This window comes from Hylemonella sp. GW821-FHT12C09, assembly GCF_058807395.1.
Window position 1 is genome coordinate 227126 of the sequence record NZ_JBXAQQ010000002.1, and the last position, 113372, is coordinate 340497.

Annotated in this window: 100 protein-coding genes, 1 other RNA gene, 1 CRISPR repeat array and 1 riboswitch (2 of these 103 running past the window's edge); of the genes, 50 read left to right on the top strand and 51 right to left on the bottom strand. The window is 66.0% G+C overall.

Features of this window, described 5'->3' with window-relative positions; translation table 11 throughout:
- The 3 genes from AC1RRP_RS04925 to AC1RRP_RS04935 form a co-directional block, all read right to left on the bottom strand.
- Positions 1 to 2848: the 5' portion of a tetratricopeptide repeat protein gene (locus AC1RRP_RS04925; RefSeq protein WP_493033826.1), read on the bottom strand. It extends 950 nt beyond the left edge of the window; only the first 2848 of its 3798 coding nucleotides appear in the window; the start codon lies at positions 2846 to 2848; its stop codon lies beyond the left edge, outside the window.
- Between the two features lie 65 nt (positions 2849 to 2913).
- Complete coding sequence (locus AC1RRP_RS04930; protein WP_493033828.1) at positions 2914 to 4944, bottom strand: CHASE2 domain-containing protein; 2031 nt, start codon at positions 4942 to 4944, stop codon at positions 2914 to 2916.
- Between the two features lie 67 nt (positions 4945 to 5011).
- On the bottom strand, positions 5012 to 5671 hold the full coding sequence (locus tag AC1RRP_RS04935; RefSeq protein ID WP_493033830.1) for a metal-dependent hydrolase: 660 nt from the start codon (positions 5669 to 5671) through the stop codon (positions 5012 to 5014).
- A 188-nt stretch (positions 5672 to 5859) separates the two neighbouring features.
- Here AC1RRP_RS04935 and AC1RRP_RS04940 point away from each other — a divergent pair, with 188 nt between their 5' ends.
- The gene (locus AC1RRP_RS04940) at positions 5860 to 6153 is read left to right on the top strand and encodes an Mpo1-like protein (RefSeq protein ID WP_493033832.1); all 294 of its coding nucleotides are present in this window, start codon (positions 5860 to 5862) and stop codon (positions 6151 to 6153) included.
- A 197-nt stretch (positions 6154 to 6350) separates the two neighbouring features.
- Positions 6351 to 6452, top strand: a complete 102-nt coding sequence (locus AC1RRP_RS04945; protein ID WP_493033834.1) for an Mpo1-like protein — start codon at positions 6351 to 6353, stop codon at positions 6450 to 6452.
- Between the two features lie 15 nt (positions 6453 to 6467).
- Here AC1RRP_RS04945 and AC1RRP_RS04950 read toward each other — a convergent pair whose 3' ends face one another.
- Positions 6468 to 7676: a YihY family inner membrane protein gene (locus AC1RRP_RS04950; protein ID WP_493033836.1), complete on the bottom strand. Its 1209-nt coding sequence runs from the start codon at positions 7674 to 7676 to the stop codon at positions 6468 to 6470.
- A gap of 20 nt (positions 7677 to 7696) precedes the next feature.
- Between AC1RRP_RS04950 and AC1RRP_RS04955 the strand changes: the two genes are divergently transcribed.
- From AC1RRP_RS04955 to AC1RRP_RS04965, 3 genes are all read left to right on the top strand, one after another.
- A complete protein-coding gene (locus AC1RRP_RS04955; protein ID WP_493033838.1) occupies positions 7697 to 8104 on the top strand; it encodes a DUF2069 domain-containing protein in 408 nt (135 codons plus the stop codon).
- Positions 8101 to 9522 (top strand): FAD-binding oxidoreductase, encoded by a 1422-nt coding sequence (locus tag AC1RRP_RS04960; RefSeq protein WP_493033840.1) that lies wholly within the window; start codon positions 8101 to 8103, stop codon positions 9520 to 9522. The genes AC1RRP_RS04955 and AC1RRP_RS04960 overlap by 4 nt, the downstream gene beginning before the upstream one ends.
- A 468-nt stretch (positions 9523 to 9990) precedes the next feature.
- Positions 9991 to 10413 carry a bZIP transcription factor gene (locus tag AC1RRP_RS04965; protein ID WP_493033842.1) on the top strand — a complete coding sequence of 141 codons (423 nt, stop codon included), beginning with the start codon at positions 9991 to 9993 and terminating at the stop codon, positions 10411 to 10413.
- 435 nt (positions 10414 to 10848) lie between these two features.
- On the opposite strand, the gene AC1RRP_RS04970 is transcribed toward AC1RRP_RS04965, so the two are convergent.
- The 5 genes from AC1RRP_RS04970 to AC1RRP_RS04990 all read right to left on the bottom strand — a co-directional run bounded on the left by AC1RRP_RS04970 (position 10849) and on the right by AC1RRP_RS04990 (position 16056).
- Complete coding sequence (locus AC1RRP_RS04970; protein WP_493033844.1) at positions 10849 to 11817, bottom strand: Bug family tripartite tricarboxylate transporter substrate binding protein; 969 nt, start codon at positions 11815 to 11817, stop codon at positions 10849 to 10851.
- A gap of 49 nt (positions 11818 to 11866) precedes the next feature.
- A complete protein-coding gene (locus tag AC1RRP_RS04975; RefSeq protein ID WP_493033846.1) occupies positions 11867 to 12841 on the bottom strand; it encodes a Bug family tripartite tricarboxylate transporter substrate binding protein in 975 nt (324 codons plus the stop codon).
- 53 nt (positions 12842 to 12894) lie between these two features.
- Entirely contained in the window at positions 12895 to 13872 is a 978-nt protein-coding gene (locus AC1RRP_RS04980; protein ID WP_493033848.1) for a quinone oxidoreductase family protein, read from the bottom strand.
- A 19-nt stretch (positions 13873 to 13891) separates the two neighbouring features.
- Positions 13892 to 14707 (bottom strand): enoyl-CoA hydratase, encoded by an 816-nt coding sequence (locus AC1RRP_RS04985; RefSeq protein WP_493033850.1) that lies wholly within the window; start codon positions 14705 to 14707, stop codon positions 13892 to 13894.
- Positions 14708 to 14865: 158 nt separating this feature from the next.
- Positions 14866 to 16056, bottom strand: coding sequence for a CaiB/BaiF CoA transferase family protein (locus tag AC1RRP_RS04990; RefSeq protein WP_493033852.1), 1191 nt, complete (start codon positions 16054 to 16056; stop codon positions 14866 to 14868).
- A 168-nt stretch (positions 16057 to 16224) separates the two neighbouring features.
- Here AC1RRP_RS04990 and AC1RRP_RS04995 point away from each other — a divergent pair, with 168 nt between their 5' ends.
- The 7 genes from AC1RRP_RS04995 to AC1RRP_RS05025 all read left to right on the top strand — a co-directional run bounded on the left by AC1RRP_RS04995 (position 16225) and on the right by AC1RRP_RS05025 (position 21431).
- The gene (locus AC1RRP_RS04995; RefSeq protein WP_493033853.1) at positions 16225 to 16890 is read left to right on the top strand and encodes a GntR family transcriptional regulator; all 666 of its coding nucleotides are present in this window, start codon (positions 16225 to 16227) and stop codon (positions 16888 to 16890) included.
- A 141-nt stretch (positions 16891 to 17031) separates the two neighbouring features.
- Positions 17032 to 17844, top strand: coding sequence for a thymidylate synthase (locus AC1RRP_RS05000; RefSeq protein WP_493033855.1), 813 nt, complete (start codon positions 17032 to 17034; stop codon positions 17842 to 17844).
- Positions 17845 to 18099: 255 nt separating this feature from the next.
- On the top strand, positions 18100 to 18996 hold the full coding sequence (locus AC1RRP_RS05005) for a DMT family transporter (RefSeq protein WP_493033857.1): 897 nt from the start codon (positions 18100 to 18102) through the stop codon (positions 18994 to 18996).
- Positions 18993 to 19487, top strand: coding sequence for a dihydrofolate reductase (locus tag AC1RRP_RS05010; RefSeq protein WP_493033859.1), 495 nt, complete (start codon positions 18993 to 18995; stop codon positions 19485 to 19487). The genes AC1RRP_RS05005 and AC1RRP_RS05010 overlap by 4 nt, the downstream gene beginning before the upstream one ends.
- 1 nt (position 19488) lies before the next feature.
- Positions 19489 to 20082, top strand: a complete 594-nt coding sequence (locus tag AC1RRP_RS05015; protein WP_493033861.1) for a DUF4337 domain-containing protein — start codon at positions 19489 to 19491, stop codon at positions 20080 to 20082.
- 10 nt (positions 20083 to 20092) lie between these two features.
- Positions 20093 to 20863: an exodeoxyribonuclease III gene (locus AC1RRP_RS05020; RefSeq protein WP_493033863.1), complete on the top strand. Its 771-nt coding sequence runs from the start codon at positions 20093 to 20095 to the stop codon at positions 20861 to 20863.
- A 19-nt stretch (positions 20864 to 20882) separates the two neighbouring features.
- Positions 20883 to 21431: a methylated-DNA--[protein]-cysteine S-methyltransferase gene (locus AC1RRP_RS05025; protein ID WP_493033865.1), complete on the top strand. Its 549-nt coding sequence runs from the start codon at positions 20883 to 20885 to the stop codon at positions 21429 to 21431.
- Between the two features lie 195 nt (positions 21432 to 21626).
- Here the strand turns inward: AC1RRP_RS05025 and ntrC are convergent, their stop codons facing one another.
- The 10 genes from ntrC to AC1RRP_RS05075 form a co-directional block, all read right to left on the bottom strand.
- On the bottom strand, positions 21627 to 23102 hold the full coding sequence (gene ntrC / locus AC1RRP_RS05030; protein ID WP_493033867.1) for a nitrogen regulation protein NR(I): 1476 nt from the start codon (positions 23100 to 23102) through the stop codon (positions 21627 to 21629).
- A 33-nt stretch (positions 23103 to 23135) separates the two neighbouring features.
- Positions 23136 to 24206 carry a nitrogen regulation protein NR(II) gene (glnL, locus tag AC1RRP_RS05035; protein ID WP_493033869.1) on the bottom strand — a complete coding sequence of 357 codons (1071 nt, stop codon included), beginning with the start codon at positions 24204 to 24206 and terminating at the stop codon, positions 23136 to 23138.
- Positions 24207 to 24211: 5 nt separating this feature from the next.
- The gene (locus AC1RRP_RS05040) at positions 24212 to 24688 is read right to left on the bottom strand and encodes a hypothetical protein (RefSeq protein ID WP_493034177.1); all 477 of its coding nucleotides are present in this window, start codon (positions 24686 to 24688) and stop codon (positions 24212 to 24214) included.
- A 176-nt stretch (positions 24689 to 24864) separates the two neighbouring features.
- On the bottom strand, positions 24865 to 26280 hold the full coding sequence (glnA, locus tag AC1RRP_RS05045; RefSeq protein WP_493033871.1) for a type I glutamate--ammonia ligase: 1416 nt from the start codon (positions 26278 to 26280) through the stop codon (positions 24865 to 24867).
- Between the two features lie 207 nt (positions 26281 to 26487).
- Positions 26488 to 27321 carry a competence/damage-inducible protein A gene (locus AC1RRP_RS05050; protein ID WP_493033873.1) on the bottom strand — a complete coding sequence of 278 codons (834 nt, stop codon included), beginning with the start codon at positions 27319 to 27321 and terminating at the stop codon, positions 26488 to 26490.
- On the bottom strand, positions 27314 to 28147 hold the full coding sequence (locus tag AC1RRP_RS05055) for an EI24 domain-containing protein (RefSeq protein ID WP_493033877.1): 834 nt from the start codon (positions 28145 to 28147) through the stop codon (positions 27314 to 27316). Before AC1RRP_RS05055 ends, AC1RRP_RS05050 begins: the two co-directional genes overlap by 8 nt.
- Before the next feature lie 37 nt (positions 28148 to 28184).
- Positions 28185 to 29138, bottom strand: a complete 954-nt coding sequence (locus AC1RRP_RS05060) for a sterol desaturase family protein (RefSeq protein WP_493033879.1) — start codon at positions 29136 to 29138, stop codon at positions 28185 to 28187.
- 7 nt (positions 29139 to 29145) lie between these two features.
- Entirely contained in the window at positions 29146 to 29967 is an 822-nt protein-coding gene (locus AC1RRP_RS05065; RefSeq protein ID WP_493033881.1) for a polysaccharide deacetylase family protein, read from the bottom strand.
- The gene (locus AC1RRP_RS05070; protein ID WP_493033883.1) at positions 29951 to 30934 is read right to left on the bottom strand and encodes a YncE family protein; all 984 of its coding nucleotides are present in this window, start codon (positions 30932 to 30934) and stop codon (positions 29951 to 29953) included. Before AC1RRP_RS05070 ends, AC1RRP_RS05065 begins: the two co-directional genes overlap by 17 nt.
- Positions 30935 to 31032: 98 nt before the next feature.
- The gene (locus AC1RRP_RS05075; RefSeq protein WP_493033885.1) at positions 31033 to 31755 is read right to left on the bottom strand and encodes a pseudouridine synthase; all 723 of its coding nucleotides are present in this window, start codon (positions 31753 to 31755) and stop codon (positions 31033 to 31035) included.
- A gap of 221 nt (positions 31756 to 31976) precedes the next feature.
- Between AC1RRP_RS05075 and AC1RRP_RS05080 the strand changes: the two genes are divergently transcribed.
- Positions 31977 to 32708 carry a hypothetical protein gene (locus tag AC1RRP_RS05080; protein ID WP_493033887.1) on the top strand — a complete coding sequence of 244 codons (732 nt, stop codon included), beginning with the start codon at positions 31977 to 31979 and terminating at the stop codon, positions 32706 to 32708.
- Between the two features lie 63 nt (positions 32709 to 32771).
- Here AC1RRP_RS05080 and ssrA read toward each other — a convergent pair.
- The 4 genes from ssrA to ompA all read right to left on the bottom strand — a co-directional run bounded on the left by ssrA (position 32772) and on the right by ompA (position 35239).
- Positions 32772 to 33146, bottom strand: a transfer-messenger RNA (tmRNA) gene (gene ssrA / locus AC1RRP_RS05085).
- 12 nt (positions 33147 to 33158) lie between these two features.
- Positions 33159 to 33830 (bottom strand): HAD-IA family hydrolase, encoded by a 672-nt coding sequence (locus AC1RRP_RS05090; RefSeq protein WP_493033889.1) that lies wholly within the window; start codon positions 33828 to 33830, stop codon positions 33159 to 33161.
- Positions 33830 to 34543 (bottom strand): bifunctional 2-polyprenyl-6-hydroxyphenol methylase/3-demethylubiquinol 3-O-methyltransferase UbiG, encoded by a 714-nt coding sequence (ubiG, locus tag AC1RRP_RS05095; RefSeq protein ID WP_493033891.1) that lies wholly within the window; start codon positions 34541 to 34543, stop codon positions 33830 to 33832. The genes AC1RRP_RS05090 and ubiG overlap by 1 nt, the downstream gene beginning before the upstream one ends.
- A 147-nt stretch (positions 34544 to 34690) precedes the next feature.
- Entirely contained in the window at positions 34691 to 35239 is a 549-nt protein-coding gene (ompA, locus tag AC1RRP_RS05100; protein WP_493033893.1) for an outer membrane protein OmpA, read from the bottom strand.
- A 235-nt stretch (positions 35240 to 35474) separates the two neighbouring features.
- On the opposite strand from ompA, the gene gyrA reads away from it, so the two are divergent.
- The 11 genes from gyrA (at position 35475) to rfaD (ending at position 49408) form a co-directional block, all read left to right on the top strand.
- On the top strand, positions 35475 to 38111 hold the full coding sequence (gene gyrA / locus AC1RRP_RS05105) for a DNA gyrase subunit A (RefSeq protein ID WP_493033895.1): 2637 nt from the start codon (positions 35475 to 35477) through the stop codon (positions 38109 to 38111).
- Positions 38111 to 39199, top strand: a complete 1089-nt coding sequence (gene serC, locus AC1RRP_RS05110) for a 3-phosphoserine/phosphohydroxythreonine transaminase (RefSeq protein ID WP_493033897.1) — start codon at positions 38111 to 38113, stop codon at positions 39197 to 39199. Before gyrA ends, serC begins: the two co-directional genes overlap by 1 nt.
- Before the next feature lie 135 nt (positions 39200 to 39334).
- Entirely contained in the window at positions 39335 to 40417 is a 1083-nt protein-coding gene (pheA, locus tag AC1RRP_RS05115; protein ID WP_493034179.1) for a prephenate dehydratase, read from the top strand.
- Between the two features lie 165 nt (positions 40418 to 40582).
- A complete protein-coding gene (locus tag AC1RRP_RS05120) occupies positions 40583 to 41455 on the top strand; it encodes a prephenate dehydrogenase (protein WP_493033899.1) in 873 nt (290 codons plus the stop codon).
- A gap of 19 nt (positions 41456 to 41474) precedes the next feature.
- Positions 41475 to 43556, top strand: coding sequence for a bifunctional 3-phosphoshikimate 1-carboxyvinyltransferase/cytidylate kinase (locus AC1RRP_RS05125; protein ID WP_493033901.1), 2082 nt, complete (start codon positions 41475 to 41477; stop codon positions 43554 to 43556).
- Between the two features lie 181 nt (positions 43557 to 43737).
- The gene (rpsA, locus tag AC1RRP_RS05130) at positions 43738 to 45423 is read left to right on the top strand and encodes a 30S ribosomal protein S1 (protein ID WP_493033903.1); all 1686 of its coding nucleotides are present in this window, start codon (positions 43738 to 43740) and stop codon (positions 45421 to 45423) included.
- 67 nt (positions 45424 to 45490) lie between these two features.
- Positions 45491 to 45805 carry an integration host factor subunit beta gene (locus AC1RRP_RS05135; protein WP_493033905.1) on the top strand — a complete coding sequence of 105 codons (315 nt, stop codon included), beginning with the start codon at positions 45491 to 45493 and terminating at the stop codon, positions 45803 to 45805.
- Between the two features lie 40 nt (positions 45806 to 45845).
- Positions 45846 to 46145, top strand: a complete 300-nt coding sequence (locus tag AC1RRP_RS05140; protein ID WP_493033907.1) for a lipopolysaccharide assembly protein LapA domain-containing protein — start codon at positions 45846 to 45848, stop codon at positions 46143 to 46145.
- The gene (gene lapB, locus AC1RRP_RS05145) at positions 46135 to 47292 is read left to right on the top strand and encodes a lipopolysaccharide assembly protein LapB (protein WP_493033909.1); all 1158 of its coding nucleotides are present in this window, start codon (positions 46135 to 46137) and stop codon (positions 47290 to 47292) included. The genes AC1RRP_RS05140 and lapB overlap by 11 nt, the downstream gene beginning before the upstream one ends.
- Positions 47293 to 47446: 154 nt before the next feature.
- Positions 47447 to 48382 (top strand): D-glycero-beta-D-manno-heptose-7-phosphate kinase, encoded by a 936-nt coding sequence (gene rfaE1, locus AC1RRP_RS05150; protein ID WP_493033911.1) that lies wholly within the window; start codon positions 47447 to 47449, stop codon positions 48380 to 48382.
- Between the two features lie 18 nt (positions 48383 to 48400).
- Positions 48401 to 49408, top strand: a complete 1008-nt coding sequence (rfaD, locus tag AC1RRP_RS05155; RefSeq protein ID WP_493033913.1) for an ADP-glyceromanno-heptose 6-epimerase — start codon at positions 48401 to 48403, stop codon at positions 49406 to 49408.
- A 63-nt stretch (positions 49409 to 49471) separates the two neighbouring features.
- On the opposite strand, the gene AC1RRP_RS05160 is transcribed toward rfaD, so the two are convergent.
- The 5 genes from AC1RRP_RS05160 to AC1RRP_RS05180 all read right to left on the bottom strand — a co-directional run bounded on the left by AC1RRP_RS05160 (position 49472) and on the right by AC1RRP_RS05180 (position 56427).
- Complete coding sequence (locus AC1RRP_RS05160; RefSeq protein ID WP_493033915.1) at positions 49472 to 49807, bottom strand: DUF4156 domain-containing protein; 336 nt, start codon at positions 49805 to 49807, stop codon at positions 49472 to 49474.
- A gap of 76 nt (positions 49808 to 49883) precedes the next feature.
- Entirely contained in the window at positions 49884 to 50489 is a 606-nt protein-coding gene (locus AC1RRP_RS05165; RefSeq protein WP_493033917.1) for a hypothetical protein, read from the bottom strand.
- Positions 50490 to 50531: 42 nt separating this feature from the next.
- The gene (locus AC1RRP_RS05170) at positions 50532 to 52229 is read right to left on the bottom strand and encodes a DUF2339 domain-containing protein (protein WP_493033919.1); all 1698 of its coding nucleotides are present in this window, start codon (positions 52227 to 52229) and stop codon (positions 50532 to 50534) included.
- Positions 52230 to 52282: 53 nt separating this feature from the next.
- Positions 52283 to 55876: a hydantoinase B/oxoprolinase family protein gene (locus AC1RRP_RS05175; protein ID WP_493033921.1), complete on the bottom strand. Its 3594-nt coding sequence runs from the start codon at positions 55874 to 55876 to the stop codon at positions 52283 to 52285.
- An 11-nt stretch (positions 55877 to 55887) separates the two neighbouring features.
- Entirely contained in the window at positions 55888 to 56427 is a 540-nt protein-coding gene (locus AC1RRP_RS05180) for a winged helix DNA-binding protein (RefSeq protein ID WP_493033923.1), read from the bottom strand.
- A 171-nt stretch (positions 56428 to 56598) separates the two neighbouring features.
- Here AC1RRP_RS05180 and AC1RRP_RS05185 point away from each other — a divergent pair, with 171 nt between their 5' ends.
- From AC1RRP_RS05185 to AC1RRP_RS05195, 3 genes are read left to right on the top strand one after another with little or no spacing between them, the layout of a single operon-like run.
- Entirely contained in the window at positions 56599 to 57576 is a 978-nt protein-coding gene (locus AC1RRP_RS05185) for a TRAP transporter substrate-binding protein (RefSeq protein ID WP_493033925.1), read from the top strand.
- A gap of 9 nt (positions 57577 to 57585) precedes the next feature.
- The gene (locus tag AC1RRP_RS05190; protein ID WP_493033927.1) at positions 57586 to 58143 is read left to right on the top strand and encodes a TRAP transporter small permease; all 558 of its coding nucleotides are present in this window, start codon (positions 57586 to 57588) and stop codon (positions 58141 to 58143) included.
- A 9-nt stretch (positions 58144 to 58152) separates the two neighbouring features.
- The gene (locus tag AC1RRP_RS05195) at positions 58153 to 59463 is read left to right on the top strand and encodes a TRAP transporter large permease (RefSeq protein WP_493033929.1); all 1311 of its coding nucleotides are present in this window, start codon (positions 58153 to 58155) and stop codon (positions 59461 to 59463) included.
- A gap of 30 nt (positions 59464 to 59493) precedes the next feature.
- Here AC1RRP_RS05195 and AC1RRP_RS05200 read toward each other — a convergent pair whose 3' ends face one another.
- The 3 genes from AC1RRP_RS05200 to AC1RRP_RS05210 form a co-directional block, all read right to left on the bottom strand.
- A complete protein-coding gene (locus tag AC1RRP_RS05200) occupies positions 59494 to 61926 on the bottom strand; it encodes a two-component system response regulator (RefSeq protein WP_493033931.1) in 2433 nt (810 codons plus the stop codon).
- A 9-nt stretch (positions 61927 to 61935) separates the two neighbouring features.
- Complete coding sequence (locus tag AC1RRP_RS05205) at positions 61936 to 63714, bottom strand: PAS domain S-box protein (RefSeq protein ID WP_493033933.1); 1779 nt, start codon at positions 63712 to 63714, stop codon at positions 61936 to 61938.
- 141 nt (positions 63715 to 63855) lie between these two features.
- Positions 63856 to 64209, bottom strand: a complete 354-nt coding sequence (locus tag AC1RRP_RS05210; RefSeq protein WP_493033934.1) for a cupin domain-containing protein — start codon at positions 64207 to 64209, stop codon at positions 63856 to 63858.
- 67 nt (positions 64210 to 64276) lie between these two features.
- On the opposite strand from AC1RRP_RS05210, the gene crcB reads away from it, so the two are divergent.
- The 3 genes from crcB to AC1RRP_RS05225 are packed head-to-tail and all read left to right on the top strand — an operon-like array spanning position 64277 to position 66148.
- Positions 64277 to 64657, top strand: a complete 381-nt coding sequence (crcB, locus tag AC1RRP_RS05215; RefSeq protein ID WP_493033936.1) for a fluoride efflux transporter CrcB — start codon at positions 64277 to 64279, stop codon at positions 64655 to 64657.
- Between the two features lie 19 nt (positions 64658 to 64676).
- Positions 64677 to 65522 (top strand): uroporphyrinogen-III C-methyltransferase, encoded by an 846-nt coding sequence (gene cobA / locus AC1RRP_RS05220; protein ID WP_493033938.1) that lies wholly within the window; start codon positions 64677 to 64679, stop codon positions 65520 to 65522.
- Complete coding sequence (locus AC1RRP_RS05225) at positions 65519 to 66148, top strand: Rieske 2Fe-2S domain-containing protein (RefSeq protein WP_493033940.1); 630 nt, start codon at positions 65519 to 65521, stop codon at positions 66146 to 66148. Before cobA ends, AC1RRP_RS05225 begins: the two co-directional genes overlap by 4 nt.
- Positions 66149 to 66158: 10 nt before the next feature.
- On the opposite strand, the gene AC1RRP_RS05230 is transcribed toward AC1RRP_RS05225, so the two are convergent.
- Together AC1RRP_RS05230 and AC1RRP_RS05235 are read right to left on the bottom strand one after the other, a co-directional pair.
- Entirely contained in the window at positions 66159 to 66878 is a 720-nt protein-coding gene (locus AC1RRP_RS05230; protein ID WP_493033942.1) for a DUF4395 domain-containing protein, read from the bottom strand.
- A 156-nt stretch (positions 66879 to 67034) separates the two neighbouring features.
- Positions 67035 to 67205, bottom strand: a complete 171-nt coding sequence (locus tag AC1RRP_RS05235) for a hypothetical protein (RefSeq protein WP_493033943.1) — start codon at positions 67203 to 67205, stop codon at positions 67035 to 67037.
- Between the two features lie 212 nt (positions 67206 to 67417).
- Between AC1RRP_RS05235 and cas9 the strand changes: the two genes are divergently transcribed.
- From cas9 to cas2, 3 genes are read left to right on the top strand one after another with little or no spacing between them, the layout of a single operon-like run.
- Entirely contained in the window at positions 67418 to 70483 is a 3066-nt protein-coding gene (gene cas9, locus AC1RRP_RS05240) for a type II CRISPR RNA-guided endonuclease Cas9 (protein ID WP_493033944.1), read from the top strand.
- Positions 70484 to 70489: 6 nt separating this feature from the next.
- On the top strand, positions 70490 to 71419 hold the full coding sequence (gene cas1 / locus AC1RRP_RS05245; protein WP_493033945.1) for a type II CRISPR-associated endonuclease Cas1: 930 nt from the start codon (positions 70490 to 70492) through the stop codon (positions 71417 to 71419).
- A gap of 23 nt (positions 71420 to 71442) precedes the next feature.
- The gene (gene cas2, locus AC1RRP_RS05250) at positions 71443 to 71748 is read left to right on the top strand and encodes a CRISPR-associated endonuclease Cas2 (protein WP_493033946.1); all 306 of its coding nucleotides are present in this window, start codon (positions 71443 to 71445) and stop codon (positions 71746 to 71748) included.
- Positions 71749 to 71818: 70 nt separating this feature from the next.
- A CRISPR array of direct repeats spans positions 71819 to 72712; the repeat unit is 36 nt; unit sequence AGTCTAGTCGATTGGGATATGAACTCTGACCGGAAC.
- 70 nt (positions 72713 to 72782) lie between these two features.
- On the opposite strand, the gene AC1RRP_RS05255 is transcribed toward cas2, so the two are convergent.
- The 5 genes from AC1RRP_RS05255 to AC1RRP_RS05275 all read right to left on the bottom strand — a co-directional run bounded on the left by AC1RRP_RS05255 (position 72783) and on the right by AC1RRP_RS05275 (position 77074).
- Entirely contained in the window at positions 72783 to 73082 is a 300-nt protein-coding gene (locus AC1RRP_RS05255) for a hypothetical protein (protein ID WP_493033947.1), read from the bottom strand.
- An 18-nt stretch (positions 73083 to 73100) separates the two neighbouring features.
- Positions 73101 to 73355 carry a sulfur carrier protein ThiS gene (thiS, locus tag AC1RRP_RS05260; protein ID WP_493033948.1) on the bottom strand — a complete coding sequence of 85 codons (255 nt, stop codon included), beginning with the start codon at positions 73353 to 73355 and terminating at the stop codon, positions 73101 to 73103.
- Between the two features lie 19 nt (positions 73356 to 73374).
- Entirely contained in the window at positions 73375 to 74673 is a 1299-nt protein-coding gene (locus tag AC1RRP_RS05265) for an NAD(P)/FAD-dependent oxidoreductase (protein WP_493033950.1), read from the bottom strand.
- A gap of 65 nt (positions 74674 to 74738) precedes the next feature.
- A complete protein-coding gene (locus AC1RRP_RS05270) occupies positions 74739 to 76586 on the bottom strand; it encodes an aldehyde ferredoxin oxidoreductase family protein (RefSeq protein ID WP_493033951.1) in 1848 nt (615 codons plus the stop codon).
- Between the two features lie 11 nt (positions 76587 to 76597).
- Positions 76598 to 77074, bottom strand: coding sequence for a 4Fe-4S dicluster domain-containing protein (locus AC1RRP_RS05275; protein WP_493033952.1), 477 nt, complete (start codon positions 77072 to 77074; stop codon positions 76598 to 76600).
- Positions 77075 to 77281: 207 nt separating this feature from the next.
- Between AC1RRP_RS05275 and AC1RRP_RS05280 the strand changes: the two genes are divergently transcribed.
- Both AC1RRP_RS05280 and AC1RRP_RS05285 read left to right on the top strand, forming a co-directional pair.
- On the top strand, positions 77282 to 78409 hold the full coding sequence (locus tag AC1RRP_RS05280) for a helix-turn-helix domain-containing protein (protein WP_493033953.1): 1128 nt from the start codon (positions 77282 to 77284) through the stop codon (positions 78407 to 78409).
- A gap of 26 nt (positions 78410 to 78435) precedes the next feature.
- Positions 78436 to 79035 carry a DUF2306 domain-containing protein gene (locus AC1RRP_RS05285; RefSeq protein ID WP_493033954.1) on the top strand — a complete coding sequence of 200 codons (600 nt, stop codon included), beginning with the start codon at positions 78436 to 78438 and terminating at the stop codon, positions 79033 to 79035.
- 13 nt (positions 79036 to 79048) lie between these two features.
- Here the strand turns inward: AC1RRP_RS05285 and AC1RRP_RS05290 are convergent, their stop codons facing one another.
- Positions 79049 to 80281, bottom strand: coding sequence for a Bcr/CflA family efflux MFS transporter (locus tag AC1RRP_RS05290; RefSeq protein ID WP_493033955.1), 1233 nt, complete (start codon positions 80279 to 80281; stop codon positions 79049 to 79051).
- Positions 80282 to 80503: 222 nt separating this feature from the next.
- On the opposite strand from AC1RRP_RS05290, the gene AC1RRP_RS05295 reads away from it, so the two are divergent.
- Entirely contained in the window at positions 80504 to 81073 is a 570-nt protein-coding gene (locus tag AC1RRP_RS05295) for a cytochrome b/b6 domain-containing protein (RefSeq protein ID WP_493033956.1), read from the top strand.
- A 75-nt stretch (positions 81074 to 81148) separates the two neighbouring features.
- Here AC1RRP_RS05295 and gstA read toward each other — a convergent pair whose 3' ends face one another.
- From gstA to AC1RRP_RS05330, 7 genes are all read right to left on the bottom strand, one after another.
- Positions 81149 to 81754, bottom strand: coding sequence for a glutathione transferase GstA (gene gstA / locus AC1RRP_RS05300; protein ID WP_493033957.1), 606 nt, complete (start codon positions 81752 to 81754; stop codon positions 81149 to 81151).
- 91 nt (positions 81755 to 81845) lie between these two features.
- Positions 81846 to 84437, bottom strand: coding sequence for a magnesium-translocating P-type ATPase (mgtA, locus tag AC1RRP_RS05305; protein WP_493033958.1), 2592 nt, complete (start codon positions 84435 to 84437; stop codon positions 81846 to 81848).
- A 47-nt stretch (positions 84438 to 84484) separates the two neighbouring features.
- Complete coding sequence (locus tag AC1RRP_RS05310) at positions 84485 to 84628, bottom strand: hypothetical protein (protein ID WP_493033959.1); 144 nt, start codon at positions 84626 to 84628, stop codon at positions 84485 to 84487.
- Positions 84629 to 85007: 379 nt separating this feature from the next.
- On the bottom strand, positions 85008 to 86432 hold the full coding sequence (locus AC1RRP_RS05315; RefSeq protein ID WP_493033960.1) for a hypothetical protein: 1425 nt from the start codon (positions 86430 to 86432) through the stop codon (positions 85008 to 85010).
- 53 nt (positions 86433 to 86485) lie between these two features.
- On the bottom strand, positions 86486 to 90802 hold the full coding sequence (locus AC1RRP_RS05320; RefSeq protein WP_493033961.1) for an NACHT domain-containing protein: 4317 nt from the start codon (positions 90800 to 90802) through the stop codon (positions 86486 to 86488).
- A gap of 319 nt (positions 90803 to 91121) precedes the next feature.
- The gene (rsgA, locus tag AC1RRP_RS05325; RefSeq protein WP_493033962.1) at positions 91122 to 92177 is read right to left on the bottom strand and encodes a ribosome small subunit-dependent GTPase A; all 1056 of its coding nucleotides are present in this window, start codon (positions 92175 to 92177) and stop codon (positions 91122 to 91124) included.
- Positions 92178 to 92234: 57 nt separating this feature from the next.
- The gene (locus AC1RRP_RS05330; protein ID WP_493033963.1) at positions 92235 to 93236 is read right to left on the bottom strand and encodes a hypothetical protein; all 1002 of its coding nucleotides are present in this window, start codon (positions 93234 to 93236) and stop codon (positions 92235 to 92237) included.
- A gap of 113 nt (positions 93237 to 93349) precedes the next feature.
- Positions 93350 to 93444, bottom strand: a riboswitch (cyclic di-GMP riboswitch).
- Positions 93445 to 93695: 251 nt separating this feature from the next.
- On the opposite strand from AC1RRP_RS05330, the gene AC1RRP_RS05335 reads away from it, so the two are divergent.
- From AC1RRP_RS05335 to AC1RRP_RS05350, 4 genes are read left to right on the top strand one after another with little or no spacing between them, the layout of a single operon-like run.
- Positions 93696 to 94769, top strand: a complete 1074-nt coding sequence (locus AC1RRP_RS05335; RefSeq protein WP_493033964.1) for an amidohydrolase family protein — start codon at positions 93696 to 93698, stop codon at positions 94767 to 94769.
- A gap of 25 nt (positions 94770 to 94794) precedes the next feature.
- A complete protein-coding gene (locus AC1RRP_RS05340; RefSeq protein WP_493033965.1) occupies positions 94795 to 96252 on the top strand; it encodes an LVIVD repeat-containing protein in 1458 nt (485 codons plus the stop codon).
- A 15-nt stretch (positions 96253 to 96267) separates the two neighbouring features.
- Entirely contained in the window at positions 96268 to 96654 is a 387-nt protein-coding gene (locus AC1RRP_RS05345) for a hypothetical protein (protein WP_493033966.1), read from the top strand.
- Entirely contained in the window at positions 96651 to 98096 is a 1446-nt protein-coding gene (locus AC1RRP_RS05350; RefSeq protein ID WP_493033967.1) for a hypothetical protein, read from the top strand. Before AC1RRP_RS05345 ends, AC1RRP_RS05350 begins: the two co-directional genes overlap by 4 nt.
- Here AC1RRP_RS05350 and AC1RRP_RS05355 read toward each other — a convergent pair.
- Positions 98093 to 99388, bottom strand: coding sequence for a flavin-dependent oxidoreductase (locus AC1RRP_RS05355; protein ID WP_493033968.1), 1296 nt, complete (start codon positions 99386 to 99388; stop codon positions 98093 to 98095). The two genes, AC1RRP_RS05350 and AC1RRP_RS05355, sit on opposite strands and share 4 nt — an antisense overlap.
- Before the next feature lie 169 nt (positions 99389 to 99557).
- Between AC1RRP_RS05355 and AC1RRP_RS05360 the strand changes: the two genes are divergently transcribed.
- Positions 99558 to 101096, top strand: coding sequence for a redoxin domain-containing protein (locus AC1RRP_RS05360; protein ID WP_493033969.1), 1539 nt, complete (start codon positions 99558 to 99560; stop codon positions 101094 to 101096).
- Between the two features lie 1137 nt (positions 101097 to 102233).
- On the opposite strand, the gene AC1RRP_RS05365 is transcribed toward AC1RRP_RS05360, so the two are convergent.
- Positions 102234 to 102446, bottom strand: a complete 213-nt coding sequence (locus AC1RRP_RS05365) for a hypothetical protein (RefSeq protein WP_493033970.1) — start codon at positions 102444 to 102446, stop codon at positions 102234 to 102236.
- Positions 102447 to 102605: 159 nt separating this feature from the next.
- Here AC1RRP_RS05365 and AC1RRP_RS05370 point away from each other — a divergent pair, with 159 nt between their 5' ends.
- Positions 102606 to 102827 (top strand): DUF5670 family protein, encoded by a 222-nt coding sequence (locus tag AC1RRP_RS05370; RefSeq protein WP_493033971.1) that lies wholly within the window; start codon positions 102606 to 102608, stop codon positions 102825 to 102827.
- An 11-nt stretch (positions 102828 to 102838) separates the two neighbouring features.
- Here the strand turns inward: AC1RRP_RS05370 and AC1RRP_RS05375 are convergent, their stop codons facing one another.
- Positions 102839 to 103228: a GreA/GreB family elongation factor gene (locus AC1RRP_RS05375; protein WP_493033972.1), complete on the bottom strand. Its 390-nt coding sequence runs from the start codon at positions 103226 to 103228 to the stop codon at positions 102839 to 102841.
- A 360-nt stretch (positions 103229 to 103588) separates the two neighbouring features.
- Here AC1RRP_RS05375 and AC1RRP_RS05380 point away from each other — a divergent pair, with 360 nt between their 5' ends.
- Positions 103589 to 104308, top strand: a complete 720-nt coding sequence (locus AC1RRP_RS05380; protein ID WP_493033973.1) for an alpha/beta hydrolase — start codon at positions 103589 to 103591, stop codon at positions 104306 to 104308.
- 3 nt (positions 104309 to 104311) lie between these two features.
- On the opposite strand, the gene modA is transcribed toward AC1RRP_RS05380, so the two are convergent.
- On the bottom strand, positions 104312 to 105055 hold the full coding sequence (modA, locus tag AC1RRP_RS05385; RefSeq protein ID WP_493033975.1) for a molybdate ABC transporter substrate-binding protein: 744 nt from the start codon (positions 105053 to 105055) through the stop codon (positions 104312 to 104314).
- 106 nt (positions 105056 to 105161) lie between these two features.
- Here modA and AC1RRP_RS05390 point away from each other — a divergent pair, with 106 nt between their 5' ends.
- From AC1RRP_RS05390 to AC1RRP_RS05400, 3 genes are all read left to right on the top strand, one after another.
- On the top strand, positions 105162 to 105923 hold the full coding sequence (locus AC1RRP_RS05390) for a TOBE domain-containing protein (protein ID WP_493033989.1): 762 nt from the start codon (positions 105162 to 105164) through the stop codon (positions 105921 to 105923).
- 73 nt (positions 105924 to 105996) lie between these two features.
- Entirely contained in the window at positions 105997 to 107253 is a 1257-nt protein-coding gene (locus AC1RRP_RS05395; RefSeq protein WP_493033997.1) for an Hsp70 family protein, read from the top strand.
- A gap of 45 nt (positions 107254 to 107298) precedes the next feature.
- Positions 107299 to 108045 (top strand): DUF4395 domain-containing protein, encoded by a 747-nt coding sequence (locus AC1RRP_RS05400; protein WP_493033999.1) that lies wholly within the window; start codon positions 107299 to 107301, stop codon positions 108043 to 108045.
- A 114-nt stretch (positions 108046 to 108159) separates the two neighbouring features.
- On the opposite strand, the gene AC1RRP_RS05405 is transcribed toward AC1RRP_RS05400, so the two are convergent.
- On the bottom strand, positions 108160 to 108993 hold the full coding sequence (locus AC1RRP_RS05405) for a helix-turn-helix transcriptional regulator (RefSeq protein WP_493034000.1): 834 nt from the start codon (positions 108991 to 108993) through the stop codon (positions 108160 to 108162).
- Between the two features lie 113 nt (positions 108994 to 109106).
- Here AC1RRP_RS05405 and AC1RRP_RS05410 point away from each other — a divergent pair, with 113 nt between their 5' ends.
- The 4 genes from AC1RRP_RS05410 to AC1RRP_RS05425 all read left to right on the top strand — a co-directional run.
- On the top strand, positions 109107 to 109643 hold the full coding sequence (locus AC1RRP_RS05410) for a peroxiredoxin-like family protein (protein WP_493034002.1): 537 nt from the start codon (positions 109107 to 109109) through the stop codon (positions 109641 to 109643).
- A 20-nt stretch (positions 109644 to 109663) separates the two neighbouring features.
- Positions 109664 to 110584 carry a 2-dehydropantoate 2-reductase gene (locus AC1RRP_RS05415; protein ID WP_493034004.1) on the top strand — a complete coding sequence of 307 codons (921 nt, stop codon included), beginning with the start codon at positions 109664 to 109666 and terminating at the stop codon, positions 110582 to 110584.
- 8 nt (positions 110585 to 110592) lie between these two features.
- Positions 110593 to 111705 (top strand): DNA alkylation repair protein, encoded by a 1113-nt coding sequence (locus tag AC1RRP_RS05420; protein WP_493034006.1) that lies wholly within the window; start codon positions 110593 to 110595, stop codon positions 111703 to 111705.
- Between the two features lie 187 nt (positions 111706 to 111892).
- Positions 111893 to 113372, top strand: partial view of a methyl-accepting chemotaxis protein gene (locus AC1RRP_RS05425; protein WP_493034008.1) — the 5' portion only. 116 nt of this gene lie beyond the right edge of the window; only the first 1480 of its 1596 coding nucleotides appear in the window; it begins with the start codon at positions 111893 to 111895; the stop codon falls past the right edge of the window.

The following is a 113372-nucleotide window of genomic DNA, read 5'->3' on the forward strand; positions in this document are numbered from 1 at the left end:
TGATCGGGTCCTGCACATAGGTCACGCCCAGGGCGCCCAGGGTGTTGAAAAGCGCCGCGGCCAATTGGGTCGGCTCCTTGTTGGCGCCGAACTCCGAGGCCACCGAGCGCGAGAAGTTGATCAGCAGCGGGTCCTTGGGTGTGACGAAGGCGGCGTAGCGGCCGCGCTCGTCCCAGCCCATGCGGTGTTTGTCGTAGATGTTGATGGTCTTGATCTGGCTGTAGACCCGGGGCTGGCCGTTCTCGAAGTAGCTGGCCTCCAGCTTGGCCTGCACGGGGGTGTCTTCGGTCAGCGTGAGGATGTTGTTGTTGAACACGGCCTTGAGCACGACTTCGCGGCTGGCGCCGGGCTCCAGCGAGGGGATGCGCTGCTCGGTCGGGAAGTCCATGAAGTTGTTGAGCACGAAACTGACCTTGATGTCGTTCATGGTCGAGCGCGTGTTGTTGCTCAGCTTGATGGCGCCCACGCCGTCCTTCTCGTAGAGCTTGTAGCTGTTGGAGAAGACGTTGTGCAGCTGGCCGGCATCGATCTCCAGCGGGGCGCGGTTGTCGGCCAGGGTGCTGGCCGACACGGCCTGCTTCTCGGATTCCACGCCGTCCACGCTACGCGCCGCCAGCCAGAAGGTGTAGGCCGTGCCGGGGTTGAGGTTGTCGCGCTGGAACTCGGGCGTGGCGGTCTCGCCCAGCCTGGTGAACTTCTCGCCCTCCTTCTGGTAGACCACATAGCCGGTGACCAGCTTGGCGTCCAGCGCCTTCCAGCTGATGCGCACGCGCGCCGTGGTGGCCTCGGCCTTGACCTCCTGCAGCGGCGGCGGGGTGTACTTCAGTGCCACGCCGGCCACGACCGGGCCCGGCAGGCCTTCCTCGCCACTGGCCGTGGCGGCCGCCACGCGGTAGTGGAAGGTCTCGTCGGGCTTGAGCTGGGCGTCGATGTACTGCGCGTTCGGGCTGCTGCCGATGCGCACAAAGGGCCCGGCTTCGCTGCTGGCCCGGTAGACCTGGTACAGCTTCACATAGGCCAGGGGCGACGCGGCCCAGCGCAGTTCCACGGCATGCACCGACGGCTGTGCGACCAGCTGCTGCGGCGCGCGCGGCTTGTACTGTGTGCTGAACAGCTGCACCCGCGGGCTGCCGCGCTCGGCGATGTAGAAGCTGCTGGCATCGCGCAGGGCCAACGCGTCGGCCTCGGAGAGTTCGCCGTTCTCCTTGCCGGGGGCCGCAAAGCTGCGCAGTTGCCGTCCTTCGAAGCTGTAGACGCGTACACGGTCGCTGTCCAGCACGAACAGCTCTTCCTGCGTGGCCAGCAGGGCCACGGGGCGGCTGAGCTTCTCGGTCTCGCGCGCCGGGTCGTTGCCGAACTCGCGCAGCGGCTCGCCCGCGGCGGAAAAGACCGTGATGGCGTTGCGGCTGGTGTCGAGCACGTAGAGCTGGTCCTGGGCATCGATGGCCAGTGCCGCCGGGCGACCCAGCTTCTCGCGCACACCCTTGTCGATCAGCTTGAAGAACACGCCGTCGGCGCTGAAACCCTGGATGCGGCCATTGCCGCTGTCGGCGACATAAAGGCTGCCATCGCTGGCGATGACGAAGTCGTTCGGGCCGTCGAGCTGGCCGTTGCGGCTGCCGCTGCTGCCGACGGTCAACACCGAGTTGCCGGCCGCATCGAGCTTGTGCAGGCGCGCGCGGTTGCGCTCCAGCACCCACAGGGCGCCGCTCTTGTCGAAAGCCAGGGCCGTGGGGTTCAGGTCCTTGAGCGGCATCTCCTGCGCGGCGCCATCCTTGATGCGCAGCAGGGCCGACTTGTCACGCGCCACCGCAAGCAGCGTGTCCTTGCCGTCCCAGGCCATGCGGCCGGCGGCGACGTTGAGACTTTGCTGCCAACGCACATAGGGCACGGCCGTCTGCCGCGGCGTGAGCACGCTGGCGGGTGCCGCGCCGGTGCGGAAGTGATGCACCAGGCCGCGCTCACGGTCACCCACGTAGACGTCGGTGCCGGCCAGCGCCAGGCCGGACAGGCTCAGGAACTGGGCGCGCCCGTCACCGCGGGAGCCGAAGTAGCTGACCATGCGTCCGCTGGCATCGTATTTCTGCACGGCATACCCTTCGGCATCGACCACATAGACGCCATCGTGCGCCATCTGCAGGGCCACCGGCTTGCCGTTCTTGGGCAGCAGGCGCAGGTGGCTGCCATCCTGGGCATACACCTTGACCTGCGACTTGTCGCTGAACAGCCCGCCGCTGGCATCGAGCACGTAGATCTGGCCCTGGGCATCGACCGCGACCGCCGCCGGCTTGTCCAGCTTGTAGGCCACCTTCTGCTCGTCGATGCCCTTGTTGGCCGGTGCACTGTCGATAGGCAGGGTGGCCAGGAACACACCGTTGTCGCCATACATCTGGATGCGACGGTTGCCCGTGTCGGCCACGTAGACGATGCCGCCGGCCACGAAGATGCCCTGCGGCGAGGACAGGCCGCCCTCGCCGCTGCGGCCACCGAAGCGGCCCTTGTATTTGCCGTCCAGCGCGTACATCACGACGCGGTTCTCGTCGCTGTCGACCACGTAGACGGTGTCGTCGGACACCGCCACCGCCTCGGCCTGGCCCAGCAGGGACCGGCCTTCGGCGTCCTTGGCCTGCAGGCTCAACAGGACCTGGCCGTTCTGGCCGGCGTCCAGCACATCGACCTGCCCGCTCTTGCGCGCCACGTAGAGGCGGTTGCCGCCCATGCCCAGCAGCTTGCGGGTCTCCGTGGCCTGCAGGAAACGCACGTATTCGACCCGGCTGGGCGCAGCGTTCTGCGCCAGCACGGTGCCCTGCAGCAGCAGGGCCATGGCGGCGATGGTGAAAAGACGCATGGTGTCTGTCCTCTGATGGTTCTCGCCTGGCCATCGCGGGCCAGGTCTGCTATTTCGCTAAGGTGCTACTTGTCCTGCCGGTTGAACACGCCATCCCAGTCGGTGGAGACGGGCACCGCCTTGAACTGCAGGCAGCGCTCCAAATATAGCCGGCTCGGGATGTCGTTGGGGTACTCGCCCAGGATGGCCAGGAAGGCCTGCTCCGCCGCCTCCCAATGCTGCTGGCGGAACTGCGCCAGGGCGGCGGCAAAGAGGTTTTCCAGCCGGTCCTCTTGCGGCTGCACGGCGCCACGCAATTCGTGGATGGCCACCGGGATGTCCTTGCCCGCCACACGCACGCGGTCCAGGCGGCGGAAGCGGAAGCTGTCGCAGGTCTTGAGGTAGGTGGCGTCACCCACCACGAAGTCCACGCCGAAGTACTTGGCCATACCCTCCAGGCGTGAGGCCTGGTTGACGGTGTCGCCGATCACGGTGTACTCCATCTTCTGGCCGCGCGAGCCGATGTTGCCCGCCACCACGTCGCCGGTCTGGATGCCGCCGCGGATCACGAAAGGCTCCACGCCCTGCCGCTGCCAGCGTGCGCCCAGTTCGGCCATGAGCTGCTTCATGGCCAGGGCGCAGGCCACGGCGCGTTTGGCGTGGTCGGGCTGGGCCAGCGGAGCGCCCCAGTAGGCCAGGATGCCGTCGCCCATGAACTTGTCGACCGTACCGTCGTGCGCATAGATCAGCTGCACCATGGCGCCCAGGTATTCGTTGAGGCGCGCCACCACCACCTGCGGCTTGTGCCGTTCACTGAAGGCGGTGAAGCCCTTGATGTCGGTGAACATCACGGTCACCTCGCGGTTGTCGCCGCCGATGCGTGCCGCACCCGGGTTCTGCTCGAGCTGGCTGACCAGCTTGCTGGACAGGTAGCTGGAGAACATGGCCCGCATCTCGCGCGCGCTGCGCTCCAGCACCATGTAACGGAAGCCACCGCCCACCAGCAGGGCCACCGTGGCCGCCAGCGGCGGGTAGACCATGCTGACCCACTGGCCCTGCAGGAACAGCCAGTAGCTCAGGCCCACATAGGCCGCGGCCAGCAGCACCACAGCGGGGATGGCGCGCTGCAACCGCACCTGGGCCGTCAGCCAGAAGCTGGCCCCACCGATCAGCACGATCATCACCAGGTCGAACAGCGACTGCAGGCCGGTGCGTTGGATGTAGCGCTGGCTCAGGATGTCATCAGCCACGGCGGCGTGCACCTCAACCCCGGGCGAGTTGGGATGGAAGGGCGTGACGCGCATGTCGTAGATGCCCAGCGCCGTGGCCCCGAGGAACACCGTCTTGCCGCGCAGCGGCGCCAGGTCGACCCGGCCATGGACCACGTCGGCAAAGGCATAACGCGGGTAGTTGCCGGGCGCACCGGTGTAGTTGATCCACAGGGCACCGTCGCGCCCCACGGGGATGCTGCGCTCACCCAGCTGCACCCGGAAGGGTTCGACGCTGAACTGCTGCTCGCCCAGGCTCAGCAGGGCCGCCATCAGGCCCAGCGAGGGCACGGGCTTGCCATTGCGCTCGATCTGCAGCAGGTTGCGGCGGTTCACGCCGTCTTCCTCGGGAATCAGGTTGATGTGGCCGATACCGGCCGCCGCCCGCTCCAGCTGCGGCAGGCTGCCGGTGCTGCCGCTGACGCGGAACTGGCGGTCGAACTCGAAGGTGGTGGCCAGCACCACGTTGCCGGCGCGCCGGATCGCCTCGGCCAGGGCCTGGTCGGTCTCGGCGCTCTCGACCTCGGGAAAAAAGACGTCGAACAGGATGGCCTTGGGCTTGGCCGTCTCCAGGCGCTCCAGCAGGCGCACGTACTGCTGGCGGCTCCAGGGGAAACGCCCGAGTTCGGCGATGCTGCGGTCGTCGATGGTGATGATGGCGATGTCGGGGTGCGGCGTGATCGGGCCGCGCAGGCTCTTGAACCGCAGGTCGTAGGTACGCGCCTCGAAACCCTCGAGGAAAGTGTTCTGCTTGTAGTACAGCAGCGTGACCAGCAGCACCGACACGATGGCCAGCAGGATGGATGCCGCGCGAGAACTGCGCCCTTGCAGCGCCTGACCCAGATCCATGCTGTCTCCTCAGTGGTGTGTGCCGTGGTGTGCGTTCTAGGTTACCAGCTTGCCCGTCGCCTGTGTGTCAGGTCGGCACCACGGCGCGCCGGTGCCAGTCCACCCAGTAGGCCCAGAGCACCAGCAGCCATTGCAGCTGGCCGATCCAGGCGATGGCCTCGACGCTGGGCGGCGGGCTGCCGAGCACATTGCCGGCGTAGACCACGAAGAGGAAGAGCACCAGTCCCACCAGGCCCCAGCGGCCGGCGCCGTCCAGTGTGCGCGTGCTTCGGCTGTAAAGCCACACGCCCAGCATGAACAGCGGCACCTCCAGCGCCAGCGTGAGAACGAGAGAGGACCACAGGCGCAAGCCGAACACCGAGCCGCCCCAGGGCCACAGGGGCAGGTCCGGCCGGTGCACCAGCAGGTCCAGCAGCCAATGGCTCAGGACCAGGCCGGCCAGGATCAGGGCACTGCGGCGGTCGCGCCGCAGCAGGAAATGCAGGCCGGCCAGCAAGGCCGCCCAGCCCAGCACGGCCAACAGGCTGTGCGACCAGGGATAGTGCTCGAACACGAGGGGCGTGACCGTCGTGGCGCCAGGCTCGATGCGCACCCGCTCCAGCCCCATGAGCAGGAAGGTGGGCCACAGCAGGTCGATGAACTGGGCCGCCAGGAACAACGTGCCCAGCGACACCCGGGGTGCGGCGGTCTTGGCGGCAAAGCCGATGGCGAAATGGCCGATGAACATGGCATCACTCCTTGATCTGGGGCACGTCGCGCAGGAACACCGGCAGATCAAGTGCCCGGCGGGCGTCGCTGGACATAGGGGCCTGGGCTGCAGCATTGCGTGATCGCGGCACTATAACCGCCGGTGCTTGCCCCGCGCGGTCTGGCCGCCCTACACTGTGCATCGCATACCCCAAGAGGAGACCTGACATGAGCAGCCCCGCCGCCACCGATCCGCGCAGCTTCACGCGCTTTGCCGACTTCTACCCCTTCTACCTGGGCGAGCACAGCAACCGCACCTGCCGCCGCCTGCATTTCATCGGCAGCACGCTGAGCCTGGCCTGCCTGGCCATGCTGGTGGTCACGGCCCAGCCGCAGTACGTCCTCTACGCCCTGCTCTGCGGTTACGGCTTCGCCTGGCTGGGCCACTTCGGCTTCGAGAAAACAGGGCCTGTTCACCCCAATTTCTCAAGTGCGAACGGGGTGCAAACGGCGCCGATCTAGGCGCGCGACGAAGCCCAGGCCGACCGCCTGGGCGAGGAGTGCAACAACGAGTGGCGCCGTTTGCACCCCGTTCCCCTCGGGTTGCGGCCAAAATAGCCATGCGGGGTGTTGCGCGAACTTGCCGGGGATCACCCCGGCGGCGTCCACGCGCCTACCGCATGACTTTTTTGATCCGCAACGCACCTTGAGAAATTGGGGTGGACAGGCCCCAGCCCGCCAGCTTCAAGCGCCCGCTCTACCGCTTCATGGGCGACTGGGTCATGTACAAGGACATCTGGACCGGCAAGATTCCGTTCTGAGAATGCGGAAAGCTATCATTTCGATAGCACGTCGCAGAGCATGAGTTCTTCCAGGCGGCCGCTGCGCCACAGGGCGGCGGTGCTGGATTCGCGCGGCACCAGCAGGGTCTGCAGCATGGGCGCCAGCGGCGTGCGGGCCGGATCGGCCAGCAGCACCAGGCGCGGCAGCCCACCCTCGCCTTCGTCGATCAGGCGCCCCACCCAGTCCAGCCCCGTCAGCGTCTCCACCAGCTGCTCCAGCTGCAGCGGGTCGACACGCAGACGCTCGGCCAGCTGCATCAGCGTGAGGCCCCGGCGCGAGCGTTCCAGCTCCTGCAGCATTTCCACCGCCAGCTGGAAACGCCAGCCCGGCACCAGGGCACGCCGCGAGACCCCGGCCAGCAGGCTGGGCAGGTAGGCCGCGGTCACCGCACCCAGCAGCACGATGGCCCAGGCCACGTAGATCCAGACCAGCAGGATGGGCACGGTGGCAAAAGCGCCATAGACCGCGGAATAGGTGGGCACCAGCTTCAGGTAGACCGTCAGCAGCTTCTTGGCCAGCTCGATACCGGCCGCGGCGAACAGGCCGCCCGTCCAGGCATGGCTCCATTTCACCTGGGTGTGGGGAACGTAGTGGTAGGTCGCCGCCAGGCCACCGGCCACCAGGATGAACTCCAGGGTATCGAGCAGCAGGCGCAGGCCACCGTGCATGCCACCCACCACGTCGCGCGAAGCCGAGACGATGTAGGAGGTGATGGTCAGGCTGACCGCCAGCAGCAGCGGCCCCAGGGTGATGGCGGCCCAGTAGACCAGCACGCGCTGGCCCAGCGGGCGTGGCCGGCGCACGCGCCAGATAGCGTTGAGCGTGCGGTCGATGGTGAAGACCAGGCTCAGCGCCGTGAAGAACAGCGCGGTCAGGCCGGCCCAGCCCAGGCGGCTGGCCTTGCCGGCGAATTGCGTGAGGTAACCCAGCACCTGGCGCGCGATGTTGTCGGGGATCAGGCTTTCCACCAGCCACTTCTGCAGCACCTCCTGGAACTGGGCGAACATGGGGAAGGCCGTGAAGAGGGCCAGGGCCACCGTGATCAGCGGCACCAGGGCGATGGTGGTGGTGAAGGTCAGGCTGCTGGCGGACAGGCCCAGCCGGTCCTCGCGGAAACGCTCGCGCAGGGTCAAGGCCGTGGTTTTCCAGGGAAAGCGCGAGAGGTCGGTCAGCAACTCTTGCAGGCGGAGGGACAAGCTCATCCCGCTATGATGCCACCTCCATGCAAGCCACCGACACCACCATCCCCTCCCACGTCCGGCTCAGCCGTCAACTGGCCGTGGCCAGCCTGCTGGGCCTGATCGTGCTGGGCCTGGCCTGGGAACTCTGGCTGGCGCCGCTGCGCCCGGGCGGCTCCTGGCTGGCCCTGAAGGTGCTGCCGCTGTGCCTGCCACTGGCCGGTCTGCTGAAGAACCGCATGTACACCTACCGCTGGCTCAGCCTGCTGCTCTGGCTCTACTTCACCGAAGGGGTGGTGCGCGCCACCAGCGAGCCCGCCCCCGGCGCCTGGCTGGCCGGGCTGGAAGTGCTGCTGAGCCTGGCCCTGTTTGCCGCCTGCGTGCTGCACATCCGCCTGCGCCAGAAGGCTGCCCAGGCCACCCCCTCGAACCTCGACACCACCACACCATGACGACCCCCACCGAATTGCTGACCCAGCTGCGCCAGATCGTCGGCGCCTCCAACGTCCTGACCGAAGGCGATCTCAGCGCCTGGGAACTCGACTGGCGCCAACGCGAGCGTGGCCGTGCCCTGGCCGTAGTGCGCCCCGCCTCCACCCCCGAAGTTGCGGCCGTGGTCAAGGCCTGTGCCGCCGCGCGTGTGTCCATGGTGCCTCAGGGCGGCAACACCGGCATGGTGGTGGGCTCCACACCGGACGCCAGCGGCACCCAGGTGGTGCTCAGCCTGACGCGCATGAACAAGGTGCGCCAGCTCGACGCCGGCAACCTGACCATCACGGTGGACGCCGGCTGCGTGCTGCAAAGCCTGCAGGAAGAATGCGAGAAAGCCGGTTTCCTGTTCCCGCTGAGCCTGGCCTCGGAAGGCAGCTGCACCATCGGCGGCAACCTGGGCACCAACGCCGGTGGCACGCAGGTGGTGCGCTACGGCAACACGCGTGAGCTCTGCCTGGGCCTCGAAGTGGTCACGGCCCAGGGCGAGGTCTGGGACGGCCTGACCGGCCTGCGCAAGGACAACACCGGTTACGACCTGCGCCACCTCTTCATCGGCTCCGAGGGCACGCTGGGCGTGATCACCGGCGCCACCATGAAGCTCTACCCCATGCCCAAGGCGCAGCTCACGGCCTATGCCGCCGTGCCCTCGCTGGAGGATGCCGTCAAGCTGCTGGGTCTGGCGCACGAACACTTGAGCGCGGGCCTGACCGGCTTCGAGGTCATGGGCCAGTTCGCGCTGAGCCTGGTGGTCAAGCACTTCCCGCAGCAGCGCGTGCCCTTCTGGCAGGAATCACCCTGGTGCGTGGTGCTGGAGAACTCCGACAACGAATCGGAAGCCCATGCACGCGAGCAGTTCGAGCGCCTGCTCGAAGCCGCCATGGAAGCCGGTTGTGTGAGCGATGCCGTGGTCGCCGAGAGCATGGCCCAGGCCAAGGCGCTGTGGCACATCCGCGAAAGCATCCCGCTGGCCCAGGCCCAGGAAGGCCTGAACATCAAGCACGACATCTCCATCAACGTTTCGCGCATCCCCGCCTTCGTGGCCGAGACCAACGCTCTGCTGCTGGAAAAATTCCCCGGTGCACGCCTGGTGACCTATGGCCACCTGGGCGACGGCAACCTTCACTACAACGTCCAGGCGCCCGAAGGTGAGGACCAGCAGCGCTTCCTAGCCGAGGAAGAGGCACCCATGAACGAAGTGGTCTACGAGGTGGTGGACCGCTACCGCGGCTCGATCTCGGCCGAGCACGGCATCGGCAGCCTCAAGGTCGACAAGCTGCCGGACCACAAGTCACCCGTGGCTCTGGGGCTGATGCGCAGCATCAAGCAGGCGCTGGATCCGTACAACCTGATGAATCCTGGGCGGATGATTCGCGGGTGAGTTTGCCGGGCTTTTTATAGCTTCGTAAAAGATTGCTGCTTACGTGGCAAGCCGGGTCTCGCCCCGGCGGGCGACTCACTTTCTCTTGCTTCGCCAAGAGAAAGTAAGCAAAGAGAAGGCGAGCCGGGTGCGTCGTCCCTCCGCTACGCTACGGGCACACTGCGTTGCTCGGACCGGGCGGGGTGCGCGCAAACTCGCTGCGCTCAAACATGCGCGCCCCTTTTTCCGCCCGCTCCTGCGCTACTCGCCTCCGCACACGGCAGTGGGAACCGGATACCCGAACCCTGCAGTCCCCGCTCACGCGGTGACTGCAGGGTTCACGGTTTGTCATGCGCGCTACGCGACGCTATAGTCAGCCAAATTCTTGAAACAAGGCAAGCACTTAGCTTGCAGCAAGGGAGGCGCCAGGATGAACATCTGTCCATGTCATTCCGCACTTTTGCGATCCATATCACGTTAGGGATCTCCATGAACCGCGCCCTCTTTTTCCTTCTAGCGTTTTGCATGGCCGTTTTCATGGCTTCGTTTTTCGTTGCGGTTTCAAAAGAATCTGTGGCTGCCTATTCAATTTCTGGCGCATCGTTTGTTTGCTTTGTTGCTCTGTATGCGGCGGGGGTTCTAGGCTACAAAGTAGGAGGCAGCCATATATCGTTGGAAGCCAAAGTAGAAGCTCTGGAAAGTGAAAACACAGAGCTAAAGGAATCAGTAACTGCATTGGCCAAATCGATTTACATGGTCAGCAGCGAAAATGCGCCTGCATTTGGCTTCAAGCACGCTCCTGGCGGGCTGTTGGACCAATACTTGGCCCCGGTAAATCACCTGATTGAGGGTGACCTCAAAGCCGTAGTCGAAGAAGATTTGAAGAAAATTACTTATCCCAAAACCCCCTAACATGGCGCTCAACCTCGCCCCCGTCGATCGCTGGACGCTGCGCCATAGAGCGGCGCAGCGCCGGTTAGCTCAACGTTGACTCCCATAGCATTCGTTACCGTTCTTCCCACACGAAAAGGGCACGCTGTCGCGTGCCCTTTTCGTATTTGCATCCGGTTTTGGGTATCCCTCGCCCTTGTGGCTGTGCCGAGAAGCGCAGCGACAGGCGGATCAAGAGGCGCGCATGTTTGAGCCCGCAGGGCGAGTTTGCGCGGCTCCCGCCTGGCGCGAGCATCGCAGGCTGCCCCGGCGCAGCCGGGGTCACAGACACCAGGGTCGCCTTTTCTTTGGTAACTTTCTTTTGGCGAAGCAAAAGAAAGTTACTGCCCTGCCGGGGGCACATCCCGGCTTGCCACGCAAGAAAAGACTTCAATCAAAGAGCAGCCTTCGACAGGCTCAGTCGAGCTTGACGCCCGCATCCTTCACCAACTTCACCCAGAACTTCTCATCCTGCACCAGAAAAACCGCATAGTCCGCCGGCGACTTCGACAGCGACACCTCGGTCCCCTCGCGCGCCAACGCCGCCTTGACCGACTCCTGCTGCATGGCCGTACGCGTAGCCTCGAACACCTTCTGCACGATGGGCGCGGGGGTGCCCGCGGGCACAAAGAAGCCGTACCAGAAGTCCAGGTTGTACTCAGGCAGTCCTGCTTCCTTCATGCCCGGCAGATCGGGGAACAGGGCACTGCGTTCGGCCGCGCTGATGCCCAGGCCACGCACACGGCCGGACTGGATGTGCGGCAACGTGGACGGCGGTGTACCGAAGTAGATCTGCGTATCACCGGCAATCAGCGACTGCATGGCCGGCCCGCCCCCGCGGTAGGGGATCTCGGTGAACTTGACGCCCGCCACCTGGGCAAACTGCGCGGCCCCCAGATGCGTGGCCGAGCCGTTGCCGGCCGTGGCCACGTTCAGGCTGCCCGGGGCCGCCTTGGCCTTGGCGATCAGCTCCTTCACCGATGCAATGCCGGCGTTCGGGTTGACCGCAATCACCAGTGGCGACGCCGTGAGCTTGGTCACGGGTAGCAGGTCGCCGGGCTTGTAGCTGAGTTTGGGATTGAGCGCCGGGTTGACCGAGATGGCGGCAGGGCTGGCGATCAGCAGGGTGTAGCCGTCCGGGGCCGACTTGGCCACCAGATCGGCGGCGATGCTGGAGCCGGCACCGGCCTTGTTCTCGATCACGATGGGCTGGCCCAGGGCGCGACCCAGGGCCTCGCCCACGGCACGCGCCACATAGTCGGCCGCGCCACCGGGCGCAAACCCGACCACCAGCTTGACGGGTTTGTTCGGATAGGCCTGCGCCGTGGCCGATGAAGCACCTCCCAGGGCCAGCAGGCCGGCCAGCACGATAGACCACTGTCGCATGTCTCGTCTCCTTATCGTTGGAAAGCCAGGGCCCGCCGGGCAGGCCGCATCACTCGAGCTTGACGTCGGCGTCCTTCACCAGCTTGACCCAGAACTTCTCGTCCTGGGCCAGGAAGGCCGCGAAGTCCGCCGGCGACCTGGACACCGACACATCGGTGCCTTCGCGCGCCAGCGCGGCCTTCACGCTGGGCACCTGCATGGCGGTCTGCGAGGCGGCGAACAGCTTCTGCACGATGGCCGGGGGCGTGCCGGCCGGCACGAAGAAGCCGTACCAGAAGTCGAGGGTGTACTCCGGCAGGCCGGCTTCCTTCATGCCCGGCAGATCGGGGAACAGGGCGGTGCGCTCCAGCGTGCTGACGGCCAGCCCGCGCAGGCGGCCCGCCTGGATCATGGGCAGCACCGAGGGCGGCGTGCCGAAGGTCAGCTGCGTATCACCCGCAATGACCGACTGGATGGCCGGGGCGCCGCCGCGAAACGGAATGTGCTGCATCTGCACGCCGGCCACCTGGCTGAAGTGGGCCGCACCCAGGTGCGGCGCCGAGCCGTTGCCCGAGGTGGCGTAGTTCAAGGTGCCGGGGGCCGCCTTGGCCTTGGCGATCAGCTCCTTGACGGAGGTGATGCCTGTGGTCGGATTGGCTGCAATCACCAGGGGCGAGGCCGTCAGCTTGGTGACGGGCAACAGGTCGCTGGCCTTGTAACCGAGCTTGGGGTTGAGCGCGGGGTTGACCGAGATGCTGCTCGGGCTGGCGATCAGCAGGGTGTAGCCATCGGGGGCAGACTTGGCCACGGCCTCGGCGGCGATGCTGGAGCCGGCCCCCGCCTTGTTCTCGATCACGATAGGCTGCCCGAGGGCGCGGCTCAAGGACTCGCCAATGGCACGGGCGACAAAATCGGCAGCGCCGCCCGGGGCGAAACCCACCACCAGTTTGACGGGCTTGGCCGGGTAGGCCGGCGCCTGGGCCAGCGCGGCGTGGGAGCAGGTGCCCAGGACCAGGGCAGTCAGCAGCAGTTGGCGTTTGTTCATGTCGTCGTCTCCTCTTGATGAATGGTGGACTGATGTCGCGACGGGATGCAGGTTCAGGGCAGGCCGGCCAGGACGATCTTGCCCATGTGCTGGGCGGCTTCCATGGCCGCCTTGGCTTCGGCCAGCTGCTCGAAAGGCAGCACCCGGTCGACCAGCGGCACGATACGGCCATCGGCCAGCATCGGCAGGATCTGCGCCTTGAAGGGCGGTACGCCCTCGGCCTTCATGTCGGCGTTGCGCAGCTTGTTGGACACACCGAAGAGCGTCAGGCGTTTGGCGTGCAAGGCGTCGAGGTCGATCTCGGCATGCAGCGCGCCGTCGACATAACCCACCACGGCCAGCCGGCCCTGGAAGGCCAGGCAGCGCATGCTCTCCGCGAACATCGTGCCGCCTACGGCGTTGACCACCAGGTTCACACCCTTGCCGCCCGTGGCCTGCATGACGGCGTCATGGAAATCAGGCCGACGCGTACAGATGCCCAGGTCCAGGCCCAGGGTCTTGAGATGGTCGAGCTTGGCCTGTGAGCCCGAGGTGCCGATCACCCTGGCGCCCAGGGCCTTGGCCATGGTCAGCGCCGTCACGCCCAGGCCCGAGGACACACCCGGGATCAGCAGCCACTGGCCGGCCTGCAGGTGACCCTGCAGCACCAGCATGTCGTGCACGACCAGACCGGTCAGGGGCACGGCCGAGGCCTGCTCCCAGCTCAGGCCTTCGGGCTTGGGCATGGCTTCGCGCGCATCCATCAGCGTGAACTCGGCAAAACCACCGGAGCAACGGCCCATGACGGCATCACCCGGCTTGAAGCCCCTGACGCCGGCCCCGCAGGCCACCACCTCGCCCGCCGCTTCCATGCCCGCGGCCTTGGCGCTGCCTTCGGCCTGCAGGCTGTGGCCGATGATGAATTCACCGCGGTTCAGGCCAGCGGCGCGCACGCGCACCAGCACCTGGCCCGGCCCGGCTTCGGGACGGGGAATGTCACGTAACTCGACGGCGATCTTGCCGCCGGTGATCCTGGCCCAGTAGGACTTCATCTTGTTTTCCTTCGTCGCTTCACTTGCCGCGGAACACCGGCTTGCGTTTTTCCATGAAAGCCTTGCGGCCCTCGGCATAGTCCTCGCTCTGGAAACAGCCCTGGATGAGCTGCTTGCACTTGTCAAAGTCCACCTCGGGCGAAGGCTTGAGGATCTCGGCCACGATGGCCTTGCCCGCGCGCACCGTCAGCGGCGCATTGGCGGCCAGGGCCTGGGTGTACTCGGCCAGCAGCGCGGGCAGCTGGTCCGGCCCGCACACGCGCGAGATCAGACCGACCTCCTTGGCCTCCACCGCGCTGATACGACGCGCCGTGAAAAACAGGTCCTTGGCCACACCGGGGCCGACCAGGTCCACCAGGTTCTTCATGGCCGAGTAGCGATAACCCAGACCCAGGCGCGCGGCCGGGATGGAGAACACCGCATCGCTGCTGGCGATGCGGATGTCGCAGCTCATGGCCACGTTGACACCACCACCGATGCAGTAGCCACGGATGCAGGCCAGCGTGGGCTTGCTGAAGTTGTAGATGCCCATGAGCGCCTGCTCGGCCATGAGCTCGTAACGGGCCACGGCCTCGCGCGCGGCGCGCATGTCCTCGAACTGCGAGATGTCGGCACCGGAGACGAAGGCCTTCTCGCCCGCGCCCGAGAACACCACCAGACGCACACGCTCGTCCGTCTCGGCCTGGGCCAGCAGCACGGGCACGGCCTCCCACATGTCCACCGAGAGCGCGTTGTGACGCTCGGGATTGTTGAAGCGGATGTGCAGCGTGCTGCCATCCTCGTCCATCCAGCTCTGCACCCGCTCGGTGGGGGACTGATAAGTGATTTCTTGCATCTCAGTTGCTCCACTGCGCCGGGCAAGACCCCCGACGCATGAAAGGGTCTAAGCGGGGAATGCCGTGGAACCGGCTTTGCCGGGCCACTGGCATTGCCCCCTTGAGGGGGGTGGCGCAGCGACACGCAGTGCGCGTAGCCTGGGGGTGTTTCATCACTTCAATAGACTCCTTGTGCCTTCAGGCGCTTCATTTCATCATCGGCCAGGCCGAGTTCGTGCAGGATCTCTGCGCTGTGCTCGCCGCGCTTGGGTGCCGCACGGGCAATGGTGCTGGGCGTGCGCTCCAGCTGCACCGGCTGGCCCACCAGGCGCTGCGGGCCGTGGTGCGCCGAGACCACCTCCTTGACCATGCCCAGGTGCCGGACCTGTTCTTCCTCGAACACTTCCTGCACATTGTTGATCAGGCCGCAGGCCACACCGCCTTCGTTGAAGCGCTGCACCCAGTAGGCGCGGTCCTGCGCGGCCAGGCGGCGGTTGATCTCTTCGTTGAGCGAATCGCGGTTGACCGAGCGGCCCATCTTGTCGTGGTAACGCGCATCCGTCACCCACTCGGGTGCGCCCAGGATGTCGCAGAAGCGTTCCCAGATCTTGGAGCCGAAGACGGCGATGTTCATCCAGCCGTCACGCGCCTTGTAGACCCCGGTGGGGATGCTGGTCGGGTGGTAGTTGCCCGCTTGCGTGGGCACTTCGCCGTCGATGAGCACGCGTGAGGTCTGGAAGTCCATCATGTAGACCATGGACTCCAGCAGCGAGGTGTGCAGGAACTGTCCTTTGCCTGAGGCCTCACGCTCCAGCAGCGCGACCAGGATGCCCTGGGCCGCAAAGATGCCCGCACAGAGGTCGGCAATCGGGATGCCCACGCGCATGGGGCCGTCACCCGGCTTGCCGGTGACCGACATCAGACCGCTCATGCCCTGGGCGATCTGGTCGAAACCCGGGCGCTGGGCCAGGGGACCCGTCTGGCCGAAGCCCGAGATGCTGGCGTAGACCAGGCGCGGGTGGTCTTTCGCCAGCGTCTCGTAGTCGATGCCCAGGCGGAACTTCACGTCGGGGCGGAAGTTCTCGACCACCACGTCGGCCGTGGCGATCAGGCGCTTGAGCACGGCGATGCCTTCGGCCTCTTTCAGGTTCAGGGTGATGGAGCGCTTGTTGCGGTGGGTGTACTGGTAATCGGAACCATCCTGGCCCCCCAGGGTGTCGTCACCGCGCATGTGCTCGGGCATCTGGACCTGGATGACGTCGGCGCCCCAGTCGGCAAGCTGGCGGCAGCAGGTCGGGCCGGCGCGGACCTGGGTCAGGTCGATCACGCGAAAACGCGCCAGGGCGGAGGAAGCTGGGGTATGGGGCATGGTGGGCAGGTCTACGCAAGTCAAACTGGGAGGCAGTGTCCTGTTTAAGACCTTAAGTGTCAACACTTTTACAAGAATAGATGACACTTTTAATGGTTTTCCCCAATCCCGCCGCGGCCGCGGGTGCTACCATCCAGCCACCCCCGACGTCCACCGCCCACCTCCCCCATGGAACCCGCCAAAGAAAAAACCGAGCAGGGACTCTCACCCGCCATCGCGGAAGAACTCAAGCGCCTCATCTACAGCGGTGAAATCCAGCCCGGCGACCGCCTCAACGAAGCCGCACTCGCCCTGCGCATGGGCACCAGCCGGGGCCCCATCCGCGAAGCCATCCGCATGCTGGCCGGCCTGGGCCTGGTCACGGCCGTGCCCAACCGCGGCGTCTTCGTGCGCCAGATCTCGGTGCGCGAGATGCTGGAGATCTATGAGCTGCGCGCCCTGGTCTTCGGCTTCGCCGCGGAGCGCGCCAGCGTGCATGTGGACGACAGCCACCGCAAGGAACTCGAACAGCTGCTCGACCGCATGGACACGGCCTGCGAGGCCGGCGACGGCACGGCCTACTACGAGCTCAACCTGCGTTTCCACACCGTGATCCTGGAGCTCTGTGGCAACCAGCGCGCCCACCAGGCCTACGACGACTACATCAAGGAGCTGCACCTGTTCCGGCGCAGCTACTTCAATGCGCCGGGCAATATGCGCCGCTCCAACACCGAGCACCGCGCCATCTTCGAGGCCATCGCCAAGGGCGACGCCAAACGCGCCCGCACCCTGGCCGAGCGCCACGTGCTCTCCGGGCGCGACCGGTTGCTGGCGCGGCTGGACCAGCCTGCCTGAAGTTGAAGAAACACCCCCTGAGCCGCTACGCGGCTTCCCCCTCTCTCGCCTTCGGCGGGAGGGGGACCGCACCAACGGCCCGGCCGAGCCGGTTCCGTGGTGCGCCCCGCCTGAATACCGACTTGTAGGAAAATCGTGGTCATGACCACCCGCCCCGTCCGCTCCCAGTACGAAGACTTCATGCGCCACGTGTACACCACGGGCGTGGCCAAGACCGACCGCACCGGCACCGGCACGCGCAGCGTGTTCGGCCACCAGATGCGCTTCGACCTCAAGGAAGGTTTCCCCCTGGTCACCACCAAGAAGGTGCACCTGCGCTCCATCATCCAGGAGCTGCTCTGGTTCCTCACGGGCTCGAGCAACAACAACTGGCTCAAGGAACGCGGCGTCTCCATCTGGGATGAATGGGCGCGGCCTGATGGTGATCTGGGCCCGGTCTACGGTGTGCAGTGGCGCAGCTGGCCGACGCCTGACGGCGGCCACATCGACCAGATCGCCGAGGTCGTCAAGACGCTCAAGAGCAACCCCGATTCGCGCCGCATCATCGTGAGCGCCTGGAACGTGGCCGAACTCAGCAAGATGGCGCTCATGCCCTGCCACGCTTTCTTCCAGTTCTACGTGGCCGAGGGCAAGTTGAGCTGCCAGCTCTACCAGCGCAGCGCTGACATCTTCCTGGGCGTGCCCTTCAACATCGCCAGCTATGCGCTGCTCACGCACATGCTGGCGCAGCAGTGTGACCTGGACGTGGGTGACTTCATCTGGACCGGGGGCGACTGCCACATCTACAGCAACCACCACGAGCAGGTGGCACTGCAGCTGGGCCGCGCGCCCTACCCCTACCCCACCCTGAACATCAAGCGCCGGCCGGACTCGATCTTCGATTACCAGTACGAGGACTTCGAGGTGCTGGACTACCAGTGCCACCCGGCCATCAAGGCTCCGGTGGCCGTGTGAGCAGGACCTGCGTACACTTATTTCCCCAGATGCGTTGCGGATCAAAAAGGCCATGCGGTAGGCGCGTGGACGCCGCCGGGGTCAACCCCGGCAAGATCACGCAACACCCCGCATGGTCTTTTTGGCCGCAACCCGGAGGGAATAGGGCCCCAAAGGCGCCACTCGTTGTTGCACTCCTAGCCCAGGCGGCCAGCCTGGGCGTCGTCGCGCGCCTAGATTGGCGCCTTTGGGGCCCTATTCGCACTGGGGAAATAAGTGTACGCAGGTCCTAACCGCAAACAGCTCATCACCCTGATCGCCCTCACGCTGATGTGGGGCATCAACTGGCCGATGATGAAGTTCTCGCTGCGGGAGCTCTCGCCCCTGTATTTCCGTGCGCTGACCATGACGGCGGGCGCGCTGTTTCTCTACAGCTGGTACCGGGCCCAGGGCCTGCGCATGTGGCCGCAGGGCCGTGAATGGCGTACGGTCCTGGCCATTGGCGCGCCCAATATGCTGGGCTGGCACACCTTCGCGATCCTCGGCGTCGGGGAGCTGGCCTCGGGCCGGGCCGCCATCCTGGGTTTCACCATGCCGATCTGGACGGTGCTGATCGGCGTGCTCTTCTTGGGCGAACGGCTCACGCGCCGGTTGAGCGTGGCTGCGGTGGCCGTGGCCATCGCCATCGCACTGCTGACTTCCAGCGAGTTCACCAACCTCAGCGGCCGCCCGCTGGGTGTGATGTGGATGGAGATTGCCGCGATCTGCTGGGCCATCGGCACGCTGATGATGCGGCGCGCCACCCTCACCCTGCCGGTGGAGACCCTCACCATCTGGACCATGATCCTGGCCAGCGCCTGCCTCTGGCTCATCGCCCTGGCCAGCGAACCCTGGCCCAGCTGGCAGTTCAGCGGCACCATGTGGCTCAGTCTGGCCTACGGTGCCTTCATCAACTACGGCTTTGCCCAGACCCTGTGGGCCAGCCTGGCGCGGCACCTGCCAGCGTCTACCAGCGCCATGAGCGTGATGGCCATCCCCCTGGTGGGCACGCTCAGCGCCACCTTCATCGTCGGCGAATGGCCGCACTGGCAGGATTACGTGGCCGTCGTCTTCGTGATGCTGGCCATTGCCGCCGTGCTGTTGCCGCCGCGTTCCCGGAGAATACCCGCATGAAACTGCACCTCATCTTCGCCCGCGCGGCCAATGGCACCATCGGCAAGGACGGCGTGATGCCGTGGCACCTGCCCGAGGACCTGGCCCATTTCAAGCGCACCACGCTGGGCTGCCCGGTCATCATGGGCCGCAAGACCTGGGAATCGATCCCGGCGCGCTTTCGCCCCCTGCCCGGCCGCACCAATGTGGTGGTGACGCGCCAACCAGGCTGGCACGCCGAAGGCGCACACGTAGCGCACTCGCTGCCCGAGGCCCTGGCCCTTTGCGGCGAGGTGAACGATGCCTGGATCATCGGCGGCGCCGACATCTACGCACAGGCCCTGCCACTGGCCAGTACCGCAGTGGTCACAGAAATAGAAGCGTCATATGACGGGGATGCTTTTGCGCCACAATTCGGACCCGAGTGGAAGGAAACGCGACGCGAGCGTCACGGCTCCTCCACCGGCCTGAATTTCAGTTTTGTCACTTACACGAATACAAAAGGAGTCTGATATGTCCGGAGGCGGTTTTCACGTGCACGGCCCGCACGACCACGAACTCGAACACGCGCAACAGGGCGGCGGCCATGGTGACCACGGCGGCGGCATGACCAACCAGATCGCCATGTTCACGGCCATCATCGCCACAGTGGGCGCCATCTTCGCCTACATGGGCGGTGCCACCCAGGCCAATGCCGGCCTGTACAAGAACAATGCGGCCATCAAGAAGACCGAGGCGTCCAACCAGTGGAACTACTTCCAGTCCAAGAGCACCAAGCAGTCCCTGGCCGAGGTCTCGCGCGACCTGACCTCCAGCGGCGCCGAGAAGGAAAAGTACCAGGCCAAGATCGACCGCTACGAGAAGGAAAAGAACGAGATCAAGGTGGTCGCCGAGAAGCTGGAAGCCGATGCCACCGACTGGGACAAGAAGAGCGACGAGCAGATGCACCTGCACCACCGCTGGGCCCAGGCCACCACCGTGCTGCAAGTCTGCATCGCGCTGGCCGCCATCGCCCTGCTGACACGCAAGAAGTGGCTGGAATACGCCATGTTCGCGGCCGGAGCGCTCGGGGTGGTCGTCGGCGCGCTAGCGGTGCTGCACATCTGATGCCCAGCGCATGAAGCTCGCGACCTGGAACATCAACTCGCTCAACGTGCGCCTGCCGCAGGTTCTGGACTGGCTGGCGGCCAACCCGGTGGACGTGCTGGCGCTCCAGGAGCTCAAGCTCACCGACGACAAGTTTCCCTTCGACGCCTTCGCGGCGGCGGGCTACCAGGCCGCGTGCTTTGGCCAGAAGACCTACAACGGCGTGGCCCTGCTCGCGCGCGCGCCGCTGGAAGGCGTGGTGCGCAACATCCCGGGTTTCGAGGACGAGATGGCGCGTGTGATCAGCGCCACGGTGAACGGCGTGCGGGTCATCGGCGCCTATTTCCCCAACGGCCAGGAGCCGGGCTCGGACAAGTTCGCCTACAAGATGCGCTGGCTCGACGCCCTGCGCGAGTGGCTGCGCGGCGAACTGCAGCAGCACCCGAAGCTGGTGCTCATGGGTGACTACAACATCACCTTCGACGACGCCGATGTCTGGGACCCGGTGGGCCTCAAGGACACGATCCATTGCACCGAGGAAGAGCGCACGCATCTGCGCGCGCTGGTCGATCTGGGCCTGACGGATTCGGTGCGCCTGTTCCCGCAGCCCGAGAAGAACTATTCGTGGTGGGACTACCGCAACATGGCCTTCCGCCGCAAGCAGGGCCTGCGCATCGATCACATCCTGATCAGCGATGCGCTCAAGCCCCTGGCCACGGCCTGCGCTGTGGACCCTACGCCGCGCAAGAACGAACGCCCCAGCGACCACGCCCCGGTGGTGCTGGAGTTGCAAGGGTTCTGAGCGCCCTGGCCCACCGGTCATGGACACGCTGGGCTACACCCTCTTTCCGACGCCCCTGGGCTTGTGCGGCATTGCCTGGAACAAGCGGGCGCTGACCTGCGTGCAACTGCCGGAAACCGATGAAGCGGCCACGCTCGGGCGTCTGGCACGGCGTTACCCGCAGTGCCAGCGCAGCGAGCCTCCGCCCTTTGTGCGAGACGCCATCGCTGCCGTCACGGCCCTGCTCGAAGGCCATCCCGGCGAACCGCGTGATCTCACGCACCTGCCGCTGGACATGGGCGGCGTGCCGCCCTTTCACCAGCGCGTCTACGAACTGGCACGACGCATCCCGCCGGGCGAAACCTTGACCTATGGTGAAGTGGCGCAGCGCCTGGGCGAACCGGGCGCGGCCCGCGCCGTCGGCCAGGCCCTGGGGGCCAACCCCTTTGCCCCCGTGGTGCCCTGCCACCGTGTGCTGGGCGCCCAGACGGGCACCGGTGGTTTCTCGGCCCATGGCGGGCTGTCGACCAAGCTGAAGATGCTGGAGATCGAGGGCGCGCGCTTCGGCGGCCCCGGGCTCTTCGACTGAAGCCAGAGAAAGCAAACAGACACGGTATTCATGCGAGGACGCCGTGGAACGGGCTTCGCCCGGCCGCTGGCGCCGCCCCCCAGTGGGGGCTGAGGGCCGCGGCTCCAAGCCTGCCTGCGCAGGCTTGGACGGACCCGAAGAGCTGGAGTCTCCGACGTCGGCACCGGGCGGCCAAAGGCCGCCCCGGGGGGCGTCCTATTCCTCCAGCCCCAGTTCCTGGATCTTGCGGGTGATGGTGTTGCGGCCGATGCCCAGCTTGTGGGCGGCCTCGATGCGCCGGCCACGCGTGCTGTCCAGCGCCGTCAGGATGAGCTTGCGCTCGAACCGCTTCGTCAGTTCATCCCAGACGTCCAGTCGACCGCTGAGCAGCAGGGCCATGGCCTCGGCCTGCAGGCCGCTCTCCCAGTCAACGGAGGACGCCGGCATGCCCGCCACAGGCGAGGCCAGGGCCACGGCCTCCGGCACCCCCGCTGCTGCTGCAGATGGGGCGGCGACAGCAAGGGCCTCACCAGGTGCCAGGCCGATCTCGGGGGGCAGGTCCTTGGCTTCAATCACCTGGGCCGGTGCCATGACGGTCAGCCAGTGGCAGATGTTCTCCAGCTGGCGCACATTGCCGGGAAATCCGAAGCGCCCCAGTCGCTCCAGCGCCGCATCCGAGATGCGCTTGGGCTCGACGCCAAGCTGGCGTGCGCTCTGCTGCAGGAAGTGGCGCGTGAGCATGGGCACGTCCTCGCGCCGCTCGCGCAGGGCCGGCAGACGCAGGCGGATGACGTTGAGGCGGTGGAACAGGTCTTCGCGGAACACGCCTTCCTTGACGCGTTGCTCCAGGTCCTGGTGCGTGGCGGCGATCACGCGCACATTGGTCTTGACGGCGCTGTGCCCGCCCACACGGTAGAAATGGCCGTCCGACAGCACACGCAGCAGCCGTGTCTGCAGGTCGAAAGGCATGTCGCCGATCTCGTCGAGGAAGAGCGTGCCGCCATCGGCCTGCTCGAAACGGCCGCGACGCATGGTCTGGGCACCGGTGAAGGCGCCGCGCTCATGGCCGAACAGCTCGCTCTCCAGCAGATCCTTCGGGATCGCGGCGGTATTGATCGCCACGAAAGGCCCGTTGGCACGCGGTGAATGCTTGTGCAGGGCACGCGCCACCAGCTCCTTGCCCGAACCCGATTCACCGGTGATCAGCACGGTGACATTGCTCTGAGAGAGCCGGCCGATGGCGCGGAACACGTCCTGCATGGCCGGGGCCTGACCCAGCATCTCGGGGGCTTCGTCGATGGACTCCTGCGCAACCTCCTCGCGCTGACTTTCCTCGACGGCACGGCGGATCAACTCCACCGCCTTGGGCAGGTCGAAAGGCTTGGGCAGGTACTCGAAGGCCCCGCCCTGGAAGGCGGAGACCGCACTGTCCAGGTCGGAGAAGGCCGTCATGATGATGACCGGCAGGCCGGGGTGGCGCGCCTTGACCTTCTCCAGGAGTTCCAGGCCGGAGCCGCCCGGCATGCGGATGTCGCTCACCAGCACCTGCGGGCCCTCGCCCTCCTCGTCCAGGGCAGCCAGCACCTCGCGCGGGTTGGTGAAGCTGCGTGTGGGCATCTGCTCGCGTTGCAGCGCCTTCTCCAGCACGAAGCGTATGGACTGGTCATCATCGGCGATCCAAATCGGCTTCATGTGCGACTACACCCTTAGGTCATGCTGCCATTCTCAGGGCAGCGGTATCAATATTTTGAAATCGGTCCGGCCGGGCTCGCTGTCGCACTCGATCAGGCCATGGTGCTGCTGCACGAAGGTTTGCGCCAACGTCAGCCCCAGGCCGGAGCCGCCCTCCCTTCCCGACACCAGCGGGAAAAAGATACGGTCCTTGATCGAGTCCGGCACGCCGGGCCCGTTGTCGATGACATGCAATTCCAATGCCAGCTTGTAGCGTTGTTTGCCGAAAGTGATCTGGCGGGCGATCCGGGTCCGGAAGGTCAGGCGCCCATCACCGGCGGCGATGCGCTCGGCGAGGGCCTGACAGGCGTTGTGCGCAATATTCAGAACGGCCTGGATCAGCTGCTCGCGGTCGCCGCGAAACTCCGGAATGGAGGTGTCGTAATCGCGCACCACGCGCAAACCCTTGGGGAATTCGGCCAGGATCAGCGAGCGCACCCGCTCGCAGACCTCGTGCATGTTGACGTCGCCCACCACATGCGGGCGGCGATGCGGCGCGAGCAGGCGGTCCACCAGGGTCTGCAGGCGGTCGGCCTCGTGGATGATCACACGCGTGTACTCGGTCAGCTGGCTGTCGATCTCCATCTCCAGCAACTGGGCCGCGCCACGGATGCCACCCAGCGGGTTCTTGATCTCGTGCGCGAGGTTGCGGATCAGCTCCTTGTTGGCCTGGGCTTGGTCAATCAGGCGCTCTTCGCGTTCCTGGCGGGCCTGCTGCTCCAGCGGCAGCATCTCGATCAGGATGTCTCCCGGCTGGTCGGTCTGGGTCAGGATCACGTGCACGGGCAGGGGGTCCCGCCCGGGACGCTTCAGCCAGGCATCGTAGCGCAGGGCCGCAAATTCGTTGTCGCGCAAACCGCCAAGGGCGGCCGCCAGGGTCGCGGGCTCGGTGTAGTGCTCTGCCAGATCCGACCCTTCGATGCTGCGCCGGGACATGCCCAGCGCGTCCTCGAGGGCGGCATTGGCATAGACCACCGCCGCGTCCCCGTGCACGACGGCGACGAGCGTGGCCAGAAGGTCAAAAGGCTGGAAGCGACTGACGGAGGGGATGGCGGTCGGTTTCAAGCCGCCTATTTTGACTCAGGAAGGCGGTCGAGTTCGCGGCGCAGGCCGGCCTGGTCGCTTTCATTGCGTTCGATGCTGGCCTTGAGTTCGTTCACGCGGTCCAGGTACTTCTGGTGGTTGCGAAATTCGGGCCCCATCTTCTCGGGCTCGCCGTTGTTGTATTCGGCCTGCAGTTCGGACTGCCGGGCTTCGGCCTTGCGCAGCTCGGCCTCCAGGATCTGGCGGGCATCCGTATCACGCTGGCGCTGCAGCGTGCCGTCAACGCGCTTACCTTCCTGGCTGGCCGAGGCGAGGCGGACCGACTCCGTCGCGCGCGGGCGTTGCACCACGGTCACGTTGCCGCCCTCGAGCAGCTTGCAGCCCTTCTGGCCGGGTTGCACGGTATTGGTGTACTCATTGCCGCAACGGTAGATGCGGCCCTGGGCCTGGGCCAGATCGGCCACGGTCAGGCCTGCTACGAAAAGCGTAGCTGCTAACGACATCAGTAAAGGCTTCTTCATAGGGTTCTCCGCACATCGAAAATGCAGGGGCGGTCTGAGAGTATCGACTATCCACGCCAAAAATCAAACCCCGAAAGTTCACGGAAAACAAAAAGGACGGCCGAAGCCGTCCTTTTTTTGCGACAAGCTGTAACGAATCACAGCCTGCGGGCACCCCTTTACAGGGAGTAGTACATGTCGTACTCGACCGGGTGCGGCGCCATGCGGAAGCGCGTGACTTCGCCCATCTTCAACTCGATGTAGGCATCCAGCATGGAGTCGGTGAACACGCCGCCCTTGGTCAGGAAGGAGCGGTCCTTGTCCAGGTAGTCCAGGGCCTGGTCCAGGCTGTGGCAGACGGTCGGCACCAGCTTGTCCTCTTCCGGGGGCAGGTGGTACAGGTCCTTGGTGGCGGCTTCGCCCGGATGGATCTTGTTTTCCACGCCGTCCAGACCGGCCATCATCAGGGCCGAGAAGCACAGATAGGGGTTGGCGGACGGATCGGGGAAACGCGCCTCGATGCGGCGACCCTTGGGGTTGGCCACGAAGGGGATGCGGATGGAAGCAGAACGGTTGCGCGAGCTGTAGGCCAGCTTCACCGGGGCTTCGAAGCCGGGCACCAGGCGCTTGTAGCTGTTGGTACCGGGGTTGGTGATGGCGTTCAGCGCACGGGCGTGCTTGATGATGCCGCCGATGTAGTACAGGGCAAAGTCGCTCAGGCCGGCGTAGCCGTCACCGGCGAACAGGTTCTTGCCGTCCTTCCAGATGGACTGGTGCACATGCATGCCGGAGCCGTTGTCGCCAGCGTAGGGCTTGGGCATGAAGGTGGCGGTCTTGCCGTAGGCGTTGGCCACGTTCCAGACCACGTACTTCAGGACCTGGGTCCAGTCGGCGCGCTGCACCAGCGTGCTGAACTTGGTGCCGATCTCGTTCTGGCCAGCGCCGGCCACTTCGTGGTGGAACACTTCGACCGGGATGCCCAGGGATTCGAGGATCAGGGACATCTCGGCGCGCATGTCCTGCGTGCTGTCGACCGGGGGCACCGGGAAATAGCCGCCCTTGGTGGTGGGGCGGTGGCCGCGGTTGCCGCCTTCGAGCTGCTTGCCGCTGTTCCAGGGGGCTTCGTACTCGTCGATGGCGAACATCACGTTGCCGGGTTCGTTGGACCAGCGCACGCCGTCGAAGATGAAGAATTCGGGCTCGGGACCGAAGTAGGCGGTGTCGCCGATACCGGAAGCCTTCAGGTAGGCCTCGGCACGCTTGGCGATGGAGCGCGGGTCACGGTCATAGGACTTGCCGTCGCTGGGCTCGACCACGTCACACTGCAGGAACAGGGTGGTTTCTTCGAAGAAGGGGTCGATGTTGGCGGTGTTCGGGTCGGGCATGAGCTGCATGTCCGAAGCCTCGATGCCCTTCCAGCCGGCGATGGACGAACCGTCGAAGGCGTGGCCCGAGCTGAACTTGTCTTCATCGAAGTGGGAAACCGGCACGGTCACGTGCTGTTCCTTGCCACGGGTGTCGGTGAAGCGGAAGTCAACGAACTTGACCTCGTTTTCCTTCACCATCTTCATCACGTCTGCGACGGTCTTGGCCATCTGGTACTCCTGGTAGGAAGGGTTGTTAAAAGTTACGCAGGCACATGAATGCAGGTTCTGTGCCAATCCCGCTTGCGCCGGCTTGCGTCAAAGTCGGTATTCTGCCTTGAGTTTCAGTGCCTTCCCGCGATCAGACGCACACCAAGGCAGAAACTTTTTGCCAAATTGATCCAATTTGGTGCATTCAAAACGCACCAAATTGGTAAATTAATTTTTACGCACCAATTCAGGGCCAAGCTTGGCACCCAGCTGGCTCAGGCCTTCGAGCAGCGCCGCATAAGCAGGCGGGATCAGATCGGGACCGCCCTTGACCCCCAGTTCTATGTGCCGGCCATGCTGCGGATGATCGACGCTGGGCAGGCTGAAGACCTTGACGCTGGCGTGCCGCGACTCGATGGCCTCCATCAGCGGTGTCAACGTGGCCTCCATGGCACCGTAGACGATGACGGACTGCTCGCACCAGGCATCGCGGCGGAACTGCCCCGCGTAATGGGTGTCCAGCACCCATTCGATCATCGGCCAGGCCATCACGGGAAAGCCCGGCACGAAATGCACGGCGCCCCGGCCGCCGGGGGACGCACAGCTGAACCCGGGGATCTTGTTGTAGGGGTTGGGAATGATCTGCGACCCGACAGGAAAGACCCCCATATTGAGCCGGTGCACATTGTCCGGACGGTCCGGCACATAGGGCACGCCCTGCTCGCGCGCCACGTCCTGCATGCGCTCGCGGATCAGCAACTCGGCCTGGGGATGCAGCGCCAGCTCCGTGCCCAGGGCGCGCGCCGCACATAGCCGCGTGTGGTCATCCGGTGTGGCGCCGATACCGCCACAGGAAAACACCACCTCGCCTGAGGCGAAGGCACGTGCCAGCGTGGCCGTGATGCGCTGCGGGTCGTCGCCCACGTAGTCGGCATACGCGAGCGGCAGGCCGCGCGCCTGCAGCAGCTCGATGACCTTGGGCAGATGCTTGTCGGCGCGTTTGCCCGACAGGATTTCATCGCCGATGATGATCAGGCCGAAGGATACGGTGGTGTCAGGCATGGGAAGAGTCCGTGGCGCCGGCGTCCGGCAGAGGGGCGGCGCGCAGCGCGGCGAGTGCCGCCAGGCTGTAGTGGCTGAACCAGAGCGCCGCAAAGATGAACACGAAGGTATAGATCCAGATTGCCAAGGGCACCAGCAGCGGCGCCAGGACGACGGCCATGGCGCCGACCGCCCAGATCAGGCCAGGCGCTGCGCCCATATAGCCGCTGATCACACCGATGGCCAGCAGCCAGTAGCGGTGACGGCGCATCAACTCTTCGCGCTCCGGCTTGCTGGCGTGCAAGGCCAGCACGTCGTAGACCATCACGCGCGAGGTCAGCCAGCCCCAGATCAGGGGCGGCACGACGATCACCAGGGGGGGGATCAGCCACAGCGGCAGGGTCAGGACCAGCGCCAGCAAAGCCAGCAGCGCCGAACCCAGACCTTGCAGCAGGCTGCCCGCGAAGCTGCCCCCGCGCCGCTGTGCCAGCGCGTTGAACCGGCGCTCGGCCACCAGCTTGACAAGAGCCGGCGTCGCCAGCCAGGCCACCGCCAGCAGGGACAGCACGATCATCAGCGGCAGGACCAGCGAGATGAGCAGCAGGGGTGGGAGCACCATGCGCAGGTGCCCCATGGCCATGCTGTCGAGCCAGCGAAACAGGCTTTCCATCAGTGCCCAGTCGGCCAGCCAGGTCTGCAGGCCCAGCACGGCCGGGTCCCAGAACAGCCAGAACAGCCCCACGCTCAAGGCTGCAAGCAGCACCAGGGGCAGGAAGGACAAGGCAATCACGCGCGGTTGCAGGCAATAGGCCAGCGCGCGCCAGAAGGAGTCCAGGAAAAGTGTCATGTTCCAAGCATACCTTGGCGCATGTTTCAAACCTGTTTCAGGCCCGCCCCAACAGTCGCTTGAGGCCCAGCCATTGCTGGGACCAGAAGCCGCGCCCGTAATCACGTCCCTGCTCCACCTGGTCGCGGATGCCGGTCGGGTCGTAGCGCAGCTCGAAGTTGGCTGTGCCGAACAGCATGTCCCACCAGGGCAGCAAGACGCCGAAGTTGTGTCCACCGAGGACCTTGCCGGGCGATTCGTGACCGATGCCGATGCTGTGGTGCACCCGGTGAAAGCGCGGGCTGATCCACAGGCGCTCGCCCCAGCGCCCGAAGGACAGGCGCAGGTTGGCGTGCTGGAAACTTTCGCTGAGCTGGGTGAAAGCGACGATGGCCACGAACTGCCCCGGTGCCACGCCGATGAGCTGTGCCAGCGTGACCAGCAGCACGTCGCGGAGCAGGTCGTCGAGCAGGTGGTTGCGGTTGTCGCTCCACATCGTCATCTGGCGCTGCGAGTGGTGCAGCGCATGCAGGCGCCACCACCATTCGAAGTGGTGCTGGCCGCGATGCAGCCAGTAGTCGAAGAAATCCATCACGACCAGGTAGATCAGCAGGCTGACCACGGGCAGATCGGTCACACCGGGCCACAGGTCATCCAGATGGAAGGTCGGCAGGCCGGCCGCGCGCAGCATGCCGAAGAAGTCGTCCATCAACGGCGTGAGCGTGAAGAAGAGCACCAGCCGGAACAGGCCCAGGCGATGGATCAGGGTATAGAGCACGTCGGTGCGGATGGCCGCCCGGTCGGCCAGCGGCTCGACCGGACGCCAGCGCTGCAGCGGCGCCATGACCGCCAGCATGACCACCAGTTGCAGCAGACCGACGAGCAGCCAGCCCGTGCCGCTGTAGGCGTCCTCCAGCCGGTTGCCCAGGCCGATGGCAAACACCACGGGTTGCACCAGCAACTCGAACAGCCACTGCTGCAGGGCGTCAAAGGCGTTCACCAGATGCTCCATGACGCGCTCACTTCCCACGGGCTTCGCGCTGTGCGATCCAGCCCCGATAGTCCGGATGCTCGCGCAGGGTACGGAAGCAATAACCCTGCTGCTTGAGCCCGGCAATCAGCGGCTCCAGCACCGCCGGGGCCCAGGGGTCCTGGCGCGACCAGATGCCCAGGTGCGCCACCAGCACGTCGCCGGTGCGGATGTCGCGCAGCGCCTTCTTGAGCAACATGTCGTTGGGGTATTTGTCGCTGGGCAGCTCATCCCCCAGGAATCCGGCGGGTGCCCAAGCCACGTGCTGGTAGCCGCACTGGCGTGCGGCGGCCAGCAGCGCCGGCGAGGTCTTGCCGCCGGGGGCGCGGAACAGGGGCAACGGCGCCTGGCCCGTGTGCTGCTGCAGGCGGGCCGAAGCAGCGTCCAGCTGCGCACAGTAGGACGGCGCATCCCAGACCATGTCACGCCCCTGCTGCGCCCCGGCCGAAGGCCGCACGCGAAAGCGCGGCGCCCCCCCCGCAGTGGGCACATCGGCGCGCCAGTAGACATGGTCCAGCGTGTGGGACGCGAATTCATGCCCTTCGCCCGCGCGGGCGCGCCACCAGGCCGCCCAGTGCGTGCCCAGACTGCCATCGCCCACCTGGGTGCGCTCATGGGCGGCGAAAAAGGTGACACGCACCTGCTGGCGTTGCAAGACCGCGGCAATTTGGTCGGCCACGCCCATGTGGCCGGTGTCGAAGGTCAGGTAGACCGGCTTGCTGCAACCGCCGGTCGCCGGGCCCTGGGCCGAGGCCGTCAGCGCCAGCAGTGCCAGGGCAAGGAAAACACTGCGACTACTGGCGCGGCGCATGGTCCAGCGTCCAGACCCCATGGGGCGATTTGCCGACCCGGATCTGGCGCACCACCTGGCGCGTACCGGTATCGATAACGCTGAGCTTGCCAGCCCAGCGCGAAGCCACGAGGATGTACTTGCCATCGGCCGTCAGGTCCATGCAATCGGGGCCGCTCGGGCCGGGATACTCATCGACCACGGCCATGGCCTTGTAGTCGATCTTGCTGATGGTGTTGGCCACGCGGTTGCTCACCAGCACGTGGCGTCGATCGCCCACGGCGCGAAAGGCATGCGCCCCCTTGCCGGTCGGGATCAGCTGCACGGCAGCCGGCACCGGCATGGCCAGGTCGTAGACCTCCACGCCCTCGCCCCCCGTCAGGCCGACGAGCAGGAAGCGGTCATCCGGCGTACCGAACACGTCGGCCGGCAAGGGGCCGGTCTTGATGCGCCACTTGAGCACCTGTTGCGGCAGATCGATGGCCACCAGCTCATCGCTGTCCTGCATGGTCACGTAAGCCGTGGTGCTCTTGCTGTCGATCCAGATGTGGCTGGGTGTCTTGCCGGTGGGGATGCGTTTGGCCAGCGCCAGGTCGCGCCCGTCCCAGCGGTAGATGTCGACGTGGTTGAGCCGGTTGGCAGCCGTCACGAACCATTGCATGTCGGGAGAGAAACGCAACTGGTAGGGGTCGAGGATGCCGCGCACGGTGCGCTGCACCTGGGCCGTCCGCGGATCGACAAAGGTCAGCGAGTCACTGAAGGCATTGGCGATGATCAGGGACTTCTCGTCAGGCGTCAGATAGAGGTGGTGCGGTTCCTTGCCGGTCGCAAAGCGCTTGATCTCCTTCCAGCTCACCGGGTCGATCACGCTGACATCGGCGTCCTTGGAATTGAGCACAAAAATGGGTGCCGACTGCGGCTGCGCCACGGACCAGCCGGCCGTCAGGGCCAGCCAGAGGACGAGGACACGGGGGAAAAACTTCGGCATGGAACACTCGCGGCTATGGAGCAGCAAGTGTAGCGGCCACGATCCGCCCGCCCGTGGCCAGGGTTTGAGGCACATCAAGTCCCCGCGCAGGGCCCGCCTCAGGGCTGGATCAGCGCCAGATCCGCCGTTTCCAGCCAGCGCCATTGGCCCGGGGCCAGATCCGCCGGCAAGGTGAGGCCGCCAATCTGCGAACGGTGCAAGGCCTCGACCCGGTTGCCCACGGCCGCCACCATGCGCTTGACCTGGTGGTACTTGCCGCCGGTCAACGTCAGCCGCAGATGCTGCGGGTCCGTGAGTTCGCAGGCCGCTGCGCGCACCGGCCGGGGATCGTCGTCCAGCACCACGCCAGCCAGCAACTGCTGCAGTTCACGCTCGCCCGCCGGGTGCTTGAGCGTGACCTCGTAGACCTTGGGCACCGCATGGCGCGGCGAGGCCAGGCGGTGGATGAGCTGGCCATCATCGGTCAGCAGCAGCAGACCCGTGGTGTCTTGGTCCAGGCGGCCGATGGCCTGCACGCCCTGTACGGCGCTCTTGTTGGGGCGCTGGCGCAACGGCGCGGGCAGCAGGGTGTAGACGCTGGGCCAAGCCGAAGGCTTTTGCGAGCATTCGATGCCGGCCGGCTTGTTCAGCATGATGCAGGCCCGCCGGTGGCAGACCCATTCCAGCCCCTGCACGCGCAGGCGCAGGCCTTCGTCAACGAACTCGGCCGTGGCATCGAGGCACACGGCCTCATCAACGGTCACATGCCCCTGCTGGATCAGGCCGGCGCAAACCCGGCGCGTGCCAAAACCCTGGGCGTAAAGAATGTCCTGCAACTGCATGAAAAGGTCTCAAGGGCACGACTGGCAAGGCCGTGACGTACAAAAACTGTAGCGAATCAGCATGCTGACCCTGTAATCAGGGCCGGATTCCGTGCAAAAGTGCAGCCCAAAGCCCCTCCAACCTGCTCCAACTTCGCGTATCCGGTTCAGGATAGCGACCGTAGACCTTACACTTTTCTCAAACAACGATACCTACGCACATGAACGGGTACACAGGGTGGATGATAGTCGCAGGACTGATGGCTGCGAGCGGCGCACTGGGTGCGTACGCCTATGCCGCGCGCCTGAAAAAGCAGGAGCAGGCCAAACGGCGCATCCCGCGCAAATGGCCTCTCGCCGTGCGCGCCATGGTGAACAGCCGGGAACGGCTCGTCTGGCGCTGGATGCTGCGCGCCTTCCAGGACCATCACGTCATGGTCAAGCTGCCGGTCACGCGATTCACCATGCCTCAGGTCCGCGAAGAAGGCCAGCACTGGTTCCAGATCCTCGGTGGCGTCTATTGCACCTTCACCGTCTGCAATAGCGATGGCCAGGTGGTCGGCTGTGTCGATGTACCGGGTCCGCAAGGCCTGTCGCTGAGCAACCAGACCCTCAAGCACACGCTGCTCTCCCAATGCAACGTCCGCTACTGGGTGGTCGATCCCGAGCACCTGCCCAGCGTCAGCACGATCCGCGCCGCCTTCCTCGGTGAGCAGGCCGTGATGAAAGAGGAACTGGAGCGCGTTCGCACCGAGACCGAGTTCAACCAGACGCGCGCCAACCTCAAGGCGGCGCTGATCCGACAGCGCAACAACCAGCCGACTGCCAGCGACTTCGCGCGACTGGAAGCCCTGATGTCCGCCGACCCGCATAGCCACGACGCCTACGAGAGCCAACTCTCCACCACCTGGAAGCACGACTCCTTCGTCGCCCCGCTGGACAGCCGGTCTGGCGAACTCACCGAAGGCCGTTGAGCGACCGGCCGCCAGGGCCGGACATGAAAAAACCCCGACCGTTACCGGCCGGGGTTTTGTGTTTGGTGGAGCTGGGGGGATTTGAACCCCCGTCCGCAAGCCTTGTTCGAGCAGATCTACATGTTTAGCGGTCTGATTTGGATCTCGCCACTGACATCGCGCAGTCGCACGCTATGCCAGCCGCCAGCACCCTATTTTCTCGTCCGTTGCTAAGGTACCCAGCCCCGGACCAGCCGATGAAATTATCTTTACAGCCGGGAGGCTTGCGCCCCCTTGCCCAGCCCATCGGCCTGCTGTTGTAAAGCTCACTGGCAATTAAGCAGCGAGTGCGAAACGTTCGTCGTTTGCAGTTAGGTTTTTTGAATCAGTTTTACGAGCACATTCAGCTCGACATGCACCACATCGCGTCCGAACCCACGTCGAAACCAATGCAGCCCCAAGACCTCCATTTTAGGCCTGTCCCAGCAATTGCAAGAGCTCGATCGGAGAATTAATCAAGGCGTGGGCGCCCCAGCTGGCCACGTCGGACTTCTGGCCCAGGTAGCCGTAGGTGGCGGCCACCGTGCCCATGCCGGCCGCCAGGCCCGCCACGATGTCGCGTTCATCGTCGCCCACGTAGAGGCAACGCTGCGGATCCAGGTTCAGGCGGCGCGCAGCCTCGAACAGGGGCTCCGGGTGCGGTTTGGGATGGGGCGTGGTATCACCGCCAATGATGGCCCGTGCACTGGCAAACAGGGGCATGGCGCCCGTCAGCGGCAGGGCAAAGCGCTCGATCTTGTTGGTCACCACACCCCAGGCCAGTTCTCTTTGCAGCAGCGCCTCGATCAGCTCGGCCACGCCAGCAAAGGCGTAAGTGCGTACCGTCATGCAGCGCTCATAGTTGGCCATGAACTCCTCGCGCAGCTCGTTGTAGCCCGGTGCGTCCGGCGTCAGGCCGAAGGCCACGCCGATCATGCCGCGCGCGCCCGCGCCCGCCATGGGTCGGTACTGCTCCAGGGGCAGGGGCGGAAGGCCGCGGGTGGTACGCATCTGGTCGGCAGCGGCCCCCAGGTCGGGGGCGCTATCGATCAGGGTACCGTCCAGGTCGAACAGGACGGCCTCGATACCGGCAAAAGACCTCATCACAGTCCAGGCTTGCGCGTGGCCAGCAGGTAGTTGACGCTGGTGTCGGCACTGAGCCAGTAGCGCCGGGTCAGCGGGTTGTATTCCATGCCGCGCGTGGGCCCCAGTTCCAGGCTGGCCTGGCGGCAGTAACGCGCCAGTTCGCTGGGGCGGATCATCTTGGCATACTCGTGCGTGCCACGCGGCAGCAGCTTGAGGATGTACTCGGCCCCGACGATGGCGAACAGGAAGGACTTGGGATTGCGGTTGATGGTGGAGAAGAACACCCAGCCACCGGGCTTGACCAGCGTGGCGCAGGCCTGGACCACGGACGCCGGGTCCGGCACATGCTCCAGCATCTCCATGCAGGTCACCACATCGAAACTGGCCGGCTTTTCGCTCGCCAGCGCCTCGGCACTGATCTCGCGGTAGTTCACATTGGGCGTGCCGGCCTCCAGCGCATGCAGCTGGGCCACCTTGAGCGCCTTGGTCGACAGGTCTATGCCGGTGACCTGGGCGCCCTTGCGCGCCATCGAGTCGGACAGGATGCCGCCTCCACAGCCGATATCGAGCACTTGCCGGCCAGCCAGCGGCGCCAGGCCGTTGATCCAGTCCAGGCGCAGGGGATTGATCTGGTGCAGGGGACGGAATTCGCTTTCAGGGTCCCACCAGCGGTGGGCCAGCTCGGAAAACTTGGCCAATTCGGCCGGATCGGCATTCACGGTGGTCGTCATGCCTTGATTATCCGACAGCTCAGAAACCCTTCGCCAAAATCCGTGCAACGGATTGCGTCGCAGGCCAACTTCGCGCAGCGAAGCAGCGGCCGGAGACACAAACGACAAACCCCGCCGAAGCGGGGTTTGTCTCAGGCGATCAGAAGATTACTTGTTGGCGCGGGTGCCGACGACTTCGATTTCCACGCGACGGTTCTTCGCGCGGCCTTCGGTCGTGCGGTTGTCAGCCACGGGCTGCTTCTCGCCCTTGCCTTCGGTATACACGCGGTTCTTGTCGATGCCCTTGGAGGTCAGGTAGGCCTTCACGGCTTCGGCGCGACGCACGGACAGCTTCTGGTTGTACTCATCGGTACCGATGGAGTCGGCGTGACCCACGGCGATGATGACTTCCAGATTGATGCCCTTGACCTTCTCGGCCAGATCATCCAGCTTGGCCTTGGCGTCAGCCTTGATCACCGACTTGTCGAAGTCGAAGAAGGTGTCGGCGGCATAGGTCACCTTGACGGCAGCGGCGGGCGGCGGAGCAGCGGGCTTCGGAGCAGCTGCCGGAGCGGGTGCGGGAGCAGGGGCCGGAGCGGGTGCCGGAGCAGCCGGGGCAGCCTTCGGTGCCGGCTCGGGTTCGGGGGTGGAAGCACAACCGGCCATCACCAGTGCGACTGCAGCAAACAGGGCTGCCACGGAATTCAGTTTTTTCATGGTTCTCCTCTAACGGATTGGGGCCAGAGCGGCACGGCGGTTAAATGGAAGGCATTCACTTGTTATGAGCGCCACCCGACGGTCTGATGCATTGTGCCATATCAAACCCGGTGGTCAACCGGAGCGACGCGACGCAGGCGCATGCCTGCTGGGCTTGCCGACGGTCTGTTGCAGGCATGCCACATGGCCGGCACTTTAGAATCGTGGATTGCCCACGCCCGAGTTCATCTCTCCCATGACCCAATTCGCCAAGGAAACCCTGCCCGTCAGCCTCGAAGAGGAGATGCGTCGCAGCTACCTGGATTACGCCATGAGCGTGATCGTCGGGCGGGCCCTGCCCGATGCCCGCGATGGTCTCAAGCCGGTGCACCGGCGCGTGCTCTACGCGATGCACGAACTCAACAACGACTGGAACCGCGCCTACAAGAAATCGGCGCGTATCGTCGGCGACGTCATCGGCAAATACCACCCGCACGGTGACCAGTCGGTCTACGACACCATCGTTCGCATGGCTCAGGACTTCTCCATGCGCCACATGCTGGTGGACGGCCAGGGCAACTTCGGCTCGGTGGACGGCGACAGCGCCGCCGCCATGCGCTACACCGAAATCCGTCTGGCCAAGATCGCCCACGAGATGATCGCCGACCTGGACAAGGAGACGGTGGACTTCGGCCCCAACTACGACGGCTCCGAGAAAGAGCCGTTGGTCCTGCCCAGCAAGCTGCCCAATCTGCTGGTCAACGGCTCCGGTGGCATTGCCGTGGGCATGGCCACCAACATCCCGCCGCACAACCTCAACGAGGTGGTCGACGCCTGCCTGCACCTGCTGCGCAACCCGCAGGCCTCCATCGACGAGCTGATGGAGATCGTGCCGGCGCCCGACTTCCCCACCGCCGGCATCATCTACGGCATGCAGGGCGTCAAGGACGGCTACCGCACCGGCCGCGGCCGCGTGGTGATGCGCGCCAGATGCCACTTCGAGGACATCGACAAGGGCCAGCGCCAGTCCATCATCGTCGACGAGCTGCCCTACCAGGTCAACAAGAAGACCCTGCTCGAGCGCATCGCCGAGCTGGTGCACGAGAAGAAGATCGACGGCATCAGCCACATCCAGGACGAGTCCGACAAGTCCGGCATGCGTGTGGTGATCGAACTCAAGCGCGGCGAAGTGCCCGAGGTGGTGCTCAACAACCTGTACAAGCAGACCCAGCTGCAGGACACCTTCGGCATGAACATGGTGGCCCTGATCAACGGCCAGCCCAAGCTGTGCAACCTGAAGGACCTGATCGAGGTCTTCCTGGACCACCGCCGCGAAGTGGTGAGCCGCCGCACGGTCTTCAACCTGCGCAAGGCGCGCGAGCGCGGCCATGTGCTCGAAGGCCTGGCCGTGGCGCTGGCCAACATCGACGACTTCATCGCCATCATCCGCAACGCCCCCACCCCGCCGGTGGCCAAGGCCGAGCTGATGGCCAGGCCCTGGGACAGCAAGCTGGTGCGCGAGATGCTCACCCGCACCCGAGCCGACGGCGGCGTGGTCAATGCCGACGACTACCGCCCCGAAGGCCTGGAAAAGAACTACGGCATGGGCAACGATGGCCTGTACCGCCTGTCCGACACGCAAGCGCAGGAAATCCTGCAGATGCGCCTGCAGCGCCTGACCGGCCTGGAGCAGGACAAGATCGTGGCCGAGTACAAGGACGTCATGGCCGAGATCGAGGACTTCCTCGACATCCTGGCCAAGCCCGAGCGCGTGGCGATCATCATCGGCGAGGAACTGGGCGCCATCAAGCAGGAGTTCGGCCAGAACAAGGCGGGCGCACGCCGCAGCCAGGTCGAGCACAACGCCCAGGACCTGGCCACCGAAGACCTGATCACGCCGACCGACATGGTGGTGACACTCAGCCACGCCGGCTACATCAAGAGCCAGCCCCTGTCCGAGTACCGCGCCCAGAAGCGCGGTGGCCGCGGCAAGCAGGCCACCGCCACCAAGGAAGACGACTGGATCGACCAGCTCTTCATCGCCAACACGCACGACTACATCCTGTGCTTCTCCAACCGCGGGCGCCTGTACTGGCTCAAGGTCTGGGAAGTGCCCGCCGGCTCGCGCGGCTCGCGCGGTCGCCCCATCGTCAACATGTTCCCGCTGCAAGAGGGCGAGAAGATCAATGTGGTGCTGCCGCTGACCGGTGACAACCGCAGCTTCCCGGCTGATCACTATGTCTTCATGGCCACCTCCATGGGCACGGTCAAGAAGACCTCGCTGGACGAATTCTCCAATCCGCGCAAGGCCGGCATCATCGCCGTCGACCTGGACCCGGGCGACTTCCTGATCGGCGCAGCGCTCACCGACGGACAGCACGACGTGATGCTCTTCAGCGACGGCGGCAAGGCCGTGCGTTTTGACGAGAACGACGTGCGCCCCATGGGCCGTGCGGCCCGCGGTGTGCGCGGCATGATGCTGGACGACGGCCAGGGCGTGATCGCCATGCTGGTAGCAGAGGACGAACAGCAAAGCGTGCTGACCGCCACCGAGAACGGCTACGGCAAGCGCACCAGCATCACCGAGTACACGCGCCACGGCCGCGGCACCAAGGGCATGATCGCCATCCAGCAGAGCGAACGCAACGGCAAGGTCGTCGCCGCCACCCTGGTGCATGCCGATGACGAGATCATGCTGATCACCGACAAGGGCGTGCTGGTGCGCACCCGCGTTTCCGAAATCCGCGAACTCGGCCGCGCCACCCAGGGCGTGACCCTGATCGGCATGGACGAAGGCGCCAAACTCAGCGGCCTGCAGCGCATCGTGGAAAACGACGCGAATGGCGCCGAAGGTGCCGAGGGCGAGACCGGCGACGCAGAAGACGCCAGCTGATGCAGCGCCCGTACAACTTCTCGGCCGGCCCGGCCACCATCGCGCCCGAGGTGCTGCAGCAGGCCGCCAGCGAAATGCTGGACTGGCACGGCAGCGGCATGGGCGTGATGGAGATGAGCCACCGCGGCAAGGAATTCATCAGCATCTACGAACAGGCGCAGGCCGACCTGCGTGAGTTGCTGGCGGTGCCGAAGAATTTTCACATCCTCTTCATGCAAGGCGGCGGCCTGGCGGAAAACGCCATCGTCCCGCTCAACCTCTCGCGCGGCGGCACGGTCGATTTCGTGCTGACCGGCACCTGGAGCGAGAAGTCCATCAAGGAAGCGCGCAAATACTGCAAGGTGAACGTGGCGGCCACCGACGAGGCCAACAGCTACACCCGGCTGCCCGCCCCGTCCAGCTGGCAGTTGAGTCCGGGCGCCAGCTACGTGCACATCTGTTCGAATGAGACCATCCACGGCGTCGAATTCCACGAACTGCCCGACCTGAAGGCGCTGGGCTCGAAAGCGCCGCTGGTGATCGACTTCTCCTCCCAGGTCGCCTCGCGCCCGGTGGACTGGTCGCGCGTGGGCCTGGCCTTCGGCGGCGCGCAGAAAAACATCGGCCCGGCCGGCCTGACCCTGGTCATCGTGCGTGAAGACCTGCTGGGCCACGCCCAAGCCGCCTGCCCCAGCGCCTTCGACTACCAGACCGTGGCCGACAACGAGTCCATGTTCAACACCCCGCCGACCTACGCCATCTACATGGCCGGCCTGATCTTCCAGTGGCTGAAAAAGCTGGGTGGCGTGCCGGCCATGGAGGCGCGCAACATCGCCAAGGCCCGGCTGCTGTACGAGGCGATCGACCGCTCGCAGTTCTACGTGAACCGGGTGGCGAAAGACTGCCGCTCCCGCATGAACGTGCCCTTCTTCCTGCGCGACGAATCGCGCAACGACGCCTTCCTCGCCGGCGCCAGGGCCGCCGGCCTGCTGCAGCTCAAGGGTCACAAGTCGGTCGGCGGCATGCGCGCCAGCATCTACAACGCCATGCCGCTCGAGGGGGTGCAGACCCTGGTCGAGTACATGCGAGAATTCGAAAGAAAATCATGACCCCCCCGAAGCGCCTTCGGCGCCTCCCCCCCACGGGGGGGCGCACCCAGCGGCCCGGCCAAGCCGGTTCCGCGGATGCCTGCGCACGGGTCCCGGGCATGGCTACGACCGAGTGCAATGCACAACGAATCTAAGATGGCCAAGACCCTGCCCGAACTGCGCACCCAGATCGACACCCTGGACCAGGAGCTGCTCGCCCTGCTGAACCGGCGCGCCGCCCTGGCCCATGAAGTGGGCGAGATCAAGAAGGACGAAGGCTCGCCCGTCTTTCGCCCCGAACGCGAAACCCAGGTCATCACCGGCCTGCAGGCCGGCAACCCCGGGCCGCTCAAACGTGACAGCGTGGCCACCATCTGGCGCGAGATCATGTCGGCCTGCCGTGCCCTGGAGGCACCGCAGCGCGTGGCCTACCTTGGCCCGGCCGGCACCTTCAGCGAACAGGCCGCCGAGCAGTTCTTCGGCTCCAGCATCGAACGCATGCCCTGCGGCAGCATCGACGAAGTCTTCCGCGCCACCGCCGCGGGTGCCGCACAGTTCGGCGTGGTCCCCATGGAGAACTCCACCGAGGGCATGGTCTCGCGTTCGCTCGACCTCTTCCTCGCCTCGCCCCTGCACGTGATCGGCGAGACCAGCCTGCTGGTGCGCCACAACCTGCTGCGCCTGTCCGACTCCCTCGAAGGCATCACCGCCGTCTACGCCCATCCGCAGGCCCTGGCCCAGTGCCAGCACTGGCTCAACGCCCACCTGCCGCACGCCGAGCGCCACGCCGCGGCCAGCAATGCGGAAGGCGCACGCCTGGCCTCCACCAACCCGGCCTGGGCCGGTATCGCCAGCGAGCGCGCAGGCAGCGAGTTCGGCCTGCACGTGGTGGCCCATGCCATTCAGGACGACGCCTACAACCGCACCCGTTTTGCCGTGGTCTGCCTGCCGCAGACCCTGCCCACGCCGGAAGCCTCGGGCAAGGACTGCGTGAGCCTCATCGTCTCGGTCCCCAACCGCCCGGGTGCGGTGCACGACCTGCTGGTGCCCCTGAAGAAGCACGGCGTGTCCATGACGCGCTTCGAGTCGCGTCCGGCGCGCTCCGGCCAATGGGAATACTATTTCTACATCGACATTCAAGGCCATACCTCGCAGCCCCATGTCGTCGCCGCTTTGCAGGAGTTGCAGGCCCTCTGCGCCTTCTACAAAGTCCTTGGCACCTACCCGGTATCTGAATAATGAACCCCCACGTTCATCACTACGTGTATTCACTGCCCCCCGAGGGGGCTGAAGCCCGCGGCTCCACGCCTGCCTGCGCAGGCGTGGACGGGCCGAAGAGCGGCTGCGTCCTGCAGCCGCGCGGCCTGCAAGGCCAAGCCCTAGAGACGGCCCTGCGAGAGTCTTATGTTTGAACAGTTGGGTCTGATCGGTTGCGGCCTCATGGGCGGTTCTTTTGCCCTGGCGCTCAAACGCGCCGGTCTGGTCAAGCGCGTGGTCGGCTACAGCAAGTCGCCTTCCACCACCGAGCGCGCCCGTGCCATGGGCGTGATCGACGTCGAGGCCCCTTCGGCCCTGCTGGCCGTCTCGGGCGCCGACATCGTGCTGATCGCCGTGCCGGTCTCGGCCACCGAGGCCACCTTCAAGGCCATCAAGCACCTGGTCACGCCGCAGATGCTCATCATGGACGTCGGCTCGACGAAACGCGACGTGGTCGATGCCGCACGCCGCGCGCTGCGTGAGCAGATCGGCTCTTTCGTACCGGCCCATCCCATCGCCGGCAAGGAAGTCTCGGGCGTCGAGCATGCCGACCCCGACCTGTACTCCGGCAAGCAGATCATCCTGACCCCGATCGAGCGCACCCACGCCCCCCAGGTGCAGCAGGCCATCGACATCTGGTCCGCCCTGGGCTGCAATGTGCTCAAGATGACGCCCGAGTCGCACGATGCGGCCTTTGCCTCGGTGAGCCACCTGCCCCACCTGATCGCCTTCGCGCTGATGAACTCCATCACCGGCCAGAACCAGGGCAAGGACTTCCTGTCCCTGGCCGGCCCGGGTTTTCGCGACTTCACGCGCATCGCTGCCAGCGACCCGCACATGTGGCGCGACATCATGATCTCCAACCGCGAAGAATTGCTGACCCAGTCCAAGCTCTTCCAGCGCAATCTGCAGGCGCTCGAACTCATGATCTCCAATGGCAACGCCGACGCGCTCGAAGAGCTGATCAGCCAGGCCAGCCAGGCACGCGCCAACTGGAGCATGAACAAGAACCGCCGCTGAGACGTCCTCCTCCGCGCCGATGTATTCCACCGCCTTTCTCGACCTGCCGCCGCTGACCGGCGCGCACGGCCGGGTGCTGTTGCCCGGCTCCAAGAGCATTTCCAACCGCGTGCTGCTGCTCTCGGCCCTGTGCCGCGGCCGCACCACCCTGCACGACCTGCTCGATTCCGACGACACCCGCGTCATGCTGGCCGCCCTGCGCCAGCTGGGTTGCGGCGTGTTGCAGGACGGCAGCACCGTCGTCATCGACGGCCTGGACGGCCAGTTGCCCGCCACTGCGCTGAAGTTCTTCATGGGCAATGCCGGCACCGCCATGCGCCCGCTGACCGCAGCACTGGCCGTGCTGGGTGGCGACTTCGAACTCTCGGGCGTGCCGCGCATGCACGAGCGTCCCATAGGCGACCTGGTCGATGCGCTGCGCCCGCTGGGCTGCGCCATCGATTACCTGGGCAACAACGGCTACCCGCCGCTGCGCATCGGCCGCTCGAACCTTAAGCTCGACGCCCCGATCAAGGTGCGCGGCGACGTTTCCAGCCAGTTCCTGACCGCCCTGCTGATGGCCCTGCCGCTGGTCGCCATGAATCGGGCCCCCACGCTCGGCACGGACGTGTCCTCGCTGCCCCCCGAGGGGGCTGCCCAGTCTTGGGACGGCCCGGCGACTGGGCGCGACATCGTCATCGAGGTCGTCGGCGAGTTGATCTCCAAACCCTATATCGAGATCACGCTCAAGCTGCTGGCGCGTTACGGCATCCAGGTGCGCCGCGAGGGCTGGCAACGCTTCACGATCCCCGCCGGCAGCCGCTACCAGTCGCCGGGCACCCTGCATGTGGAAGCCGACGCCTCCTCGGCCAGCTATTTCATCGCCCTGGGCGCCATCGCCGCCGAGGCGGCCACGCCGGTGCGCATCGAGGGCGTGGGCGAGCGCTCGATCCAGGGCGACATCAAATTCGTCGACGCCGCCCGCCAGATGGGCGCCCATGTGAAGGGCGGCCCCAACTGGCTCGAAATCTCCCGGGGCAGCTGGCCCCTGAAGGCCATCGACCTGGACTGCAACCACATCCCCGACGCCGCCATGACCCTGGCCGTGATGGCACTCTACGCCGACGGCCCCAGCACCCTGCGCAATATCGCCAGCTGGCGCGTCAAGGAGACCGACCGCATCGCCGCCATGGCCACCGAGCTGCGCAAGCTAGGCGCCACCGTGGATGAGGGTGCGGACTACATCCGCGTCACGCCGCTCGTGCGTTCGGGCTGGAAGGCGGCCGCCATCCATACCTACGACGACCACCGCGTCGCCATGTGCTTCTCGCTAGCCGCCTTCAACCCGGCCGGCATCCCGGTGCGCATCCTGGACCCCAAGTGCGTGGCCAAGACCTTCCCCGACTACTTCGAAGCCCTGTTCTCGGTCACCACCCCGGCCACCGGCGCCGTGCCGGTGCTCTGCGTGGACGGCCCCACGGCTTCGGGCAAGGGCACGCTGGCCGCGCGTCTGGCCGCGCGCCTGGGCTACCACCTGCTGGATTCCGGCGCCCTCTACCGCGTGACCGCACAGGCCGCCCTGCGCGCCGGGCTGGCCCTGGAGCCGCAGAACGAAGTGGCCATCGCCGCCCTGGCCCGGCGCCTGCCGGTGCGCTTCGAAGGTGAGCACGTGCTCCTGGACGGCGAAGACGTCAGCCAGATCATCCGCAGCGAGCAGGGCGGCATGAACGCCTCCAGGGTTTCGGCCCTGCCGGCCGTGCGCACCGCCCTGGTGGCCCTGCAGCACAGCTTTGCCCGCCTGCCCGGCCTGGTGGCCGACGGCCGCGACATGGGCACGGTCATCTTCCCCGACGCCCCCCTGAAGGTGTTTTTGACCGCCAACGCCGCCAAACGCGCCGAACGGCGTCATAAGCAGTTGATTTCAAAGGGAATTTCGACTACAATCGAAACCCTTCGTGCCGATCTGGAAGCGCGTGATGCCCGGGACATGTCCCGCAGCGTCGCACCTCTCGAACCGGCACAGGACGCCCGGTTGCTGGACAACTCGGATCTGTCGATTGAAGAGTCGGTGGATCTGGTGCTGGACTGGTGGCAGGGCAAACAGCCGTTCGGACCCGTCTGATCGGCCCAGAGGCCCGCCCGGCTCCCCTCGCGCAGCAAGCGCTTCGGCCGAGTGGTTCAACAACGCAACCCCGCGGATCATCCGCAAAAATCGCCGTCGAAAGCTACCCCCCAGTCGCAATGGTGCGGCTGTCACGCCATGGCCTTCAAGCCATGGACGCCCAGATGGTCTAGGAACTTACATGTCTGAATCTTTTGCCGCCCTGTTTGAAGAATCCCTGACACGCACCGAAATGCGTCCGGGCGAAGTGATCACCGCTGAAGTCGTTCGTCTCGAACACGGCTTCGTCGTCGTGAATGCCGGCCTCAAGTCCGAAGCCTACGTGCCGATCGAGGAATTCAAGAACGACCAGGGCGTGCTCGAAGTCCAAGTGGGCGACTTCGTGTCGGTGGCCATCGGCTCCATCGAAAACGGCTACGGCGACACCATCCTGTCGCGCGACACCGCCAAGCGTCTGGCTTCCTGGATGAGCCTGGAAAAGGCCCTGGAAACCGGCGAATTCGTCACCGGCACCACCAGTGGCAAGGTCAAGGGCGGCCTGACCGTTCTGGTCAACGGCATCCGCGCCTTCCTGCCGGGTTCGCTGGTCGATACCCGTCCGACCAAGGACCTGACCCCCTACGAGAACAAGACCCTGGAATTCAAGGTCATCAAGCTCGACCGCAAGCGCAACAACGTGGTGCTGAGCCGCCGCGCCGTGGTGGAAGCCTCCATGGGCGAAGAGCGCGCCAAGCTGATGCAGAACCTGAAGGAAGGTTCTGTCGTTCAAGGCGTGGTCAAGAACATCACCGAATACGGTGCCTTCGTGGACCTGGGCGGCATCGACGGCCTGCTGCACATCACCGACATGGCCTGGCGCCGTGTGCGTCACCCCTCCGAAGTGGTGACCGCTGGCCAGGAAATCACCGCCAAGATCCTGAAGTTCGACACCGAGAAGAACCGTGTTTCCCTGGGTCTGAAGCAGATGGGCGACGACCCGTGGATGGGCGTTTCGCGCCGCTACCCCACCGCCACCCGCCTGTTCGGCAAGATCACCAACATCGCCGACTACGGCGCGTTCGTGGAACTCGAGCCGGGCATCGAAGGTCTGGTGCACGTCTCCGAAATGGACTGGACCAACAAGAACGTGGCCCCGTCCAAGATCGTGTCGCTGGGTGACGAAGTCGAAGTCATGGTCCTCGAGATCGACGAAGACAAGCGCCGCATCAGCCTGGGCATGAAGCAGTGCAAGGCCAACCCGTGGCAAGAGTTCGCGCAGAACACCAAGCGCGGCGACCGCGTCAAGGGCCCGATCAAGTCGATCACCGACTTCGGCGTGTTCGTGGGCCTGGCTGCCGGCATCGACGGCCTGGTGCACCTGTCCGACCTGTCCTGGAACGAGCCGGGCGAAGCCGCCGTGCGCAACTACAAGAAGGGCCAGGAAGTGGAAGCACTCGTGCTGGCCGTGGACGTGGACCGCGAGCGCATCTCCCTTGGCATCAAGCAGCTGGACCAGGACCCCTTCACCACCTTCGTGTCGGTGAACGACAAGGGCTCCTCGGTGACCGGCAAGGTCAAGACCGTCGACGCCCGTGGCGCCGAGATCGATCTGGGCCAGGACATCCTGGGCTACCTGCGCGCCAGCGAAATCTCGCGTGACCGCGTGGAAGACGCTCGCAACGTCCTGAAGGAAGGCGACGAAGTCACCGCCGTGGTGGTCAACGTGGATCGCAAGACCCGCAACATCCAGCTGTCGATCAAGGCCAAGGACCTGGCCGACGAGCAGGGTGCCATGGCCAACCTGAACCAGCAGTCGGCTCGCGAAAGCGCCGGCACCACCAGCCTGGGCGCCCTGCTGCGCGCCAAGCTGGACACGTCCGAGAAGTGATGTGCATGGGGCACGCCGCTGCTGAGCGGCGGCGTGCCCCTGCCAAACACGCGAACGTCACCCTGACATGACCCGCTCCGACCTGGTTGAAGAACTGGCCGCCCGTTTCGGGCAGCTGACCCACCGCGACGCCGAGTTCGCGGTCAAGGCCATCCTGGACGCGATGAACGATGCGCTGGTGCGCGGGCACCGCATCGAGATCCGCGGCTTCGGCAGCTTCTCCATCAACCGCCGGCCGCCGCGCATGGGGCGCAACCCCCGTAGCGGTGAAAGCGTGGCCATTCCCGAAAAGCGCGTCCCCCACTTCAAGCCGGGCAAGGCCCTGCGCGAAGCGGTGGACCAGCGCACCAGCGAAATGCAGGCGAACGACCCGAAAAGTTGACTGCGCTACTCGCTAGAATGCCCTCACCCGGGGGACATTGATGAAACAACTGACATGGCTGCTGAAGTGGATACTGCGGGCAGCCATTTTTTTTGCCCTGCTCGCCTTCGCCCTGAACAACCAGCAGGACGTCAGCGTGCACCTTTTCTTCGGCCACGACTGGACCGCACCGATGGTGCTCGTCGTGCTGGCCGCCTTCGCCCTGGGCCTGGCTGCCGGCGTGCTGGCCATGCTGCCGCGCTGGCTCAAGCAGCGCCGCGCCGCGCGGCAGTTGCGCCGCCGGGTCGTTGCCGACAGCGAACTCGCCCTCACCACCATCCAACCGCCCCATGAATCTTGATCTGAGCTGGATCCTGCTCGGCCTGCCCGCCGCCTTCATCCTGGGCTGGCTGGCCTCGCGCCTGGACCTGCGCCAGCTGCGCATCGAGAACCGGCGCAACCCCAAGGCCTATTTCCGCGGCCTGAACTTCCTGCTCAACGAGCAGCAGGACCAGGCCATCGACGCCTTCATCGAAGCCGTGCAGCAGGACCCCGACACCTCGGAGCTGCACTTCGCCCTGGGCAACCTGTTCCGCCGCCGCGGCGAATACGAGCGCGCCGTGCGTGTGCACGAACACCTGCTCTCGCGCGGTGACCTGTCCGAAGCCGATCGCCAGCGCGCCCAGCACGCCCTGGCGCTGGACTACCTCAAGGCCGGCCTGCTGGACCGCGCCGAAGACGCCCTCATCAAGCTCGAAGGCACCCCCTTCCAGGCCCAGGCCCGGCTCGCGCGCCTGGCCAACTACGAACGCTCGCGCGACTGGTCCTTGGCCGCCGAAATTGCGCGTCGGCTGGACGACGCCGAGCACGGCAGCTTCAGCAGCCGCCTGGCCCACTACCTGTGCGAGCAGGCTGCCGCCCACCTGGCGCGCGGTGAAGTCGCCGCCGCGCAGGAGGTGCTACAGCAGGCCATTGACACCGCCCCCAGCGCCCCGCGCGCGCGCATCGAGCTGGCCCGTCTGCAGATGGCGCAGGGCCAGGCCGCCCAGGCCTGCGTCACGCTGGAAGCAGCCCTCTCCGCCTGCCCGCCTGCCACACCGCTGATCGCCGCCCCGCTGGCGCAGGCCGCCGTGGCCAGCGGCCGCACCGTGACCGTGCTGGCCAAGCTGCAGGAGAACTACGAACAGACGCCTTCGCTGGACGTGCTGGAGGCGCTGGTGACGCTGCAGGCCGCCGCCGGCAGCAGCAACACCAGCACACGCGACTGGTACGTGCACCACCTCGAGCGCGAGCCCTCGCTGGTCGCCGCCGCCAAGTGGATCGCCGGCGAAAAGCTGGAGCACGAACAGTTCCACCCCCAGGTCCAGCGCGCGCTGGACCATGCCGTCAAGCCGCTCACACGCTACCGCTGCGCCGCCTGCGGCTTCGAGGCCAAGCAGCATTTCTGGCAATGCCCAGGCTGCCAGACCTGGGACAGCTATCCCGCGCGCCGCGTCGAAGAACTATGAACACCCCCAGGCTACGCGCACTTCGTGTCGCTTCGCCACCCCCCTTGCAGGGGGCGACGCCAGCAGCCCGGCCCAGCCGGTTCTGCGGCGTCCCTTGGTTGGGCTTCTTCACGCCTGCGGTGTAATGCGTCGACAAGCTTTTCTTCGAACCAACATGAAGATCACACAACAACAACTCGCCAAGTCCCGCGTCCTCGTCGTCGGCGACGCCATGATCGACCGCTACTGGTACGGCGCGGTCGATCGCATCAGCCCCGAGGCCCCGGTGCCCGTGGTGCGCGTCACGCGCGAGGAAGTGCGCATCGGCGGCGCGGCCAACGTGGCCAGCAACGTCGTCTCGCTCGGCGCCCAGGCCACGCTGCTCACCGTCGTCGGCGACGACGACGCCAGCCACACGCTGGAAAAGCTGGTGGCCCAGACCGGCATCACCCCGCACTTCGGCCGCGACGCCGACCTGCAGACCACCGTCAAGCTGCGCGTGATCGGCCGCCAGCAGCAGCTCATCCGCCTCGATTTCGAGAACAGCCCCAAGGGCGAAGTGCTGGCCTCGCAGACGGCCGACTTCATCAGGCTGCTGCCGCAGCACGACGCCGTGCTCTTCTCCGACTACGGCAAGGGCGGCCTGGACCACGTGCACCACATGATCGAGCACGCACAGGCCGCCGGCAAACCGGTGCTGATCGACCCCAAGGGCTCGGACTACTCGCGCTACAGCGGCGCCACCGTGATCACCCCCAACCGCGCCGAGCTGCAGCAGGTGGTGGGCCCATGGAGCAGTGAAGAGGATCTGCGCGCCAAGTCGCGCAAGCTGCGCGAGGCGCTGGGCCTCACAGCCCTGCTGCTCACGCGCAGCGAAGAAGGCATGACGCTGTACGACGCGGCGGGCGAGATCAGCGTGGCCGCCCAGGCGCGCGAGGTGTTCGACGTCACGGGCGCCGGTGACACCGTGATCGCCACGCTGGCCGCCCTGGTGGGCGCCGGCCTGCCGCTGCGCGAGGCCATGCCCCTGGCCAACAAGGCCGGCGGCATCGTCGTGGGCAAGTTCGGCACGGCCACCGTCAGCTACGCCGAGCTGTTCGGCGCACAATGAAATTCTGAGGACTGAAACATGACACGCGTAGTGGTTACCGGGGCGGCGGGGTTTATCGGCGCCAACATCGTCAAGGGCCTGAACGAGCGCGGCATCGACGACATCATCGTTGTCGACGACCTGAGCCAGGGTGACAAGTTCCGCAACTTCGCCGACCTCAAGATCGCCGACTACGTGGACCTGGACGACTTCTATCCCAACTTCGAGGAAGGCCACTACGGCAAGATCGAGGCCGTCTTCCACGAAGGCGCCTGCAGCGACACCATGGAGCAGGACGGCAAGTACATGATGGACAACAACTACACGCTCTCGTGCGAGTTGTTCCAGGCCTGCCAGCGCGACGGCACCCGCCTGCTCTACGCGTCCTCCGCCGCCACCTACGGTAACTCCGAGACCTTCCGCGAGGTGCCCGAGTTCGAGGCCCCGCTCAACGTCTACGGCTACTCCAAGCTGCTGTTCGACCAGCGCATGCGCCGTGAACTGGGCACGAACTTCGAGAAGGCAAAGATCCAGGTCGCGGGTTTCCGTTACTTCAACGTCTACGGCCCGCGCGAGCAGCACAAGGGCCGCATGGCCAGCGTTGCCTTCCACCAGTTCAACCAGTTCCGTAGCGAGGGCAAGGTCAAGCTCTTCGGTGAGTACGGCGGCTACGCCCAGGGTGAGCAGAAACGCGACTTCGTCTTCGTCGACGACGTGGTGGCCGTCAACCTCTGGTTTTTTGACCACCCGGGCAAGAGCGGCGTGTTCAATCTCGGCTCCGGCCGGGCCCAGCCCTTCAATGACGTGGCCGTGGGCGTGGTCAACACCCTGCGCGGGCTCAAGGGCGAAGCCGCCCTGTCGCTGGCCGAGATGGCGGCCCGGGGCCTGATCGAATACATCCCCTTCCCCGACGCGCTGCGCGGCAAGTACCAGAGCTTCACGCAGGCGGATCTGAGCAAGCTGCGCGCTGCCGGCTGCGATCACCAGTTCTCCGACGTGCAGACCGGCGTGGCCCAGTACGTGAAGTGGCTGGCCAGCCAGGCCTGATCACCTTCGCCCATGAGAAAAGCCGGCGGATTCCGCCGGCTTTTTCTTTGGACGCTCAGCGCCTCACTTGCACTTGAAGACCTCGTAGGAACGCTTGCCGTATTCGAGGGAGTTGCCCTTGACCACGGTATCGCCGCCCTTGTCGATGGCCTCGTTGCGCGCCATCTGCAGCAGGTTCTCCTCCACCGCCTCGGCGCTGCGCGTGATGGGGCCCAGGGACGACAGCACGCTGAGCGTGGAACGCCCCAGCGACTTGCACTGGCCCACCTCCGTATCCTTGGCCAGCACGACCTGTTCCGCGCCGATGCGCTCGCCGATCAGCTTGCTGGCGCAGCCCGACAGGCTGGCGGCCAGCAGGCCGAGGGCCGCGAGGCTGATCAGGTGCTTCGAAAATTGCATGGTCTCTCCTTCGACAACAGAAAAACAATGTCCAGAGTCTAGCGGCTCTGCGTGTATCCAAATGCAAAAAACGGGATCAAAGCCCCGTGAGCCTGCCGTAGGCCTCGCGCGTTGCGGGCGACACGGCGGCAAGCACCTGCGCGTGACTGGTCTGGTGGCGGGCCTGCAGGCGCGCGGAGGCGATGGCCCTGGAGCGGCAGAACCAGTGGCAGCTGTGCTGCATCAGAAACAGCTCGGCCGACATCGTGAACGCCTTGTCGCGCAGAGCGAGCTGTCCGCGGTTCTCGGCGGCTGCCGCGATGCCCTCGGCATGGATGGCCAGCAGGTGGCGCATGTCGAAGGACTGGCGCGGAAGGAGCTTGTCAGCGTAGGGGAAGGCAAAACCCAGGGTGCTGACCTGGGTCTGCCCGTTCCAGACCTTGGAGAAATCGGTGGCGAAACGCTGGAACTGGCTGTTGAGCTCGGCCTCGGCCGTGCCGAGCATGCTCCAGATCTGCGCGCGACGCTCTTCATTGTCCTCCCCGAGCGCGCGCAGATAGCCCTCTGTGACGTTCTCCATGAGCTTCTCGATCTGGTACTGGCTCAGGTAGCCTCCCAGCAAGTAGATGCGGCGGCGCTGCTCACGCGCCTTGAGGAACTGGTAGCCCGCGATGGGCGCCAGCATCAGAAACAGAAACTCCATGAACGACTCGGATAACTGAAAGAGAGCAGTGTAGTGGAGCGTTCAGCGCTCCAGCGCCACCACCCGCTTGTAGAGCAACCCACCCGCATAGAGCGAGAGCCCCACCACCACCAGGCTGCCGATGCGCAGCAGCGGTGCGGCGCCCGCCAGGTCGTAGAGGATGACCTTGACCAGCGAGGCCGCGAAGATGAAGAGCGAGGACTTGCCCAGGTCCTGATCGCTGCTGCGGAAGGCCAGCAGCAAGGAAGCCAGGGCCAGTGCGCCCCAGGCCAGCGAGACCAGCAGTTCGTTGTCGAAACTGCGCAGCACCACGCCCATCAGGCCGATGTGCGCGGCATACAGGGCAAAGGCCAGCCAGGGCCGCAGGGCGACATGATTGCGCCCGAGGAACCAGGCCGCGTAAAGCTCGGCCGTGTAGAGCAGCGACAGCAGGGTACCGTGGCCGGCGCCGCCCGTATCGTCCAGCAGCACCACGCGCACGTAGTTCAGGGCCAGCAGCGCGCCCAGCAACAGCTTGAAAGGCAGCATGAGCTGTGCGTCGGCTGTCGGCCGCGTGACGAAGAGCGCCGCCGGCGGCAGCACCAGCAGCACGGCCCAGGGGGCCCAGCGGTCGGGCAACAGTTCCAGATAGACTGCATGGAACAGCACCAGCGCGCCGTAGGCGCCGACGATGAAGCCACCGGCCGCCAGCGACACCCCCAGCGCCCGCCGCGCCACGGCGTAGGCCAACAGCAGCACGGCCGCGCTGCCCAGCGCCACCCAGGGCGCCAGCGCGGGCAGGTGCCGGCTCAGGATGGCGTACTGCAGGGCGTAGAACAACAGCAGCAGGGGCAGGTGTGCCACACCCTCGGCCTGCGTCATGGGCCGATCGTGGCGTACCGAGAAGGCGATGGCCGCACTCAGGAAGACCGCAAACTGCAGGGTCTGGAACACCAGGGCCACCCCCCACTGGCTGCGTGCCAGCTGCTCCCAGAGCACCTGGAAGGCGACCAGGGCCATATAGCCGGCCAGCAGATAGGGCCGGCGATTGCCGATGGCCAGCGCATACAGGCAGAACACCACGCTCCAGGCGGTGAAGTAGATCGCCAGGTCCACCACCGAACCGCTCATGGCCCGCAGCAACAGCGGCGCGGAGTAGGAACCCACCACAGCGAACAGGCCGTAGATCTCGCTGCCGAAGGTACGCCCCAGCCAGAGCGCGAGCAGGCAGTTGCAGATCACGGCCGTGGTGGCCACGCCGGCGCCGATCAGGTGGTAATACAGATGGGCGCCATAGATGGCCAGGAAAAACACCACCAGGCCGCCGGCCGGCAGCAGGCTGGCGTAGTTGCTGTCCACGCGACGCAAGCGGAGGCCCGCCACGATGAGGCCGACACCGCCCAGCACGGCCAGCCCGAGCTGGCGCGGCGGCGTGAGCCAGCCCGCGTCGTAGACCAGGCGGATCAGGTAGGCCGCGGCCAGCACCAGCAGCGTCGCACCGGTCCAGCCCATGACCTGCGTGACCGTGAGTTCGCTGTCGTCCGTGGATTTCTCGAAAAAGGGTGAGGCCGGCGCAGGTTTGGCCCGTGGCTGCGCCGTCGCGGCAGCGTAGGGCTGGGGCTCGGTGTTGCGGAAATGCGGGTCGTCCTCGTCCCGCACCGTCGCAGCGGCCGGCGCTCGCGGCGACAGCTTCAACACCGCCTCTTCCAGCCGGGCCAGGCGCAGGTTCAGCGCACGCAACTGCTCTTCGACATCAGCCATGGTTCCCCCCGCTTCGTGATGACAGCCGCATGCTAACCGGTCATGACAGGGGCTCAGGCCGGCGGTCCGTAGCCTCCGCCCCCCGGGGTATGGATCTCGAACACGTCGCCCGGCTGCATATCGGTCTGGCCTATGTGGCCCAGCACTTCGCTGCGACCATCGGCACGCAGCACGCGGTTGAGTCCCATCTGCCCACTTGCGCCGCCGGCCATGCCAAAGGCCCCGCTCTTGCGGCCGTTGGAGAGGATGCTGGCCGTCATGGCCTCCAGGAACTGGACACGGCGAACACCGCCATCGCCGCCACGCCAGCGGCCGACACCGCCCGAGCCCTGGCGGATCTCGTAGCCCAGCAGGCGCACGGGGAAGCGGAACTCCAGCACCTCGGGGTCGGTCAGGCGCGAATTGGTCATGTGCGTCTGCACGACCGGGGTTCCGTCGAAGCCCTCACCGGCACCACTGCCACCCGAGATGGTTTCGTAGTACTGGTAGGTCGCGTTGCCGAAGGTGAAGTTGTTCATGGTGCACTGGCTGGCGGCCATCACGCCCAGGGCGCCGTACAGCGCATTCGTGATGCAGCTTGAGGTCTCCACATTGCCCGCCACCACCGAGGCCGGCGGGTTGGGATTGAGCATGGAGCCCGACGGGATGATGACCTTGAGCGGTTTGAGGCAGCCCGCGTTGAGCGGGATGTCGTCGTCCACCAGGGTACGGAAGACATAAAGCACCGCCGCCATGCAGACCGCCGTGGGTGCGTTGAAGTTGTTGCTCTGCTGCGCACTGGTCCCCGTGAAGTCGATCTCGGCACTGCGGGCCTTCGCGTCCACGCGGATGGCCACACTGATCTGCGCGCCATTGTCCAGGGGCAGGGTGAACCGGCCATCCTTCAGGCGCGTGATCACCCGGCGCACCGATTCCTCCGCGTTGTCCTGCACGTGGCGCATATAGGCCTGCACCACGTCCAGCCCGAACTGCCCCACCATCTTGCGCAGCTCCTGCACGCCCTTTTCGTTGGCGGCAATCTGGGCCTTGAGGTCGGCCAGGTTCTGCTGCGGGTTGCGGGAGGGATATTCGCCACTGGCCAGCAAGGCCAGGATCTCGGCCTCGCGCAGCACGCCGCGGTCCACCAGCTTGAAGTTCTGGATCTGCACACCCTCCTCCTCGATGCGCGTGGAGAAAGGCGGCATGGAGCCCGGTGTCGTGCCACCAATATCTGCGTGGTGTCCTCTGGAGCCGACGTAGAACGTGGGTTCCGTCCTGCCCTCCAGGTAGACCGGTGTGATCACCGTCACGTCGGGCAGGTGCGTGCCGCCGTGGTAAGGGTCGTTGAGCACGTAGACGTCGCCCGGCTGCATCTTCCCGGCGTTCTCGCGGATCACGGTCTTGATGCTCTCCCCCATGGAGCCCAGGTGCACGGGCATGTGCGGGGCGTTGGCGATCAGGTTGCCCTGCGTGTCGAACAGCGCGCAGGAGAAATCGAGCCGTTCCTTGATGTTCACCGAATAGGCCGTGTTCTGCAGCTGCAGGCCCATCTGCTCGGCGATGTTCATGAAGAGGTTGTTGAAGACCTCCAGCAGCACCGGGTCGGCCGTGGTGCCGGCGGCATACCGCTGCTCGCGAGGCACACGCCTGTGCAGGACGATGTGGTCCAGGGTGGTGAGTTCGGCCTCCCAGCCGGGCTCCACCACCGTGGTGGCGTTCTTCTCGGCGATGATGGCCGGGCCGGGGATACGGTCACCTGCGCGCAGATCCTCGCGCACCACCAGGGCCGCCTCGTGCCACTGGCCGCCGGAATACAGGCGCACCTGTTCGCGGCCAGGCAGGGCGCGCGCCGGGTGCAGGGCATGGCGCGGCTCGGCCGGCGCGTCGCCCGCCACCACGGCCTCGACCGACACCGCCTCGACGATCAGGCGCTTGCCCAGCATCAGGAAAGCGAAACGCTGGCGATAGGCGGCCTCGAAGGCAGCCGTGATCTCCGGCACCGAGCCGTAAGCCACGATCAACGCCGAGTCGCTGCCCTCGTAGCGCACGTGCACACGCCGCTGCACGCGCACCGCGGCGGCGCTGAGTTGCTGGCGCTCCAGTTCGCTGCGCGCGGCGTGGGCCAGCACATCGAGCCTGTCGGTGATGGTCGCCAGGGCACCCACCTCCAGCGGCAGCTCCACCGCCTGCTCGCGGATCACGTTCTGGTCGGCCAGGCCCATGCCGTAGGCCGAGAGCACACCGGCCAGCGGGTGCACCAGCACCCGGGTCATGCCCAGCGCGTCGGCCACCAGGCAGGCGTGCTGGCCACCGGCACCACCGAAACACTGCAGGGTGTAGCGCGTCACGTCGTAACCCCGCGCCACCGAGATCTTCTTGATGGCATTGGCCATCTGCTGCACCGCGATGCTGACGAAACCTTCGGCCACGTCCTCGGCGCTGCGCCCGGTCTGCACGGCCAGCGCGGCGAAACGCTCGCGCACCACGTCGTCGTCCAGCGCCTCGTTGGCCGCCGGGCCGAACACATGGGGAAAATGCGCCGCCTGGATCTTGCCCAGCATCACATTGGCATCGGTCACGGCCAGCGGGCCGCCGCGCCGGTAACTGGCCGGGCCCGGGTTGGCGCCGGCGCTCTGCGGCCCCACGCGGAAGCGCGCCCCGTCGTACTGCAGGATGGAACCGCCACCGGCGGCCACCGTGTGGATGCTCATCATGGGTGCGCGCATGCGCACCCCGGCCACCTGGGTCTCGAACTCGCGTTCGAACTCGCCGGCGTAGTGCGAGACATCGGTCGAGGTGCCACCCATGTCGAAACCGATCACCCGGTCCATGCCGGCCAGTTCGGCCGTGCGGGCCATGCCCACGATGCCGCCGGCCGGGCCGCTGAGGATGGCATCCTTGCCCTGGAAGGCATGGGCATCGGTCAGCCCGCCGGACGATTGCATGAAGAAGAGTCGCACACCAGGCATCTCGGCCGCCACCTGGTCCACATAGCGGCGCAGGATGGGCGAGAGGTAGGCGTCCACCACCGTGGTGTCGCCGCGGCTCACGAACTTCATCATCGGGCTGGTGCCGTGCGAGGTGCTCACTTGCGTGAACCCGATTTCGTGCGCCATGCGTGCCACCGCTTCTTCATGCGCCGTGTAGCGGTAGCCATGCAGGAAAACGATGGCCACACTGCGCAGACCGGCATCGAACTGCGCCTGCAGATCGCGTCGCAAGGCCGCTTCGTCCAGCGGTGTCACGCGTTCGCCGCGTGCGCCCATGCGTTCCTCGGCTTCCAGCACGGCGCTGTACAGCAGCTCGGGCAGCACGATGTGGCGGTCGAACAGGCGCGGTCGGTTCTGGTAGGCGATGCGCAGCGCGTCGCGGAAACCGCGGGTGGTGACCAGCAGCGTGGGTTCGCCCTTGCGTTCCAGCAAGGCGTTGGTGGCCACCGTGGTGCCCATCTTCACGCAGTCCACCTGCTGCGGTGTGATGGGCTCGGTCGCCCTGAGCCCCAGCAGATGCCGGATGCCAGCCACCGCCGCGTCGCGGTATTGATCGGGGTTCTCGGACAACAGCTTGTGCGTGACCAGGCTGCCATCGGGTCGGCGGCCCACAATGTCGGTGAAGGTACCGCCTCGGTCGATCCAGAACTGCCAGCGGTTTGCGCCTGCCTTTGCCATCCCAGCCTCCATCACAGTGACGCAGCGGAACGCGCCGCCTGGTCATAGACACCGGACAAGACACGCAGCAAACGCGCCAGTTCACCGATGTCGCGGTTCAACCCCTCGTCGGCCTTGAGCGCGTTGATCAGGCAGCTCTCGCGGATCTCGCGGTAGCGCTGCACGTAACGACGCCCCTCCTCGGTGGCGGCATAAGTCACCTCCTTGCCGTTCTTGCGCGAGGCCACCACGCCCAGCCCCTGCAGCTTCTTGAGCGCGTAGTTGATCAGGTGCGTGTCTTCCACGTTCATGATGAAGCTGATGTCGGCCAGGCGCTTGTCACGCGCGCGATGAGTCACGTGGTGCAGCACCAGCACGTCCAGTGGGGTCAGGTCCTTGAGGCCGGCGGCCGACATGCAATGCACGATCCAGCGGTGGAAGGCATTGCCCGACACGATCAGGCCGAACTCGAACTCGCTCATCTCGGCGCTGCGCGGCGAGACCAGGTGCGCCGACGACACGATGGGCGCCTTGCCCGGATCGGCCCCGGACGCGGTGGACTTCTTGGCCATGGACAACGCTCCTTTTTGGGGCGGCGACGCCCCATGTTCTGTGCCGGATTATAGAAATCATGAAAACAATTTGTTGACAATTTGTCGGCATTTAGGGAATATCCCTATGCCACACCGGCCCGGCCGCCGTACAGTTCCCGGACCCCTTCATCAACCACCGTGGAGTGCCCCATGCAGCGTCGTCATTTCTCTCTCGCCAGCGTGACGCTGGCCCTGTCCCTGGCCGGCGGCAGCGCCCTGGCCCAGACCAAATGGGACCTGGCCGCCGCCTACCCGGCCAGCAACTTCCACAGTGAAAACATGGCGCAGTTCGCCACCGACGTGGACCAGGCCACCGGTGGCAAGCTCAGGATCACGCTGCATGCGGGCGCCTCCCTGTTCAAGGCCCCCGAAATCAAGCGCGCCGTGCAGGGCGGCCAGGCCCAGGCCGGCGAGGTGCTGCTGGCCAACTTCCAGAACGAGTGGCAGATCTACGGTGCCGACGGCCTGCCCTTCCTGGCCGACAGCTACGACGCCGCCATGAAGCTCTACAGGGCCCAGAAGCCGATGATCGAGAAGAAGCTGGCCGAGCAAGGCCTGGTGCTGCTGTACTCGGTGGCGTGGCCGCCGCAGGGCATCTACACCAAGAAACCCATCAACAGCGCGGCCGACCTCAAGGGCGTGAAGTGGCGCGCCTACAGCCCGGCCACCGCGCGCATCGCCGACCTGGTGGGCGCCCAGCCCGTCACCGTGCAGGCCGCCGAACTGCAGCAGGCCCTGGCCACCGGCGTGGTGGAGTCCACCATGACCTCGGGCGCCACCGGCGTGGACAGCAAGCTCTACGAAAACCTCAAGTACTACTACGACACCCAGGCCTGGCTGCCCAAGAACATGGTGATCGTGAACAAGAAGGCGTTTGATGCACTGGACAAGCCCAGCCAGGACGCCGTGCTCAAGGCCGCCGCCATGGCTGAAGCCCGCGGCCTGGCCGCCAGCCAGCGCGTCAACACCGAAACCCTGGCCAAGCTCAAGGCCAACGGCATGCAGGTACTGGCCCCCTCGGCGCAACTCAAGGCCGACCTGAAGAAGGTGGGCGACGTCATGCTCAAGGAATGGCTGGAAAAAGCCGGCCCCGAAGGCAAGGCCCTGGTCGACGCCTACCAGCGCTGATCCCCCGTCATGCCTGAGACCCAACCGGGCGCCATGCGCCGCTTGCTCGACGGCCTCTACGCCCTTGGCGGTGTCCTGGCCGCGCTGTGCGTGCTGGCCATCCTGGTGCTGATGATCGGCGCCTCGGTGGGGCGCGTGGCGAACTGGCGCGTGTCCTGGATCAACGACGTGGTGGCCTGGTTGTGCGCTGCGGCCGCCTTCCTGGGCATGGCCTACAGCTTTCGCAACGGCGACTTCGTGCGCGTCACGCTGCTGCTCGAATCGGTCCGCCCCGCCGCGCGGCGCTGGCTGGAGATCGCCTCGCTGGCCATCGCCTCCGTGGCCATTGCCTACCTGGGCTGGTGGGCGGCGCGCTTCACCTACGACAGCTGGCGCTTCAACGACATCGCCGGCAATATGGTGGCCATCCCGATCTGGATCCCGCAGATGAGCTTTGTCATCGGCTCCGCCGTCCTGGTCATCGCCGTGGTCGATGAATGCGTCACGGTGCTGCGCGGCGCCAAGCCCAGCTACGTGGCACGCGTGGAAGAGCGCCACGCCCGCGGCGACTTTTCCGAAGAACTTTAAGGAACGCTGATGGGTCTGCTTGAAATCGGGGCCCTGCTGCTCTTCCTCATGCTGCTGATGCTGGCCGGCGGCGTCTGGATCGCCATGACGCTGGCCATCGTGGGCTGGGTCGGTCAGGCCTTTTTCACCAGCACGCAGCCAGGGATGAACCTGTTTTCCTCGTTCTGGGAAACGGCCGCCAGCTGGGAGCTGGCCGCCCTGCCGCTGTTCATCTGGATGGGCGAGATCCTCTACCGCACCAAACTCTCGGAGCAGATGTTCGACGGCCTCTCGCCCTGGCTCTCGCGCGTGCCTGGCCGCCTGATGCACACCACGGTGCTGGGCTGCGGCATCTTCGGCTCGGTCTCGGGTTCGTCCGCCGCCACCTGCGCCACCATCGCCAAGGTGGCCCTGCCCGAACTCGAGCGCCGCGGCTACGACCGCAACATCGCCCTGGGCTCGCTGGCTGCAGCCGGCGGCCTGGGTATCTTGATTCCGCCCTCCATCACCATGGTGGTCTACGCCGTGGCCGCCGACGCCAGCGTGATCCGCCTCTTCCTGGCCGGTTTCCTGCCGGGTTTCCTGCTCATGGGCCTGTTCTCGGGCTACATCGCCTGGTGGAGCTTGCGCAATCCTGCCAAGGTGCCGCCGGCCGAAGCGCCGACCAGCTTCATGGACAAGCTGCGTCGCTCGGGCAGCCTCATCCCCTGCGGCCTGCTCATCGTCTTCATCGTCTGGGTGCTGGTGGCCGGCATCGCCACCGCCACCGAATGCGCGGCCTGGGGCGTGGTGGGTTCCCTCGCCATCGCTGCGGCCAGCCGCACGCTGACGCTGCGCAACTTCTGGGACGGCCTGGCCGGCGCCACGCGCGTGAGCTGCATGATCATGTTCATCCTGGCTGGCGCCGCCTTCCTCACCAAGACCATGGCCTTCACCGGCATCCCGCGCGAGCTGGCCGAGTTCGTGCACAGCATGAACCTCTCGGCCTACGGCCTGATTGCGGTGCTGGTGGTCGTCTACCTGGTGCTGGGCACCGCGCTGGACGGCATCTCCATGATCGTGCTCACCAGCGCCGTGGTGCTGCCCATGGTGCAGAAAGCCGGCTTCGACCTGGTGTGGTTCGGCATCTTCATCATCCTGCTGATCGAGATCGCCGAGATCACGCCACCCGTGGGCTTCAACCTCTTCGTGCTCCAGAACATGACCGGCGTGGACAGCAACCGCATCGCGCGCGTCACCCTGCCCTTCTTCGCCTGCATGGTCCTGGCCATCGTGCTGATCACGGTCTTCCCCTCCATCGTCACCAGCGTGCCCAACTGGCTGATGGGCGTGGAGCGCTGAGCCCTCCAGCAGCCCGGGAAGACAGCCCGTTCAGGCGGCCTTCTGCCCACGCAGAAGCTCGGCAAATTTGTCTGCGGGCATGGCGGGGTGGTACAGCCAGCCCTGGGCCTCCCGCACGCTCAGCCCCAGCAGGATGCTGCGCTGGATCTCCGTTTCCACACCCTCGGCCGTCACCGCCAGCCCCAAGGTGCTGGCCATGGCGGCGATCGTGCGGGCAATGGCCATGTCATTGGGATCACTGGAAATGTCGCGGATGAAACTGCGATCGATCTTGAGCCGGTCCAGGGGCAGATACTTCAGCATGGACAGGGACGAGAAGCCGGTGCCGAAATCGTCCAGCGCCAGCTGGATGCCCATGGCCCTGAGCCGGTGCAGGGACTGCTGGACGAGCTCACCGCGCTGCAGGGAGGACTCCGTGAGTTCGATCTCCAGCATGGCGGGTGAGAGCTTGTGTTGGAGCAGGGAGCGCAGCACGCGTTCGGCAAATCCCTCCTGTTGCAGCTGCTTGGCCGAGACGTTGATCGCCAGGCGCTGGAAATCCAGCCCCTCCGCTACCCAGGCGGTCGCGTGCCGGCAGGCCTGCGCCAGCACCCAGTCGCCGATGTCGAGGATCATGCCCGTCTCTTCCGCCACGGGAATGAAACGCTCGGGACTGACCCGGCCCGAGACCGGATGGTTCCAGCGCAGCAGCGCCTCGGCGCCAATGATCCGGCCGTCCTGCATATCCACCACCGGTTGCCATTGCAGCTCCAGCTCATGGTTCCCAATCGCATTGCGCAAGCCCTGCTCCAGCTGCATGCGCTCCAGCGCCCGGTTGGCCAGGTTCCTGGAGAAGATGGCGTGGCCGTTGCGTCCATTCTCCTTGGCCTCGTACATGGCGGTATCGGCCGCGCGGATCAGTTCATCGGCGCTGTCCGCATGCGCCGGGAACAGGGCGATGCCGATGCTGGCGGTTATGCGCACCGTCTGCCCGATGCTGGTCGCAATCGGCTCAGCGACCGCCGACAACAGCTTGCGGCACAGCGGGGCCGCGGCCTCGGCGGTACGCAGGCCGTCTGCGATCACCAGGAACTCATCGCCCCCCATGCGGATCGCAATATCGTTCTGGCGCAGCGAGGCCTTCAGGCGGCGCGTGACCTCGATCAGGAGCTCGTCGCCGATGGTGTGCCCGAGCGTATCGTTGATGGTCTTGAAGCCGTCCAGGTCGATGAAGAGCAATGCGAAATGGTCGTTGTCGCCCCGGGCGCTCGCCTGGCTGATGTTGTGGCGCAGGCAGATGTCCAGCTGGTGGCGGTTGCCCAGGCCCGTCAGCGCGTCATGCAGTGCGATATGGGACAGCCTGCTCTCGGCGCTGCGCAAGGCCGTGATGTCGCAAAAGGTCAGGACGTAGTGCGTGATGTGCCCGGCCGAGCTCATCACCGGCGCGATGTTTTCCCAGGCGGGGAACAGGGAACCATCCTGGCGTCGGCAGGTCACCTCGACATGCGGTGCCTCCATGCGTTCGCCTTCGTCCGCCGCCTTGCGGTCGCCTTCGCGGGCCGTATGCAGAAACTCGTCGGGGCATTTGCCGATCACCTCGTGCGGCTCCCAGCCGGTCAACTTCGAGAAGGCCTTGTTGGCCATGCAGACCCGCTGGTCCTGATCCAGGATCAGGATGCCGTCACCGGCCGATTCAAACACCACCGAAGCCTGGCGCAGATGCTCCTCGGACTGGACCTTTTCCGTGACATCGCGCAGGATGCCGATGACCTTGTCTTCGTCAGGAAAATAGCTGGCGTGGATCTCCAGCCAGATACGCTGCTGGTCCTCCCCGCGCCAGGCCGCGCAGATCTGGACCATGTCGCCCGACGCCAGCATGCCTTGCAGCCGCTCCTGGATCTCCGGATCCTCCAGGTGCGCCAGGAAGTCCGACCGCTCAACGGAGAAGCTCTGGGTCGGCGCCAGCAGGATCGTGTGGAGGAACCCGTCCAGCGCAATCTGTTCGTGGCCACGCCCGATTTCCAGCACCCCCAGCTTGGCGGCGTCCAGCGCGAGGCGGAATCGTTTCTCGGCTTTGCGGGTCTTCTTTTCCTCCTCGACCCGCGACAGGGCTGCCCGGATCGTCGCATTCAACTCGCGCGGCTCGAAGGGCTTGAGCACATAACCATAGGGCGCCGCCTGGATGGCTTTTTTCAGGATGTCCTCACCCGCATAGGCCGTCAGGTAGATCACCGGCAGGTTCAGGCGCTGCGAGATGATGCCGGCGGCCCGGGTGCCATCGCCGCCTCGCCCCAGGTTGATGTCCATCAGCACCAGATCGGGCCGTTCCCTTTCGGCCAGATCGACCGCCTGTTGCTCACCCGAGGCAATGCCCGTCACCGCATAGCCCATGGACTCCAGGTTCTGCTTCAGATCGTGCGCAACAATGAACTCGTCCTCCACGATCTGTACACGGATGGGCGAGCCGATGGAGGTCTGGATCATGGTTCACTTTCAGAAGGGGAATGTGAGGCGCAAGGAGGTCCCCGACCCGGCGGTCAGCTCGTATTGCCCCTCGATCTGCTGGGACAGCATGTGGATCAGCTGGAAGCCCAGGGTGTTGGTGGACGCGAGATCGAAGCCGGCAGGCAGGCCCACGCCGTCATCGGCCACCTGGAGGAAACCGTGGGCGTCATCCCGCTGTCCGGCCACGATCTGTATCGATCCGCGCGCGCGACCGGCAAAGGCGTGCTTGAAGGCATTGGTGACCAATTCATTGACGATCAGACCGCAGGGGATGGCCCTCTGGATATCGATCTTCATGCCCTGCTCCGGGACACTGACCCGCACGTCGATGGTGCTCGCCTCCCCGAGGTAGGTCTGCTTGAGCAGTTGCGCCAGGTTGCGCAGATAGGGCCCGAGTTCGAGCTCTGCAAAATTGACACCCTCGTAGAGCAACTGGTGCGTCAGCGCGATCACGCGCACCCGGCTCTTGCTGTCACGCAGGACCTCGCGGGCGGCCTCCCCGACATTGCGTGACTGGATCTCGAGCAGGCTGGCCACGATCTGCAGGTTGTTCTTGACGCGGTGGTGTACCTCGTTGAGCAGCAGCGTCTTTTCCTTCAGGGACGCCTCCATCGCAGCCTGCGCGGCCAAGCGATCCGTGATGTCGACCACCGTGGCCAGGATCTCGGGCGACGCCCGGCCGGGGATGGGATTGAGGGCCACCTCCACCGGAAACTCGCTGCCATCGAGCCGCCGGGCCGAAAGCTGGCGCCGGGCCGCCATCACGCGCTTGGTCGGGGCGTGCAGGTAGTTCCCCATGTCCGCCTTGTGCGTGGAGCGCCGGGCCTCGGGCAACAGCATGTTCACATGACGCCCCACCAGTTGCTCCGGACTGCAGGCAAACAGCTCACCCATGCTGCGGTTGGCGAACAGCATGTGGCCACTGGCGTCCACCAGCGTCATGCCCTCGGGGGCCTGATCGAACAGGCTGCGAAAGCGCGCCTCGCTGGCCATGCGGGAAGAAACGTCGATGCCCGAGGGAATCAGGTGGGTGATGCTGCCTTCATCATTGCGCATGGGCGCCAGCATGAAATCGATGGTCATGCGCGAGTCGCCGGCCATGCGCACCACCACATCGCGTCGCACCACATCGCCGCGATTCGCGGACGCCACCGCATTGCGCACCCACTGCTGCAGTTCGGCGTCATGGCTCCACCAGTAGGTGTCCCAGAAATGGCGGCCCTTCACGTCTGCCAGAGAAATCCCGGCCGCCTCCAGCGGCGCGCGGTTCGCTTCGAGCAGGACACCGTCCGTGGTCATCACCCCGACAAAGGCAAACAGACTGTCGAGCACATGGCGCACACGGCTCTCGCTCTCCTGCAGGGCACGCACGGCCGCCTGCTGCAGCGAGACGTTGACGGCCTTGACCAGGATGCCGACCACCTGTCCGCCCGGTGCGCGTATGGGGAGGTAGCTGGCCTCCCATTCCGAGGGATGCCCGGGCATGCTCGGCACCTCGGCCATCACCTTGATTTTTTCCAGGCTCTCGCCGCCCAGCACACGCTGGAACAGGCGTGCCACCTCGGGGAATGCCGCCGGCAGGACATCGGCCACAGTGCGGCCCAGCGCCGCTTCGACCGACACGCCGTTGAAGGCCGCCAGCGCCTGGTTCATGCGGCAGTAGCGCAGGTCGCAATCCAGGACGGCCAGACCTACATCAAGGTCGCTGGCAAACAGCGTGTCGATGACACCTGAACAATATGCGTCGATGGCGTTGGCCGAGTTCACGTTCCCCCCTGAGTTTGGCGGCCACCGGTTGAGCAGCCTTGTTTTGCTCAAGGTACACCAGATCACAGAGCCCGTCCCAATAGCCGCGCTGATTGCAGGGGGATAGGCTGGCCCTGCACGGCCTGGCCGCAGGGCGAAGCTTCAGCGCCCGGCGCTGCCCGCCCGCGGTTGGTGCAAAGCTATCGTCACCAGGGCCGACGCGTCAGCCAAGGCCGTCACGCCGTGTTGGGCACCACCGGCCAGGAACAGCAGTTGATCGGCGTGCAACACATGGCTGCGGCCGTCGACGCTGACCTCGAGCGTGCCTTCGATGCACTGGATGGTGATCTCGCCCGCCACCTGGTGCGGCGGCAGTGACTTGCCGGCCGGCAGCACGAGCCGCATCACCTCCAGGTCCTGCGCCTTGAACAGCGCCACGGTCTTTTCATGCGCCAGGCGCGCACCCAGCGGCTGGACGTCGATGATCTGACCGGCAGTGGCGTGCGGGAGGGCCATGCGAACGATGATACGCCGGGGGTGCCGACAGCGCTACCCCGTGAACCGGGGGCGATAAACTCTGCCCATGCTGCCCGTCCTTGCCATCTGTCTCGGTGCCTGCGCCGGTGCCCTGCTGCGCTGGCGGCTCGGCCTGTGGCTCAGCACCCCCGGCGCCCTGCTGCCCTGGGGCACGCTGACCGCCAACCTCGTCGGTGCTTACCTCATCGGCGTGTGTGTGGCGGTGTTCCAGGCCCTGCCCCAGCTGGACCCGACCTGGCGGCTCATGCTCGTCACCGGCTTCCTGGGCGCGCTCACCACCTTCTCCAGCTTCTCGGCCGAGGTGGTGACCATGCTGCAGCAAGCGCGTTATGCGCTGGCCCTGGGCACTGCCGGGCTGCACCTGTTGGGCTCGCTGGTCCTCACCATGGCCGGCATCAAGAGCGTTGAACTCATCCTCGCGCGCTGAAAGCGGCGTGAACTGCACGATGAAACCCGCATCCGCCTCTCCGACCGGCCGCGTCTACCTCGTGGGCGCCGGCCCCGGCGACCCCGAGCTGCTGACCCTGCGCGCCGCGCGCCTGCTGGCCAGCGCCGACGTGCTGGTCTACGACAACCTCGTCTCCGACGGCGTGCTGGCCCTGGCCAACCCGGGCGCACAGCGCATCTACGCCGGCAAGCGCCGCAATGAACACACCCTGCGCCAGGAGCAGATCAATGCCCTGCTGGTGCAGCTGGCGCAGGAAGGCCAGCAGGTGGTACGCCTCAAGGGCGGCGACCCCTTCATCTTCGGCCGCGGCGGCGAGGAGATGCAGAAGCTGGTCGAGCACGGCGTGCCCTTCGAGGTGGTGCCCGGCATCACGGCCGCCAGCGGCGTGGCCTGCTACGCCGGCATCCCGCTCACCCACCGCGACCACGCGCAGAGCTGCCTCTTCGTCACCGGGCACCTCAGGGACGGCAACCCCGAGCTGGACTGGGCCGCGCTGGTGCGGCCGCAGCAGACCGTGGTGATCTACATGGGCCTGAGCGCCCTGCCCGAAATCTGCCAGCGGCTGATCGCGCACGGCGCGCCGGCCACGCGCCCCATCGCCATCGTGCAGCACGGCACCCTGGCCACACAGCGGGTGCTCACCGGCACCCTGTCGGATCTGCCCGCCAAGGTCGCCCCCAGCGGCTTTTCTTCGCCCAGCCTGCTCATCGTCGGCGACGTGGTGCAGCTGCACGGCACGCTGGACTGGTTCGAACCCCGCAGCGGCGCGCAGACGCGCCTGACCCACGACGAGGCCGCGCAGCTGCCGCCCCTGCCGCCCACCGTTTCCAGGAGACCCTCATGAGCGACGCGCTCGACTACCTCGTCCAGGCCCGCCCCGAGGCCATGGGCCACTACTTCAGCTTCCTCAAGGACGCCGGCAAGCACCTGGACCCGAAGACCCGCAACCTCATCTCCGTCATCACCAAGGTGGACGCGCAGACCGAACGCGGTTTTCGCCAGTACCTCAAGCGCGCGCTGAAGGAAGGCTGCACGCCCATGGAGGTCATCGACGCGCTGCTCATGGCCTTCCCCACCCTGGGCCTGAGCAAGATCGTCTGGGCCACCGACATCATCCTCGCCATGCAACTGCCGGGCTTCGCGCCCGAGGCGCTGCGCGGTGCAGCGCCGCAGTGGCGCGACATCATGGCCGCCAGCGAGCTCGACGACGGCGAGATCCGGCGCATGGACTGCGAAGGCCGCGGCGTCTTCGTCTACCGCGAAGGCACAAGCTACAAGGTCTACGACAGCAGCTGCCCGCACCAGGGCACCGACATTCCGCAGCTCGCGCTGCAGGGCCTCACCCTCACCTGCCCCAAGCACGAATGGGCCTTCGACGTGAAAAGCGGGGCCTGCATCAAGAACGGCAAGACCCCGCTGACGCCCATCGAATCGAAAGTGGACCAGGGCCGGCTGATGGCGCGCTGGTGAGCAGCCGGCCTCAGGCGTTCCAGCTCAGGTTGTTGCAGGCCTCGCACTCGTCCTTCATCAGGCCCAGCTTCACCAGCAGGGAATGGACCTTGCAGCCCACGCAAAAACCCAGCACGGTCTCCATCCACATGAACCCCAGGCAGACCCAGACCAGCACCAGCGGAATCCACTTGGGCAGGTAGTTCGTCGTGGTGGGCAGCAGCGCGTGCAGGGTCAGCGCATTGACCCAGCCGGCAAAGGTGTCGGGGTTGAAGAAGACCAGGCAGACTGCAATGAAACTCGCGCCGATGGACCAGGCAAAGCGCTTGGGCGTCAGCGGCTTCCACACCGGGGCATGGCCGCGTGCCAGCAGGCTGGCGATCAGGATGGTGGGAGAGAAACGCGCGGTGAAGGCAAACATGCCGGCCAGCATCTCGAACAAGGCGTAGAGCAGCACCCAGGTCTGCAGCGTGTAGTCGTAGGTGCGGCGGATGGCCTCCACGCTGTAGAGGATGTGGCCGTCGAAGTCGGTGTCGAAGGTGTCCTTGATGGAATTGCCGGTGACGAGCCAGTGCGATCCGAACACGGCGTCGTACAGCGTGAAGGCCATGAACAGGGGAATGGCCAGCATCAGGCCGGCGCGGATGCGCACCGCAATGTCGTTGATGAACAGGGTGTCGGCGGCCGGGTCCTGGAACCACAGCTTGCGCAAGGTGGAGGAAAACGGTCCGTGGGCTTGTTGCAGTGGCATGGATGACCTCTGGGCAGATGAACGTGAGCCCGGGCGCAAGGCACACCCGCTCGGGGCCTGCATGGCCACCGCGCTCACATAGTTAAGTTCGTGAGCATATAAGAAAGTTTCACTGTACCGCAAGAAAAAACAGGGTGGACGCCTGGAACCACGGGTTTACCCGCCCCCGCGCTGCGTGTACAGATCAAAACGCTTCATGAAAGCGTAGCGCTCGGTGTCAGGCACGCCGCTGAAGGCAAAACGCACGGCCAGGCGCGGCAGGCGCATGAGGGCGATCACACGCGGGGGCTGCGCGCTCCAGGCCAGCTGCAGGCTGGCCCTGAGCATTGGCGCTAGGCGGTTAAGGTTGAATGAAAGGACTGCAATTCGTCGTTACTCAAAAAAGACGAAGGCCGCGCATGCGCGGCCTTCCATTTGGTGCATCTTTCAGCTTGTTAGCGGACAGAGCTCATATCCCAATCGCTAGGTAATTGCACTGTAACCGTTGATTATGGAAAGCGCAATACTTCCGAAAAACTTGCATTCAGGGAGGATGCCGCATGCTACCGAAATCGCTGTACCGACTCGCGCTGGACATTGGCTCCACATCCATTGGTTGGTGCCTGCTACGCTTAGATGGAGGATCACCATCTCAACCCACGGCCATCATTCGCATGGGGGTGCGCATCTTCCCGGATGGTCGCAATCCGAAAGATGGCAGCTCACTGGCCGTCACCCGCCGCAACGCGCGGGCGATGCGCAGACGCCGCGACCGGCTTCTGAAGCGCAAGGAACGGCTGAGCAATGCCCTCTGCCGGCTCCGTTTTTTCCCGCAAGCCGAGGCGGCGCGGCGCGCGCTGGTCCAACTTGACCCTTATGAACTGCGAAGAAGGGGACTATACGAGCCCTTGACTGGCCCGGAATTCGCCCGCGCCCTGTTCCACCTCAACCAACGGCGCGGATTTCTGAGCAACCGCAAGACCGACAAGAAAGACAGCGAAAGCGGCGCGCTCAAAAAGGCCATCAAGGACTTGCGCGAAAAGCTGACGCAGGAAAACTGCCAGACCCTGGGTGAATGGCTGGCCAAGAGACATCAAGAACGGCTGAGCGTACGTGCCCGCCTGCGCGGCAAGACGCAGAAGGACAAGGCCTACGATTTTTACGCCGACCGCGCCATGATCGAGCACGAGTTCGATACACTGTGGGCCAAGCAAAGCGCATTGAATCCGCCCCTGTTCAGCGAAGCGTCCCGAGCAGAACTGAAGGACGTGCTGCTGCATCAGCGACCGCTCAAACCGGTACGCCCCGGCCGCTGCACCCTGATCCCCGATGAAGAACGCGCGCCACTGGCCCTGCCCAGCACGCAGCGCTTCCGCATCTACCAGGAGGTCAACAACCTGCGCTTACTGACGCCGGATTTGCGCGAAACCCCGTTGACGCTGGAGCAGCGCGACAAGATCGCCACCCTGCTTGAACGGCAAGGTGAAGTGCGCTTTACCGCCATGCTCAAGACGCTCAAACTGCCCGGCACGACCAAGTTCAATCTGGAAGACATCAAGCGCGACCGGCTCAAAGGAAATACAACCACCGCCATCCTGTCCAAGGACTCGACCTTTGGTGATGCGTGGTTCGGATTCGACCATACCCTGCAAGACACCATCGTGGATAGGCTGCTCAACGAGGCCAGTGAAGCCGCTCTGATTCGATGGCTTCATAACCACACCGGCGTTGACGAAGCCACCGCCGAACGCATTGCCAACACCGGCCTGCCCGAAGGCTATGGCAGCCTGAGCCGCGAGGCATTAGCCGCTGTGGTACCACAGCTCATCAAGGACGTCGTCGTCTATTCCGTAGCGGTCAAACGAGCGGGCTTCGACAGCCATAGCGTCTTGTCGCACGCGGAAACGACCGGCGAGATCATGGACCAGCTTCCCTACTACGGAGACCCACTGCGCCGTCATGTCGCCTTCGCCAAGGACAACCCGCGCAATGATGAGGAGCGCTTCGGTAAAATCGCCAACCCGACCGTTCACATTGGCCTGAACGAATTGCGCAAGGTGGTCAATGCGCTGATCCGGCGCTACGGTCATCCGAGCGAGGTCGTGGTGGAAGTCGCTCGTGACCTGAAGCTGAGCAGGGAGCGAAAACTCGACATCCAGCGCGATCAGAAAGTCAGGCAAGACCTCAATGACCAGCAGGTAGCGGAAGCTTGCTCCGTCCTTGGGCTGGCGCCAGCCAACCTGGACCGCGCAAAGCGTCGCGAGCTCTCCCAAAAGATGCAGCTCTGGGTGGAGCTCAACGCGAAAAACGTGGCCGACCGCCAATGTCCATACACCGGCGAACAGATCAGCATCGACCGGCTGCTGTCCAACGAGGTGGAGATCGAGCACATCCTGCCCTACTCGATGACGCTGGACGACAGCCTGAACAACAAAACCGTGGCCATGCGCCGCGCCAACCGCGACAAGGGCAACCGCTCGCCCTACGACGCTTTCGGCAAGACCTCCGTGCCTGGCTATGACTACCAGGCCATGCTGCAGCGCGCAGTGCTGATGCCCAAAGAAAAAGCCAAGCGCTTCGCACCCGACGGCTACCAGCGCTGGCTCAAGGAAGACAAGGATTTCCTAGCGCGCGCCCTCAACGACACGGCCTATTTGTCGCGCATCGCAAAGGAATACCTGAGCCTGATCTGCCCGTCGAACAAGGTGCGAGCCATTCCCGGCCGTATGACGGCACTGCTGCGCGGAAAGTACGGCTTGAATCAACTGCTTTCGGGCACCACACTGAAAAACCGGAACGATCACCGTCACCATGCGCTCGACTCGGCTGTGATTGGCATCACCGACCAGGGGCTGCTGCAACGTTTTGCCAAGGCCAGCGCAAATGCCTGCGAAATGCAGCTCGACCGGCTGGTGGAAGAAATGCCCCTGCCTTGGCCCACTTACCGCGACCATGTAGCGCGCGGCTTGGAGCACATCGTCGTGAGCCACAAGCCGGATCACGGCTACCAAGGTGCCATGCACGAGGAAACCGCCTGGGGCCTCTTGGGTGATGGACAGGCCACTCGGCGCCTGCGCCCAGAGGATGGCGGTCCGCGTCAGCGGGAAATCAAGAACAAGAACCTAGTCGAAATCAATAGCACCAGCAATCCTACCCGCCATGGACTTGATCAACATGGCGCTCCCAAGGCTTACAAGGGTTACGTCGGCGGCAGCAATTACTGCATCGAGATCTGGCGCGACGATAAGGGGAAGTGGTCCAGCAACACTGTGAGCACTTTCGACGCATATCAAGTCATTAAGCAACTTGGTGAAAAAAATGGATGGATAGAACTGCGAAACACGAAGTTTTCTCTAGATAGCAAACCGCTAGTGATGCGCTTGATGATTGGCGACGCAGTTCGCCTTGTCGTCGACGGGAACCAACGGACAGTTCGACTCGTTTACACCAATGCACAAGGAACATTGGCCTTCATCGACCTTGCTGAAGCAAACGTAGATTCACGTACGCGAAGCAAAGAAATTAGCTACCTCTTTAAAACTGCCAGTTCGCTTCAAAAATCTCAAGGTCGCCGAGTAACCATCACTGAGATCGGCGATCTACGCGATCCTGGGTTCAAAGGGTAGCTCATCATGATTGGCCGCATCGTCGAAGTGGCCGATGACCGGCGGCATCTATTCATGTCGCGTGGCTTCATGGTGGTGCAGGACACCGAGGGCGAGCGCAAGGAGTTGGGGCAGGTGCCGCTGGACGATATAGCCGCCGTGATCGCTAATGCCCATGGCCTGAGCTACACCAACAACCTGCTGGTCGCGCTGGCCGAACGCGGCGCACCCTTCGTGCTGTGTTCGGCCAATCACAATGCCGTGGGCATGCTGCTGCCGGTGGACGGAAATTACCACCAGGCCAAGCGCTTTGACGCTCAGATCGAAGCCGGCAAACCCCTGATGAAACGCCTGTGGGCAGAGATCGTGCGCGCCAAACTGACGCAGCAAGCCGCCGCACTGGAGGCAGCGGGCAGTCCAACCGCGCCCCTTAATGCGCTGGTCAGCAAGGTCCGCTCCGGCGACCCGGACAATCTGGAAGCCCAGGGCGCACGCCGCTACTGGGGGCTCTTGTTTGGCGACAGCTTTCGACGCGATCAGAACGCGGGCGGACTCAACGCCATGCTGAACTATGGCTACACAGTGCTACGCGCCGCGACAGCACGCGCCGTCGTCGGCGCCGGCTTACACCCGACACTGGGCCTGCATCACAGCAATGAAGGCAATGCCATGCGGCTGGTCGATGATCTGATGGAGCCCTTCCGCCCCGTCATCGACCTCAAAGTCTGGCAACTGCATCGGAACGGAGAAAGAGACCTCGCCCCGGACACCAAGCGCGCGCTGGTACGCACCCTGTATGACGACATGCAGACCGATGCCGGCGCAACACCGGTGCTGGTCTGCGCGCAGAAGCTGGCCACATCGCTGGCGCAGGTCTATCTGGGTGAGCGTGACAAGCTGGACCTGCCCCTGCCCGGACTGCCACTGGCACTGGCCGCAGCGCTCAATGACGAATAGCCATGCTCTCGGGATACCGGCTCATGTGGGTAGTCGTGATGTTTGATCTTCCCGTCGTTGAAAAGGCCGAACGCAAGGCCGCGACCGACTTTCGCAATGCCCTGCTGGACATGGGTTTTGAAATGGCACAGTTCTCGGTCTACATGCGCTTTTGCACCAGTCAGGCCCAGATCGACACCTATGGCAAATACGTCGAAACCGCCTTGCCTGAGGGCGGCAAGGTGAATATCCTTCAGTTCACCGACAAACAGTACGAACGCATCATTTCTTTCCACGGCAAGGCCAAGCAGCCCCCAAATAAAACACCCGATCAATTTGATCTGTTCTAGGTTTCGCCATGATTTCTGGAGCCTCGAAAACGAAAAACCCCTTGACGAATCAAGGGGTTATCGCCGACCTAGTCTAGTCGATTGGGATATGAACTCTGACCGGAACTCTAAGCCTGAGATTGTTAAGCCTGTCCAGAGTCTAGTCGATTGGGATATGAACTCTGACCGGAACCATCATTTCGTACATCGGCGGCTGGCTGATAGTCTAGTCGATTGGGATATGAACTCTGACCGGAACTCTTGCATTTCCTTCGTGTATTTCGCGTCCAGTCTAGTCGATTGGGATATGAACTCTGACCGGAACATGACCCACTGGCCGCTGGCGCTGGGAAGAAGTCTAGTCGATTGGGATATGAACTCTGACCGGAACTGTAGCCACTCGATCACCAGCGCCCAGCCTAGTCTAGTCGATTGGGATATGAACTCTGACCGGAACTTGACCGTTGCGGTCTTCCGATCTCAGCAAAGTCTAGTCGATTGGGATATGAACTCTGACCGGAACTGTCAACGCAGCCTATGGGAGCAGCTACGCAGTCTAGTCGATTGGGATATGAACTCTGACCGGAACCCACGCCAGGCGCGCCAGCGGATCCGTGGCAGTCTAGTCGATTGGGATATGAACTCTGACCGGAACCCGCGCCGCGCGCTCTACGTTGGGGCTCTTAGTCTAGTCGATTGGGATATGAACTCTGACCGGAACCGCTCTGACCGCAGCGACCAGCTGCTGCGCAGTCTAGTCGATTGGGATATGAACTCTGACCGGAACTCCACCTCTGTCAGCACCAGCGAGGCCGCAAGTCTAGTCGATTGGGATATGAACTCTGACCGGAACGCGTGGCCTTGCCCTCCGGGTCCATGCCGGAGTCTAGTCGATTGGGATATGAACTCTGACCGGAACGCGGGTGAGCGTGACTGCTGCGGTCTTGCCAGTCTAGTCGATTGGGATATGAACTCTGACCGGAACACCTCTCCGAAGCGGATAGACCCGCTTCGGAGAGGTGCCGCGCATAGCGCGGTTGCTATGCAAGAAACATTTACCCGCCCCCGCGCTGCGTGTACAGATCAAAACGCTTCATGAAAGCGTAGCGCTCGGTGTCAGGCACGCCGCTGAAGGCAAAACGCACGGCCAGGCGCGGCAGGCGCATCAAGGCGATGACACGCGGCGACTCCACCCGCCAGTCCAGCCGCAGTAACCCTGCGCCAAGGGTGACGCGGGCCGAGGAGGCACCCACCTCATGGGCATGCTCGCCCACGGCACGCGGCAGCCATGACAGCCACTCGGCCTCGGTACAGGCCATGTCGCGCTCGAAACGCTCGGGGTAGAAGGATTGCACGGCGCCGGCTCGCGCTGCTCAGCCGCCGGCAATCGGCGGCCAGATGGCCAGCACGTCGCCCTCGACCAGCGCCCGCGTGGCCCGCTGCTCCGGCGGAATGTAGACGCCGTTGACCAGCACCAGGTGCACCAGCCTGGGCGGCAGGCCATAGGGCTCGATCAGCTGCGTGATGGTGGCGCCGGGCGCCACGTCCACGGCGATCTGGTTGTCGCCGCGCGCCTGCGGCGGCAGGTAGTCGGTCAGCGAGGCGAAGAGCTTGAAGGTGATCTTCATCACCGGGGATGATAGGGTGTCATGCACGCCGACGCGCATCGTCCGCACCGCTCCAGTGGCCCTGCGCCTGCGCACAGGCGAGGTAGGCCGGCACCAGCTGGGTGGGGTCCTTGAGCAGCGTGTCCTTCCAGCCGCCGAGTTTCACCTGGCCTTCGACCAGGCCGCGCATCACCCCCACGTGCTCGGTCCAGCCCACGCTGTTGCAACCCACCAGCACGTCGCCCTGGAACTGCAGGCTCAGGTGGCGCCAGGCCAGCGCATCGGTCAGCTCGGCGTGCTGGCCGCCGGGTGCGCCCTGCCAGTTGCCGAAGCTCGTGGAGATCAGGCCCAGGGTATCGAGCACGTTGATCTGCGTCACGCCACGCAGCACGGCACGCTTGCCCGGCCTGTTCTGCAGCGCCATGTTCAGCGCTGCCACCCGCGCCTGCTCGGCCGCGTTGGGCTGGATGGCACTGACGATGGGCTTGCCGCTGACCTTGTCAAAGGCCTCGGCGCAGTCGCCCGCGGCGTAGATGCCCGGCACATTGCTCTGCATGTGTTCGTCGGTCAGCACGCCCTGCAGGCACTTCAGGCCTGATTTCTCCAGGAAGCCGATGGCGGGTTTCACACCGGTGGCGCTGATGACCAAGTCCACATTGAGCGTCTTGCCATTGGACAGTTTCACGTCCAGCGTCTGGTCCTTGCCCTGTGCGATGGACTCGACCTTGGTGCCGGTAAACACCGTCACGCCCTTGGACTCCACCCACTGCTTGATCATGCCGCCCGCGGCCGGGCCCATCATGCGCGGCACCATGCGGTCGCCCATCTCCACCACGGTCAGCGCCACACCGCGTGCGGCCAGCGCTTCCAGGATGATGCAGCCGATGAAACCAGCGCCCATCTGCAGCACGCGCGCGCCCTGCGCCGCACGCGCCTGGATGGCGCGTGCATCGGCCAGCGTCCAGCAACTCTCCACGCCGGGCAGGTCGATGCCGGGAATGGGCGCGCTCACCGGGTTGGAGCCGGTGGCGACCAGCAGTGTGTCGAAGGCCAGGGACTGCCCCTTGTCCAGCGTGACCCGCTTCGCCTTCGCCTCCAGCTGGATGGCCTTGGCCTGCACGGCCTCGATGCGCAGGTCACTGTAGTGGCGCGCGCCCTTGCGCAGCAGGGTGCCCTCTTCGCCGATGTGGCCCATCAGCAGGTAGGGGATGGCCATGCGCGAATACGGCGCCTCGCGCTCCTCCCCCACCAGGGTGATGCGGTCATCCGGCGCCTGCCGGCGCAAGGTCTCGGCCGCGATCACGCCGGCCGGGCCGGCGCCCAGGATCACATGGTGCATATGGTTCTCCAGAGGATCTGCCCCTCACCCTACCCTCTCCCCAAAGGGGCGAGGGTGGTTTTTCATTACAGCCCCAGGCGCTTCTTGGTGGCGGGCGTGGGCCGGCCTTCGGTGTCCCAGCCCCGCACCTCGTAGTACCTGGGCAGCATCTTGGCCAGCTCGTTGACCTTGCCTTTGGCCGGGCCGGTCTTGGCCGGCTCGGTCAGCAGGCGCTTAGGCAGCGAGTCGTCCGCCTTGGTCAGGCCGGCGCGGTTGTTGAACTCGCGCTCCATGTTCCAGATGCGCTCGCCGATCTTCTCCAGCTCCTCGGTGGTGTACTGCTCGCCGATCGCGCCCTGCAATTGCGGCGCCAGGTCGGCCAGGCCCCAGGCAAAGGTGGTGAACACGCACAGGCCCGACGAATCGAAAGCCGCGGTCGCGTCCTGGAAGGCCTTCACCAGCTCGGGCTTGCCCTCGCTCTGCAGCGGATCGGTCTTGACCGGAATGCCCAGCACTTCCGATGCGATGGTGTAGCCGCGCAGGTGGCAGCCGCCGCGGTTGCTGGTGGCATAGGCCAGGCCGATGCCCTGGATGCCGCGCCCGTCGTAGGCCGGGAATTCCTGGCCCTTGGAGGTCATGGACAGCTCGGGGTGGCCGTACTTGGCGGTCAGGCGCTTGCTGCCCTGGCCGATCTCCTTGCCGAAGCCGCGGCCGTGCACCGTCTCGTCCACCAGGAAGGCCAGCGCCTTGGCGGAACCGAAGGGAGCCTCGATGCCGATCTGCTCCTTGGTGAGCACGCCCTTTTCATACAGCTCCATCACCGCGCCCACGGTGGCGCCGAAGCTGATGGGGTCGATGCCTTCCTCGTTGCAGATCATGGTGGCGTACTGCAGGCACTCGAGGTCGTTCACGCCATTGGCCGCACCCAGCGCCCAGGCCGCCTCGTACTCCAGGCCGCCGGAGGCACCCCAGTACTGCGGCTTGTTGGCCACCGTGAAGTGGCCTTCGTCCATCTTGCTGATGCGCCCGCAGGCGATGGTGCAGCCGAAGCAGGCCTGGTTGGTCACCAGCTGCTTCTTGCCGTCGGTCTTGCGCGGCGTGGCCATGGCTTCCGCCGAGATGTCCTTGGCGCCTTCGAACTGCACGTCCTGGTGGTTGCGCGTGGGCAGCGCGCCCACCTCGTTGATCACGTTCATCAGCACCTGGGTGCCGTAGGCCGGCAGGCCCTGGCCGGTGACCGCGTTGTCCTTGAGGATCTGCTTCTTCTCCTTCACGGCTTTCATGAAAGCCTGCGGGTCGCGGATATTGCCCACGCCCTTGGTGCCGCGCACGGCAATCGCCTTCAGGTTCTTGCTGCCCATCACCGTGCCCACCCCCGAGCGGCCGGCCGCGCGGTGCAGGTCGTTGACCACGGCGGCGAACAGCACGCCGTTTTCACCGGCCTTGCCGATGCTGGAGACGCGCAGCAGCGGGTCCTGCAGGCTCTTCTTCAGCGCCTCTTCGGTCTTCCAGACGCTCTGGCCCCAGAGGTGGCCGGCGTCACGCAGCTCGGCCACATCGTCGTTCACGTAAAGATAGACCGGCTTAGGCGACCTGCCTTCGAAGATCACCATGTCCCAGCCGGCCATCTTGAACTCGGCGCCCCAGTAACCGCCCGAATTGGAGCAGGCGATGGCGCCCGTCAGCGGGCTCTTGGTGATGACGGTGTAGCGCCCGCCCGTGGAGGCCATGGTGCCGGTCAGCGGGCCGGTGGCCCAGATGATCTTGTTCGCCGGCGAGAGCGGGTCGACCTTGGCGTCCACCTCTTCCACCAGGTATTTGGAGCCCAGGCCGCGCGAGCCCAGGTAGGCGTGCGCCCAGTCCATGTTCAGCGGCTCCGATGTCACGGTGCCCTTCGTCAGGTCGACGCGGAGAATTTTTCCTGCCCAAGACATGATGTTTCTCCTTAAGTCGCAGAGGGTTGGTTGCCGAGCTTGTTGGCCCACTGTTCCATCTTGCCCAGGCCCGTCCAGTTGGCGTCGATGAAGGTGATGGCTCCGGTCGGGCAGGCGTCGGCACAGGCCGGCTCGCCGCCGCACAGGTCGCATTTCTGCACCTTGCCGGTTTCCTGCACGTAGTTGATGGTGCCGAAGGGGCAGGCAATGGTGCAGACCTTGCAGCCCACGCAGGTGGCGTCGTTCACCACCTTGGCGCCGGTCTCCTTGTTGACGGTGATCGCCTCCACCGGGCAGGCGTGCAGGCACCAGGCCTCGTCGCACTGGGTGCAGGTGTAGGGCACTTTCTTGCCGGTGTGGTGGAAGTCGAATACCTTGATACGCGACTTGGCGGTGGCGAAGGTGCCGTAGTTCTCGAAGGAACAGGCCATTTCGCACTGCAGACAGCCGGTGCACTTGTCTGCGTTGATGTGCAACACCTTTTGCATGGAGGTCTCCTGGGGTTCGTGCCGCGGCACTTTGCCTATGAATCGTTGTGCATAGGCATTCTTGAATTGCGGTCTCCAGGAGGGACTAGGGAGAACCCTAGTCGGCTATGGCACCGGCGCGCTTTATTCTCAAAATGCAACACCGCGCCAAGAATGCCAAACGCTGGCATGATGCGCCTCAGGCACGAACCGCCACCGCCTACCGCCATGCATGCCACCCCCGCTGCCCAGCCCATTTCCCGCCTCGCGCGCATCGCGCAGGCGCGCCAGCTCGCCCTGCAGGAAGCGGCGCCGCTGGCCGGCGGCCTGGTCGAACCGTGGATCGCGCAGAGCTGGCAGCGCTGCCTGGCCCGCGGCCTGCGCCCGCAGGAGCGCGTGAACTTCGAGGCTGTCTCGGCCACCGTCATGCGCCAGGCCTCGGAGGCCAACCACACGCTCATGCAGGCCGCGCGCCCCATCCTCAAGCAGCTCGGCGGCGCCCTGGCCGAAACGCGCTACTTCGCCATCCTCACCAACCATGACGGTGTGGTGATCGACACCGACGGCCCCATCGACCGCAGCGACCGCCGCGCCGCCCTCATCACCCGCGTCGGCGTCAGCCTCTCGGAAAACAGCGTGGGCACCACAGCCATCGGCGCGGCGCTGCGCGAATTGCAGCCGGTCTGGCTGCACCGCGGGGAACACTTCTTCCAGGACACCTCGGTCTACAGCTGCGCCGGCTCGCCCCTGTTCGGCCCCGACGGCCGCTGCGTCGGCATGCTCGACCTCACCGGCATCGAAGCGGCCGAACGCCCCGAGCTGCGGCACCTCGCCACCCACGCTGCGCGCCGCATCGAGAACGCGCTGCTGCTGCAGCGCCCCCACCGCCTGCTGCTGCGCATGAACTGGCCCGGCATGCCGCTGGGCGACGACGCCGACGGCCTGCTGGCCCTGGACACCGATGGCCTGGTGTGCGCCAGCAACCGCGCAGCGCGCCAGCTGCTGCCCATGCTGGCCGGCAACCAGCACAACGAGCTGCACAGCCGCGACCTCTTCGCCCTGCCCTGGGAGATGCTGTTCGACGCCGCCCGCCAGGGCCAGCCGGTGGAAGTGCCGCTGTGGTCCGGCCTGCGCCTGCAGGCGCGCGCCGAACTGGTGGGCCGCGCTGCCGGCCCCGCCATGGCGCCGCGCACGACCAGCACGCCAGCCACCACCCTGCCCCTGCGCGACGTGGAAACCAGCCTGATCCGCAAGGCCGTGCAAGAAGCCCGCGGCAACGTGGCCCAGGCCGCGCGCAACCTGGGCATCAGCCGCGCCACGGTCTACCGCAAGCTTGGCACCGGCAAGCGCGACTGAACCCTAATCCTCGCACCCGCGCCGGCATGCGACTGACCAGCTCCTTCGCACTCACCCTGCTCTCGCTCGGCGTGGCCGGCTACGCACTGGTCGTGTACGGCTTCCTGCCTCCGGGCGTCACCGTGCACCCGGACATGCGCGCCAATTTCGAGGGCCAGCGTCTCGGAATCTATGCACACGTGTTCGGCGCGGTGTTCGCGCTCGCGCTCGGCCCTTTCCAGTTCTCCGCACGCCTGCGCGCGGCCCGCCCGGCCCTGCACCGCTGGATGGGCCGGCTCTATCTCGGCGTGGGGGTGCTGGTCGGCGGAACAGCGGGCCTGTACATGGCGTACTTCGCCTTTGGCGGCTGGGTATCCAGCCTGGGCTTCGGCCTGCTCGCGCTGGCCTGGCTGTACACCGGCCTGCGCGCCTACCGGGCCATCCGTGCGCTCCAGGTGACGGAACACCGCCGCTGGATGGTGCGCAACTTCGCGCTGACCTTTGCTGCGGTGACGCTGCGCCTGTGGCTGCCGGCGTCCATGCTGGCCGGCCTGCCCTTCGAGCTCGCCTACCCGGTCATTGCCTGGCTGTGCTGGGTGCCCAACCTGCTGGTGGCCGAGTGGATGCTGCGGCCCAGGCCGGCCTGAGCCCGGCGCTCCCTCAGACCACCACCGGCTTGCGCTTCACCGCGTAGCTCAGCAGCAGCTGGGCCACACCGCCCATCAGCGAAAAACCCATCATCAGCAGGCCCAGGTTCACCGGGCCCTCGTGTTCGAGCAGGCCCACCACATAACTGCCGAAGGCCCCCATCACCTGCTGCGAGGCGCCGGCCACGGCCGCAGCGGCGCCGGCCAGCGCCGGAATCAGGCCCACCGAACCCGAGATGGCGGGCGGGGCAATCAAACCGTGGCCCAGGCCCAGCAGCGTCAGCGGCAGCGCAAAGGCCCAGGGGGTGTGCAAGCCTCCCCAGGCCAGCAGCAGCATGAGCCCCAGCCCGGCCTGCACCGCGAAGAAGCCCAGCCCCATGAGGCGGCGGTCGCCCATGCGGTGCACCAGGCGGCTGGTCAGCATGTTGCCCAGGATGTAGGGGATGGGCACCGCCATGATGTACCAGCCCATGCGGTCCGGCGTCACGCCGTAGTGCGTGAGCACGATGGGCGCGCCCGAGAGGAAGCAGTAGAAGGCCGAGGTGAGCATCGCCATGATGAGCACGTAGCACAGGAAGGTCGGCTCGCGCAGCAGCCGCGCGTAGGCACTGAACAGCGCGGTCAGCCAGTGCGTGGCGCTCGCATGGACCGGCTTGCGCGCCGGCAGGCCCCGCCAGGCCGCCAGCAGGGCCAGCGCTGCCAGCGCCGCGGTGATCCAGAAATTGGCCTGCCAGCCCAGGGCCACGTGCACTTGGCCGCCCAGCAGCGTGGCCAGCGGCGGGCAGGTGCCCATGGCCATGCCCACATAGGCCATCATGCGCGTGCGCTCACGGCCGCTGAAAAAATCCTGCACCATGGCCCGCCCCACGGACATGCCCGCCGCGCCGCCCGCGCCCTGCAGCACACGCCCCAGTACCAGCACGACCAGGTTGGGGGCCAGCGCCGCGATCACCGAGCCCAGCAGGACCAGCGCCATGCCACCCAGCAGCAGCGGCTTGCGCCCGATGCGGTCCGACCAGGGGCCGTAGACCAGCTGCAGGCCGCCGAAGGCCGCCACATAGGCACTGAAGGTCAGCTGCACGCCGGCCTGGCTGGCACCGAATTCCGTGGCCCAGGTCGGCATCGACGGCAGGCAGAGGGTCATGGCCACGACACCGAAGGTGATCTGCAGCAGCAGCGTGGCCATCAGCCAGCCACCGGGATGCGCCGGGACGGCGACGGCAGGTTCGCGGGTGTGGGAGGTCATGTTTTTCTGCGGGAGGGGATGGGACACGGTAGCCGCTCTGGCACCGAAGCAGTGTAGCCACGCTCGGGCCCCCGCACCCGGCAAGCGTGCACTATCAGCTAGAGACTCCCTGCATAACGCGCGCCGTGCGCAGCTTGGCGCCCCGCAACCGAACCTTGTCCAGGATCATGGCCAGCCGCAGGCTGCTGGCCCACAATCCGGCATGCACAGGCGGACTGCCCCATGAACTCATCGACACCCCGGCGCTACGACTGGCTGAGCCAGTTCTTCCATTGGGCCACGGCCCTGGCCGTGGCCGCGGCTTACGTCATCGAACCCCACGGCTTCAAGCGCCTGCTGCGCCAGGGCCTGGACCCGGCCGCCAGCAGCAGCGTGCTCTGGCACGAATCGCTCGGCATCCTCGTGCTGGGGCTCACATTGCTGCGCCTGCTCTGGCTGGCCGCGCGGCCGGCCCCGCCACAGTTGGAGATGGCGGGCTGGATGCAGCGCGTCGCGCGCCTGACACATGGCGCGCTGTGGCTGCTGGTGCTGCTCACGCCCCTGGCAGCCCTGCTCACGCTGGCCGGCAAGGACGCCCCGCTCACCCTGCTCGGCGGCCTGCGGCTGCAGGAGCTGCCCTGGATCGCCCACTCCGCCCTCTCGCGCCTGCTCGACTGGGGCGACGTGCACGAGGTCCTGGGCAACACCCTGCTGCTCGTCGCCGGCGCGCATGCGGCCGCCGCGCTGTACCACCAGTTCGTGCTCGGGGACGGCGCGCTCACGGCCATGCTGCCCGGCAGGCGGCGCGGCTGAGCGCGCGCAACGCGACCTCATGAAAAAAGGGAGGCCACCGGCCTCCCGTGTGTTCTGTACCGCGTGCGGCAGCGCTCAGATCAGCCCTTCAGCCTTCATCGCCGCCTGCACACCCGGGCGGGCGGCCACGCGGGCCATGTAGGCCGCGAGGTGGGGCAGGCCGCTGATGTCGATCTTCACCACGCGCGTCCAGCCCGTCACCGTGAACAGGTAGGCGTCGGCCACGCTGAAGTCCGCGCCCATCAGGTAGTCCTTGCCGGCCAGCTGCTCGTTCACGTATTTCAGGCGGCGCTCGATGTTGGCGCGGCAAACGTCCTTCCACTCCTGCGGCGCGGACGGGTTGAACAGCGGGCTGAACGTCTTGTGCAGCTCGGTGCCGATGAAGGTCAGCCAGCCCTGCAGGCGGTAGCGCTCCACCGTGCCGTTGGCCGGGGCCAGCTTCCTGGCGGGCTGGCTGTCGGCCAGGTACTGCACGATGGCCGGGCCTTCGGTCAGCACGCTGCCGTCGTCCAGCTGCAGCGCCGGCACATAACCCTTGGGGTTGATGGCCAGGTAGTCACCGCCCGAGGCCGTCTTCTTGTCCTTGAGGTCCACCACCTCGGTGTCGTACTTCAGGCCCAGCTCTTCGAGCACGATGTGGGGGGAGAGGGAACAGGCGCCGGGTTTGATGAACAGTTTCATGGTGTGATCTCGTGGTGAAGAAGGGGGAATCCGGCCGACAGTTTAGGCAATCCGGGCCGGGCGCGTGCAAGCAGGGGCATGGGCGGCCGGCTCAACGGCCGGCATCGGCCGCCCGCGCATAGAACAGGCGCTTGGCCAGCTCCACCGCCAGCACATAGGCCAGCGTCAGCCCGATCACGCCCAGCAACAGCGGCGCGGGCAGCGGCACGAAGCCGAAGATCGAGGCGTAGGGCAGGTAGGGCAGCAGCAGCGCCAGCGTCACCACCCCCAGCGTCGTCAACAGCAGCAGGGTGCCAGGCCGGCTGCGGTAACAAGGGCCGCGGGTGCGCACCACCAGTGCAATCACCAGCTCGGTCAGCAGCGATTCGACGAACCAGCCGGTGCGGAACTCCGCCGGCGCCGCCTGGAAGACCCACAGCAGCGCGGCGAAGGTCAGCAGGTCGAACACCGAGCTCAGCAGGCCGAACACCACCATGTAGTCACGGATGAACACCGTGTCCCAGCGGTGCGGCCGGGCCACCCACTCCTCGTCCACGCGGTCGCTGGCAATCGCCGTGGCCGGGATGTCGGACAGGAAGTTGTTCAGCAGGATCTGCGAGGCCAGCAGCGGCAGGAAGGGCAGGAAGACCGAGGCCACCGCCATGCTGAACATATTGCCGAAATTGGCGCTGATGGTGGTGAGGATGTACTTGAGCGTGTTGGCAAAGGTCTTGCGCCCCTCGTCGATGCCCAGGCGCAGGATGCGCAGGTCCTTGCGCAGCAGCACAAAATCCGCCGCCTCCTTGGCCACGTCCACCGCCGTGTCCACCGAGATGCCCACGTCGGCCGCGTGCAGCGCCAGCGCATCGTTGATGCCGTCGCCCATGTAGCCGACCACGTGGCCCATCTTCTGCAGCGCCAGGATGATGCGCTCCTTCTGGTTCGGGTCCACCTCGGCAAACACCACCGTACGCTGCGCCGCGTGCATCAGCGCCTCGTCGCCCATCGCACCGAGCTCGCGGCCCGTCATGAGCGTCACCTCGCTCAGGCCCACCGTCTCGGCCACATGGCGGGCCACCTTGGCGTTGTCGCCCGTGACGATCTTCAAGGCCACGCCGCGCTGCGCCAGGTCTGCCAGGGTCTGGCGCACGTCGTCCTTGGGCGGGTCCATGAAGAGCAGGAAACCGGCGAAGTTCAGGCCCGCCTCGTCATCGCGTCCATAGGGCGTGCTGCGCACATCGACCGCGCGCGCCGCCACCCCCAGCACGCGGTAGCCCTGCGCGCTCCAGCCAGCAAACAGCGCCTCGATGCGCTGGCGCAATGCCGCATCCAGCGGCGCGGCCTGGGCCCCGGCCGTGCTGCACAGGCCCAGCACCTGGTCCAGCGCGCCCTTGGTGATCAGCGTGCGCGCGCCCGCGGCATCCGCCACCACCACCGACAGGCACTTGCGCACGAAGTCGTAGGGGACCTCATCCACCCGATCCACCCCGCCCAGGTCCACGCCATCCCTGTCGGCGGCGGCCAGCACCGCCACGTCCAGCGGATTCGCCAGGCTGGACTGGAAGCGCGCATTGATGCCGGCCAGCCGCAGGACATCGGCGCTGGGCCGGCCCGCCACGTCGAAGGCGCCGTCCAGCTCCACCACGCCCCGGGTCAGGGTGCCGGTCTTGTCGGTACACAGCACATCCATGCTGCCCAGGTTCTCGATCGAGTTGAGGCGCCGCACGATCACGCCCAGCCCGGCCATGCGCTTGGCCCCGTGCGACAGCGTGATGCTCACGATGGCCGGCAGCAGCTCGGGCGTCAGCCCCACCGCCAGCGCCAGCGCGAACAGCAACGAGTCGACCGGCGGCTTGGCCATGAAGATGTTGATGGCCAGCACCGCCAGCACCATCACCGCCATGATGCGCGTGAGCAGGTAACCGAAGCGGTGGATGCCGCGCTCGAACTCCGTCATGGGCGGGCGCAGCGCCAGCTTGCCGGCGATCTGCCCGAACACCGTGTCCCGGCCCGTGCGCAGCACCAGCAGCCGCGCCGTGCCGCTGCTCACGCTGGTGCCCATGTACACGCAGTTGCTGCGCTCGGCCAGGCCGGCTTGCGCGCTGACCACCCCGGGCTTCTTCTCGACCGGGAAGGTCTCGCCCGTCAACACCGCCTGGTTCACGAACAGGTCCTTGGCCTCCAGCAGCACGCCATCGGCCGGGATCAGGCTGCCGGCGGACAGCAGCACCACGTCACCCGGCATCACGCGACTCGAAGGCAGGGTGTGCGCCTGCCCGTCGCGCAGCACGACCGAATGGATGGTGATGCGCGAGCGCAGCTTCTCGATCGCGTTGCCCGCGATGACCTCCTGCGCAAACCCCAGCAAGGTACTGCCCAGCACGATGGCCAGCACCACCACCGCATCGATCCACTCGCCCACCATCATGGAAATGACGCAGGCCACGATCAGGATGAGCACCAGCGGGTTCTTGAACTGATTGGCGAAGAGCGTCAGCGCCGTGGCCTGCCGGGTGGCCTTCAGGGCGCTGGCGCCATAGCGCTTGTGGCGCGCCGCCGCTTCACGCCGGCTCAACCCGCCGGCGCCGCTGCCCAGGTGGGTCAGGAGGGTTTCAGTCGGCAGGCTCCAGTAGCCCTCGGCCACGGCCGGCGCATCCGGCCCGGCATGCCGCTGGTTACGAAACCACCCTGGAAGACCACGCACCGGCTTGCTCCTGGAACGGGGCGCGCCCGCGCCCCAGCCGGGCCATCCTACTGCAGGCGGGTTCGGGGCGGCGCGCGGCCCAGCGCGTCCTGCAGGTCATGGAAGATGGGGCGAAGCGTCCACTGCATATCGCGCTTGCCGTCCAGCACCCGGCGAATGGCGGTCTGGGCGCAGCTGGGGGTTGTGGTCATGGTGGCCTCGCTTGGTCTGGCGACGCGCCCGGTGCGGAGCGTCAATGCGAGGCGGAGTGTCTGCCTAGATCAGGTCAGGGGCAAATTTTTTCGGGACATGCAGCGATTTAGTTTACTGATGTATGAATGCGCATGCATAGAAAAATCCGTCAGCGGCGCGTCGCTGGATGGAGTTACCGCTCTAGCCGCGCCACGCTCCTCCGCTTTGCCCCGTCGCTCGACTGCTTCGCAGCGGTTGCGGTCCTTCGCGTGTGTGCCTCCCAAGTCAGCTTGCTCGCGCATAGCTGCCAGCCGCCAGCGCAAGGTGCAATCGGTGCGTCTATGTCCACCAAGATTGCCTACGCATAATCTTGGACGGATTAGGGCAGATCTGGCCTGTTCAAATGCTGATAGGCATCGTTGCGCTGCCCGGCTCATGCCAGAGCACAGATCCTTGCCAGACCTCCTCACGCCAGTGCCCGTAGTCGGTTTCGCGCGTCAGTACTCTTGCCCTCCACACATGGCAGAGGCGCATGCTGTCGATGTCCAATAGTCGCTTGGTCACGTCGTGGTCAAGGACAAGTGCCACACCAGTTTGGCCGCCCATGTCCTTTGGATGGGTTGGCCTCCACTTCCAATTCCAATGCATTAGCTCGCCCACTTTGGTCCCAGAAAGAAGGACATCCGCGCCACCTCTTCTGGGAGTCGCAATCAGGGGGGTTGGGGAGTTGTGCGCCGGGAGGCGAGGCATGCGCCTCACAAGATCGGACTGCAGATATCCCACGCTGTTATCAACCAGCGGCAAGAGAACGGGCCGGAGGTGACCTCCCTCTTTAGCCGGAAAGGTCGCCCTTCTGTCCAGCGCATCGATCCGCAGCGTCTGATCCTCGGCCCTCGGCAATTGCATCCTGCCAGGGAGGAAGTCGTGGACACCGAAGACTTCTTGCGCATTGATAGCTTCGCCGGAAGCAAGGATGGAAACAATCTCCAGTTCGCCGTTGTACCGTGCGTCTCCGTGTAGTGGCAAGTTGAGATGCAGAAGCGACTTACCCTCGGCTTCGTGCACGTCCCTCAAGACCGAGGTTGCAAGGCCGGCAGCCTCGCCCTCCGTTCCGGGACGGGCACCGTGGAGGGGCACCACCCATCCGGGTACCCCACCTGGCAACATCGGCAGCAGACTGAGGTCAACCGGCGTCGCGACCAAAGCCGCGGCTTGGGCCTCCGCAATGGGCATGTCCCACATGTCAGCAGCTAAGGCAAGTGTCCTGAGGAAGGCAGACCTCGCGAGCTGCCCACGCCGCGCGACGAACTGGCCCACCTCGCCCCGGTCACTCTCGGGAAGGAAGAAGCTGAAGTGACCGTCCTTGCTGCTGTCGGTACGCTCGATCAGCCGCTCGAACTCGAAGACCCACTGCGCGATGAAGGGCCTGCGTGACTCCTGCTGCAGGTCCTGCAAGCAGTGCACCAGGGCCCTCGGGACGATCTGGCCGCGTGCGAGTTCCTCTCTCAGCCCTGGCCGCTGGAAGAAGCGCGGCACCTCGCCCGAGTGACCCTTCAGCCACGAGTGCACGAGCACGGGCGTGCCGAAGGCGCGCCCGATGAAGGCATCAGACAGCGCGGAGGGCGCGTTGATCGCGGCCCGCAGATCCACCGACGAGAGAACGTGTGCCCCCCGCGCGGCGACCACGATGGCGAGCGTCTCGAGTACTTCCGACTCTAGCGTGAGCGCTCGCAGCCATCGCAGCAGCGCCTGCCACGTCGCCGCGCCCGTCCTCTCGTCCTTGAGTGCTCCGGCGACCTGATGGATTACATGTAGCTTGGCCATGGGAACAGGCAGGCGGAGCCTGCACATCGCAACATCAAGCAGTTCTGCGCCCGTCATGTCTTTGCCTGTCCCAGCCAGGCCGGAGTCGTCAGCGGCTGATCGGAGAAGTCCTCGACGGTCGTGTCCACCATAGCCTCGACTATGCTTCTGGCCGCTGCAACCTCGTCCACCGCGATGAGGAAGTGAACTAGGCGATGGTGCGGGATGGACAGCGAGCCACCGGGCCCGTCCGTCCGGGTCGTATCGACGATGAACTGCCTCCACCTATCCTTGTAGTGGGCCGCGAACGTCGCGTACCGCTGGAGCGCCTGCTGCAGGCCGTAGTACTCGTCCCAGCCGTGACATTGCAATTGCGCGGCGACCAGCCATCGGTATGCCGTCTCCCTGCCCTCCAGGCTCAGGCTCGTCTGGAAGGCCTGATCCAGGATATCGGCGATCCCGCCGTCGCGCCGGTCGCGCAGCGGCTCGAGGCTGCGCAGCAGTTCAATGCCCCGGCCCATTGCCAGCCAATGCTCAAACCACCTGCGGACGATCCTGCCCTCTGCAACGTAGGCGTTGCGCGAGCGGAGCTCCGCCTGCAGTTCTTGGACGCTAGAAGCCGAATACGTGGCCACGTTGATGTCTGGCTCCTCCGGCTCGGGCGAGTTGTGGCGCTCCCGCTCGCTGCCAAACTCTTCGACCGACAAGCCGAAGCGTTCCGCGTTGGCGGTGATCAAAACCTGTGCGCGGGGATCACCTGCTGCTACACGACCGCGCAGCGCGCCCACGGCAGCGCTGTCCCACAGCGCCGCGGCGACGACAGGCATGGCCGGGTCATCGAGCGGCTGGCTCGCCAGCATTTCCGCGAAGACGTTCGTCGCCGTGTACCACTCGGAGGACATGAGGCAGTGGTTGTAGAAGGCGGAAAAGACCTCCGGCATGAGATCGATTATCAGGGCCGCAAGGTCCGAAGGGCGCGTGCCGGAGTCCTCGGTCATGTCCCCCAAGGGCAGGACGACCGGGATAAGCCGGCGCAGCATCTCCGTCGCGAACGCACGATCCTTCGGCGCGATCGCCTTCACTGCATCAAGGGAGAAAGCAATGGTGGGATCCTTGCGCCAGCCGTAACCGATCACGCAGGCCAGCGACCTGCGCAACAGGGCGTCGGCGCGCTCCCTGAGTCCGAAAGTGGTCGCGAGCTGGCAAAGCTCGACATAGTTGGCCGCTCTTTCGTTGAAGGGGGTCACGACCGCCGTGATGTCGCGCGCCCGGCCATCGATCTCGTCACCAACGAGCTCGCGATCCAGCAGGTCTAGGCCAGGACCGGCGAACTGATCGCACCAGCTTGATGACGCGAAGTGCTGCGACTTCCTGGCGTGGGCCCACTCAGTTGACGGGACCTTTACCCGACCCGAGCGAAGCGCGGTCAGCAGGAACAGATCGCCGGACACCTCGGTGAGTGCATCACGGAACGATATGTGGTCGGTCACGGCCTCGTAGCCCTCGGGCCGCTTGACTGCGTCCAGGAGCCGGAACGGCAATGCGAACGCCGGGTCCTCGCGACGGGCCAGGAGTGCCCCAACAGTATCTGCCAGCATCGCCATGTGCTTGCAGGCTTCTGTCAGCCAGGCTCGCTTGCCATAGACAGGTGCCGGCTCGACGACGGCAGCACCGCGCTGCGATAGGCATCGCGCCACCCTCGCGAAGAAGAATCGATGCAGAAAGCGCTGCGTGACCTGGCGCGACGGCGCGCTGTGCTGAGCTACATCGAGCATTGGCTCGTACTCGTTGAAGTGGCGATGCCTGTAGGTTTCCTTCTGGTAGAGCAGTCGCCAGCACGAGGACAAGGGATGCTTAGAGAACCTGGCGAAGGCCGGCCACTCGTGGACCTTCGCGCGCAGTGCGCCGGCGAGACGCAGGCATGCCAGCTCGAGTTCGACCCGCTGGACAAGCGCCATCCGTAGGCACACGAACGCCATGAGCGGCGCGAGCTCTGCCTTCTTGGTGAGTTCCCGAAGAAACAGGTCGAGCAGTTGCGCGGCGTCATCTTTCGTGCTGGCGCCACCGGTGATGGAAAGGATCCGCTCTGGTTCAAACCTGCCGGTACCCGCGGCAAGTTGCAGCCAGCCCTCGATGGCGACCTTGTACTCATTGCCGGCGTATGCCCCCACGTTCACGCGGTCGTTGATACGTCGACGCATCTGCTCGAGACACTCGGTGGCCTCGGCGCTTCGCCCCGCCAGCAGATACTGGCCGCCCAGCAGGTGGAGGCGGTCGATACTCGCGGTCTGCAGGCTGGAAGCCAGCATCTTCAGCGGGTACTCATCGTCGGTGAGCTGCAAGGCGCATGCGTGGAGCCGCTCGTAGTCGTCGACCTGGAACTGCGGTCCGTTGTAGACGCGCGTTTTGAGCCACCGGATGCGGATCGCATCCGCGAAGTCGCCGTTGCTGAACGCAATTTCCTCGGCACGCCCGAGGATAGCCTCGACCTGACCCCGGGGATACGCGGTAGCGAGGCTTTCGATCACCCAGTTCCTGTCAGGGCGAGCCAGCAGGTTGCGCGGATCACCGGCCCGCGCTTCGTACAACCACTGCCAGCCCCAGCGGTGGAACCTAGGAGCCTCATTCTGCAGCCACTCGACCACCTTGGGCAAAAGGACTTGCACCCGCCCGACATGCTCGGTGATCTCGCGGACGAATGCGTACAAGCTTCCATGGAAGGCCACCTGCCCGGCTTCCGAGTTGTGGAGCAGGTGCCCGATCGCGGGGCTCATGTCGCCCGGCTCGGTGCCCAGGCAGGTCTCCAGGCCCAGCGGGGGCCAGATGAAGCCGGTGTCCGCCAGCAGGTGCAGGGCGTCCTTCGCGTGATTCGGAAGTTGCTGCCAGAGCATGCCGTAATACTTCCGGATGTCTCCGTCCGGCGCCAGCACGTTCGAGCGGACCGTCGAAGGCTCCAGGACCCGGTGCTGCCGAAGCAGTGCCTCGAAGGAGTAGGTCAGCACCAGCGGATGGCTGCCAGTGACGTCCTGGAAGGCACGGGCGAGCCCCACCAGGCCGTCTGTAGCCGGATGCCTCGCACTCTCCAACTCGAAGCGCCCGGCGTCGAGCTGAGCTCGGAGCCAGTTCTCGATAGACACGAGTGACATGCGCGGAAGTTCCCGCCAAGCGTCGGCGTCGACGAAGCGGCTGAACTGGGAAGGCAGTTGCTCGTCAGACACCTTCTGGGTGCCGATAACCAGGGTGACGTTGGCGGGCACTGGCAACAACGCCTTGAACAGGCTGTCCAGCGGTTGTCGGTCGCGGTCGTTCTCCCGCCAGACATGGTCGAGGCCGTCGATGACCACGATGAACCGCTTGCCCTCGCTGGCGTACCCGTTCGCGCAAGCCTCGATCCAGCCGCGCAAGTGCTCCGGGCCGAGGTGCAGCCCCTGCACATGGCTGAAGTGCCGCACCTCCATCTGCGCGATGAGCGAGTTGGCCACGCTCCCCAGCGTGAATCGGTCGGAGCGGTCGCCCAGGTCGAGGAAGTAGTGGTGGCGGATGTACGGCAGGTCGCGTTGATCCAGTTCACTGCAGACGTAGCTCAGAAACGTGCTCTTGCCCTGACCAGGGGAACCCCAGAGGACCACTGCCGCGTCTCTCTCAAGGTCGAGAAGGAACCGGGCGGCGAACTCCGCATCGGGCGGCTGGTAACCATCCGGCACACGAAACGCCTGCTCAAGGGGTCTCGGACGGCGGACGTCGACGGTTCCGCGCAGGAAATCTAGGGTGACCCTCCCATGCGGGGGCGGTGAATTCGTATGTACGGCCCAATCGATCGCCTCTCGGAACAAGGCTAGCCACCCGGAGCGATCACCGTGTCGCGGGATGAAGCGATCAACAACTTTTCTTTCGAGCGCTTCCGCGCCTTGGTAGCTGTGCCGGAACTCGAAGCGGTCGAAAAAGGCCCTAGTCCTACCTTCACCCCCAAGTTGCTCAAGGACTTCGGTGCGTACAGCCGCGTCGACACGATCCAGCGTCACCCTGAGGGAGGGCGCGTCGATGGTGGCCTCGAACTCGCGGCTCGGGACTCGGTTCGTGATTAACGCGGCTGTGTGGACGCGTTCTGCCGCGATCTCGAACAAGCCGTCGCACCACTTCTGTAGCAACGACCGGCCCCTTGGCCTGCGGGTTAGCAGCCAATCCCAAGTCAACGCATTCCCGGCGTCCTGCGCGTTGACAGTGAACTTGACCTGCAGCAGGACGAGCATGCCATCCCGTCGTTGCGCGACGATATCGTCGAGGCCCTGAGGAATCTCGTCGTGATCGGCCTCGAACTGGACCCAGTCGTAGAGTCCCGGATCGTCAAGCCAGTCGCAGAGAAGACCGAGACCGACGAGGTTCTGGTACACGTACCCGCTAAGCGGGATGGCGGTTCGCTTTATTGCGGGTGACAGTGCTGACATCGTGTGCAGTCGGGCGTGCATCGGCAGATGAGTGGCTGCATATTGACATAGTACTGCGTTAGGCTCAGTGACCGGTTACCGATCCAACTGTCGTTGGGTAGATGAGACTCGAACGTCCGCCTCCAGCCTGGACCGGCCATCGGACATTCGACCTAAGACGTACAAACGTCAACGAATCAGATCTTGCGACGCTCAAGCGCCCTCGTCCTCCTGTCAGTACACGCCCGTGGAACGGCCGAGGCGATGGGCCCGGGATAGCTGAGGCTCAGTCCCTCTGCTTCTTGTAGGCGTGCACAAACCGTCCAAACGCCCGGTCCTTCTTGCGCCGCTCCTGCAGCGACGAGTCGTGAAACTCGGATTCCTTGCGCAGCTTCAGGTAGCTGCGCAGGTGCGCCTCGCTGAGTTCGCCCCGTTCGACAGCGGCACCCACCGCGCAACCCGGCTCGCCGCCATGGGTGCAGTCCGGGTAGCGGCACTGGGCGGCCAGGGCGTGGATGTCGGCAAAGGTGTCGGTGATCCCTTCGCCGGCACCCAGCAGGCCCAGCTCGCGCATGCCCGGCATGTCGATGAGCATGCCACCTTGCGGCAGCACGATGAGCTGGCGGCGGGTGGTGGTGTGGCGGCCCTCGCCCGTGTGGCTGACCTCCCCCGTGGCCAAGGCGTCGCCACCGAGCAGGCGGTTGATGAGCGTGGTCTTGCCCACGCCGGAGGAGCCGAGCAGGCAACAGGTCTGGCCGGGGGCCAGGTGCTGGCGCACTTCGTCCACGCCGGCCCCGGTGACGTTGCTGAGGCCGACGATGGGCGCCTGCACGCCGATGCCCTGGATGCGCTCGATCAGGGCCTGCAGTTCCTCCGCGCTGACGAGATCGGTCTTGGTGAGCAGCACCACGGGGGCGATGCCGCCGTCGCGCACCATCACCAGGTAACGCTCCAGCCGCGGCAGGTTGAAGTCGAAGTGGCAGGACTGCACGATGAAGGCGACGTCGATGTTGGCCGCGATCATCTGGAACTCCACGTCGCGGCCCGCGGCCTTGCGGCGCAGGAAGGTGCGGCGCGGCAGCACGTGGTGGATGCTGGCCTGCGTGCCGCCGTCGCGATAACGCACACAGACCCAGTCGCCCACGCAGGGCAGCTCGGCGGAGGTTTCGGCGAGGTGCAGGAACTTGCCGGTCAGCTCGGCGGGGATTTCTCCGCCTACGCCGCGCACCAGGTAGCGCTTGCGGTCCACGGCGGTGACACGGGCCAGGGCCAGGTCTGGCGCACAGAGTTCGGCGGCCTGCGCCGCCCACCCGCTGTCCAGGCCCAGTTCTTCCAGTGTCATGGCGCCAGTTTGGCACAAGCCCGCGGCGTCGCTCGCTCCTGGCACATCACCCGCGGTCTACAGGGGCAGGGCCTTGTTTGCGTCGTCCGTCAGCGACACTGCCTTGAGCCGGATCTGATACCGCCCCGAGTTCACCAGCGCGAGGGCCTGGTCTGAAGACCACTTGGAGGTGGCGCTGAAGTTGAGGCGCACCTCGGCGTTCTGGCCGCGCTTGATGTCCTGGCGCAGGAAGGCGTGCCAGGGCGTGGCGTCGCTGGACGATGCCAGGATGACGGGCAGCGGCTTGCTGCCTGTGGTGTCGAAGAGCCAGGCGTCGAAGGTGATGCGCTTGAGGCTGGGGTAGCCCATGTTCTGCACGTCGACGATGACGGCGATCTCGTCGCGGCCCGAGGCGCCCTGCACGACTTCGGCGCGCTTGAGTGTCACGATCACTTCGGGCGGTGTTTCGATGTGGACCTTGACGCCGGCCGGGCCGGGTGCGGGCTCTGCCACAGCGGCAGACGCCGGGGCGGCTGGCGCAGAGGCTGCAGGCAAGCGGGCCGAGGCCACGGTCGCCGGGGCCGGCGCTGACGCAGCCGTTGCGGGTGCCGGCGCGGGCTTGGGCCGGGGCACAGGCTTGGGGGCCGGTTTGGGCACGGGCCTGGGCGCGGCCACCGGCACGGGGGCGGGCTCGGGCTGGTAGAGGAAGAACAGCAAGGCCAGCACAGCGACAAGCGCGACGACCGCCGTGCCCACGATGACGCGATGCTGGAGCAGCAGCTCGCGCAGCCAGGGCAGCAGGCGGCGCCTGGCCGTGTTGCGCGCGAGGGCAAGCTCCTTGATGACCTGCTCGCCCTTGGCCTGGAAGTCTTCGGAGGACGTGAGCTTGAAGTGCCGATTGCCATAGGCCTTTTTCTGCAAGCCATGGAGGTAACGGATGCGCTTGCGCAAGTCCGCCGGCACGACGTACTGGGCCGTGCTGAGCTTGTTGCGCAGCCCCGCGCCGGTACCGCCCCAGTCGCGCTGGAGCACGCGCTCGATGCGCCTGCAGATGTCGAGAACCTTCTCGTGGTCTTTCACTTCTTGTTCTTCCGTCTGTCACCGAACGCCGCGGGGCAGCAGATGCCTCGCCCCAAGAAAAATGCCCTCTCCCAGCACGGCTGGACGAGGGCCTACCTATACGAACTCTTGTTCCGTGCAACCCCGCTGTCGTAGCTGGCGCCTTGGCGCACACCTTAGACCGGTGGCTTTGCGTACGCACCTTTCGATGCGCTTGCCCTGGTGGCGCCCAGTCTAGCGTGACTGTGTAAAGCGCGCCTCGGGCGCCGGCCCATCACCCCGCAAGGGCGGCGGGCATGGCACGGTCGCGCTGCGCTGCAGCATGAATTCACCTCCCGCGGCCTGCTGGGGTTGCCACCCTCCGTTAGAGGGGAAACCCGTACGGCAAAACAGTTTTGCGGCCATACGCACACACATCATCTATTGCAGAATTCCCCCAGCCTCTCTACGGACAACATCTAAAACCAAGAGGAGACTGTCATGACTGAGCCCGTCCTGCGCATGGCGCCCGCCTGCGCCTGCCTGCCCGAGCGTCGGGGTTTTCTGAGCGGTTTGCTGGCCATGGGTGCCGGCGCCGTGCTGCCCGGTTGCGCCGTCTCCAGCGACGCCGCGGCCCAGGCGATGCGGAACCGCATCGACATCCACCACCACCTGTTCTCGCCGGCCTATGTGGCCGAGCTGGCCAAGGCCAACCAGGCGCCGCCCATCGTGCGCAACTGGTCGCTGGCCAGGACGCTGGACGACATGAACAAGGCCGGCGTGGCCACGGCCATCCTGTCGGTCACTACACCGCAGGTCGGTTTCACCGATGGCGAGAACGCCCGGCGCATCGCCCGCGAGAGCAATGAGTGGGCGGCCCGCCTGGGCCAGGAGCACCCGGAGCGCTTCGGCAGTTTTGCCATGCTGCCCATGCACGACATGGACAGCGCGCTGCGTGAGATGGAATACGCACTGGACACGCTCAAGGCCGACGGCATCGGCCTGCTCACGAGTTATGGCGACAAGTGGCTGGGCCACGCCTCGTTTGCGCCGCTGATGGACGAGCTCAACCGCCGCAAGGCCATCCTCTACACACACCCGACGGCCGCCAACTGCTGCCGCAACATCTTGACACCCGAGGTGCCGCCCACGGTGATCGAGTTCGGCACCGACACCACGCGCACCATCACCGACATCGTCTTCTCCGGCACGGCCGCGCGCTGCCCGGATCTGCGCTTCATCTTCTCGCACGCCGGCGGCACCCTGCCCTTCCTGACCGAGCGCCTGCTCAAGATGCCGGTGCTGGACCCGAAGCTGCAGCCGCGTGTGCCCAAGGGCGTGCTGCACGAGCTGCGGCGCTTCTATTACGACACCGCCTGGTCGGCGCACCCGATGGCGCTGGCTTCGCTCACGCGGCTGGTGGATGTGAGCCAGATCCTGCTGGGCTCCGACTACCCCTACCGCACCGGCGAAGACAACGTGAAGGGCCTGATCGACTACGGCTTCTCCGCAGCCGATCTGCAGGCCATCGGCCGCGGCAACGCGCTGCGCCTGCTGCCCCGCCTCGCGAGCTGAATTTCAACCCCAACTGGAGACAGCGATGAACCGCTTGAACGCGACGAAGTGGTCGATGCTGGTGACCGGCCTGCTGGCCTCGTCCCTGGTGTTGGCACAGACGACCACCAAGGACGAAGCCCACAACATGAAGCTGGTGGGCTACAGCGACCTGCAGGCCCGCACGGCCTACCAGCCCACGATCCAGAAGCAGGGCGAGCGCTGGATCGCCTATGTCGGCCACCACGGCGACTACAAGCTCAACCCGCTGACGGGTGTGCAGGAGCACAACGGCACGTCCATCATCGACGTGACCGACCCGAGCAAGCCGAAATACCTCAAGCACATCCCCGGCGAAGAAGGCAAGGCCGAACAGGGCGGCGCGCAGATGGTGCGCATCTGCGCCGGCGCCGACCTGCCCAAGGGCGACAAGAGCAAGTACTACATGCTGCGGGTGTTCGGCAACCAGGCCCATGAGATCTGGGACGTGACCGACCCGGCCAACCCCTCGCTGCTGACCACCATCGTCAAGGGCCTCAAGGGCACGCACAAGAACTTCTGGGAGTGCGACACCGGCATTGCCTACCTGGTCTCGGGCCACCCGCAGTGGCGCACCAACCGCATGACCCAGGTGTACGACCTGTCGGACCCGGTCAAGCCCGTGTTCATTCGTGACTTCGGCCTGGTGGGCCAGCAGCCGGGCGCCAGCGGCAATGTGCCGATCGCCGTGCACGGCCCCATCTCCGGCGGCCCCAAGGGCAATCGCGTGTACTTCGGCTACGGCACCAACACCGAAGGCGTGCTGCAGATCGTGGACCGCGACAAGCTGCTCAACGGCCCCAAGGAACCCACCCCCGAAAACCTGCTGGCCCCGCAGGTGGCCCGTATGGACCTGCCGCCCATGCACGGCGCGCACACGGCCTTCCCGCTGTTCGGCATGAAGATCCCCGAGTTCGAGAAGAACCTGCTGGGCCATACGCGCGACTTCATCGTGATCACCGACGAGGCGATCCAGAAGGAATGCCTGGAAGGCCGCCAGATGGTCTGGTTCGTGGACGTGACCACCGAGTCCAAGCCCATGGGCGTGGCCAGCTGGACCGTGCCCGAGAAGAGCGGCAACTTCTGCAAACGCGGCGGCCGCTTCGGCGCCCACTCGTCCAACGAGCATGTGTCCCCGGTGTTCGACAAGAAGGTGATGTTCTTCTCCTTCTTCAACGCCGGTGTGCGCGCGCTGGACGTGCGCAACCCCTTCAGCCCGAAAGAGATCGCCTATTTCATCCCCGGCATGAACAAGAACACCGTGGTGCTGGAGACCCCGGCCAACCAGGCGACCAAGCTGCCCTACACCGAGGCCGCGACCAAACGCGCCATCCAGACCAACAATGTGGACGTGGATGACCGCGGCTACATCTACATCGTGGACCGCGCCAACAGCGGCATGCACATCCTGAAGCTGACGGGCTCGGCCGCGAAGGTGGCGGACATGCAGGCGGCCCTCAAATAAAAGCCTGGCCCGACCATGCGCTACCAGAGACTGGCTCTCGGCGCCCTGACTGCCCTGGCCCTGCAAGCCGGGGCAGTTTCCGTTGCGGCGGCCGACCGCACGTTTGAACTGCAGCTCATCGCCGGCAAGGTAGCCGAGCCTCAGCGCAAGCTGCGCGTGAGCAAGGGCGACAAGGTCACGCTGCGCGTCAGCAGCGATGAGGCCGGGCAACTGCACCTGCATGCCTACCATGTGGACGCCACGCTCACAGCGAACCAAGCGAGCGTGGTGAGTTTCGAGGCCCATGCCACCGGGCGCTTCCGCCTGCAGTGGCACCCGGCCACGCCTGCGGCCCAACCCGCCGGCAAGGCGGCGGGGCACCACGCCGAGCCACTGGCCACGCTGGACGTGATGCCGCGATGAAACCACGCGCCTGGCCTGCCGCAGCCGCGTTGCTCTGGCCTGCATGGGCTGCCGCGCACGGTTTTGACGAACGCTACGACCTGCCGGCACCGCTGGGCTATTTTGTGGGGGGAGCCTGCGCTACGGTGGGCTTGTCCTTCGTGGTGATCGCGCTGTTTGCACGCACCCGCCCGCGGGCCGGGGTGGCCCCGCCCGCAGCGGGCCGCTGGCGCCTGCCTCTCGGGGCGCCGGCCCGGGCGCTCGGTCTGGGCCTGCGGCTGCTGGCGCTGGCGCTCTTTGTGCTGGCCGTGATCTCGGCCCTGTACGGCACGGGCGACCCGCTGGTGAACCTGGCACCCACGCTGGTGTGGATCGTGGCCTGGCTGGGTTTGGCCCTGGTGGCGGCGTTTGTCGTCGACATCTGGCCATTGCTGGACCCGTGGCGCACGCTGTACGAGGCGCTGGACGCACTGGCGCGCCGGCTGGGCGTGGCGCGGGGCCTGAACCTCGGTTGGCGCTGGCCCGGGCGGCTGGGCCGCTGGCCCGCCGTGCTTCTGCTGCTGCTCTGGGGCTGGTTCGAGATGGTGTACCCGATTGCCACCGTGCCCTCGCGGCTGGGCAGCCTGCTGTGCATCTGGACGGCCATCAACCTCGCGGGCATGGCGTGTTTTGGCCGCGAGGTCTGGCAGCGCCACGCCGATCTGTTCTCGGTGGTCTACGCCACGCTCGGCCGCCTGGCGCCCCTGGTCTGGGATGCGCAGGCACAGGCCCTGCGGCTGCGCTGGCCCGGCGCCGGTGTGCTGGAAGGGCCCGGCCTGTCCCAGCGCGAGCAGATCGGCACCGTGGGCTTTGTCATGGCCATGTTGTCCACCGTCCTGTTCGACGGCATGCACGGGGGCAATGCCTGGTTTTTCCTGGACAGCCTCTTGCACCGCCACTTCCCCCGCTGGATGGATGTCAACGGCTATGTGCCCGGCACGACGGGGCTGGTCGGCGTGTGGCTGTTCTTCCTGCTGGCCTATGGGGCCAGCTGTTTCATCACCGCGCGGCTCACGCGCCAGGACAGCATGAGCCGCACCGCCGTGCGTTTTGCGCTGACGCTGGTGCCAATCGCGGCGGCCTACGTCCTGGCCCACAATTTTTCCAGCCTGCTGATCCAGGGGCAGAACGTGATCGCCATGCTGTCCGACCCGCTGGGCCGGCAATGGAACCTGTTCGGCACGGCCGGGCATTACGCCAACATCGGGCTGATCGATGCGCGCACCACCTGGTACGTAGCGATTGGTGCCATCGTCGCCGGCCATGTGCTGTCGGTGGGGCTGGCGCACCGCATCGCGCTGCGCGACTATGCGACCCAGCGGCAGGCCGTGGTGGCGACGCTGCCGCTGACGCTGCTGATGGTGTTCTACACGGCGATCAGCCTGTCGGTGATCGCCGAGCCCATGGTGAATTTCCAGAGCTAGGCGACGCGCGCGCCCGGCGTGATGATGGGCGGCGCCGCGTTCAAGGCTTCGATGGCGAAGCCCGCCGCCTGCTTGTAGCGGGCCATGAACTCGTCGCGTTCGGCCTTGGGGATCACGTCGTCGATGTTGTCGAAGACACCGCCGCAGCGTTCTTCCACCACACCCAGGATGGCAAAGGGGCCGGAGCCGCGGTTGCGCAGCACCAGGGCCGAGATGTCCTTGCACAGCTTCTGGTCGTAAGCCTGCAGGGCTTGCGGTGTCACGCCGTGCTGCAGCATGGCCGCACCCAGCACGCGGGTGTCCACGATGGCCTGGCTGGCGCCGGCCGAGCCCACGGGGTACATCACGTGGGCCGCGTCGCCCAGCAGGGCCACGCGGCCGTCCACCCAGGTGGGCACGGGGTCGCGGTCGATCATGGGGTACTCGAACACTTCCTTGGCGCCGCGCAGCATGGCGGGCACATCGAGCCAGTCGTAGTTCCAGCCCTCGAAGTGGTGGATGAACTCCTCCAGTTGCACGCGACGGTTCCAGTCGCCCTGGGTCCAGCCGCCCTGGTTGTCCACGGTGATCTCGGCGATCCAGTTGATGGTGGACAGGCCCGTGGCCGGGTCCGGCGGCGAGATGGGGTAGACCACCACGCGGTGCCTGAGCGAGCCCACGCCCACGAAGGACGCCCCCGTGCGATGCGCCACGCCCGGCGTGACACCGCGCCACATGATGGCACCACCCCACTGGATGGGTGGCTGCGTGAGGTGCATCTGCGCGCGCACGGCAGAGTGCAGGCCGTCGGCGGCGATGAGCAGGCTGCCTGGCACCTCGCGGCGTTCGCCGCTGCGGGTTTCGATGGTGGCGGTGACGCCCTGCTGATCGTTGCGATAAGCAGCGACGCGGCAGCCCAGCTGCACGGCGCCCGGCCCCAGGCGGCGCTGCACTTCCTTGAGCAAGAGCATCTGCAGCTGGCCGCGGTGCACGGAATACTGCGGCCACTTGTAGCCCGCCAGCAGGCCACGCGGCTCGGCGTACACGTCGTTGCCGTTGCGGCCCACCAGCGCCCATTCGCGCGCCTGGATGCCGATGGTGTCCAGCTGCTGCGCGCCTATGCCCAGCTCATACAACTCGCGCACGGCATTGGGTTGCAGATTGATGCCCACGCCCAGGGGCAAGAGTTCGGGCACGGCCTCGAAGACCTGGCAGGGCACGCCGATCTGGTGCAGGGTGAGGGCCAGCGTCAGGCCGCCGATGCCGCCGCCAGCGATGAGGACGGGGGCTTGTTCTTTGTTGTGGGAAGTCATGGGGAAATTCTTGGGATCACGTGCGTCGCCAGCACTGTAAAGCATGGCCGGGCCGCGGGCGGCAGCCTGGCGTCACGCACGGGTCTGGGTGGGCCCCTTCACGCCGGGGCCAAGCGCAAACAGGCCTCCCATAAACAAGGGATAGGCATGCGCACCCGGCAGTCACACAATGAATCAAAACAAGGAAGAAGGGGGCATCGTGTTCTTACATCTATTGGGTACGCTGGTTCTGTCGGCTGTGTTTCTGATGGCGGGTGTGCTGAAGCTATTCAACCGCGAAGACACCGCCAGAAACCTGCTGGAGTTCGGGGTTCCCGCATGGCTCTCGCGCCCGGGCGCACTGGCCTTGCCGCTCGCAGAAATCACGGTAGCCCTGGCGCTTTGGCCGGCCTCTACCGCGACGTGGGGCGCAGCTGCCGCGCTGGCGCTGTTGCTGCTCTTCATGAGCGCCATCGGCTGGAACCTGCTGCAGGGCAGGAAGCCAGCCTGCCGGTGCTTCGGCCAGGTGGGCGCGAAGCCTGTGGGCCGGTCCACGCTGGTGCGCAATGGTGTGCTGGCCGCAGTGGCCGCCTTGCTGCTGACCACCGATGCCCCGATGGCCGACATAACCGATGCGACCACGCGTGTGGAGTTTCTGCAAGCCACCACGGCCGCCCTGGGGCTGGCGTTGCTGGCCGGCCTGGTGGCGGGTGGCTGGCTGGCCCTCAACCTGATGCAGCAGCAAGGCAGGCTCCTGCTGCGGCTGGAGATGCTTGAACACCAGCTTGCCACGGGCAATGCCGAGCGCCATCAGGCGCCCCCACCACCGGCGGCGCCCGCCGGCCTGCCGGTGGGCAGCAAGGCACCCGGCTTCGAGCTGCCCCGGCTGCTGGGAGAAGGCACCCTGTCCCTGGGTGAGCTCCTGGGCCTGGGCCGGCCTGTCATGCTGGTGTTCTCCGATCCGCAATGCGGCCCCTGCAACCAGCTCATGCCCGCGATCGCCGGTTGGCAAAAGGAGTTGGCGCACAAGGTCACGGTCGCATTCGTCAACCGCGGTGATCGCACGGCGAATGAAGAAAAGGCCAAAGCGCTGGGCCTGAAAAACGTGCTGCTCCAGGCCAAGGACGAGGTGGCCGACCGGTTTGAGGTCTATGGAACGCCCAGCGCCGTGTTCATCGGTGCCGATGGCCTGATCCAGTTTCCCGCCGCGTCTGGCGCGGAACCGATGGAGCGCCTCTTCAGGAAGGCCAGCGGGGACACCCCGCTGACGGAACTCGTTGCGCTGGCCCCTACCCCGGCGGAAAGGCCCCACCCGGTAGAGGTGGGCGACCCGGCACCGGATTTCACGTTGCAAGGCATCTCCGGCCAAGCGGTACAGCTGCGCGAGAAGATAGGCCGCAGAGTACTGCTGCTCTTCTGGAACCCGGGCTGCGGCTACTGTGCGCAGATGCTGGATCGTCTGCAGCGGTGGGAAGGCAGCCGTGACGAGCTGTCCCCGGAGCTGGTGCTGATTTCCACGGGCGCCGTGCAGGCCAATCGCGACCTGGGGCTGCGCTCGGACATCCTGCTGGACCCCGGTTTCAGCGTGGGGCCGTTGTACGGCGCAAGCGGCACGCCTTCGGCCATCCTGGTGGACGAGCATGGAAAGATCGCGTCGCACATCGCCGTTGGCGCCAGCGCCGTTTTTGCCCTGGCCCACGCGGGTCAGCGCTATCTGGAAGCGGCGTGAGCCGCAACGCATTCGCTGAGGTCTGCGCCCGATCATGAGCGAAGCATTTGACCAGCTGACGCGGCAGATCGGACAGGCCCAGTCCCGTCGTGAAGCGCTGCGCGTGCTCGGTAACGGGCTGCTGGGTGTCGCGCTCGGATCGCTGGTGGGCAGGCAGGCCCTTGCCCAGGATCCCGCAGGTACTGTGCCGCGGTCGCCCAGGGGCCTTCCGCCGCAGCCCCTCAACCCGGGCCTGCCCCCTGCAACCTTCGACCCGCGCCAGCCGCTGGGCCCTCCCAGGCCCTTGGCGCCGGGCCCCATTCGTGGCCCGCTTCCTTTCGAGCCGGTGGGCAAGACCTGCAGCTCAGCCCTGTTGGCAGACTGCCTAACCACCGCCCAGGCCGAGTACGCCCGTTGCGCGGCGATGTGCAACGCGTCTTGCGGCCCGGGGGAGCAATATCCCGATGCCCCACGCACAGCGGTCTGCAGTGCCTGCCGCAGGCAATGGCCGGACTGCCGGTACACCCTGCAGGAAGCCGGCCTCGCCTGCCAGAGAACCTATGGCTGCATCAACGGTTACAGCTGCACCCAGGACGAGGCCAGGCCGCAGATTGAATATTGCTGCCCCACCGGCAAGGTGCCCTGCAACGGCGGCTGTGTGGACCCCTGCCTGTCGCTGGCGCAAATCAGGAACCGCAGCACATGCCAATGCGACTGCGCACGCAGCTGCAGACCGCCCATGGTTCAAGGCAAAGACTGCCTGTGCAAGTGCCCTGAATGCAAGCCCGGATTCCGCTTGCAAGACACGAGAACCTGCAAATGCACCTGCATTGACGGCCTGGATCTCTGCGGTGATGAGTGCGTCAACTTCCAGGTCGATCGGAAGCATTGCGGGGCCTGCGGAATCGAGTGCGGGCCCCAGGAGGAATGCTGCCTTGGGCAGTGCGTGTCCACCAATGAAGACCCAAATTGCGGGCGATGCTTCAACAATTGCTCCGCCATAGGACAGACATGCTGCCCCCGGGATCTCACAGATGTCGACGGCGTGCCTTTGCATCCTCGTGCGTATTGCTCGGACTTGAACTATGTCCTGGATTGCGGCGAATGTGGAAAGGTTTGCCCTTCTGGAGAATGCTGCAAGGGAGTGTGTTGCACCAGTCATGTATCGAGCTGCTGCAACGGCACGACTTGTATTTCGCTCAACACCATCCAGAACTGCGGGAGCTGCGGCAAGCGGTGCGCGAGCGGCGAAGCATGCTGCAACGGCGTTTGCACGCGGCTTGGCACGAACGACAACTGCAGAACCTGTGGAGATGTCTGCCAACCGGCAACGACCTGGGTAAGCATCGGCACTGGCGCAGTGATCACCACGGTTGCCTCAGGCTGCAAAAACAATCAATGCAGCTGCCCACCCAATTCCGCCTTGTGTGACAACTTTTGCGCCCCTGACGGCTGGTTCTGCAACGGCCATACGTCGGACGGGAAAGTCCGCATATCGCGTTGTCCGGATGGGCAACCGACAGGCCGCGAATGGGGCACCGGGAGGATTATTTGCTGCCCTGGAACCTACACATTCATAGGAGACAACAGGGTCTGCACTTAGGAACTGGACTCGCTGGACGCCACGCCCGCGCCCGAGGTTTGAGTTCGGCCCCCTCGACAGCCCCCCCGAGGAACACCAGGGGCGGCTTCGTCCACCTGCTGCTGGTGATCGCGGCCGTGGTGGTCTTGCTGCGCAGCATCCGCCGCTGAGCCGTCCCGGCTCAGGTGGTGTAGTCGCCCGAGGCCTCGGGCTGGAAGAGGATGGCCGCCACTTCGGCGCAGCGCTCTACCCCATGCGGCAAACGCCAGTGGGCCATGTCGCCCACGCGCAGGCCCAGCAGGGCCGCGCCTATGGGCGAGAGCACCGAGACCAGGCCCAGCGCGGGCTCCACGTCCCGGGGGTAACAAAGCGTCAGCGTTTGGCGCTGGCCGGAGTCGCTGAAGGCCAGGACCACCTGGGAATACATGGTGACGACGTCGGGCGCGACCTCGCGCGAGGGCACCAGGTGGGCCGCGCCCAGCGCTACGGGCAGGGGTCGGCCGTAGAGCCTGGACAGGCGGGCGAAGTCGAGTTCGGTCAGCTGGCGCTCAAGGCCGGGATTGGAATACATGAAACATCTCCATCAGTTGCGACCGGCCCGCAGTTCTTGCAGGCGGCCGCGATCGCGCGGGGCGGGGGCCCGGCGATGGATGGTTTGCGCAGAAAAGGAAAGAAGGGTTATCGCCGGGCGGGGGAATGTGCGACCGGCTTGCGGGGCCAGGTCCGGCACAGGGCGGCGCACCGCTCCCCGAACGGGCGGCTGAGGGCGCTCGTGTATTGGGAAGTGAAGGTGGCAGGCACGGTGAAGACGGAGGTGTGGTTCAAGGTGGCGATGGTAGCAGCGGTGGGGTATCGCACGAAAGCGCATGGGTTTGGGGAGGCCCACCCGGTGCACGGCGGCACCCACGGACGGCACTCCTAGAATGTTCCCATGATCGACCCCAGCCTGATGAGCGGGGCCCTGGCCGGGCGCATGACACTGCGGCTCGACGCGGCCCCCAGCGAAGCGCCCCTGCCCCCGGGCCGCCATGCCCTGACCTTCCCCGAAGGCCGCGAGGCGGTGCTGGTCGTGCCCGAAGGATTGGAGGCCGGGCAGCCCGTGCCCCTGCTGGTGATGTTCCACGGCGCGGGCGGCGAGGCCAACCGGGTGCTGCCCCACCTGGTGCGCCATGCGCGGGCCCGGCGCTTCCTGCTGCTGGTGCCGCAGTCGATGTTCCCCACCTGGGACATCGTGATCGGCGGCCACGGGCCGGACCTGGAGCGCCTGCAGACCGCCCTGCAGCAGGTGGCGGCGCACTTTCCCATCGATACGGGGCACCTGGCTTTCGCGGGGTTTTCAGACGGCGGCAGTTATGCGTTGTCGGTGGGGCTGACCAACGGTGATGCGGTGAGCCACGTGATCGCGCTCTCGGCGGGGTTCATGAACACCTTCACCCGCCACGGCACGCCGCGGGTGTTCCTGGCGCATGGACGCGCCGACACGCAGCTGCCCTTCGAGACCAGCGCGCTGCCCCATGCGCAGCGCCTGCTGGCCGACGGCACCGACCTGACCCTGCTGCCCTTCGATGGCGACCACGTCATCGTGCCCTGGGTGGTGGAGCGGGCCATGGCGTTTTTCCTGGGGCCGCAGGAAAGCGGCCCGGGCAGCTAGAAGCTAGAAGCTGTAGCCGTACGACTGGATGATGGCGCGGGCCTTGGCGCCTCGCAGGTACTGCAGCAGTGCAGCGGCCGCCGGGCTGTCTTCGCCGCGCTTGAGCAGGATGGCGTCCTGCCGCAGGGGTGTGTGCATGTTTTCCGGTACCACCCAAGCCGAACCTTCCCGCAGCCTGCCGTCCGCATAGACCTGCGACATCGCCACGAAACCCAGCGCGGCATTGCCGGTGGCGACGAACTGGTAGGCCTGGCCGATGCTTTCGCCGCGCACGAAACGCGGGCGCAGCTGCTCCAGCAGCCCGAGCTGGCCCAGCGTCTGCACGGCCGCGGCGCCATAGGGGGCCAGCTCCGGGTGGGCCAGGGCCAGCTTGTCGAAGCGGCCGCCCGCCAGCACCTGGCCCTGCGCGTCCACCAGGCCGGGCTGCCGGCTCCAGAGCACGAGCCGGCCGACGGCATAGGTGTAACGGGTGCCGGCCACACCCTGCCCTTCCTGCTCCAGCCGCTGCGGGGTCTTGTCGTCCGCGGCCAGCAGCACCTGGTAGGGCGCGCCGCTGCGAATCTGGGCATAAAAGGAACCGGTGGAGCCGAAGGCCAGCTTGGTCTTGTGGCCGCTGGCGTGCTCGAAGGCGGCGGCGATCTTCTCCATCGGCTGGATGAAGTTGGCCGCCACGGCAACAAACACCTCCTCGGCGCGCGCGCCGAGCGCGCAGGCCAGCAGGGCCAGGAAGATCAGGGGGCGTTGCATGCAGAATCTCGCTATTCAAACTTTGAATAGCGAAACTTTAACACGCCCAAGCTCTCGCTATTATTTTTATGAATAACGATGCATAAGCTGCTGCTACCATGCGCCCATGAGCAAGAAAACACTGCCCCTGGCCGCGGTGCTGGGCTCCGGGGCCAGCGACAAGCGCATCGACATCCTGCGCCGCATCGGGCAGGCCGGCTCCATCTCGGAAGCCGCACGCGGCGCGGGCGTGAGCTACAAGGCCGCCTGGCAGGCGCTGGAGACGCTGGGCAATCTGGCCGGCACCCCACTGGTGGACAAGGCCGTGGGCGGCAGCGGTGGCGGTGGCGCGGCGCTCACGGCGGCGGGGGCGCGGGTGCTGCAGGCCGCCGAAGCGCTGGCACGCGCACGGCAGCAGGTGCTGTCCGGCCTGGCGCGAGGCGACGCCAAGGCCGCAACGGGCCGCGCGGCGCTGGCGCTGCGCACCAGCATGCGCAACCAGTTCCCCTGTACGGTGGGCACGATCCGGCCCCAGCAGGGCCAGGTGCGTGTTCAGCTGCTGCTGGGTGACGGCAGCTCCCTGCACGCCCGCATCACGCGCGAAAGCGTGCAGTTGCTGGGGCTGAAGCCCGGCCTGCCTGTTCTGGCCCTGTGCAAGGCCACGGCAGTGCAGGTGGCGGCACGCATCGCGCCCGGCCCTACGCGCAATGTGCTGGCCGGAACGGTAACGCGCAGCTCCCGCTCAGCTGCCGGCTGCGAGGTGAGCCTGCGCCTGACCAGCAGTCTGCAGCTGGTGGGCTTTGCCGAGGCCGGCCATGCCCTGAAGGCAGGTCAGGCCGCCATGGCGGCGGTGGACGAATCCGGCGTGGTGATTGCGGCAACGGACTGAGGCCACACGCGCCTTGGTGGCAAAATCCCCCGTCCCTGGCGCGCCATGCGCCCGTCCCTCTCTGCTCCCATACATGATCCGTCCCCTCCCCGGCACCCTCGGCATCGACTTCGGCACCTCCAACTCCGCCATGGCCTGGGCCGCGCCCGGCGGCACGGCGCGCCTGATCCCGCTGGAAGGCCAGGCCACGGCCATGCCCACGGCGGTGTTCTACAACCACGAAGACCTGAGCACCCACTTCGGGCGCGACGCGGTGGGTTTGTACCTGGAAGGCACCGAGGGACGGCTGATGCGCTCGCTCAAGAGCCTGCTGGGCAGCCCGCTGCTGCTGGAGACCACGGTGGTGAACAACCGGCAGGTGAGCTTCCAGGACATCATCGCCACCTTCCTGGCCACGCTGCGCGATCGCGCCACCCTGGCGCTGGGTGCGGCGCCCCTGCGCGTGGTGATGGGCCGGCCCGTGCATTTCGTGGACGACGACGCCGAGCGCGACGCGCTGGCCCAGCAGTCTTTGCTGCAGGCCGCGCAAGCGGTGGGTTTCACGGACGTGACATTCCAGCTGGAGCCGATGGCCGCGGCGCTGGACTACGAGCGCCGCCTGGACAAGGAGAGCACGGTGCTGGTGGTGGACCTGGGCGGCGGCACCTCGGACTTCACCGTGGTGCGGCTGGGGCCGGACCGCATCAAGAAGACCGACCGCGCCGATGATGTGCTGGCCACCACGGGCGTGCACATCGGCGGCACGGACTTCGACCACAAGCTCAGCCTGGAACAGGTGATGCCCCTGCTGGGTTACCGCCACATCGGCCCCGAGGGACGCGAGGTGCCCAGCCGCATCTTCTTCGACCTCTCCACCTGGCATCTGATCCATTGGCTCTACCAGCCGCGCGCGCTGGCGCAGGCGCAGGCCCTGTGGACCAACTACGCCGACATCCGCCTGCACCAGCGCCTGATGCGTGTGCTGCAGGCGCGCCACGGTCACCGCATTGCCCACGAGGTGGAGCAGGCCAAGATCCGCTGCTCGCAGACGGACGCCGATGCGGCCATGGACTTCAGCGATATCGAAGCCGGCCTGGCCGCAGCCATGACGGTGGCCGGCATGCAGGAGCACCTGCACACCCTGCTGGCCAACACCGTGGCCTGTGCGCGCGAGTGCGTGCGCAAGGCCGGCGTGGCCGACGGGGCACTGGATGCCATCTACCTCACCGGCGGCTCCTCGGCCCTGCGGCCGTTCCAGCGCGCGCTGCAGGCGGAGTTTGCCGGCGTGCCGCTGGTCGAGGGTGACCTGTTTGGCGGCGTGGCCTCGGGGCTGGTGTACAGCGGGGGCTGAGCGACCCTTACCCTCGCGGACAAGTGGGCGCCGCATAATTTGCCCATGGCAACCCTTTTCCAATTCGGCGAACACCACCCGGACTACCCGGTCCGCGTCATCAACGAGCGCGAAGCCCGGGCCGGGGCCGGCATCCTGTTCTTCCTGGCGCTGATCGCCTTCATGAACGCCTGGCTGAGCGGCGATTTCGCACCCACCCAGCTGGTGGTGGTCGGGTTCTTTGCGGACTTCTTCATCCGCGTACTGGTCCATCCGCGCTACTCGCCCAGCCTGGTGCTGGGGCGTCTGGCCGTGCGCAACCAGATTCCCGAATACGTGGGCGCACCGCAGAAGCGTTTTGCCTGGGCCATCGGCCTGGCTCTGGCCACGCTGATGCTCTACCTGGTGGTGTTCAACAACGTGAGGGGGCCGATCAATATCCTGGTCTGCGCCCTGTGCCTGTTGTTGCTCTTCTTTGAAACGGCTTTCGGCATCTGCATCGGCTGCAAGGTCTACAACCTTTTCAACAGGGAACGGGCCCAGCTGTGTCCGGGGGGCGTGTGTGACGTCAAGGACCGCCAGCCGATCCAGCGGGTCTCCGGCGCGCAATACGCCGCCGTGGCCGTCTTCCTGGTGGGCCTGTCGATCGCTGCGACCCTGATGCCGCAGACCCCTGCGGTGCCCTCTGCGGCTGCCGATGGCGCACCGGCGCAGCCACGAAGTGCTGCCGAAGAGGAGCGCTGCCGCGTCCCCGAATTCGCCAGGAAGATCGGGCACGAGGAAAAGTGGAAGCTGCACAACGGCTGCCAGTGATGCCGCACGACTAGGAACCCGCCCCCTGCTCAAGGACCTGCTCCAACCCGGCGCCGGTGACGTTGCCGACGCAGACGATGTCGGCATCCACGCCCATGCCGCGGATGCGGGCGATCAGCCGCCCTCGCGTACGCCCTGCAGCCAGGCGGTGGGCGTGGCGCCCTCGATCTGGCCAAAGGCGCGGCCGAAGCTGGCGGAACTGCCGTAGCCTACCTCCAGCGCCACCTGCTTGACGGCGCGCCCATCGCGCAGCATGCGCTTGGCCAGGCCCACGCGCCAGCGCTTGAGGTATTCCGCGGCGGGCACACCCATGACGGCGCTGAAATGCTCGGCGAACCGCGACCGCGACATGCCCGCGCGCGCGGCCATGCGCTCCAGCGTCCATACCCCCTGCGGCGCGGCGTGCACGGCGGTGAGCGCGCGCGCCAGGCGCGGGTCGGACAGGCCGGCCATGACGCCGTGGTCCATGAGCTTGCGTTCGATGGCCAGGCGCAGCAGCTTGACGACCAGCACCTCGACCAGCCGGTCCAGCACGGCGGCATGGCCGCAGCGCCGCCCGGCGGCTTCTTCGAGCAGCACGCTGAAGATGGCCTGCATGTCGGGGATGTCTCGCAGCGACAGGCGCAGCGGCAGGTCCAGCCCCTGCAGCAGGGGGTTTTCGTCGCCGGCGCCGAAATCCACCACGGCGCTCAGCAGGTCGGGGCGGGCGGCGCCTTCCAGTGCGCGCAGCTCGTGCCGCGCGGGCCGCGCCAGGAAAAGGATACTGGGCTCGTCCACGGTGCACGAGCGCCGCCCCGGCCCGGCGAGTTGCACGCTGCCGCTGCGCAGCAGGTGCAGGCGGCCCGCGCCTTCGGAGGCCTCCACGTGCAGCGCACGCGTGAGCACGCCGTTGTGCAGCACACGGGCGTGCAGGTCGAAACGCTGGAGGAAATCGGTGAGGCGGTCCATGCCGGGGGGTGGGTGTTCGGGACGAATGGTAAACCGAACAGGCTTTCAAGTCACCAAACATCCCGGGAGCCGGGCTACGATCCCGACCATCCGATTGAACACCAGGAGCCACCATGCTGATGCCCCGCCTGCCCGTCCCCTCCTTGGCCCTGCCCACGCTGGCCCACGGCCCCTACGAACTCGCCCGCGAGCCAGCGCCGCGCTTCAGCCTGCTGGTGGCCTACCGCGGGCTGCACTGCCCGATCTGCCACAAGTACCTGCTGGAACTGGCGCGCCTGCAGCCGGAGTTCGAGCAGCGCGGCGTGGGCGTGCTGGCCTTCTCCAGCGACGGGCGTGAGCGCGCGCAGGCCATGGCCGACAAGCTTGCCGCGCCGGCGCTGCGCATGGGCTACGATCTGCCGCTGGCCGTGGCACGCCAATGGGGTCTGTACATCAGCAGTTCGCGCGGCAAGACCTCCATCGGCATCGAGGAGCCGGCACTCTTCAGCGAGCCGGGGGTGTTCATCGTGCGCCCGGACGGTACGCTGTACTACGGCGCAGTGCAGACCATGCCGTTCGCCCGCCCGCATTTCGACGAGCTGCTGGCGGCGATCGATTTCGCGATCGCCAAGGACTACCCGGCGCGCGGCGAGTACGCCTGCGCGCTCTGAACAGACGGAAAGAAGGGATCATGAAGATACTCATGCTGGGGGCCGGCGGCATCGGCGGCTATTTCGGTGCGCGGCTCATCGAGGCCGGCGCGGACGTGAGTTTCCTGGTGCGCGAGAAGCGCCAGCAGCTGATCGCCGGCACGGGCCTGCAGATCGAGACGCCCAGGGGCAACTTCAGCGTGCAGCCGCGCACGGTAACGGCGGACACGGTAAAGCCCGAGTACGACCTGATCGTGCTGGCGCCCAAGGCCTACGACCTGGACGATGCACTGGCCTCGCTGGCGGGTGCCGACAGCCGCGGCGTGCTGCTGCCCCTGCTCAACGGCCTGGACCACCTGCGTGTGCTCGACGCACGCTACGGCCGCGCGCGGGTGCTGGGCGGGGTGGCGCACATCGCCGCCACCCTCACGCCCACGGGCGCCGTGAAGCAGCTCAGCGAGCTGCACCGCCTGACGGCCGGGCCGCGCGACGCCGCGCACGCGGCCCTGGCGCGCGACTTCATCACGCTGTGCGGCCGGGCCGCCTTCGACAGCGCCTACAGCGAGGACATCGAGCAGGTGCTCTGGAACAAGTGGGTCTTCCTGGCCACGCTGGCGGGCATGACCACGGTGTGCCAGGGCAGCGTGGGCGAGATCCTGGCCACACCCGACGGCGAGGCGCTCACGCGCCAGATGTACGCCGAGTGCTGTGCCGCGGCACAGGCCGAGGGCCACGCCATCAGCGCCGGAGAGCAGGACAAGGCGCTGGCCATGCTGACGCAAAAAGGCTCGGCCTTCACCGCTTCGATGCTGCGTGACCTGCAGGGCGGGCAGCGCACCGAGCACGAGCACATCCTGGGCGACATGGCGCGGCGCGGCCAGCGCGCCGGCCTGCCCATGGACCTGACACGCCTGGCCTGCACCCACATGGCGGTACGCGCGGGCCAGGCCGGCGCCGCCTGAGCACCCCGATGGCCGAAGACAAGGAGTCTGCCCCCCTGCTCAAGGACCTGCTGAACGCCCAGGCCCTGGCGCGCATCGGCCGCGCGGCGGCACAGGCGCACCCGGGCTTTGACGAGCGGGCCTATCTGGCCATGGCGCGCAAGGGACTGGAAGACTTGTCCATCATGCAGCGCATGAGCCGCGCGGCGGACAGCCTGCACGCGCACCTGCCGGACGACTACCCCAAGGCGCTGAAGGTGGTGCGCAGGATGGCGCCACTGCTACCCGGCGGGTTTGCCGACATGGTGCTGCCCGAGTTCGTGGGCCGGCACGGCCTGGACCACTTTGATCTGTCCTTGCAGGCGCTGCGCGAGCTCACGCCCTACAGCAGCGCCGAGTTCGCCCTGCGCCCCTTCATCGCGCGGGACCCCGAGGCCGTGCTGGCCCAGGCCCTGCGCTGGGCCGAGGACGACAACGAACACGTGCGCCGCCTGGCCAGCGAAGGCACGCGCCCGCGCCTGCCCTGGGCACGGCGCCTGCCGCTGCTGGCGGCCGAACCGCAGCGCACACGGCCCATCCTGGAGAAGCTGCGGGCGGACCCCAGCGAGTACGTGCGCCGCTCGGTGGCCAACCACCTCAACGACATCGCCAAGGACCACCCGGCGTGGGTGCTGGAGCTGCTGGAGAGCTGGCCCACGCAGCCAGCCGAGACCCGGTGGATCAGCAAACACGCACTGCGCAACCTCATCAAGGCCGGCCACCCGCGCGCGCTGCAGCTCGTGGGAGCCACGCTGGGCGCGAAGGTGGCTCTGGGCACCTTCGAGGTGAGACCGGCCGCCTTGCGGCTGGGGCAGACGCTGCAGCTGAGCGCCAGGCTGCGCTCCACGACAGACCAGCCGCAAAGGCTGGTGGTGGACTACGCCATCCACTACGTGAAGAAAAACGGCGCGAGCAGCCGCAAGGTCTTCAAGCTGCGCACGCTGGATCTGGCTGGCGGTGCCGAGGTGCTGGAGAAGCCGCAGACCATCACCGACTTCACCACCCGCGTGCACTACCCGGGGCGGCACGCGGTAGAGCTCCTGGTCAACGGTCTGACGGTGGCGCGAGGCCACTTCGAACTGAAGAAGAAGGCCAGAGCCTAGAACGGCCCGCGGCTCGCGCGCCGATGGCCCCAGCGCCGCCGGACCGGCTGGCCGACCCGGACGGACTGCCGTTTGCGCAAGTTTTGCTCAGATTTGCCTGGATTCGCCTGGATTCGCGTGCGCCTTTGCGTGGCAGCACGGAGAATGAAGAGGGTCGAAAAACATCTCACAACAGGACGACAGCATCATGAACACCTTGCGCAACTTCCGGATCGGCAGCAGACTGGCCATCGCCTTCGCCGTCATCCTGGTCTTTCTGGTCAGCAGCATCGCGATCGGCGTGTCCCGCCTGAACGACATCGCCAAGACCACGCGGCAGCTGGCGACCACCGACAACGAAAAGCTGCAGCTGGCCGTGGGCTGGCGGCAGATCATCGACCTGAACTGGGTGCGCACGCAGGCCGCCATGTTCGACGGCGATCCCAAGCACATCGACTGGTGGCAGAAGGAGATGGACAAGACCTCGGAGGCCTTCAACCCTTCGCGCAAGCGCCTGGTGGAGCTGATCGACTCCGAAGAAGGCAAGGCCATCCTGCAGGAAGTCGATGCGGCGCGGGTCGCCTACCGCGGGCCGCGCGAGGCCATCGTCAAGCGGCGCATGGCGGGTGAGGACGTCGCAGCGTCACTGGACAAGGACCTCAAGCCCCTGGCGGACGCGTTCAGCAGCAAGGTCCTCAAGCTCGAAGAGCGGCAGAAGCTGCTCTACGAGGCCTCGTTGGCGCGCGCGGAAGCCGCCGCGGCCCAAGCCCGGATGCTGATGATCAGCGGCGGCGTGATCGCCGTGGTCCTGAGCCTGCTGTTTGCCACACTGCTGACCCGCTCCATCGTGACACCCATCCGCGAGGCCGTCGACAGCGCACGTGTCATCGCCTCCGGAGACCTGTCGCAGCCCATCACCAGCGCCGGCCGTGACGAAGCGAGCGAGCTGACGCTGGCCCTGCAGCAGATGCAGCAGAGCCTGTCCACCGTGGTCGCCCAGGTCCGCCGGGGCTCGGAATCCGTGGCCTCGGCCAGCACCGAGATTGCCCAGGGCAACCAGGACCTGAGCGCGCGCACCGAGAGCCAGGCCAGCGCGCTCGAAGAGACGGCCGCGTCCATGGAGGAGCTGAGTTCCACCGTGAAACAGAACGCCGACAACGCCCGCCAGGCCAACCAGCTGGCGCAAAGCGCCTCGGGTGTGGCCACGCAAGGCGGGCAGGTGGTGTCCCAGGCGGTCGACACCATGAAGGGCATCAGCGACAGCTCCCGCAAGATCGCCGACATCATCAGCGTGATCGACGGTATCGCCTTCCAGACCAACATCCTGGCGCTGAACGCGGCCGTGGAAGCCGCGCGCGCCGGCGAACAGGGCCGCGGTTTTGCCGTGGTGGCCAGCGAAGTGCGCACCCTGGCCGGGCGCAGCGCCGAGGCGGCCAAGGAGATCAAGCAGCTGATCACCGACAGCGTGAGCCGGGTGGAACAGGGCACGGCCCAGGTGGACCAGGCCGGCGCCACCATGAACGAGGTGGTGGCCAGCATCCGCCGGGTGACCGACATCATGGGCGAGATCAGCGCGGCCAGCACCGAGCAGAGCCAGGGCGTGGCCCAGGTCGGCGAAGCCGTGACGCAGATGGACCAGGCCACGCAGCAGAACGCGGCGCTGGTGGAGGAAATGGCCGCCGCTGCCA

Excerpts from the sequence above, each read along its gene's own strand:
- AC1RRP_RS04930 (WP_493033828.1), bottom strand. The coding sequence starts at position 4,944 with ATGGATCTGGGTCAGGCGCTGCAAGGGCGCAGTTCTCGCGCGGCATCC.
- AC1RRP_RS04935 (WP_493033830.1), bottom strand. The coding sequence starts at position 5,671 with ATGTTCATCGGCCATTTCGCCATCGGCTTTGCCGCCAAGACCGCCGCA.
- AC1RRP_RS04940 (WP_493033832.1), top strand. The coding sequence starts at position 5,860 with ATGAGCAGCCCCGCCGCCACCGATCCGCGCAGCTTCACGCGCTTTGCC.
- AC1RRP_RS04950 (WP_493033836.1), bottom strand. The coding sequence starts at position 7,676 with ATGAGCTTGTCCCTCCGCCTGCAAGAGTTGCTGACCGACCTCTCGCGC.
- AC1RRP_RS04955 (WP_493033838.1), top strand. The coding sequence starts at position 7,697 with ATGCAAGCCACCGACACCACCATCCCCTCCCACGTCCGGCTCAGCCGT.
- AC1RRP_RS04960 (WP_493033840.1), top strand. The coding sequence starts at position 8,101 with ATGACGACCCCCACCGAATTGCTGACCCAGCTGCGCCAGATCGTCGGC.
- AC1RRP_RS04965 (WP_493033842.1), top strand. The coding sequence starts at position 9,991 with ATGAACCGCGCCCTCTTTTTCCTTCTAGCGTTTTGCATGGCCGTTTTC.
- AC1RRP_RS04970 (WP_493033844.1), bottom strand. The coding sequence starts at position 11,817 with ATGCGACAGTGGTCTATCGTGCTGGCCGGCCTGCTGGCCCTGGGAGGT.
- AC1RRP_RS04975 (WP_493033846.1), bottom strand. The coding sequence starts at position 12,841 with ATGAACAAACGCCAACTGCTGCTGACTGCCCTGGTCCTGGGCACCTGC.
- AC1RRP_RS04980 (WP_493033848.1), bottom strand. The coding sequence starts at position 13,872 with ATGAAGTCCTACTGGGCCAGGATCACCGGCGGCAAGATCGCCGTCGAG.
- AC1RRP_RS04985 (WP_493033850.1), bottom strand. The coding sequence starts at position 14,707 with ATGCAAGAAATCACTTATCAGTCCCCCACCGAGCGGGTGCAGAGCTGG.
- AC1RRP_RS04990 (WP_493033852.1), bottom strand. The coding sequence starts at position 16,056 with ATGCCCCATACCCCAGCTTCCTCCGCCCTGGCGCGTTTTCGCGTGATC.
- AC1RRP_RS04995 (WP_493033853.1), top strand. The coding sequence starts at position 16,225 with ATGGAACCCGCCAAAGAAAAAACCGAGCAGGGACTCTCACCCGCCATC.
- AC1RRP_RS05000 (WP_493033855.1), top strand. The coding sequence starts at position 17,032 with ATGACCACCCGCCCCGTCCGCTCCCAGTACGAAGACTTCATGCGCCAC.
- AC1RRP_RS05010 (WP_493033859.1), top strand. The coding sequence starts at position 18,993 with ATGAAACTGCACCTCATCTTCGCCCGCGCGGCCAATGGCACCATCGGC.
- AC1RRP_RS05015 (WP_493033861.1), top strand. The coding sequence starts at position 19,489 with ATGTCCGGAGGCGGTTTTCACGTGCACGGCCCGCACGACCACGAACTC.
- AC1RRP_RS05020 (WP_493033863.1), top strand. The coding sequence starts at position 20,093 with ATGAAGCTCGCGACCTGGAACATCAACTCGCTCAACGTGCGCCTGCCG.
- AC1RRP_RS05025 (WP_493033865.1), top strand. The coding sequence starts at position 20,883 with ATGGACACGCTGGGCTACACCCTCTTTCCGACGCCCCTGGGCTTGTGC.
- ntrC (WP_493033867.1), bottom strand. The coding sequence starts at position 23,102 with ATGAAGCCGATTTGGATCGCCGATGATGACCAGTCCATACGCTTCGTG.
- AC1RRP_RS05040 (WP_493034177.1), bottom strand. The coding sequence starts at position 24,688 with ATGTCGTTAGCAGCTACGCTTTTCGTAGCAGGCCTGACCGTGGCCGAT.
- glnA (WP_493033871.1), bottom strand. The coding sequence starts at position 26,280 with ATGGCCAAGACCGTCGCAGACGTGATGAAGATGGTGAAGGAAAACGAG.
- AC1RRP_RS05050 (WP_493033873.1), bottom strand. The coding sequence starts at position 27,321 with ATGCCTGACACCACCGTATCCTTCGGCCTGATCATCATCGGCGATGAA.
- AC1RRP_RS05055 (WP_493033877.1), bottom strand. The coding sequence starts at position 28,147 with ATGACACTTTTCCTGGACTCCTTCTGGCGCGCGCTGGCCTATTGCCTG.
- AC1RRP_RS05060 (WP_493033879.1), bottom strand. The coding sequence starts at position 29,138 with ATGGAGCATCTGGTGAACGCCTTTGACGCCCTGCAGCAGTGGCTGTTC.
- AC1RRP_RS05065 (WP_493033881.1), bottom strand. The coding sequence starts at position 29,967 with ATGCGCCGCGCCAGTAGTCGCAGTGTTTTCCTTGCCCTGGCACTGCTG.
- AC1RRP_RS05070 (WP_493033883.1), bottom strand. The coding sequence starts at position 30,934 with ATGCCGAAGTTTTTCCCCCGTGTCCTCGTCCTCTGGCTGGCCCTGACG.
- AC1RRP_RS05075 (WP_493033885.1), bottom strand. The coding sequence starts at position 31,755 with ATGCAGTTGCAGGACATTCTTTACGCCCAGGGTTTTGGCACGCGCCGG.
- AC1RRP_RS05080 (WP_493033887.1), top strand. The coding sequence starts at position 31,977 with ATGATAGTCGCAGGACTGATGGCTGCGAGCGGCGCACTGGGTGCGTAC.
- AC1RRP_RS05090 (WP_493033889.1), bottom strand. The coding sequence starts at position 33,830 with ATGAGGTCTTTTGCCGGTATCGAGGCCGTCCTGTTCGACCTGGACGGT.
- ubiG (WP_493033891.1), bottom strand. The coding sequence starts at position 34,543 with ATGACGACCACCGTGAATGCCGATCCGGCCGAATTGGCCAAGTTTTCC.
- ompA (WP_493033893.1), bottom strand. The coding sequence starts at position 35,239 with ATGAAAAAACTGAATTCCGTGGCAGCCCTGTTTGCTGCAGTCGCACTG.
- gyrA (WP_493033895.1), top strand. The coding sequence starts at position 35,475 with ATGACCCAATTCGCCAAGGAAACCCTGCCCGTCAGCCTCGAAGAGGAG.
- serC (WP_493033897.1), top strand. The coding sequence starts at position 38,111 with ATGCAGCGCCCGTACAACTTCTCGGCCGGCCCGGCCACCATCGCGCCC.
- pheA (WP_493034179.1), top strand. The coding sequence starts at position 39,335 with ATGGCCAAGACCCTGCCCGAACTGCGCACCCAGATCGACACCCTGGAC.
- AC1RRP_RS05120 (WP_493033899.1), top strand. The coding sequence starts at position 40,583 with ATGTTTGAACAGTTGGGTCTGATCGGTTGCGGCCTCATGGGCGGTTCT.
- AC1RRP_RS05125 (WP_493033901.1), top strand. The coding sequence starts at position 41,475 with ATGTATTCCACCGCCTTTCTCGACCTGCCGCCGCTGACCGGCGCGCAC.
- rpsA (WP_493033903.1), top strand. The coding sequence starts at position 43,738 with ATGTCTGAATCTTTTGCCGCCCTGTTTGAAGAATCCCTGACACGCACC.
- AC1RRP_RS05135 (WP_493033905.1), top strand. The coding sequence starts at position 45,491 with ATGACCCGCTCCGACCTGGTTGAAGAACTGGCCGCCCGTTTCGGGCAG.
- AC1RRP_RS05140 (WP_493033907.1), top strand. The coding sequence starts at position 45,846 with ATGAAACAACTGACATGGCTGCTGAAGTGGATACTGCGGGCAGCCATT.
- lapB (WP_493033909.1), top strand. The coding sequence starts at position 46,135 with ATGAATCTTGATCTGAGCTGGATCCTGCTCGGCCTGCCCGCCGCCTTC.
- rfaE1 (WP_493033911.1), top strand. The coding sequence starts at position 47,447 with ATGAAGATCACACAACAACAACTCGCCAAGTCCCGCGTCCTCGTCGTC.
- rfaD (WP_493033913.1), top strand. The coding sequence starts at position 48,401 with ATGACACGCGTAGTGGTTACCGGGGCGGCGGGGTTTATCGGCGCCAAC.
- AC1RRP_RS05160 (WP_493033915.1), bottom strand. The coding sequence starts at position 49,807 with ATGCAATTTTCGAAGCACCTGATCAGCCTCGCGGCCCTCGGCCTGCTG.
- AC1RRP_RS05165 (WP_493033917.1), bottom strand. The coding sequence starts at position 50,489 with ATGGAGTTTCTGTTTCTGATGCTGGCGCCCATCGCGGGCTACCAGTTC.
- AC1RRP_RS05170 (WP_493033919.1), bottom strand. The coding sequence starts at position 52,229 with ATGGCTGATGTCGAAGAGCAGTTGCGTGCGCTGAACCTGCGCCTGGCC.
- AC1RRP_RS05175 (WP_493033921.1), bottom strand. The coding sequence starts at position 55,876 with ATGGCAAAGGCAGGCGCAAACCGCTGGCAGTTCTGGATCGACCGAGGC.
- AC1RRP_RS05180 (WP_493033923.1), bottom strand. The coding sequence starts at position 56,427 with ATGGCCAAGAAGTCCACCGCGTCCGGGGCCGATCCGGGCAAGGCGCCC.
- AC1RRP_RS05185 (WP_493033925.1), top strand. The coding sequence starts at position 56,599 with ATGCAGCGTCGTCATTTCTCTCTCGCCAGCGTGACGCTGGCCCTGTCC.
- AC1RRP_RS05190 (WP_493033927.1), top strand. The coding sequence starts at position 57,586 with ATGCCTGAGACCCAACCGGGCGCCATGCGCCGCTTGCTCGACGGCCTC.
- AC1RRP_RS05195 (WP_493033929.1), top strand. The coding sequence starts at position 58,153 with ATGGGTCTGCTTGAAATCGGGGCCCTGCTGCTCTTCCTCATGCTGCTG.
- AC1RRP_RS05200 (WP_493033931.1), bottom strand. The coding sequence starts at position 61,926 with ATGATCCAGACCTCCATCGGCTCGCCCATCCGTGTACAGATCGTGGAG.
- AC1RRP_RS05210 (WP_493033934.1), bottom strand. The coding sequence starts at position 64,209 with ATGGCCCTCCCGCACGCCACTGCCGGTCAGATCATCGACGTCCAGCCG.
- crcB (WP_493033936.1), top strand. The coding sequence starts at position 64,277 with ATGCTGCCCGTCCTTGCCATCTGTCTCGGTGCCTGCGCCGGTGCCCTG.
- cobA (WP_493033938.1), top strand. The coding sequence starts at position 64,677 with ATGAAACCCGCATCCGCCTCTCCGACCGGCCGCGTCTACCTCGTGGGC.
- AC1RRP_RS05225 (WP_493033940.1), top strand. The coding sequence starts at position 65,519 with ATGAGCGACGCGCTCGACTACCTCGTCCAGGCCCGCCCCGAGGCCATG.
- AC1RRP_RS05230 (WP_493033942.1), bottom strand. The coding sequence starts at position 66,878 with ATGCCACTGCAACAAGCCCACGGACCGTTTTCCTCCACCTTGCGCAAG.
- AC1RRP_RS05235 (WP_493033943.1), bottom strand. The coding sequence starts at position 67,205 with ATGCTCAGGGCCAGCCTGCAGCTGGCCTGGAGCGCGCAGCCCCCGCGT.
- cas9 (WP_493033944.1), top strand. The coding sequence starts at position 67,418 with ATGCTACCGAAATCGCTGTACCGACTCGCGCTGGACATTGGCTCCACA.
- cas1 (WP_493033945.1), top strand. The coding sequence starts at position 70,490 with ATGATTGGCCGCATCGTCGAAGTGGCCGATGACCGGCGGCATCTATTC.
- cas2 (WP_493033946.1), top strand. The coding sequence starts at position 71,443 with ATGTGGGTAGTCGTGATGTTTGATCTTCCCGTCGTTGAAAAGGCCGAA.
- thiS (WP_493033948.1), bottom strand. The coding sequence starts at position 73,355 with ATGAAGATCACCTTCAAGCTCTTCGCCTCGCTGACCGACTACCTGCCG.
- AC1RRP_RS05265 (WP_493033950.1), bottom strand. The coding sequence starts at position 74,673 with ATGCACCATGTGATCCTGGGCGCCGGCCCGGCCGGCGTGATCGCGGCC.
- AC1RRP_RS05270 (WP_493033951.1), bottom strand. The coding sequence starts at position 76,586 with ATGTCTTGGGCAGGAAAAATTCTCCGCGTCGACCTGACGAAGGGCACC.
- AC1RRP_RS05275 (WP_493033952.1), bottom strand. The coding sequence starts at position 77,074 with ATGCAAAAGGTGTTGCACATCAACGCAGACAAGTGCACCGGCTGTCTG.
- AC1RRP_RS05280 (WP_493033953.1), top strand. The coding sequence starts at position 77,282 with ATGCATGCCACCCCCGCTGCCCAGCCCATTTCCCGCCTCGCGCGCATC.
- AC1RRP_RS05285 (WP_493033954.1), top strand. The coding sequence starts at position 78,436 with ATGCGACTGACCAGCTCCTTCGCACTCACCCTGCTCTCGCTCGGCGTG.
- AC1RRP_RS05290 (WP_493033955.1), bottom strand. The coding sequence starts at position 80,281 with ATGACCTCCCACACCCGCGAACCTGCCGTCGCCGTCCCGGCGCATCCC.
- AC1RRP_RS05295 (WP_493033956.1), top strand. The coding sequence starts at position 80,504 with ATGAACTCATCGACACCCCGGCGCTACGACTGGCTGAGCCAGTTCTTC.
- gstA (WP_493033957.1), bottom strand. The coding sequence starts at position 81,754 with ATGAAACTGTTCATCAAACCCGGCGCCTGTTCCCTCTCCCCCCACATC.
- AC1RRP_RS05310 (WP_493033959.1), bottom strand. The coding sequence starts at position 84,628 with ATGACCACAACCCCCAGCTGCGCCCAGACCGCCATTCGCCGGGTGCTG.
- AC1RRP_RS05315 (WP_493033960.1), bottom strand. The coding sequence starts at position 86,432 with ATGGCCAAGCTACATGTAATCCATCAGGTCGCCGGAGCACTCAAGGAC.
- rsgA (WP_493033962.1), bottom strand. The coding sequence starts at position 92,177 with ATGACACTGGAAGAACTGGGCCTGGACAGCGGGTGGGCGGCGCAGGCC.
- AC1RRP_RS05335 (WP_493033964.1), top strand. The coding sequence starts at position 93,696 with ATGACTGAGCCCGTCCTGCGCATGGCGCCCGCCTGCGCCTGCCTGCCC.
- AC1RRP_RS05340 (WP_493033965.1), top strand. The coding sequence starts at position 94,795 with ATGAACCGCTTGAACGCGACGAAGTGGTCGATGCTGGTGACCGGCCTG.
- AC1RRP_RS05345 (WP_493033966.1), top strand. The coding sequence starts at position 96,268 with ATGCGCTACCAGAGACTGGCTCTCGGCGCCCTGACTGCCCTGGCCCTG.
- AC1RRP_RS05350 (WP_493033967.1), top strand. The coding sequence starts at position 96,651 with ATGAAACCACGCGCCTGGCCTGCCGCAGCCGCGTTGCTCTGGCCTGCA.
- AC1RRP_RS05355 (WP_493033968.1), bottom strand. The coding sequence starts at position 99,388 with ATGACTTCCCACAACAAAGAACAAGCCCCCGTCCTCATCGCTGGCGGC.
- AC1RRP_RS05360 (WP_493033969.1), top strand. The coding sequence starts at position 99,558 with ATGAATCAAAACAAGGAAGAAGGGGGCATCGTGTTCTTACATCTATTG.
- AC1RRP_RS05370 (WP_493033971.1), top strand. The coding sequence starts at position 102,606 with ATGGGGCACCGGGAGGATTATTTGCTGCCCTGGAACCTACACATTCAT.
- AC1RRP_RS05375 (WP_493033972.1), bottom strand. The coding sequence starts at position 103,228 with ATGTATTCCAATCCCGGCCTTGAGCGCCAGCTGACCGAACTCGACTTC.
- AC1RRP_RS05380 (WP_493033973.1), top strand. The coding sequence starts at position 103,589 with ATGATCGACCCCAGCCTGATGAGCGGGGCCCTGGCCGGGCGCATGACA.
- modA (WP_493033975.1), bottom strand. The coding sequence starts at position 105,055 with ATGCAACGCCCCCTGATCTTCCTGGCCCTGCTGGCCTGCGCGCTCGGC.
- AC1RRP_RS05390 (WP_493033989.1), top strand. The coding sequence starts at position 105,162 with ATGAGCAAGAAAACACTGCCCCTGGCCGCGGTGCTGGGCTCCGGGGCC.
- AC1RRP_RS05395 (WP_493033997.1), top strand. The coding sequence starts at position 105,997 with ATGATCCGTCCCCTCCCCGGCACCCTCGGCATCGACTTCGGCACCTCC.
- AC1RRP_RS05400 (WP_493033999.1), top strand. The coding sequence starts at position 107,299 with ATGGCAACCCTTTTCCAATTCGGCGAACACCACCCGGACTACCCGGTC.
- AC1RRP_RS05405 (WP_493034000.1), bottom strand. The coding sequence starts at position 108,993 with ATGGACCGCCTCACCGATTTCCTCCAGCGTTTCGACCTGCACGCCCGT.
- AC1RRP_RS05410 (WP_493034002.1), top strand. The coding sequence starts at position 109,107 with ATGCTGATGCCCCGCCTGCCCGTCCCCTCCTTGGCCCTGCCCACGCTG.
- AC1RRP_RS05415 (WP_493034004.1), top strand. The coding sequence starts at position 109,664 with ATGAAGATACTCATGCTGGGGGCCGGCGGCATCGGCGGCTATTTCGGT.
- AC1RRP_RS05420 (WP_493034006.1), top strand. The coding sequence starts at position 110,593 with ATGGCCGAAGACAAGGAGTCTGCCCCCCTGCTCAAGGACCTGCTGAAC.